The sequence below is a fragment of the Hymenobacter ruber genome, from assembly GCF_054783255.1.
The window spans coordinates 55,419-146,852 of the sequence record NZ_BAAGQX010000001.1; the positions used below are offsets into that span (position 1 = coordinate 55,419).

The 91,434-nt window shown below is 61.4% G+C and carries 94 protein-coding genes (1 of these 94 cut by a window edge); 21 read left to right on the forward strand and 73 right to left on the reverse strand.

The window, feature by feature from the left end; all coding sequences use genetic code 11:
• From ACYVM5_RS00300 to ACYVM5_RS00325, 6 genes are all read right to left on the reverse strand, one after another.
• A protein-coding gene (locus tag ACYVM5_RS00300) for a DEAD/DEAH box helicase (RefSeq protein WP_460616188.1) crosses the window boundary here: on the reverse strand, window positions 1-1,994 show its 5' portion. The gene continues 1,060 nt to the left of window position 1, outside the view; the window shows 1,994 of its 3,054 coding nt (coding positions 1-1,994); its start codon is at window positions 1,992-1,994; its stop codon lies beyond the left edge, outside the window.
• A gap of 47 nt (window positions 1,995-2,041) precedes the next feature.
• Window positions 2,042-2,941, reverse strand: coding sequence for a hypothetical protein (locus tag ACYVM5_RS00305; protein WP_460616189.1), 900 nt, complete (start codon window positions 2,939-2,941; stop codon window positions 2,042-2,044).
• A 38-nt stretch (window positions 2,942-2,979) separates the two neighbouring features.
• Window positions 2,980-4,734: an ABC-three component system protein gene (locus ACYVM5_RS00310; protein WP_460616190.1), complete on the reverse strand. Its 1,755-nt coding sequence runs from the start codon at window positions 4,732-4,734 to the stop codon at window positions 2,980-2,982.
• On the reverse strand, window positions 4,731-4,970 hold the full coding sequence (locus ACYVM5_RS00315) for an ABC-three component system middle component 6 (RefSeq protein ID WP_206986426.1): 240 nt from the start codon (window positions 4,968-4,970) through the stop codon (window positions 4,731-4,733). Before ACYVM5_RS00315 ends, ACYVM5_RS00310 begins: the two co-directional genes overlap by 4 nt.
• Window positions 4,967-5,890 (reverse strand): ABC-three component system protein, encoded by a 924-nt coding sequence (locus ACYVM5_RS00320; protein WP_460616191.1) that lies wholly within the window; start codon window positions 5,888-5,890, stop codon window positions 4,967-4,969. The genes ACYVM5_RS00315 and ACYVM5_RS00320 overlap by 4 nt, the downstream gene beginning before the upstream one ends.
• 93 nt (window positions 5,891-5,983) lie before the next feature.
• Window positions 5,984-6,943, reverse strand: a complete 960-nt coding sequence (locus ACYVM5_RS00325) for a site-specific integrase (protein ID WP_460616192.1) — start codon at window positions 6,941-6,943, stop codon at window positions 5,984-5,986.
• A gap of 284 nt (window positions 6,944-7,227) precedes the next feature.
• Here ACYVM5_RS00325 and ACYVM5_RS00330 point away from each other — a divergent pair, with 284 nt between their 5' ends.
• Complete coding sequence (locus ACYVM5_RS00330; protein WP_460616193.1) at window positions 7,228-8,148, forward strand: toxin-antitoxin system YwqK family antitoxin; 921 nt, start codon at window positions 7,228-7,230, stop codon at window positions 8,146-8,148.
• A 13-nt stretch (window positions 8,149-8,161) separates the two neighbouring features.
• Here ACYVM5_RS00330 and ACYVM5_RS00335 read toward each other — a convergent pair whose 3' ends face one another.
• The 12 genes from ACYVM5_RS00335 to ACYVM5_RS00390 form a co-directional block, all read right to left on the reverse strand.
• A complete protein-coding gene (locus tag ACYVM5_RS00335; protein WP_460616194.1) occupies window positions 8,162-8,626 on the reverse strand; it encodes a DUF305 domain-containing protein in 465 nt (154 codons plus the stop codon).
• A 180-nt stretch (window positions 8,627-8,806) separates the two neighbouring features.
• A complete protein-coding gene (locus tag ACYVM5_RS00340; protein ID WP_460616195.1) occupies window positions 8,807-9,016 on the reverse strand; it encodes a heavy-metal-associated domain-containing protein in 210 nt (69 codons plus the stop codon).
• 143 nt (window positions 9,017-9,159) lie between these two features.
• Complete coding sequence (locus tag ACYVM5_RS00345; RefSeq protein ID WP_460616196.1) at window positions 9,160-9,501, reverse strand: four-helix bundle copper-binding protein; 342 nt, start codon at window positions 9,499-9,501, stop codon at window positions 9,160-9,162.
• Between the two features lie 46 nt (window positions 9,502-9,547).
• Window positions 9,548-10,522: a hypothetical protein gene (locus ACYVM5_RS00350; RefSeq protein WP_460616197.1), complete on the reverse strand. Its 975-nt coding sequence runs from the start codon at window positions 10,520-10,522 to the stop codon at window positions 9,548-9,550.
• A gap of 133 nt (window positions 10,523-10,655) precedes the next feature.
• Window positions 10,656-11,249 carry a helix-turn-helix transcriptional regulator gene (locus ACYVM5_RS00355; protein ID WP_460616198.1) on the reverse strand — a complete coding sequence of 198 codons (594 nt, stop codon included), beginning with the start codon at window positions 11,247-11,249 and terminating at the stop codon, window positions 10,656-10,658.
• 348 nt (window positions 11,250-11,597) lie between these two features.
• Window positions 11,598-11,855 carry a heavy metal-binding domain-containing protein gene (locus ACYVM5_RS00360; RefSeq protein ID WP_460616199.1) on the reverse strand — a complete coding sequence of 86 codons (258 nt, stop codon included), beginning with the start codon at window positions 11,853-11,855 and terminating at the stop codon, window positions 11,598-11,600.
• A gap of 76 nt (window positions 11,856-11,931) precedes the next feature.
• On the reverse strand, window positions 11,932-13,323 hold the full coding sequence (locus tag ACYVM5_RS00365; protein ID WP_460616200.1) for an efflux RND transporter periplasmic adaptor subunit: 1,392 nt from the start codon (window positions 13,321-13,323) through the stop codon (window positions 11,932-11,934).
• Window positions 13,316-14,719, reverse strand: a complete 1,404-nt coding sequence (locus tag ACYVM5_RS00370; protein ID WP_460616201.1) for an efflux RND transporter periplasmic adaptor subunit — start codon at window positions 14,717-14,719, stop codon at window positions 13,316-13,318. Before ACYVM5_RS00370 ends, ACYVM5_RS00365 begins: the two co-directional genes overlap by 8 nt.
• Complete coding sequence (locus tag ACYVM5_RS00375) at window positions 14,697-15,953, reverse strand: TolC family protein (RefSeq protein ID WP_460616202.1); 1,257 nt, start codon at window positions 15,951-15,953, stop codon at window positions 14,697-14,699. The genes ACYVM5_RS00370 and ACYVM5_RS00375 overlap by 23 nt, the downstream gene beginning before the upstream one ends.
• A 12-nt stretch (window positions 15,954-15,965) precedes the next feature.
• Window positions 15,966-17,858 carry an efflux RND transporter permease subunit gene (locus ACYVM5_RS00380; RefSeq protein WP_460616203.1) on the reverse strand — a complete coding sequence of 631 codons (1,893 nt, stop codon included), beginning with the start codon at window positions 17,856-17,858 and terminating at the stop codon, window positions 15,966-15,968.
• Entirely contained in the window at window positions 17,851-19,203 is a 1,353-nt protein-coding gene (locus tag ACYVM5_RS00385; protein WP_460616204.1) for a CusA/CzcA family heavy metal efflux RND transporter, read from the reverse strand. The genes ACYVM5_RS00380 and ACYVM5_RS00385 overlap by 8 nt, the downstream gene beginning before the upstream one ends.
• A 162-nt stretch (window positions 19,204-19,365) precedes the next feature.
• Window positions 19,366-19,761: an HYC_CC_PP family protein gene (locus ACYVM5_RS00390; protein ID WP_460616205.1), complete on the reverse strand. Its 396-nt coding sequence runs from the start codon at window positions 19,759-19,761 to the stop codon at window positions 19,366-19,368.
• Between the two features lie 598 nt (window positions 19,762-20,359).
• Here ACYVM5_RS00390 and ACYVM5_RS00395 point away from each other — a divergent pair.
• The 4 genes from ACYVM5_RS00395 (at window position 20,360) to ACYVM5_RS00410 (ending at window position 24,712) form a co-directional block, all read left to right on the forward strand.
• Window positions 20,360-21,271 carry a serine protease family protein gene (locus tag ACYVM5_RS00395; protein ID WP_460616206.1) on the forward strand — a complete coding sequence of 304 codons (912 nt, stop codon included), beginning with the start codon at window positions 20,360-20,362 and terminating at the stop codon, window positions 21,269-21,271.
• Window positions 21,272-21,404: 133 nt separating this feature from the next.
• Window positions 21,405-23,687, forward strand: a complete 2,283-nt coding sequence (locus tag ACYVM5_RS00400; protein ID WP_460616207.1) for a heavy metal translocating P-type ATPase — start codon at window positions 21,405-21,407, stop codon at window positions 23,685-23,687.
• A 12-nt stretch (window positions 23,688-23,699) separates the two neighbouring features.
• On the forward strand, window positions 23,700-24,077 hold the full coding sequence (locus ACYVM5_RS00405; RefSeq protein ID WP_460616208.1) for a cupredoxin domain-containing protein: 378 nt from the start codon (window positions 23,700-23,702) through the stop codon (window positions 24,075-24,077).
• A gap of 11 nt (window positions 24,078-24,088) precedes the next feature.
• Entirely contained in the window at window positions 24,089-24,712 is a 624-nt protein-coding gene (locus ACYVM5_RS00410; RefSeq protein WP_460616209.1) for a helix-turn-helix domain-containing protein, read from the forward strand.
• A gap of 92 nt (window positions 24,713-24,804) precedes the next feature.
• Here the strand turns inward: ACYVM5_RS00410 and ACYVM5_RS00415 are convergent, their stop codons facing one another.
• From ACYVM5_RS00415 to ACYVM5_RS00460, 10 genes are all read right to left on the reverse strand, one after another.
• Entirely contained in the window at window positions 24,805-25,647 is an 843-nt protein-coding gene (locus ACYVM5_RS00415) for a DUF4238 domain-containing protein (protein ID WP_460616273.1), read from the reverse strand.
• Window positions 25,648-25,763: 116 nt separating this feature from the next.
• Entirely contained in the window at window positions 25,764-25,946 is a 183-nt protein-coding gene (locus ACYVM5_RS00420) for a hypothetical protein (protein ID WP_044518383.1), read from the reverse strand.
• 122 nt (window positions 25,947-26,068) lie between these two features.
• The gene (locus ACYVM5_RS00425; protein ID WP_460616210.1) at window positions 26,069-27,169 is read right to left on the reverse strand and encodes an ArsO family NAD(P)H-dependent flavin-containing monooxygenase; all 1,101 of its coding nucleotides are present in this window, start codon (window positions 27,167-27,169) and stop codon (window positions 26,069-26,071) included.
• Complete coding sequence (locus ACYVM5_RS00430; RefSeq protein ID WP_460616211.1) at window positions 27,169-27,600, reverse strand: arsenate reductase ArsC; 432 nt, start codon at window positions 27,598-27,600, stop codon at window positions 27,169-27,171. Before ACYVM5_RS00430 ends, ACYVM5_RS00425 begins: the two co-directional genes overlap by 1 nt.
• A 27-nt stretch (window positions 27,601-27,627) precedes the next feature.
• Window positions 27,628-28,734, reverse strand: coding sequence for an arsenic resistance protein (gene arsB, locus ACYVM5_RS00435; protein WP_460616212.1), 1,107 nt, complete (start codon window positions 28,732-28,734; stop codon window positions 27,628-27,630).
• Window positions 28,735-28,752: 18 nt separating this feature from the next.
• Complete coding sequence (locus ACYVM5_RS00440; RefSeq protein ID WP_460616213.1) at window positions 28,753-29,247, reverse strand: GNAT family N-acetyltransferase; 495 nt, start codon at window positions 29,245-29,247, stop codon at window positions 28,753-28,755.
• A gap of 12 nt (window positions 29,248-29,259) precedes the next feature.
• Entirely contained in the window at window positions 29,260-30,033 is a 774-nt protein-coding gene (locus ACYVM5_RS00445) for a metallophosphoesterase family protein (RefSeq protein ID WP_460616214.1), read from the reverse strand.
• A 72-nt stretch (window positions 30,034-30,105) separates the two neighbouring features.
• Window positions 30,106-30,570: a DUF6428 family protein gene (locus tag ACYVM5_RS00450; protein WP_460616215.1), complete on the reverse strand. Its 465-nt coding sequence runs from the start codon at window positions 30,568-30,570 to the stop codon at window positions 30,106-30,108.
• Window positions 30,571-30,611: 41 nt separating this feature from the next.
• A complete protein-coding gene (locus ACYVM5_RS00455) occupies window positions 30,612-30,962 on the reverse strand; it encodes an ArsR/SmtB family transcription factor (protein WP_196288698.1) in 351 nt (116 codons plus the stop codon).
• Window positions 30,962-31,225, reverse strand: coding sequence for a hypothetical protein (locus ACYVM5_RS00460; RefSeq protein WP_460616216.1), 264 nt, complete (start codon window positions 31,223-31,225; stop codon window positions 30,962-30,964). The genes ACYVM5_RS00455 and ACYVM5_RS00460 overlap by 1 nt, the downstream gene beginning before the upstream one ends.
• 591 nt (window positions 31,226-31,816) lie before the next feature.
• Here ACYVM5_RS00460 and ACYVM5_RS00465 point away from each other — a divergent pair.
• The 6 genes from ACYVM5_RS00465 (at window position 31,817) to ACYVM5_RS00490 (ending at window position 37,030) form a co-directional block, all read left to right on the forward strand.
• Window positions 31,817-33,451 (forward strand): DUF4942 domain-containing protein, encoded by a 1,635-nt coding sequence (locus tag ACYVM5_RS00465; protein ID WP_460616217.1) that lies wholly within the window; start codon window positions 31,817-31,819, stop codon window positions 33,449-33,451.
• A 109-nt stretch (window positions 33,452-33,560) separates the two neighbouring features.
• Complete coding sequence (locus ACYVM5_RS00470) at window positions 33,561-33,839, forward strand: hypothetical protein (RefSeq protein ID WP_460616218.1); 279 nt, start codon at window positions 33,561-33,563, stop codon at window positions 33,837-33,839.
• A 63-nt stretch (window positions 33,840-33,902) separates the two neighbouring features.
• Window positions 33,903-34,202 (forward strand): antitoxin VbhA family protein, encoded by a 300-nt coding sequence (locus tag ACYVM5_RS00475; protein WP_460616219.1) that lies wholly within the window; start codon window positions 33,903-33,905, stop codon window positions 34,200-34,202.
• 86 nt (window positions 34,203-34,288) lie between these two features.
• Window positions 34,289-35,380, forward strand: a complete 1,092-nt coding sequence (locus ACYVM5_RS00480) for a Fic/DOC family protein (RefSeq protein ID WP_460616220.1) — start codon at window positions 34,289-34,291, stop codon at window positions 35,378-35,380.
• A 562-nt stretch (window positions 35,381-35,942) separates the two neighbouring features.
• Window positions 35,943-36,293 carry a DUF6922 domain-containing protein gene (locus ACYVM5_RS00485; RefSeq protein WP_196288691.1) on the forward strand — a complete coding sequence of 117 codons (351 nt, stop codon included), beginning with the start codon at window positions 35,943-35,945 and terminating at the stop codon, window positions 36,291-36,293.
• A gap of 8 nt (window positions 36,294-36,301) precedes the next feature.
• Entirely contained in the window at window positions 36,302-37,030 is a 729-nt protein-coding gene (locus tag ACYVM5_RS00490; RefSeq protein WP_460616221.1) for a nucleotidyl transferase AbiEii/AbiGii toxin family protein, read from the forward strand.
• A gap of 13 nt (window positions 37,031-37,043) precedes the next feature.
• On the opposite strand, the gene ACYVM5_RS00495 is transcribed toward ACYVM5_RS00490, so the two are convergent.
• The 16 genes from ACYVM5_RS00495 to ACYVM5_RS00570 all read right to left on the reverse strand — a co-directional run bounded on the left by ACYVM5_RS00495 (window position 37,044) and on the right by ACYVM5_RS00570 (window position 51,876).
• Window positions 37,044-37,235: a hypothetical protein gene (locus ACYVM5_RS00495; RefSeq protein ID WP_460616222.1), complete on the reverse strand. Its 192-nt coding sequence runs from the start codon at window positions 37,233-37,235 to the stop codon at window positions 37,044-37,046.
• Between the two features lie 93 nt (window positions 37,236-37,328).
• Window positions 37,329-38,192, reverse strand: a complete 864-nt coding sequence (gene traN / locus ACYVM5_RS00500; protein WP_460616223.1) for a conjugative transposon protein TraN — start codon at window positions 38,190-38,192, stop codon at window positions 37,329-37,331.
• A 12-nt stretch (window positions 38,193-38,204) separates the two neighbouring features.
• On the reverse strand, window positions 38,205-39,425 hold the full coding sequence (gene traM, locus ACYVM5_RS00505) for a conjugative transposon protein TraM (protein WP_460616224.1): 1,221 nt from the start codon (window positions 39,423-39,425) through the stop codon (window positions 38,205-38,207).
• Window positions 39,426-39,437: 12 nt separating this feature from the next.
• Window positions 39,438-40,052 (reverse strand): conjugative transposon protein TraK, encoded by a 615-nt coding sequence (gene traK / locus ACYVM5_RS00510; RefSeq protein ID WP_460616225.1) that lies wholly within the window; start codon window positions 40,050-40,052, stop codon window positions 39,438-39,440.
• A 39-nt stretch (window positions 40,053-40,091) separates the two neighbouring features.
• Window positions 40,092-41,234, reverse strand: coding sequence for a conjugative transposon protein TraJ (gene traJ / locus ACYVM5_RS00515; RefSeq protein WP_460616226.1), 1,143 nt, complete (start codon window positions 41,232-41,234; stop codon window positions 40,092-40,094).
• A gap of 40 nt (window positions 41,235-41,274) precedes the next feature.
• A complete protein-coding gene (locus ACYVM5_RS00520; RefSeq protein WP_460616227.1) occupies window positions 41,275-41,925 on the reverse strand; it encodes a hypothetical protein in 651 nt (216 codons plus the stop codon).
• 14 nt (window positions 41,926-41,939) lie between these two features.
• Window positions 41,940-42,587 carry a hypothetical protein gene (locus ACYVM5_RS00525; protein WP_198070539.1) on the reverse strand — a complete coding sequence of 216 codons (648 nt, stop codon included), beginning with the start codon at window positions 42,585-42,587 and terminating at the stop codon, window positions 41,940-41,942.
• Window positions 42,588-42,617: 30 nt separating this feature from the next.
• A complete protein-coding gene (locus ACYVM5_RS00530; RefSeq protein ID WP_460616228.1) occupies window positions 42,618-43,148 on the reverse strand; it encodes a hypothetical protein in 531 nt (176 codons plus the stop codon).
• A 63-nt stretch (window positions 43,149-43,211) separates the two neighbouring features.
• Complete coding sequence (locus ACYVM5_RS00535) at window positions 43,212-45,698, reverse strand: TraG family conjugative transposon ATPase (RefSeq protein WP_460616229.1); 2,487 nt, start codon at window positions 45,696-45,698, stop codon at window positions 43,212-43,214.
• Window positions 45,699-45,725: 27 nt separating this feature from the next.
• The gene (locus tag ACYVM5_RS00540; RefSeq protein ID WP_460616230.1) at window positions 45,726-46,058 is read right to left on the reverse strand and encodes a DUF4133 domain-containing protein; all 333 of its coding nucleotides are present in this window, start codon (window positions 46,056-46,058) and stop codon (window positions 45,726-45,728) included.
• Window positions 46,059-46,067: 9 nt separating this feature from the next.
• Window positions 46,068-46,385, reverse strand: a complete 318-nt coding sequence (locus ACYVM5_RS00545; protein ID WP_305013227.1) for a DUF4134 domain-containing protein — start codon at window positions 46,383-46,385, stop codon at window positions 46,068-46,070.
• A gap of 50 nt (window positions 46,386-46,435) precedes the next feature.
• Complete coding sequence (locus tag ACYVM5_RS00550; protein ID WP_460616231.1) at window positions 46,436-47,215, reverse strand: hypothetical protein; 780 nt, start codon at window positions 47,213-47,215, stop codon at window positions 46,436-46,438.
• Window positions 47,216-47,486: 271 nt separating this feature from the next.
• Entirely contained in the window at window positions 47,487-48,251 is a 765-nt protein-coding gene (locus ACYVM5_RS00555; protein ID WP_460616232.1) for a LytTR family transcriptional regulator DNA-binding domain-containing protein, read from the reverse strand.
• A gap of 32 nt (window positions 48,252-48,283) precedes the next feature.
• A complete protein-coding gene (locus ACYVM5_RS00560; RefSeq protein WP_460616274.1) occupies window positions 48,284-50,113 on the reverse strand; it encodes a sensor histidine kinase in 1,830 nt (609 codons plus the stop codon).
• A 212-nt stretch (window positions 50,114-50,325) separates the two neighbouring features.
• A complete protein-coding gene (locus ACYVM5_RS00565) occupies window positions 50,326-51,030 on the reverse strand; it encodes a hypothetical protein (RefSeq protein ID WP_460616233.1) in 705 nt (234 codons plus the stop codon).
• Window positions 51,031-51,090: 60 nt separating this feature from the next.
• A complete protein-coding gene (locus ACYVM5_RS00570) occupies window positions 51,091-51,876 on the reverse strand; it encodes a ParA family protein (RefSeq protein WP_460616234.1) in 786 nt (261 codons plus the stop codon).
• Between the two features lie 697 nt (window positions 51,877-52,573).
• On the opposite strand from ACYVM5_RS00570, the gene ACYVM5_RS00575 reads away from it, so the two are divergent.
• From ACYVM5_RS00575 to mobC, 3 genes are all read left to right on the forward strand, one after another.
• Window positions 52,574-52,897, forward strand: coding sequence for a plasmid mobilization protein (locus ACYVM5_RS00575; RefSeq protein ID WP_460616235.1), 324 nt, complete (start codon window positions 52,574-52,576; stop codon window positions 52,895-52,897).
• On the forward strand, window positions 52,894-53,766 hold the full coding sequence (locus tag ACYVM5_RS00580; RefSeq protein ID WP_460616236.1) for a relaxase family protein: 873 nt from the start codon (window positions 52,894-52,896) through the stop codon (window positions 53,764-53,766). Before ACYVM5_RS00575 ends, ACYVM5_RS00580 begins: the two co-directional genes overlap by 4 nt.
• A 135-nt stretch (window positions 53,767-53,901) precedes the next feature.
• Entirely contained in the window at window positions 53,902-55,911 is a 2,010-nt protein-coding gene (mobC, locus tag ACYVM5_RS00585; RefSeq protein ID WP_460616237.1) for a conjugal transfer protein MobC, read from the forward strand.
• 82 nt (window positions 55,912-55,993) lie between these two features.
• Here mobC and ACYVM5_RS00590 read toward each other — a convergent pair whose 3' ends face one another.
• The 3 genes from ACYVM5_RS00590 to ACYVM5_RS00600 are packed head-to-tail and all read right to left on the reverse strand — an operon-like array spanning window position 55,994 to window position 57,229.
• Complete coding sequence (locus ACYVM5_RS00590; RefSeq protein ID WP_324679989.1) at window positions 55,994-56,227, reverse strand: GDCCVxC domain-containing (seleno)protein; 234 nt, start codon at window positions 56,225-56,227, stop codon at window positions 55,994-55,996.
• A 7-nt stretch (window positions 56,228-56,234) separates the two neighbouring features.
• The gene (gene merTP, locus ACYVM5_RS00595) at window positions 56,235-56,855 is read right to left on the reverse strand and encodes a mercuric transport protein MerTP (protein WP_460616238.1); all 621 of its coding nucleotides are present in this window, start codon (window positions 56,853-56,855) and stop codon (window positions 56,235-56,237) included.
• Window positions 56,852-57,229, reverse strand: a complete 378-nt coding sequence (locus ACYVM5_RS00600) for an ArsR/SmtB family transcription factor (protein WP_460616239.1) — start codon at window positions 57,227-57,229, stop codon at window positions 56,852-56,854. Before ACYVM5_RS00600 ends, merTP begins: the two co-directional genes overlap by 4 nt.
• 242 nt (window positions 57,230-57,471) lie before the next feature.
• Between ACYVM5_RS00600 and ACYVM5_RS00605 the strand changes: the two genes are divergently transcribed.
• Window positions 57,472-59,682 (forward strand): DUF3945 domain-containing protein, encoded by a 2,211-nt coding sequence (locus ACYVM5_RS00605; protein ID WP_460616240.1) that lies wholly within the window; start codon window positions 57,472-57,474, stop codon window positions 59,680-59,682.
• A 103-nt stretch (window positions 59,683-59,785) separates the two neighbouring features.
• Window positions 59,786-61,885, forward strand: coding sequence for a toprim domain-containing protein (locus tag ACYVM5_RS00610; RefSeq protein ID WP_460616241.1), 2,100 nt, complete (start codon window positions 59,786-59,788; stop codon window positions 61,883-61,885).
• 120 nt (window positions 61,886-62,005) lie between these two features.
• Here the strand turns inward: ACYVM5_RS00610 and ACYVM5_RS00615 are convergent, their stop codons facing one another.
• The 13 genes from ACYVM5_RS00615 to ACYVM5_RS00675 form a co-directional block, all read right to left on the reverse strand.
• Window positions 62,006-62,176, reverse strand: coding sequence for a hypothetical protein (locus ACYVM5_RS00615; RefSeq protein WP_460616242.1), 171 nt, complete (start codon window positions 62,174-62,176; stop codon window positions 62,006-62,008).
• Window positions 62,177-62,654: 478 nt separating this feature from the next.
• Window positions 62,655-63,128: a thioredoxin family protein gene (locus tag ACYVM5_RS00620; RefSeq protein ID WP_460616243.1), complete on the reverse strand. Its 474-nt coding sequence runs from the start codon at window positions 63,126-63,128 to the stop codon at window positions 62,655-62,657.
• Window positions 63,129-63,325: 197 nt separating this feature from the next.
• Window positions 63,326-64,639, reverse strand: coding sequence for an MFS transporter (locus tag ACYVM5_RS00625; protein WP_460616244.1), 1,314 nt, complete (start codon window positions 64,637-64,639; stop codon window positions 63,326-63,328).
• Window positions 64,640-64,663: 24 nt separating this feature from the next.
• Complete coding sequence (locus tag ACYVM5_RS00630) at window positions 64,664-65,194, reverse strand: DsrE family protein (protein ID WP_460616245.1); 531 nt, start codon at window positions 65,192-65,194, stop codon at window positions 64,664-64,666.
• Window positions 65,195-65,236: 42 nt separating this feature from the next.
• The gene (locus ACYVM5_RS00635; protein WP_460616246.1) at window positions 65,237-66,691 is read right to left on the reverse strand and encodes an OprD family outer membrane porin; all 1,455 of its coding nucleotides are present in this window, start codon (window positions 66,689-66,691) and stop codon (window positions 65,237-65,239) included.
• Between the two features lie 10 nt (window positions 66,692-66,701).
• On the reverse strand, window positions 66,702-67,757 hold the full coding sequence (locus tag ACYVM5_RS00640; RefSeq protein ID WP_460616247.1) for a c-type cytochrome: 1,056 nt from the start codon (window positions 67,755-67,757) through the stop codon (window positions 66,702-66,704).
• 28 nt (window positions 67,758-67,785) lie between these two features.
• The gene (locus ACYVM5_RS00645; RefSeq protein ID WP_460616248.1) at window positions 67,786-68,196 is read right to left on the reverse strand and encodes a DUF6691 family protein; all 411 of its coding nucleotides are present in this window, start codon (window positions 68,194-68,196) and stop codon (window positions 67,786-67,788) included.
• Entirely contained in the window at window positions 68,193-68,840 is a 648-nt protein-coding gene (locus ACYVM5_RS00650; protein ID WP_460616249.1) for a class I SAM-dependent methyltransferase, read from the reverse strand. The genes ACYVM5_RS00645 and ACYVM5_RS00650 overlap by 4 nt, the downstream gene beginning before the upstream one ends.
• Before the next feature lie 19 nt (window positions 68,841-68,859).
• A complete protein-coding gene (locus ACYVM5_RS00655; protein ID WP_460616250.1) occupies window positions 68,860-69,420 on the reverse strand; it encodes a YeeE/YedE family protein in 561 nt (186 codons plus the stop codon).
• 30 nt (window positions 69,421-69,450) lie between these two features.
• The gene (locus ACYVM5_RS00660; protein ID WP_460616251.1) at window positions 69,451-69,792 is read right to left on the reverse strand and encodes a rhodanese-like domain-containing protein; all 342 of its coding nucleotides are present in this window, start codon (window positions 69,790-69,792) and stop codon (window positions 69,451-69,453) included.
• 93 nt (window positions 69,793-69,885) lie between these two features.
• Window positions 69,886-71,241, reverse strand: coding sequence for an MBL fold metallo-hydrolase (locus ACYVM5_RS00665; protein WP_460616252.1), 1,356 nt, complete (start codon window positions 71,239-71,241; stop codon window positions 69,886-69,888).
• 58 nt (window positions 71,242-71,299) lie between these two features.
• Window positions 71,300-72,118 (reverse strand): sulfite exporter TauE/SafE family protein, encoded by an 819-nt coding sequence (locus ACYVM5_RS00670; protein ID WP_460616253.1) that lies wholly within the window; start codon window positions 72,116-72,118, stop codon window positions 71,300-71,302.
• A 65-nt stretch (window positions 72,119-72,183) separates the two neighbouring features.
• Window positions 72,184-72,507, reverse strand: coding sequence for an ArsR/SmtB family transcription factor (locus ACYVM5_RS00675; protein ID WP_460616254.1), 324 nt, complete (start codon window positions 72,505-72,507; stop codon window positions 72,184-72,186).
• Window positions 72,508-72,835: 328 nt separating this feature from the next.
• On the opposite strand from ACYVM5_RS00675, the gene ACYVM5_RS00680 reads away from it, so the two are divergent.
• From ACYVM5_RS00680 to ACYVM5_RS00690, 3 genes are all read left to right on the forward strand, one after another.
• Window positions 72,836-73,498, forward strand: a complete 663-nt coding sequence (locus ACYVM5_RS00680) for a hypothetical protein (RefSeq protein WP_460616255.1) — start codon at window positions 72,836-72,838, stop codon at window positions 73,496-73,498.
• A 139-nt stretch (window positions 73,499-73,637) separates the two neighbouring features.
• The gene (locus ACYVM5_RS00685; protein WP_460616256.1) at window positions 73,638-74,009 is read left to right on the forward strand and encodes a hypothetical protein; all 372 of its coding nucleotides are present in this window, start codon (window positions 73,638-73,640) and stop codon (window positions 74,007-74,009) included.
• A gap of 261 nt (window positions 74,010-74,270) precedes the next feature.
• Entirely contained in the window at window positions 74,271-74,876 is a 606-nt protein-coding gene (locus tag ACYVM5_RS00690) for a TlpA family protein disulfide reductase (RefSeq protein ID WP_460616257.1), read from the forward strand.
• 105 nt (window positions 74,877-74,981) lie between these two features.
• Here the strand turns inward: ACYVM5_RS00690 and ACYVM5_RS00695 are convergent, their stop codons facing one another.
• The 9 genes from ACYVM5_RS00695 to ACYVM5_RS00735 form a co-directional block, all read right to left on the reverse strand.
• Window positions 74,982-75,431: an MPN domain-containing protein gene (locus ACYVM5_RS00695; protein WP_460616258.1), complete on the reverse strand. Its 450-nt coding sequence runs from the start codon at window positions 75,429-75,431 to the stop codon at window positions 74,982-74,984.
• A 13-nt stretch (window positions 75,432-75,444) separates the two neighbouring features.
• Complete coding sequence (locus tag ACYVM5_RS00700; RefSeq protein ID WP_460616259.1) at window positions 75,445-77,202, reverse strand: E2/UBC family protein; 1,758 nt, start codon at window positions 77,200-77,202, stop codon at window positions 75,445-75,447.
• The gene (locus ACYVM5_RS00705; RefSeq protein WP_460616260.1) at window positions 77,202-78,200 is read right to left on the reverse strand and encodes a CBASS cGAMP synthase; all 999 of its coding nucleotides are present in this window, start codon (window positions 78,198-78,200) and stop codon (window positions 77,202-77,204) included. The genes ACYVM5_RS00700 and ACYVM5_RS00705 overlap by 1 nt, the downstream gene beginning before the upstream one ends.
• A gap of 3 nt (window positions 78,201-78,203) precedes the next feature.
• Window positions 78,204-79,223, reverse strand: coding sequence for a CBASS cGAMP-activated phospholipase (locus ACYVM5_RS00710; protein WP_460616261.1), 1,020 nt, complete (start codon window positions 79,221-79,223; stop codon window positions 78,204-78,206).
• Between the two features lie 423 nt (window positions 79,224-79,646).
• Window positions 79,647-80,162, reverse strand: a complete 516-nt coding sequence (locus ACYVM5_RS00715) for a hypothetical protein (RefSeq protein ID WP_460616262.1) — start codon at window positions 80,160-80,162, stop codon at window positions 79,647-79,649.
• A 153-nt stretch (window positions 80,163-80,315) separates the two neighbouring features.
• A complete protein-coding gene (locus tag ACYVM5_RS00720; RefSeq protein WP_460616263.1) occupies window positions 80,316-80,840 on the reverse strand; it encodes a hypothetical protein in 525 nt (174 codons plus the stop codon).
• Window positions 80,841-80,851: 11 nt separating this feature from the next.
• Window positions 80,852-81,982, reverse strand: coding sequence for an efflux RND transporter periplasmic adaptor subunit (locus ACYVM5_RS00725; protein ID WP_460616264.1), 1,131 nt, complete (start codon window positions 81,980-81,982; stop codon window positions 80,852-80,854).
• Window positions 81,983-82,008: 26 nt separating this feature from the next.
• Window positions 82,009-85,275, reverse strand: coding sequence for an efflux RND transporter permease subunit (locus ACYVM5_RS00730; protein WP_460616265.1), 3,267 nt, complete (start codon window positions 85,273-85,275; stop codon window positions 82,009-82,011).
• A 13-nt stretch (window positions 85,276-85,288) separates the two neighbouring features.
• Window positions 85,289-86,731 carry a TolC family protein gene (locus ACYVM5_RS00735; RefSeq protein WP_460616266.1) on the reverse strand — a complete coding sequence of 481 codons (1,443 nt, stop codon included), beginning with the start codon at window positions 86,729-86,731 and terminating at the stop codon, window positions 85,289-85,291.
• 137 nt (window positions 86,732-86,868) lie between these two features.
• Here ACYVM5_RS00735 and ACYVM5_RS00740 point away from each other — a divergent pair, with 137 nt between their 5' ends.
• Window positions 86,869-87,114: a YidH family protein gene (locus ACYVM5_RS00740; RefSeq protein ID WP_460616267.1), complete on the forward strand. Its 246-nt coding sequence runs from the start codon at window positions 86,869-86,871 to the stop codon at window positions 87,112-87,114.
• A gap of 26 nt (window positions 87,115-87,140) precedes the next feature.
• Here the strand turns inward: ACYVM5_RS00740 and ACYVM5_RS00745 are convergent, their stop codons facing one another.
• From ACYVM5_RS00745 to ACYVM5_RS00760, 4 genes are all read right to left on the reverse strand, one after another.
• Window positions 87,141-88,535 (reverse strand): HAMP domain-containing sensor histidine kinase, encoded by a 1,395-nt coding sequence (locus ACYVM5_RS00745; RefSeq protein ID WP_460616268.1) that lies wholly within the window; start codon window positions 88,533-88,535, stop codon window positions 87,141-87,143.
• Window positions 88,532-89,206: a response regulator transcription factor gene (locus ACYVM5_RS00750; protein WP_460616269.1), complete on the reverse strand. Its 675-nt coding sequence runs from the start codon at window positions 89,204-89,206 to the stop codon at window positions 88,532-88,534. Before ACYVM5_RS00750 ends, ACYVM5_RS00745 begins: the two co-directional genes overlap by 4 nt.
• A 258-nt stretch (window positions 89,207-89,464) precedes the next feature.
• Complete coding sequence (locus ACYVM5_RS00755) at window positions 89,465-90,247, reverse strand: Fic family protein (protein ID WP_460616270.1); 783 nt, start codon at window positions 90,245-90,247, stop codon at window positions 89,465-89,467.
• A complete protein-coding gene (locus tag ACYVM5_RS00760; RefSeq protein ID WP_460616271.1) occupies window positions 90,244-90,546 on the reverse strand; it encodes a hypothetical protein in 303 nt (100 codons plus the stop codon). Before ACYVM5_RS00760 ends, ACYVM5_RS00755 begins: the two co-directional genes overlap by 4 nt.
• A gap of 424 nt (window positions 90,547-90,970) precedes the next feature.
• On the opposite strand from ACYVM5_RS00760, the gene ACYVM5_RS00765 reads away from it, so the two are divergent.
• Window positions 90,971-91,434: ArdC-like ssDNA-binding domain-containing protein (locus tag ACYVM5_RS00765; RefSeq protein ID WP_460616272.1), on the forward strand; the 464-nt coding region annotated here is incomplete at its 3' end.

Here is a 91,434-nt window from a genome sequence, read left to right on the forward strand (position 1 = left end):
TAGCCCAGTCGGCCAGCCCGACCTACCATGTTTTTGTATTCGGCAATGGTGAAAGGCTTCTGGTCTTCTCCGAGGAATTCTGTTTCGCCTAGAATTACTGCCGAAGCAGGCGTATTGATGCCGGCTGCGACAGTAGTCGTGGCCCCCAGCACCCGCACGGGTCCTTGCTGGTCGCGAAATGCGCGCTCGACTACCTCCCGCTCTTCCCGAGATAAGTTGCTGTTGTGAAAAGCTGTACCTCCCCGCAGGCAGTCGCGCAACCTGGTGGATGTAGAGGAGCGGTCATGGGCCGGCAATGCCGCTATGGCCGCATCCGCACTGGGCAACCCTAAATCCTTGGCCAGGTAACCCGCCACGCCTTCGGCTTTACCGCGGACGTTACGGAATACAATGAGCTTAGCCGTCGGCTGTTGTGCCAGCAGAGCCTGCGCTAGGGGCACTATCACGTCCTGCGTACTGGCTTTATCGCGGCGTATCCGCACGGCATGAGCAGGTAGTAGCTGCCGTTTCTGCTGGAGCCCGGTGTCCGGGTCTAAGTACTCAAAAACGCCTGAGCGGTCAATAACACCTTCCTCTAAAGGTACGGGCCGCCGGGTGGTAATCAGTGCCTGGCATCGCAGCCAATGCTCAAATCCGTTGGTGTTGCCGATGACTGCCGATAGCGCTACCAACTGCGGAGTGATACCCCGTTCGCGAGCAGACAGAATGTAGGTCAGCAACAGCTCGACGCTGATGCCTCGGCTGGGGTCAGTGATAAACTGCGCCTCGTCCACGACCACCACCCCGATGCGGCTCAGCGTGCCCTGGTTTTTTACCACCAAGTTCAGAAACATCTCATAGGTGAGCAGCGCAATGTCATACTTACCCCGCACAAAGGCATTGGTAGCGTCTTGGTAGTCGCCAGTGCATCGAATCACCCGTAGGCCCAACCGCGTGCCGTACAAGTCAGAAAACTGCTCATACTTTTCGTTGGCCAAGGCTTTGTACGGCACCAAAAAAACAGCCCGCTGGCTGCTAACAGCAGCCTTTACGGCAGCTAATTCTCCAATAAACGTCTTGCCGCTGCTGGTCGGGGCTACAACTAACAGGGATTCGCCGTCGAGTATCCGATAGTCGTTGACTGCAGCCAGTTGCAGCTCGTTGAGCCCTTGGGAGAACTGTTGTTCCCAAAGTTGAATAACCTCCTCGGGCAAGCCGAAGCCCATTAACTCCCGAATGTTTTCCGACACCTTCAGGCCGGTCTGTTCAGGAAAGGCTTGGTAATAATGCTGTCCGGCCTGTAGCGGGGGAATGGTAAAGCCCCCATCTATATCTCCTACCCATTTGGGGGTTTGGGTGAGGCCCAGACGTTGCGCTTCGGCGCGTACCCGCCCGGCAACTTCAGCCATCAGACCTCCCACTTCTACTGGACCGGTAGCAGCCCGTAAGGCCGCAGTCAAGGCCGAAGTTAGTAGACCATGGCCCGCAGCCTCCCAAGCTTCTTCATCAACATTAGCTGCAGCTAAGAGCATACGCCCACGTCCGGAAAAAGCCGATTCCAAGGAAAAGCCACTGCCTCGTGGCTGTAAGCCATCCTCAATCACTTTGGCCGGCGCCCCTCCACTGAAACAGCAGTCGAGAACCAGCAAAATATGGCGAGCCCTGCTTTGGCGAAACCGTGTGGCTAGGTCTGCCATGGAGATAGTTGTCCCCGCCAAGTCCTCTAAGTTGGTATCATGGGCTACTAAGCGGTGGTTATGAGTGCCGTGACCAGAAAAGGTTAGCAGCACCACATCATCATCTGTAGCAGCATCCAGCGTCTGAGCTAGCAACTCATCGATACGGGACCGAGTAGCCTCTTCATCTACAAGCAGGACGGGAGTAGCGTCAGGAAGTGTGTCTTGCCAGAGTGACCACAAAGCCATGGCATCCCGACGGGCACAGTTCAGGTCAGAAATGTCCGGGTCAGAATGGCGGTTGACGCCAATGAATCCTGAAAGAAATCGGGCGGCCATAAGCTGTCGTAGTCGAGGTTTATTTAATGGTTTACCGCCATAGAAGGCTAAGGCAACGGCAAAGAAGGAATTCCGCCCACCTTAAAATGGAGATTGTTGTGCTTTTCGATAAGTCTGTACCCATCGCTGTGCTCTACTAAAGAAAATGAGAGAGTTCGCTTTTTGAAAGCTCCTTTCCTTTCATACTCCTGCATAAAGGCTGAGGTAGGGTCTCGCAACTGCTCCATCATGCTGTCCAAGTTGTCGTGAAGCTTATCACTATCTCTGACTGCACGAAAGCTATGCTTGGAGGTTGGCATACCACCCCCAGGAGGTACGATGGCTACACCTTCAGCTACTTGAAAGGCCACAGTTACGCCCGCCTTACGCGCTAGTGCGACTTCCTGGTCGGTTAAAATGTGCGTTAGACTAGCACCCCTAATGGTATAAGGAGAGAGCAGGGCAGGCCAGTTGCGATAAAGCACTTGGAGTACTTCTTGTTGGGTCCAGGCTCCATGTGGGTAGAGTCCGAGCATGTATACGGCATTGTGAGCGACCCAAGCAAATAGAATTGGTTCGGTACGAGTAACGAAACCGTCAGGGGCTAGGGTAGCGCCAAGATGAAAGTGATGAATGCCCCAGTCGTACCGTAATGCATCCCGGTTAGCCACTTTTTTTACTCCTCGACTCATGTGCGGCCGCAGATTTCGCCCTGACTCAATCCTTTCGATGAATGCTAGCAATCCCGCCTGAAGCTCAGGAGGACAACTGAATGCATCCGCATAAAATACTTGACGAGGTTGTACAGGAATGGTAAGGTGCAGTAGCACATTAAAGTATTCCAGTAACACCTCCTCGTCGTGGACAAGCTGACTGATATCGAAACCGCAAGCTGTTAGGCGATGCTTTGCAATTGTTAGCCAGTCTCTATACAAATCCATCTTCTCAATAAGCAGTGATGAATTCATTAGATAGTAAGCTAATAAGGTGTACAAATTACTTGTACTTAGTTAAACTCGAACCCGAACAGACCACCGCCAGGTTCGTCAGTCAACCTGGGAGGAATTATATAATCTTCTAAGGGAAAGGCAGTGACCCTTTCTTTTGGAATTTGGTCCGAGTTCAGAGTTACTATGTATTGGAAGCCAATTTGCTCAGCCAGCTTGGCTCCATATTCTAAAGCCCTCTCTTTCTGACGTTCGTCAATAGGGTCAAATAAGCTGCTGTCGTGTATCAAAAATCCAGGAGAAATTCCGCGCCTCGTAGCCATTCGCATAAGCATCATGTCAAAGCAAAATATCTGTGCGTTGTTAACCCCTTGGCTTTTCATCCCTTGAATAGTCACCTCAAAATTCGGCCCCGTTTCACTCGGATATATATTGAGATTACCTGCATTTTCATATAAAGCTCGTGAAGCTTCCTCAAATGCTAAAATCGCGTCTTTTAGCAACTGTTCGTTTTCAATAAAGTCGCGCTGTAGTCGTAAGTACAGGCGTTGTTGGTCAATCTTGAACTGAGCAACACGCTCTGCAACTTCGTGTAAAATAGACTGCTGTTGCTTTATCTGTTCAGCCCGAGCTTCTGCTCTACTCAATTCGCTCTGCAGCTTCGAGTAATGCTGTAAGGCGCCATGCGTCTTCAAAAGTGTCATGACCTCAGTTCGCCTATCGTCGAGTTGAGTCATTTTCCGTTGCCTATTTTCAACGTTTAGGCGAGCCTGCGTCAACTCTTCTTCTAAGTACATTTTTCGGTTCCGCACTACCGATTCGTGAAATTTGCGCACCTCTTCGAACCGCTGCAATGCTATTCCCGGCAAAGACACCCCAGCCTCGGAGTACATTCGTTGCACGTCATCAAGCTGCGGGGCCGACTCAGAACTCAACGAGACTTCCAAATCATGTATGTACAAACCGTCTTGTGCATTCTCGTCCGCTAATTTATTTATCTCGCGGGTGAGAGTATTTGCTTCTTTCTCCCGCTCCGCATAATCGGGGAGCATTCGAAAACTGCGAACAGCCTCCGTCATTCTGTTGACATCTTCTTGAACGAGCACAGATTGCGTCAGCAATTGCTTGGGGTCACCCGTGAGCCCTTCTAAAAGACCGTCTTGTGCAGCTTTTTGTAGTTTTTTAGTGTTCTCCGCAGATTGTCTAAGCTGCTCCCGCTCCGTACTGATGCGCCAATCCAATCCCAGTAGATAGGATAGCGCTACCCGAGTGTCTGCTGGGCTTTGCTTGCTTGATTGCTGCTGTGGATTGAGAAAGGCTCCACTGCTTGCTCGGCGAGCGAAATAATTGAAGAGCATGCCAAACTTTGGCCCAAACTTCTCAGGTTTTTCAGGGAGTTGAAATATAATTCTCCCTAAATCAGACTCCCACTTTGCACTAGAAACAGTAGCCTCCCAATCACCATCTAACGCATCAACGGGCCAATCATTGACAGCTTCAGATGCGTCAACTTGTGTTAAATGCACCTTGCCGAAAGTTGCACCTGAACGAGTTGCGCGCATGCGTACTCCACGCAGGTCAAATTCAATCCCAAAATTATGGTCCTTCAATTCGGGTTTGCGGAACAGAGAACTAGGGTCTCCTTCTTTACCAAGCGCAAAATGGATTAATAACACAATGCTTGATTTACCCGCCTTGTTGCGTGTTTGGCCAGCTCCTGAAGCTTCGCCTTTGTCGGCAATAATTATATTTAAGCCTGAGCGGAAGGCGTAAGACTTAAAACTAGGTAATGAGCTGAAAATAGAATAAATCATGCAGAGGTTGTCCGGGCAATGCGCTCGTTTGCGAAATGAATAATGCCCATTGCGGATAAGAGGTCAAGAGCGAGCACGAACCAGTCGAAGGAAATAGAGTTATCCTGAGAAGGGTCATGCTTGATATCTGACCAAAGCCGTGAAACAGATTTGGGTTCTTGAAGATGCGTCAGCAGTTGCGCACCAACAGTAAGCAATGCACGCTCGGTAGGAAGATGTTTAGTAGGTAGAATCATACCTCTGTCGCCTCCTTCAAAGATGGTGTGCTGCTAAGAGGCTCAAAAATGTCACAACGCTCAAAGAAATAGGCTAAAATTGCCAAAGCTGCTGCCTCGGAGGAGTGCTGATGGTGCCTAATCAAGTTGAATAGGGCACTGTAAATAGCATCAGGGCCAATGCGCGATTCTTTTAATCGGATGTACTCTTTTCTAAGAACTTGAGCGACTCGGTTACCAAGCTCAGGGTCGAATCGATGGGTGCCAAAGAAATCGCCAACACGTGGGGCAAGCCCCATCCCCATGCGAACTAAGTTTCGACTGTTTGAGCTCAAACTGTTTGCATTGAGTTTTCCTGGAGGTACTTCTTGTATATGAGCTGGTTGCTCGGGAAGTGAGTGAGCAAGTTGTTCTAAAACATGCTTAATCTCCTCAAAGGTTATTTGTGAAGGCCTCGTCGGTTTGTAAGGCAGCCCCAGAACCGCCATAATATCATCCTCATCAAGGCTAAACAGCTTCTTGGAGAGGTCAATTGGGCTGAAAGGAGTAAGTTTTATTGGGTTGTGCTGCTTTTCTAAAGCTAGTATTGTCTGCTGTATATGAGGGCCTAGGCCATCAAATGCGTTGTGAACAAAGGACCACTTGTCGAAATCAGTGCCCCAATGAGGGAGAGCACCCAAAAAGTCCTCTTCAATTTTCTTGATGGCTTGCGTCGCAGACATCTCATTTGGAGCATAAACTTGGTACAGATGACGCTCCGATTTCAAAAAACCATCATTTTTTTTGTCACCGAGGTTGCCCCATGGCCGCGTTTTCATGAAGTCTTCTGGATGGGCCCGCTGCATTACGTCTGAAAACAGAGTTTGGTATACATCGCCCTTGCTTTCGTAAACGCGAAGTTTAAACCTCATCTCATACATTTCTCGCGTTTCTGGATGCATCAAGTAAAGAGGTTTAAATGTGGTTAAGCAAGTCAGAGGTGGCCTTTTCGCAAGCTACAATGCCTGTATGAGTAATTTGGATTCGTCTGGGTTTTATAAGCCTAGTTCCTTAGCCGCATTGTGCTGCTGCACATTGTCCAAGCGAGTGTAGCGGCGAATCATCGCACTGGTCTTGTGCTTAGTCTGGTTCATGATTTTGCTGTCATCAGCCCCGTTGAGCTTGGCCACCGTAACAAAGGAGGCGCGTAAGGAATGGGCCGTATAGCCAGGTCCCAGGTAGCGTTGAACAAGCGTATTGACGGTCTGGTCGGAAAGGCGGTTGGTGGTGAGCCGGTTGCCCTTGCGCAGCATGACGAACACCGGTCCTTCGCTGCGTTCCAATTGCTCTAGCCACGCCTTCAAAGAGCGAATGGGGCAGACCGCCGGCTCGGGGGAGTAAAAAATGGCCTTTTCCTCATAATCGCCCAACTGATTGGTTTTGCTCTTGCCCAGTGATACCACCAAGCACTCATCGGTAAACCGCAAATCCTGCACATTAAGAGCCGTCAATTCTGAGCGGCGGAATGCTCCTGTGAACCCCAGCAGCAGAATGGCCCGGTCCCGCAGCCCGGTCACCGTCTGCACATCTAAGCTACGCACCAGCTGCTTGAGCTGCACCAGCGAAAACGCTGGCGCCTGCTTTTGACGCACCCCACGGACCCGGCGCACGCCGTCCATGAAAATCTTGAACTGCTTGTCGTCTGTGGGCGAATCGACGCCGCGTACGGCGTGGGCCTTGCTGATGGCCGCGCAGTGCTGTTCCAGCGTGCCGACCTTTTTGCCTGCTTCGGCCAGGTAGGTGCAAAACCCAACCAACGCATCGACCGGCGCCGGCAGTGGTGAGAACCCGTTCTCGGTGCACCAGGCGCTGAAGCGCTTCAGGTGGGCGGCGTACGCCCGGGCCGTATTGGGCGCGCCGGTCAGTCCTGCCTCGACGTAGCGGGCGGCCGCTCCGGTGTGGTGCGCCAGCCCATGGCCAATGGGATTCACAGTCAGTGCGGCGGAGTTTTCCATGCAGCCTATATATAAGGTAAAATCCCCCGATTTTTGGTTGGGCCGGCAAGATAGTGGATAGGTAGTGATAAGACTTACTAATCGATACCTATTATTAGTTTATAAAATCTCTCGTTCCACTGGCAGTTTAGAGTCGATAAGTAAGTCTTATGGTTCCTAAACTCTGAAAAGGAGAGGGGAACGAACCTCGGTAGTCCGCTCAGGCAAGTGGAGTAAGTAGCTTCGGAAAACTTCGCGCTATTTTTACCAACCGCAATTCTACTCAACCCGCCTGGCTTTCGCTTATGTCAAAAGTATACTCGTTGCTTTTTCTACTCCTTATTATAAGTGTCTCCGCGCGGGCCCAGCGCCCCAAGCCAGCCGCGGTGAGTTTGCCACCCGCCGACACCGTGTACTTTGACCGCGACTGGGAGCGCACCGAAACACTGGAAGAGGTTTCCTACGCCCGCGTTGCGCACCGCGACGCCTCGGGCAAGCCGGTGGGCACGGTGCGGGATTATTTCTACCCCTCGTGGAAAAAGCAGTGGGAAGGCAAGCTCGCCGCAGAAAAGCCGGACAAGCCCACGGGCCTGTGCTGCGGCTGGCACGAGAACGGCCAGGTCAGCTTTCGCGGCACGTACCTGAGTGGGGCGCAGCAGGCCGACTTTCGCAGCTGGCGCGAGGATGGCCGCGAAATCAAGTGCCGGTCCCTCATGCAGGATGCCCTGCCGCTGAGCACCGCCACCCTGCACTGCAGCAACTGCATGCACAGCAGCCGCAACGTGTTTACGGTAGACATTCCGGCCGGCACGGCGGGCATTGTCTATAAACTCGACGTGCGCGACGAGGGACAGCCGCCTATTTCCTGGTCGACGGCCCTGGCAGTCGCCGCCGTGGCGGGCAGCGGCGGGGCGGCGGCTCCGGCCCTGCTGGGCACGGCGGCTTCCGCGCTGCTCAAGCAGGGCAACAATGCCCCGACTACCGTTAGCACCAAATGCCACTGGTATATCACGGCCGACCCGGCCGCGGTGCAGCAGTTTCTGGCTTCTAAGGGCACCATTACCAGTGCCTGCCTGCGGGCGGCCGCCAACACGCCCCAGGAAACCCGGCCCATTGCCCTGCCGCCGGGCACGCGCCAGCTGTTTGTGTGCGTCAACAACGACAACTACACCACCGACGCAACGGCCACCCTCAGCGTGACAGCGCTGGTGCAGACGTGCAAGTAGGTTGGCCTCAAACTTACTGGTGCGCTTGCTCCAGGCGATGCAGCATGCGCTTCATCTGGGCAATCTCGCGCTGCTGGGCGCTGATGATGCTGTCGGCCAGGGCCCGTACTTCGGGGTCTTTGATGGTGGCCCGCTTGCTGACCAGAATGGCAATGGAGTGGTGCGGAATCATGGCCTTCATCCACAGCTGGTCGTCGACAAAGACCTGGGTGCGGACCATGAAGGTGACTACTGCAAACAGCACGAGGCTCCCGCCCATAATCAGCGCGTTGCGGCGCTTATCGGGGTACATACTCCACATAAAGCCCATCATAATCAAGGTCATCGGCACCAGCATAAGCAGGGCCATGTATACCCTCGTTAGGCTGAAGTACACGTGGTCCCACTCGTAGACGTTCAGGTACATCACGGCATACATGGCCACCAGCGAGGTGGCCAGCATCAGGAAAAAGCGGGCATAAGGTTTTGAGTGCTCCATAATAAGTGGGTGTACGACGCAGAATGTTGTCAGATTAGCCCCGGGTAGCCCTTGCAATTGCATAATTTGGCGTCCATGCTGGGGGGGAGAGGCAGCCAGAACCGGGGCATCAGATTTTATGGCCAGCCCTAACTAAAAAGCCCGGCCGAAGCCGGGCTTTATCACAGAAGAAATAGCTGCTTAGGCCGCCGCAATCCGGAAGCCGGCCTGCTCCACGGCTTGCACCACTTGTTCCGGCGTGAGCTTGTCGGTGCTCACGGTCAGAATCTTATCGGGGTTAGCCGTGTCGACTTGCCAGTTGCCGGCTCCGGCCTGCTGGTTGAGGGCGGGCGTGACGGCCTTGATGCAGCCACCGCAGTTGATGTTGGTTTTGAATTGCAGGGTTTTCATGACGAGTTGAGTTAAGGAACCCGCACCGGGTTCGTGTCAATACAACACGCAAAGCTGTGGCCAGAGTGGCACGCCAGGGGTATAGAATTGCGCAGGGGACTTGCATGATTTCCCGTCACCCGGCCGTCAGCATAAAAGCAGGCTTAGGCGGCTGCTTTCATCCCGGCGCGGCACGCTGCTTCGCAGCGGCGGCAGGCCTCGGCGCACTCCTTGCAATGCTGCATGTGGGCACCGTGCTTTTCGCACTCATCGCCGCAGGCCTTGCACACTTCGGCGCACTCGCGCAGCAAATGCGGGCCGTGCTCCGAGCCGCGGGCAATCAGGCGGGCCGTCAGGGCGCAGACATCGGCGCAGTCGCGGTCGAGGCTAATGCAGCGGGCCATCATTTTTACGTCTTCTTCCTTGAGGCAGGCGGTGGCGCAGTGCTCGCAGGCGGCGATGCAGGCGTTGAGGGCGTCGAGGAGGGATTGGTTCTGAGCGTGCATGAGGATTGGAATTAGGAGTGAACGGCGTTGCGACCGGAATTACTCCTTATACCTGTTGTTCTCGGCCCGGTTTTACATCAATTGCCTCGTGGCTTGCATCATTTGGCGCTGCCGGGAAGAATTGCGCAAGCGTCTTATGAAACAGGCGCTGCTGCGCAATGACGAGTTGATAGCGCAGCACGTCCCGTTGCAGCATCAGTTCGTCCACATGAAACCGCGGGTCTTTGGCGGGCTTGGTTTCATAGATGTAAACCTTGAGCAGGGCATCGAGCAGGATAAACAGCCTGACGCAGTTGGGCTGCGTAGCGAAAGCCTCGTTGCTGAGCAAATGCGCGGCCAGGTGCCGACTAAAATTTGCGTAAGCCGAACCAGTTTCCGAATTCAGGTACAAGTGCTTGGTCAAGATAGCCTGACTGGCTTTCACATACACGTCGTGAAAAAGCACGTTGCCGGGGTTTGGCTGGCGCAGGTAGGAGTTGCCCACAAACTTGCGGATGGTTTCAAATTCCGGCTTGGGTTCGGGGCCGGTGCCGTCAAACCCATTCCAGCGCAGAATCAGCCCCTCCACCACGGGGACCAGCGTGAGAAAGGCACTGACATAATTTTCCTGGTAATACGCAATGGTGGCCGCCTCTACCAGCGGGGCAAATGACTGAAAAGCGGGGGAATATGTAAATCCCTGCTTTAGGATGGCGCATATCTTGGGGGATGTGATGATGCTGTCTAAGTAGCTCAGAATAGCAGCTTCGGAAGCCGGTAGCTCAGCGGCGAGCTGCCCGATTCTCCTAAAATCAGCCGTCGTCATGGTAGCTGGAGTCAACAGGGCATAGCTGGCCAGCTGCTCATTCAAGGCCAGCAGGTCCGTTATCTCCGCGTTAGACGTGGTAGAAACGTGTGGCCGCCGGGCATCCTGGTCACGCTCTTTTCGGGCCGCCGCTTTGGCTTTCTCATAAACCAGTGCGCTTACCTTGCTCCACATGGTGCTGTCGTCAATAGCCAAGTCGGCTCTAACATCTGCCACTGGCTTATTTGCCTCTAGTTGGGTAAAAGCTTCGGTTGCCAGGTAAGCGGCGGTTATTTTAGCCATCGGGGTTCGTGGGTGCTTATCGCTGGCAAGGTAGTATTCTCCACGTTTGCCCCAGCCCAGCCAGGCGTTATGCCTTAACCACACTCATTTCCAGCTGCTGCCGGTAGGCCGAGGGCGAGCACTGCGCGAACCGCCGGAACTGGCCGGAAAAGTGCGCTAGGCTGCCGTAGCCCAATTGCCGGGCAATATGTCCGATGTCAAGCCGGGAAGTAGCCAGCAATTCCTGCGCGTAAGCCAGGCGTTGCCCGGTGATGTAGCCAATGAGGCTTTCGTGGCCAGGCAGCTGGGCAAAAGCCGCGTGCAGGTCGCGGCTGGCCAGACTCATTTCCCGGGCCAGGGCAGGAATGAATTCGCGGTGCCGCAGCGTGTCGGAGCGCCGCAGCAGCCCGGGCACGGCCAGCTTCACCCGGTCAACCAGCGCCTGCGCGGGGTTTTCCAGCAGCGCAAAGCCGGCAGTGGCCAGCGTCTGGCGAATGCACTCCCATTCCAGCTGCTCGGCTGGACCTGCGACTATCGCCGCGCCCAGCCGAACCTCCAGCACCCGCAGTTCCAGGCTTTCCAACTCTCGCCTTACTACCCGAATACCCCGCGAGCAGACCATGTGTTTGATGTATAGTACACAGCGCTTCTCGTCCGACGCAATTGCTGATAGGGTAGGCATGGGCAACGGTTTAAGTAAGGGTGGGGTATCCCGGCCTAAGGGTGGTTGGGACTCGGTAGAGTTCGACCCTGGGGCGGACTGTTTGAGAGCGCAGAATAGCACGGCAGCCAGCGCGTAATGCAGGTTAGGCAGAGCAGTGCCTTACTGTCAACCACGCTCCCTGATTGAGGAGAAAAACCAGGAAAAAGAAAGTAAGATTGGCCAGGTCCCGCCCGCCGTGGCCGGAATTCCTTAATGTGATTCCTATACTTCGGCACCGTACCGTCCGCATTTAACGAGCCGATATGGTGCCGAAGAAAGGGCCTGTTTAGCTCCGGGAAAAGGCCACCAGTGGCTTAGTCCGGGGCTCTATTTCTTTACCAGGTCCATGCCGCACTTGGGGCACTTGCCGGGCGCGTTGGTAATGACTTCCGGGTGCATGGTGCAGGTATAGGTTTCGGCGGCCACACCCGGGCCGGGGTTACCCGCCGGCTTGGCGGTACTATCGGCGGTGGTGCTGGTGCCGGTTGCCGTGCTGGTTTCGGCCGTGCCCTTGTTGTCGGAGCAGGACGAGAGGGTGGTGGAAAGGCTGGTGAGCACCAGGCCGAGGAAAAGAAGCTTTTTCATGAATGTTGAGAAGGGTGATGAAAAAAAAGTGCTGAACCGCAGCACCACAACGGGTTAAGGATTGGTTTTCGGCGGCTTACATGGCCATGCCGTTCATGCTATCGGTGGCACCCTGACGCAGGGAGTATTCGCTTTGCAGCAGGTAGGCCCCCGACACGACGACTTTGGTCCCGGCCGGCAGGCCCGCCGTGATGGGCACGCTGCTGGCCGAGCCCTCGCCCGTGCTGACCCGCACGCGGCGGTACTGCCGCGCGCCGGTCTGCGTCCAGAGGTAGCTGTTCTCGCCGTCGCGGATAAGGGCTTCCACGGGCACGCGCAGCGTGGTTTGGGCGGTTGACGTCGTCGTTGGGGAATCGAGCAGGACATTGGCCTGCGCCCCCGGCAGCAGGCGGCCTCCGGGGTTGGCCAGCTGGATGCGGGCCAGAGTGACCTGGCTGCTGCCGCTGAGCTCGGGACTCAGAAAGACGACGTTGCCCCGGTGGGAGCCGGACTCTCCGGCCACCTGCACCGTGACGCTGGTGCCCAACGGCAGCCGGGCCACGTCCTGTGGGTAGAGCTGCGCTTCGACCCACACGGTGGCCAGGTTGGTGAGCGTCACCAGGGGGCTGCCTTCGGTCACGTATTGGCCCTGCACCACGTCGAGGGTCTGCACCGTGCCAGTCGTCGGGCTGTAGTACGTGACTACCGGGTTGGGCCGGCCCCGGGCGGCCAGCTGCCGGAGCTGACTGGCACTCAGACCCAAGAGACGCAGCTTTTGAGCCGTAGCCTCAGCAAATTGGCGGTAGGCGCCGCCCTGCTCGCGGCTTTGGGCCAGGGCGAGCAGGTACTCCTGCTGCAGGGCCTGCAGCTGCTCGCTGTACACGGAAAACAGGGGCGCACCCTTCCGCAGCGGCTGGCCGGTTTGGCGCACGTACAGGTGCTCGATGCGCCCGGCTACCCGGCTGCTCACGCTCTCCGTTTGCAGGGCATCGGCGGTGATGGTGCCGGTGAGCACAGTTGGCGCGGGCATTTCGGACGGGCTGGCACCGATGACCTGCGCGTGAATGTTGCCCAGCGTTACCTGCTGCGCAGTCAGCGTCAGGTCCGCGCTGCTGGCCGCGGCGCTTCCCGCCGGAGTCGGCTGCCCGGCCTGTTTTACGAGGTCCATGCCGCAGATGGGGCACAAGCCGGGTTTGGCCTGGTGGACCTGCGGGTGCATCGGGCAGGTGTACACGGCCGCGCTGGTAGCAGCCTTTTTAGCTGCTGGCCCCGTTTTGACGGCTATCAGGTCCATGCCGCAGATGGGACACTTGCCGGGGGCATCCTCGTGAATCTGCGGGTGCATGGAGCAGGTGTAGGATACCTTCTCCCCCATGGCCCCTTGTTCGGGGGACTTGGTTTTCTGGCAGGCCGCGCTGCTGAGCGCCACCAGCAGCACCAGTAGCAACCGGGCAGTAGCAAGCCGCCAAAAGGTTTGCAGGCTAGTCATGGGCGGGCGGGTTTGGTGCGGATGAGGTTTGCAGAAAGCTTTCGCTGTCGACCAGGTACTGGCCGTTGGTGGCCACGTCTTCGGTGCCGCTCAGGCCCTGCCGGATTTGCACCTGCGTGCCCGTGCGCTGGCCGACCAGCACCGTGACGGGCACAAACGTGGGGCCGCGCCGCACAAAGGCGACCTGGCGGGTGCCGAGGTCCACGACGGCGGCGCGCGGCAGCCACCAGCCGCTGGTGGCCGCGCTCGTCAGCCGGGCGGTGAGGCGGGTACCGCGCCGCAGCAGGCCCCTGGCGTTGGGCAACGACAGGCGCACGGCCGGCGTGCTGGCCCCGTTCCGGTAGGTGGGCTCCACCAGCTCCACGCGGGCGCTCAGGGGATGGGTGGGGTCCCCATCCACAAGCACCTGCAGCGTCTGGCCGGGGCGCAGCTGGGCCTGCTCGCCTGGCCCGGGCTGGAACAGGCCCCACACCTGCGCGGTGTTCATGACCTGAAACAGGGTCTGTCCGGCGCTCACATAGCCGCCTTCCTGCAGCGTGAGCGCCGTGGTTGGCGGGGAAGCAGATGCGGTGGCGGGGGCTGCTTCGGCTCCTGCACCCATGGCCGAGGCACCACCCAGGCCACTACCAGCCGGGGCACTGGCTTCGCCCATGCCGGCGGGAGACGGCGGGGCTGGTGACGCTGCGGCCACCGCGTTTTCGACCACGTACCCGTCGTAGGGGCTGAACACGGCTACCCGGTAGTCGGGGCGCCGGGTTCGGGCCAGGGCGCGCAGCTGGCTGTCGCTCAACCCCAGCAGGCGCAGCTTCTGCCGGGCCCCGTTGACCAGGACTGGGTTGTCGGCGTCGTTGCCCAATAAGAAGATGTATTCCTGCTCGGCCGTCACCAGTTCGGGGCTGTAGAGCTCCAGCAGCGTCTGGCCTTTGCGCACGGGCTGGTAGTTGAAGCGCACCAGCAGCCGCTCGATGCGGCCTCCTACGCGGGCGGCCACGGCCCGGCTCCGGCGCGGGTCGTAGTCGACCACGCCGGGCAGAATGAGCGTATCGGCAACGGCCCCGGTGGTAGGCCGCACGGTGGCAATGGCCGACACCACGGACCCGTTGGGTGACGTGACCAGGTGGCCCAGACCCGCGCCGGCCGTGTCGGCGGCCACCGGGTTATCCCCGCTGGCTTTGGGCACCAGGTCCATGCCGCAGATGGGGCACTGGCCGGGCGCGTCGCGCACGATTTGCGGGTGCATCGAGCAGGTGTACAGCTGCGCGGCGGCCGTGGCCACCGGTTGTGCGGGGGCCTGCCCGGCCGGACCATGGGCCTTGCCTTTGCAGCCGGCCAGCAGCGTGAGCAGCAGCACTACCTGCGCGCCGGCTCGCAGTTTATTGCTCCAGCTCCTGGTCATAGCGCACGTGTAAGTTTAGGAGTTCGGTTTGGGCGTCGAGGTACTGCAGGCGGGTTTGCAGCCAGGTTTCCAGGGCTTCGACCACGGCCGGCAGTTGGGCGGTGTTCTGCTGATAGGCCAGCAGCGTCACTTGGTAATTCTTGCGCAGGGCGGGCAGGATGCCCTTTTCGTAGTTTTCCACCTGCTGGCGCTTAGTGCGCAAATCCGACTGCAGCGTGGTGATGCGGCCGGCCGCTTCGGTGAGCAGGCTGGCCCGCTGCTGCTGCACGGCCTGGGCCTCGTAGCCCAGGGCGGCGGTGTTGGCCTTGTACTCGCGGGCCGCCCAAGGGGCGATGGGAAGCGTGACCATGCCCATGAGGGAGAATTGGTTGGGCGTGACGCCCAAGCCGTTCATGTGGTCGTAGCGCACGCCGAAGTCGGGGCGGCGGCGGTTGGCTTCCACGTTCTGGTTGAGGCGCAGCACGGCCAGCGAGCGGTCGAGGCTGCGCACGTCGCTGCGCCGGCGGGACAGCGCCGCCGTATCGGGATAAGGCCCCGCGAAGGCGGTGGGCAGCAGCGTGTCCACGGCAAACTCACCTTCCGGGTCGCGGGCCATCAGCGTGTTCAGGGCAATGGTGTTCTGCCGCAGCTGCCCGTAGAGCTGCTCGTGGTCGTTGCCGTGCATGGCCAGCCGCGCCTGCGCCTGGTAGATGCTGCCCAAGGTGCTCTGGTTGTAGGGGTAGCGGGCCTGCGCCACCTTCAGCAGAAAGGCCAGCAGCTCCTCGCTTTCGTCGAGCACTTTGAGTTTCTTCTCCAGCAGAACGCGGCCGTAGTAGAGGCTGCGGGCCTGCGCCCGCAGCTGGTTGAACATGGCCGTTTGGTCGGCCTGGTCCACGGCGGCCTGGCCGGCTAGGTATTCGCGCTTGGCGCGCTGCTTCACCGGGTTGGGAATCATCTGCTCCACCGACACCATCTGCATGCCCTCGCCTTGGCCGTTGTTCATTTCCTTGATGGGGCGCTGGTTGTAGGGCGTCATCCAGTAGCCGGCACTCACCTTGGGCGCTTCCCAGCTGCTGGCGCCCGCCACGGCGGCCTGCTTGGCCTGGGCGCGGTAGCCGTACTGGCGCAGGGCCGGGTTGCGGCGCTCCACGGCCCGCAGCACTGAATCCAGCGGAAGCACCTGCTGCGCCCGAAGCGGCTGCCCGGCCAGGAGCAGCAGGGCCGGCAGTACACAGTTTCTAAGTTTAGCGAACATGACTTTCATGGCTTAATGCTTCACGGCCAGCACGTCGAGCTTGCCGAACTTGCGGAGCTCGTACTCCTTGGTCATGAGAAAAATCAGGGGCGTGACCAGCAGAATGTGGGTCGAGGAGGTGAACACCCCGCCAATCATGGGCAGCACGATGGGCAGCATCACGTCGGAGCCCGTGCCCGTGGCCCAAAGCACCGGCACGAGGCCGAACAACGCCACCGATACGGTCATCAGCTTGGGCCGCAGCCGCTTGGCCGCCCCGTGAAACACGGCATCGCGCAGGTCCTGCTTGCTGATGGTTTCGCTGGAATTGCCCTTGGCGGCCACGAGCTGCTGCATGGCGTCGTTGAGGTAGATGACCATGATGACGCCCGTTTCCACGGCCAGCCCGAACAGGGCAATGAAGCCCACGGCCACCGCCACCGAGAGGTGCACCCCGTAGAAATACACCATGTAGGCCCCGCCAATCAGGGCGAAGGGAATGGTAACCAGGCTCAGCAGGGCCTCCCGCACCGAGTGGAAGGCGAAGTACAAGCAGCCGAAGATGACCAAAAGCACGATGGGCAGGATGAAGAGCAGCGTGCGCTGCGAGCTAATCAGGTTTTCGTACTGCCCGCTCCACTCCAGGTAGTAGCCGGCCGGCAGCTTGCCCTGGATGCGCTGCACCCGCTCCATGGCTTCCTTCACGGTGCCGCCCAGGTCGCGGTCGCGCACGTTGAAGAGCACCGCCCCGCGCAGCTGCGCGTTCTCGGAGTTAATCATCGGCGGCCCGTTCACGAAGCGCAGCCTGGCCACCGCCGAGAGCGGCACCGGCCCGTAGGCGGTGGTCTGGATGGGGATGCGGCCCAGCGCGGCCACGCTGTTGCGGAAGTCTTCGGCCAGGCGCACGTTGATGCTGAAGCGCCGCCGGCCTTCCACGGTAGTAGCGACGGGCGCGCCGCCGATGGCGGTTTCCACCACTTCGTTCACTTGGTCCACGCTCAGGCCGTAGCGGGCCAGCTGCGGGCGGTCGATGTCAATCTGCAGGTACTTGCCGCCGGTGATGGGGTCCACGTAGAGGTCCTGCACGCCGGGCACGCCGGTGAGCGCCGCCCGTACCCGCTGCGATACCTGGTAGATGGTGTCGAGCTGCTGGCCGTAGACTTTCACGCCCACGTCGGTGCGCACGCCGGTGCTCAGCATGTTGATGCGGTTGATGATGGGCTGCGTCCAGCCGTTGACCACGCCCGGAATCTGCAGCTTCTCGTTGAGCTCGGCAATGAGCTTGGCCTTGGTCATGCCGGCCCGCCACTCGCTGCGGGGCTTGAGCTGGATGATGGTTTCAATCATGCTCAGCGGGGCGTTGTCGGTGGCCGTGCTGGCCCGCCCGGCCTTGCCGAGCACGCCGGCTACTTCGGGCACCTGCTTGATAATCTTGTCCTGCACCTGCAGGATGCGCTTCACCTCCGTGTTCGACACGTCGGGCTGCGTGATGGGCATGAACAGAATCGAGCCCTCGTCGAGTGGGGGCATAAACTCGGTGCCCAAGCTCAGCAGCAGCGGAATGCTGATGGCCAGCAGGGCCAAGTTGATGGCGATGGTGGTCTTGCGCCAGGTCAGGCACCAGTTGATGAGCGGGGCGTACACCCGCTCCAGGCCCCGGTTGATGGGGTTCTGCTCTTCGGTTTTGAATTTGCCCTTCATGAAAAAGGACAGCAGTACCGGGGCCAGCGTCACGGCCAGCACCGCGTCGATGAGCAGGATGAAGGTCTTGGTGTAGGCCAGCGGGTGAAACAGCTTGCCCTCCTGCCCGGTGAGCAAAAACACCGGCAGGAAGGAGGCCACGATGATGATGGTGGAGAAGAAGATGCCCCGCGAGACCTGCTGGCTGGACTTCTCGATGATGGCGAGGCGCTCGTCGTTAGTCATGGCGGATGGGTTCAGTGGTGGAAATGGGAGCAACTGGCACGGGTGGGCCACCGGATGGCCCGGCAGCCACGGCTTCTTCGGCCGCCTGGTGCAGGGCCAGGTTGCGGTAAGCATTCTCGGCCATCACGATGCCGTTGTCGACGATGACGCCGATGGCCAGGGCAATGCCGGTGAGCGACATGATGTTGGAAGAGATGCCGAAGGCGTTGAGCAGGATGAAGCTGGCGGCAATGGTAATCGGGATTTGCAGCAGGATGCTCAGCGCGCTGCGCCAGTGAAAGAGGAACACCAGCACCACCAGCGACACCACGGCCATTTCTTCCAGCAGCGTGTGCTGGATGTTGGCCACCGACTCCTCAATCAGCCCACTGCGGTCGTAGACGATGTTAAAGGAAACGCCCGCCGGCAGGCCCTTGGCCACTTCCGTCATCTTGGCTTTCACGCGGGTTATCACGTCGTCGGCGTTCTCGCCGTAGCGCATCACCACGATGCCGCCCACGGCCTCACCCTCGCCGTTGTGGTCGAAGATGCCCAGGCGGCTCTCGCCGGTCATCTGCACGGTGCCCAGGTCCTTGAGCCGCAGCGGCACCCCGCCGGCGCGGGTGAGCACCGGCACGTTTTCCAGCGTGGCCACGTCCTGGATGTAGCCGCTGGTTTTGATGATGTAGCCGACGCTGGCCTGCTCAAACTTGCGCCCGCCGGCCTCGTTGTTGTTGCTGCGCACCGCCGCCAGCACCTGCGGCAAGGTCACGTTGTAGTAGGTCAGCTTGGTGGGGTCCACCGTCACCTGGTACTCGGGCTGGAAGCCGCCGAAGCTGGCCACCTCGCTCACGCCGGCTACGGTTTGCAGGCCGAACTTCACGTACCAGTCCTGCAGGGCGCGCTGCTCGCCCAGGTCCAGCTTAGGGGCGTTCAGGGTGTACCAGAGCACGTGGCCCACGCCGGTGCCGTCGGGCCCGAGGGTGGGCGTGATGCCGGCCGGCAGCAGGCGCTGCGCGTAGTTGAGGCGTTCCAGTACCCGCTCGCGGGCCCAGTAGATGTCCGTGTTGTCATTGAAGATAACGTACACGAAGCTCATGCCGAACATGGAGGCCGCGCGCACGGCCCGCACCTGGGCCAGCCCCTGCAGGTTGGTCACCAGCGGGTAGGTCACCTGGTCTTCGATAATCTGCGGGCTACGGCCCATCCACTCGGTGAAAACAATGACCTGGTTTTCGGACAGGTCGGGGATGGCGTCAATCTTGCTGGCCCGCACCGAAAACGCGCCCCACACGAGGAGCCCGGCGGCGACCAGCAGCACCAGCACCCGATTCCGCAGGGAAAAGGAAATGAGTTGCTCTATCATGTAGAATACAGCACTTTAGGGAGAAGCGTCAGCGAACCGGAAACCCAGGCAGGGACATCGGTGGGCATAAGAGCCCAGACGCGGGGACCGTCCAGCCACCAGGGGCTGGACGCACCAAAGCCCCAGCGCCGGTCGGCGTGGGGAGCAGAGCAACCCGGAAGGCTAGACTAGGAAGGCATGCCCGCGCACGTAGGCCGGGCATTCGGGCGGCGGGGCCGCGTGGGCCAGCAGCTGGGCGGCCGGCTCATCGGCCGGGTAGATTACTTGCGCCAGCTGCCACACCAGGCGCAGCACGGCCGGGGCGGGCACCGCTTCCGGAGCCTGCAGCTTGAAGTGGGCGGCCGAAAGCTTGATGTCCTTGAGCGCGCTGCTCACTTTCTGGTCGTGGCAGCAGCGCCCGGCGGGCTTGCCCGCATCCTGGCAGCAGCAGTTGGTATCGCCGTCCTGCGCCACCGTCACCGACGTCAGCTGCTGCCCACAGAAGTGCATGCTGTACACCAGCCCGGGGCTGGACAGCAAGTAGCTAAAGAGCAGAAACAGACTGACGAAACGCTTCACGCAGAGAACGGGCCCACCGGGGTTTGGAGTATAGGCAAAGTACGGGCGTACCGCCCGGAAGTTATGAACAGGATTTCTCCGGAATGGTGCAAGATTTCCCGTCAGCTATGTTGCGCTCCTCCCCGTGGCAACAGTAGCCGAAGCTGGTTGGGGACCCTTGAGGCAGCGAGCCAACCTCAATAAGGAGCCCGGCTACGGAGCAGAGCTAACTCTCCACCCGGACGCCGCAAAGGTAGAAACCTTATCGCGGAAGGATTCAAGGCATTCGGTGCGTCACAAGTCACCGGCTGGTACCCCAGGCCGATGCCCAGCCAGCTGGGGCCCTTTAATAGACAGCATTCGGATTGACTTGTAGGCATTTTCGGCCGCGTAGCAGGAAATGTAAGGGCAGGTACGAAATCGCAAGATTATGCAAGCGGCCGGCTTAATTGTGTAAGCCCGGTGCGGCTAACTACCTGATAACCGTGTAGGGCTCCGAAAATAAAATCGGCCCCTTTTCCAAAAGCAGGGCTGGAAAACGTATTCATCAGTGGGAAGGGCATTCAGGGCTTCATTCTCCGGTGTCCCAACCAATAACTTAATTTTTACCCTTTTACCCATGGCCTTTACGCCTACTCCCCCTTCGCTTTTACAAGAAGTCAAAGCTCAACCCCTCAACATTGCTACCGCGGCAATCCTTAAATCGACCATCCAATTTTTTTACACGCACAAAGGCCGCATCGCCGCCTGTGGCAGCGGGGTGCTACTAACCCTGGATGGGCGCTTCTTCGTGGTGACGGCAGCGCACGTCATCGCCGGCAAGTGTAACGAGACGTTCGTGATTCTGCCCCCGCACGAAGTCACCCTGGCCGGTGAGCTGCGCATTACCGCTCTGCCTGCCTCGGGCAAACGGAAGGACGACAAAATTGACCTGGCCGCGCTGGAGCTGACCGACGAATCGCAACTTGCCCGCCTGCAGGAAGCCTACCACTTCCTGACCCTTTCGGAGCTCTCCACGAGTCCCCGGCACCTGACGGACGTCTACCTGTCCGTTGGCTTTCCGGCGGCGAAGACCCGGGCTTTCGATGGCCAGGTGAAAACGGCACCCTACCCGCTGCAAACCCAATTGGCGGGCGAATTTGATTACGCCCGGTCCGGGCTCCACCCGGCTACTCACCTCGTGCTCGACTTTACCGGCGACGTGGTGTCGGCCACCAATCCGCAGCCGCACAAGCGCCCCAAAATGGAAGGCATCAGCGGCAGCGGCCTCTGGGACACGGGCAATTACCTGCACCTCGACCCCGCCTTAGAAAAGAAGCTGGTTGGCATTGTAACCGAAGAGCTGACGCTCAACCGACGGAAGTACCTGCTTGTGACCCGAACCACCGTGCTGCTGGAGTTTCTGCGCCAGAGCTTCGGCTTGCAAATTCCCGTTTCCACGACCGTTAAAGTAAACCTGGGCTCCGCCCGATGGCGCCTCGCTGCCTGGCAGGCAAAACAGGCTGCCCAGGATGGCGGTGCTGCGGTATAGGCCGACAAATTATGCAATTCTGCGGCGGTATTTAGTACCAACTTCGCCAAGGGGTTGCCGTTCCTTTGTATGGTGTTTGTGGGCATTGTCACGTTGTAGCCAAGTCCAGCAACTACTTCGTAACCTACTAGTTATGGAACCGACTACTAAAACCGAAACCCTCGACATCGAAGGTATGACCTGCGCCTCGTGCGCATCCTTCGTCGAGAAGTCGCTCAGCCGCACGCCGGGCGTGCAGCGGGCGATGGTCAACTTTGCCACCGAAAAGGCCACCGTGGACTACGTACCCACGCAGGCTTCCCCGGCCACGCTCAAGGATGCTGTCATCAATGCCGGCTATGGCGTGATGGAGCGCGCCCCCGACACCAGCGCCGCCGAGCGCAGCGCCGAAATCGACCGCCAGAAGGCGCTGGCATACCAGAAGCTCAAGCGCCGCTTCTGGGTAGCCGTGGGCCTGGCCGTCATCATCATGCCCCTAAGCATGCTCATGCTCTGGCCGGCCATCATGGCGCGCATCAACATGCAGTGGCTTAACTACGCCCTGCTACTGCTCACGCTTCCCGTGCTGCTTTACAGCGGGCGCGAGTTCTACGTGTCGGCCTGGAACGGCTTCAAGCACCGGGCCGCCAACATGGATACGCTCATTGCCGTGGGCACCGGCGCGGCCTTTCTCTACAGCCTGGCGGCTACCGTGGTGCCCGGCTTTTTCACCAGCCGGGGCCTGATGCCCGAGGTGTACTACGACACGACGGCCACCATCATTGCCCTGATTCTGCTGGGCAAGGTGCTGGAGCTGCGGGCCAAAACCCAGACCTCGGCCGCCATGCGCAGCCTCATCGGCCTGCAAGCCAAAACGGCGCGCGTGGTGCGGCCCGATGGCGCGGAAGTCGACGTGCCCATCGAACAGGTGCAGCTGGGCGATATCGTCGTGGTGCGCCCGGGCGAGAAGGTGGCCACCGACGGCCTCATTACCGAAGGCAGCTCAGCCCTCGACGAGGCTATGCTCACGGGCGAAAGCCTGCCGGTGCAGAAGCAGGCCGGTGACCCGGTGTTCGGGGCTACGCTCAACAAAACCGGCTCCTTCCGCTTTCGGGTGACCAAAGTAGGGGCCGACACCATGCTCTCGCAGATTGTGAAGCTGGTGGAAGATGCCCAGGGCAGCCGCGCGCCCATTCAACGGCTGGCCGATAAGGTCAGCGCCATTTTCGTGCCCACGGTGGTGGTCATTGCCATTCTCACGTTCGTGCTCTGGTTTGATTTGGCCCCGGCCGGTACCCGCCTGCCGTTGGCGCTGGTCAACTTCGTGGCCGTGCTCATCATTGCCTGCCCGTGCGCGCTAGGGCTGGCCACGCCCACGGCCATCATGGTGAGCACCGGCAAGGGGGCCGAGCACGGGGTACTGATTCGCAACGCTGAGGCGCTGGAAAAGGCTTACCAGGTAAACACCGTGCTGCTCGATAAAACCGGCACCATCACCCGCGGCGAGCCCGCCGTGACGGATTTCTGGACGCTGCCCGGCCCTACCGGGGCGGCCCAGGAGGCCGGCCAACTGCTGCAAGTAGTGGCCGCCGTGGAACGCCAGAGCGAGCACCCGTTGGCCGAGGCCGTGGTGCGCCACGCCGAGGCGCAGGGCGCGGCCAGCCTGACGGCGACCGGCTTCCGGGCCGTGGAAGGCAAAGGGGCCGCCGCCACCGTGAGCGGCCAGGCCGTGCTCATCGGCAACCGTCGACTGCTGGCCGACGAAAGCGTGAGTCTCTCGCCCGACCTGATTGCGCAGGCCGAGCAGCTGCTGAGCCAGGCTAAAACCGTGCTTTACATTGCCGTGGCCGGCCAGGCTGTGGGCCTGGTGGGCGTGGCCGATACCGTGCGCGATACGTCGGCCGCCGCCATCAAAAAGCTGCAGGCCCTGGGCATTGAGGTGGTGATGATGACCGGCGACAACGCCGAAACGGCCGCCCAGGTGGCCGGGCAGGTGGGCATCACGCGCTACTTCGCTGAGGTGCTGCCCGCCGATAAAGCCTGCAAGGTGAAGGAGCTGCAGGCCGAGGGCCGCATCGTGGCCATGGTCGGCGACGGCATTAATGACGCGCCGGCGCTTGCCCAGGCCGACATCGGGCTGGCCATCGGCTCGGGTACCGACGTGGCGATGGAAGCCGCCGGCATCACGCTCATGCGCTCCGACCTGAACGGGGTGGTGACGGCCATCGAGCTGAGCCGCCAGACCATCCGCACCATCAAACAGAACCTGTTTTTTGCCTTCGTCTACAACACGCTGGGCATTCCCGTCGCCGCCGGGTTGCTCTACCCCTTCTTCGGCATCCTGCTCTCGCCCATGCTGGCGGCCGGGGCCATGGCCCTTAGTTCGGTGTCGGTGCTGACCAACTCGCTGCGCCTGCGCTCCTTCGACAACCATTAATTCCGCTCTGCTATGGATACCCTCGCCATTATCGTGACCGTCGCCGGCCTGGCCCTCGCTGGGTTTGTGCTGTGGTACTTCTTTTTTTCGGCCCGCCAGACGGCCAGCGCCGTGTCTACTTCCGGCGGCGTGCAGGAGGTGGCCATCACCGTGAAGGGTGGCTACTCGCCCGACGTGATTGAGGTGGAGCGCGGCAAGCCCGTGCAGCTGAGCTTCTACCGCGACGAGGAAAACAGCTGTTCGGAGGAGCTGCTGATGCCGGATTTCAGCATCCGCCGCAACCTGCCGGCCTTTAAAACCACGCTGGTGGAGCTGCTGCCCAAAGAAGCCGGGACATTTAGCTTCACCTGCGGCATGGGCATGCTGCGGGGTAGCTTAGTGGTGAAATAATGCCGCACCCCATGAAAGCCGACGTCAGCATCGCCCACGTCCTGCCGCCGCCCGGTTCGCACCGGCTGCTGATTAAGAACATGGTGTGCCCGCAGTGCATCCGGGTGGTGCGCGAGGAGCTGACGGCGCTGGGCCTGACGGTGCACCGCGTGGCGCTGGGAGAGGCCGACGTGTCCACTCCCGACGGGGCGGCCCCCGACTGGTCAGCCATCCGGGCCAGCCTGCAGGACGCCGGGTTCGAGCTGCTGGAAGACCCCCGCGACCAGCTCGTGGACCGCATCAAAACCTTGCTGGTGGCCCTGATTCACTACCCGCCGCCCGGCCCGCGCCTGCTCAACTACTCGGCGTACTTGGTGGAACACCTGAGCAAGGACTACCACTATCTTTCCCATTTGTTCTCCGCTTCCGAAGGCCTCACCATTGAGAAATTCATCATCCGCCAGAAGGTGGAGCGGGCCAAGGAGCTGATTGGCTACGGTGAGCTGCCCATTGCCGAAGTGGCGCAGCAATTGGGCTACAGCAGCCCGGCGCACCTCTCGCGCCAGTTTCGGCAGGTGACTGGTCTCACTCCCACCGAGTTTCAGCGGCTTGGCCCCGCCAGCCACGCCCGTCGCAGTTTGGATTCGCTGATTTGAGCGAACTCGGCAGCGGTCATACCAGAGATTGCGCGACGTGGGAAGTACAATTACTCAGGGTTTCAGGCCGCGCTCAGCGAATCTGGAAAGGGTTAGGCAATAAAATCAAATAAGTGCTTTGTGAGCTGTCCTATTTGATTTTGAGTTTGCATCACGTCGTACATTTTTACGATGGTTTCCAAATGCGTTTTGCTCTTGCAGGCAACGTAACGCGTGGAATAGTGAAGGGTAGCCAAGTCCTTCTGGATAGTAAAAATTGGGCTTTTAATCCGCTTCTGCGCCCCGTGCTTGTAAATAAACGTGTCGGTAGCGCTTAGCGGAAAGATGAAGTCTTCGAGCTTGCTATAATCAGTATTGGGCCTTTCCAGCAGGGGGCAGTCTCCAATCACGGAGGGAAACCGTTCATCGGGCTGCGAGTGAATAAACCAGCTGGCGTGAATGTCGGTAAGCTTATCCTCGTCAAACAACGGCAGCAGGGGCAATAGAATACGCTTCGCCTCTTTGATAGCATCCGAATCCACCAACTGGTTCAGCTCGTTCTGGTCCACTGGTTTAGCTTGGTCGATGGGCCGGATTTCAGCTTTTAAGTCGGCCAGGCTTAATTTCTCTTTCAGTTGGCCAAACTCCGGGTCGCTCGCCGGTATGCGCCATTTAAGCGAGTTGGCCAGCGCCACAATGCTTACTACTTCTTCGAGAGAAGCTTTTCGAGAGCGAAGAACGTTTTGCAAATCGGCGGCGGCCTTGTCATCCAAAGCTGCATACAGGGCTTCCAGATGGTCTTTGGGCTGGCCGTGAAAGAGCACTGTATTCCGGTCCATCTCAAAGAATATAGCCTTCGGACTTTGCCGCTGCTTGGCTATCCTACCCGTCTGCTTATCAAGCAAGTAGAGCAATCCGTCCGCATCCGCGAAATTCTTGATGAGGAACTGGGGTATCTAGTGATGTCGGCGTGATACCTGCATGAGCGGTGGGTGGGCAGTAGTTTAAAATAAAAAAGCGACTCCAAGTTCGGAGCCGCTTTTTTATTAGAAAAAACAGAGTAGAAGTAGTGCTATTTGCCTCCCTTCTCTTTTCGCACGCCTTTGAAGGGCGTGCCGTCTTGCTTCACGTCCATGAACTGGCCGTTGGTGGTGTTCCGCTTCACGTATTGCTCCGTGACGGGGTTGAAAACTTGCGAACGGTCGCGCACAGCGCCGTTGCGGTGGCCGTCGCCGGCTGGTTTGTTTGTCGCCATAATGGGCAGGTGAGAGGGAAAAACTCTCGTAACCTCAACCGCTGGCTCGGCAGAAGAATTCCACACTGACCGATTGGCGCCAATTGAATTAATCGACCTTTAAACTGTTGATTTATTGGTTGCTATGCGGGTGGTGCTGCCGGAGCCAGAAACGCCCGGATTTCCTCGACGGTGGCCCGGGCCGAGCGGCCCACGCCAATGAGGGTAGCCGACGCGAAGCCGGTCCAGCTGCCGTAGCCCACCAGCCACAGGCCCGGCAGCGCGGTGGCCTGCGTACCGGTCGTGGCCACGCGTCCATCGGGCTGCACGACATCCAGGTCCGCCAGAAACGCAAGGGCAGGCCGGAAGCCCGTGCACCAGATAACCGCGTCCACGGCTTCTTCCCTCCCATCGGCCCATACGACGCCCGTGCGGGTGAACCGCGCAAACGGCCGCACGCTGCCCAGCACGCCCCGGCTCCGGGCTTCCTTCACCGGCGGCACCATCACCACGTCGCCCAGGGAGGGCGGCGGGGCCGGGGCCTCGCTGCCCTGCGCGTGGTAGCGCTGGGTGGCCTGCGAAAACAGCACCCGGCCGTCCACATCATCGGGCAGAAAGCGGGGCTCCCGTTCCGTCACCCAGGTCGTTTTCGCCACCCGCGATACTTCGGCCAGCACCTGCGCGCCGGAGTTGCCGCCGCCCACCACCAGCACCTGCTGCCCGGCAAAGGGCGCCGCCGCATGGTAGTGGGCCGAGTGCAGCTGCACGCCGCCAAAGTCAGCCTGGCCGGGATATGCCGGCACGAAGGGGTTGCTCCAGCTGCCGGTGGCGCATACTACCGCCCGGCCCTGCCAGGTCCCGGCATCCGTTTGCACGGTGAAGCCTTCCCCCGACCGGGCCACAGCGGCTACGCGCACGGGCCGCCGCACCGGCAGCGCGTACCGCTGCTCGTACTGTGTGAGGTAGTCTATCACGGCATCCCGGGCCGGAAAGCCGCTATCCGCTGAACGCGGCATGAGCCAGCCCGGCAGCGAGCTGGCATCGGCCGGAGAGAACAGCCGCAGCGAGTTCCAGGCGTGGGGCCAGGCCCCGCCGGGCTGGCGTTGGTCATCTAACAGCTCAAAAGCGAGGCCCGCCCGCCGCAGATAATAGCCCACGGCCAGTCCGCTCTGGCCGGCTCCGATGACCAGTACGTCGGTAGTGAAGTCGGTGGGCGCAAGCAGCGGGCCAGTGTTGACAGGCATTAAGTAGTTTGGAATTGCGCCTGCACGAAGTCGTGGGCGTAGGCTTTCACCTGGTCACGCACGCTGCGAAACTGGTCCATGATTTCTTCCTCGCTGCCGGTCGCCTTGGCCGGGTCGGGGAAGTTGTGGTGCAGCTTCTTCGCAGTGGACGGAAATACCGGGCACACCTCGTTGGCGTGGTCGCACACGGTAATTACGTAGTCAAACGGCACGGCGGTGTATTCGTCCACATGGTTGCTGGTATGGCGAGAAATGTCTACGCCATCCTCGGCCATTACGCGCACGGCGCGGGGGTTGAGGCCGTGCACTTCGACACCGGCGCTGTACACGTTGGCGTGCTCGCCCAGGGCTTGTTCGAGGTAGTCGTGCAGCAGCTGGCTGCGGCAGGAGTTACCGGTGCAGAGCACCAGCACGTTTTTCTTGTCAGACATGAGCAGGGGAAAAAGCAGGGAGGAGATTTACGCGGCTGAAGCCACCGTTTTGCCGCCGTACCAGCGGCGGCGGAACCAGAAGGCCAGGTTGACCAGGGCAATCAGCGCCGGCACCTCAATCAGCGGGCCGATGACGCCCGCGAAGGCCTGGCCCGAGTTCAGGCCGAACACGCCGATGGCCACGGCAATGGCCAGCTCGAAGTTGTTGCCGGTGGCCGTGAAGGCAATGCTGGCATTCTCGGCGTAGTCGGCCCCTAGGTACTTGCCCGCCGCGAAGCTGAGCACGAACATGATGCCGAAGTACAGGGCCAGCGGCAGGGCAATGCGCAGCACATCGAGCGGCACCTGCACGATGGTTTCGCCCTTGAGGCTGAACATGACCACGATGGTGAGTAGCAGTGCCACCAAGGTAATGGGGCTGATGGCCGGGATGTACACCTTCTCGTACCACTCGTCGCCTTTCAGGCGGCGCAGCGCGGTGCGCGAGAGGAAACCGGCCGCGAAGGGAATGCCCAGGTACACCAGCTCGCTCTGCGCAATGTCCCAGATGCCAATGTTCACCGCGTAGCCTTTCAGCCCGAAGTAGGGCGGCAGCACCGTGATGAACAACCAGGCCAGCACCGAGTAAAACAGCACCTGAAAGATGGAATTGAGCGCCACCAGCCCGGCGGCGTACTCGCGGGAGCCGTCGGCCAAATCGTTCCAGACCAGCACCATGGCAATGCACCGCGCAATGCCAATCAGAATCAGGCCCATCATGTACTCGGGCTTGTCGGGCAGCAGCCAGATGGCCAGGAAAAACATGAGCAAGGGCCCGAGTACCCAGTTCAGAAACAGCGAGAGGCCGATGATGCGCGTGTTTTTGAATACCCTTGGCAGCTGCTCGTACTTCACCTTGGCCAGCGGCGGGTACATCATCAGAATCAGGCCGATGGCCAGCGGCACGTTCACCGTGCCCACCGAGAAGTAGTTGATGGCTCCGTTGATGCCGGGCACAAAGTAGCCTAGGCCGACGCCCAGGGCCATGGCCAGGAATATCCAGAGCGTGAGGCCCCGGTCGAGGCCCGAAAGTTTCTTTTCGGCCAGCGCGGCGGGGGCCGGGGCGGCGGGCAGGGGTTGGTTCAGGGTGGTCATAAGAAGTAAGCAGTTGAGTTAAGCGACGCCGACCAAAGGGCTGCGCCGCTCCATTTGCACCGTGTTGCGCCACACGCCGTGGTGCTGGCCAATCCGTTCGCGGTGGCCGATGACGCGAAAGCCGGCCCGCGTGTGCAGGCCGATGCTGGCCGCATTTTCCTCGAAGGTGCCGGCCTGCAGCGTCCAGATGCCGTGGGCTTCCGAGTCCGCAATCAGGGCCTGCAGCAGCTGCCGGCCCACGCCCTGGCCCCGCGCCTCGGCCCCGATGTAGATGCTGATTTCGGCCACGCCGCCGTACACGCAGCGGCTCGACACGGGCGAGAGCGCCGCCCAGCCCCGCACTGCGCCGGCCTCATCGACGGCCACCAGGCGGCTGTGCGCCAGGTGCACCCGGTCCCAGGCGTCCCATTCGGGGGCCTGCGTTTCAAAGGTGGCGTTGCCGGTGGCAATGCCGGCTTCGTAGATGGACTTTACTGCCGGCCAATGGGCTTCGCTGAGTGGTTCAATGGTCATGATTAACTCCGATTAATAAGCCTTGCGCAGCATATCGGCGTACTCATTGGGCAGCAGCGAGGCTTCCACCGCCTGCGCGGCTTTCTCCACGTTGTATTCCACCCGCACCAGTTCCGAGCGCACGCTGCCTGGGTCGGTGAGCCTCGTGTTTTCGTCGAGGTGCAGCAGCTGGTAGGCGGCGCGCGGGTCGCCGTCTTTGGGCTTGCCCACCGAGCCGATGTTGAGCGCGTGGCGGTAGCGGGTTTCGCCTTCCACCTCGTAGGCAAACGTGCGGTGGTAGGGCTTGTGGGTGTGGCCGAAGAGCATGATGTCGGCGTTGGCTTCGGCCAGCACGCGCACGAAGCTGGCTTCGGGCCGGTCCTCAAACAGGTATTCGTTGATTTTGCGGGGCGAGCCGTGCACCATCAGCAGGTTCAGGGTGCAGGGCTCCTCCTGAAACTCCAGGCGCATATGCTTGGGCAGCAAGCGCAGGTAGCGCCGCTCGGCATCGCCCACGATGTGGTTGGTGTAGGCGATGCTTTGGGCACCCAAGTCCTTTTCGGTGTCGGTTTTGTAGGCGCAGCCGCAGTTGCTGCTGGCCAGCCCGATACCCTGGTCGTAGTTGCCGGCCAGGGTGGGGATGCCGCGTCGGCGTACCTCGTTCACCACTTCGTTGGGCCAGGGCGCATAGCCCACCAAATCACCCAGGCAGAAAATCATGTCGGGCCGGCGTTGCTCCATGTCGGCCAGCACCGCTTCCAGGGCCGGCAGGTTGCCGTGCACGTCGGAGAAAAAAGCAATTGTCATCGAAATCGGAAGAAATGAACGAGGGGAAAAGTCAACCGGCGCGACCTAGGAGGGCCGCGCCGGCTGGGCTTTTTAGCAGCACCCGCCGCCCGGGGTGCAGCCGCCGGCCGTTAGCAGCTGGGGCAGCGCAAACGACTGGGCATCCGGAATGCCGCAGGCATCCTGGGCCAGGCAGGCTGTCTGCTTGGACGTGAGCACGAAATCGGTGCCGTCGAAGGCCAGGCCGAACTTGCCGATGGTGGCCTGCTGGTACTCCACTTCAATGTCCAAATCCTCGCTACCCAGAATCTTTTCCGACAGGTTGAGGATGTGCAGGAATTTCTGGGGGGCTAGCCGGTGGTCGTAGTCGCCGGCCTCCCAGAGCTGGAAGTTGGCCACCGTCTCGTGGCGCTCCACGCCGCCGCAATCGATGAAATGCTTGCTGACCAAGCCCACTTCCGTGACGTGGAAGTGCGCGGGCAGGTACTCGCCCGTGGGTAGGCGGAAATTGATGGCTTCCACTTCAGCCAGGGACTTCTTGATTTCAGAGATTTTCATGGCGGTTCGTTGTTAAAAAGAGGATGAAAAGTTGAGTGGGCCTAGCAGGCGCAGGCATCGTCCGGGCCGCAGACCGCGCCGCTAGTAGCCTCGATGAAAAAGGCGGTGAACTGCTGGTGCACCTTGTGCAGCAGCTCGGTATTGAGGCAGTAGCACACCGTCAGCCCATCAATCTCGCCGCGAATCAGGTCCAGCGCCTTCAACTCCTGCAGGTGCTGCGACACGGTGGTGCGTGAAAGGGGCAGCTCGGCGGCAATGTCGCCGGATATGCAGGTTTGCTTGCTGGCCAGAAACTGGATGATGGCCACCCGGGCCGGGTGGGCCAGGGCTTTGGCCACGCGAGATAGGTACTGTTGCTCTTCGGTGAAGGCGGCGGTTTTGGCGTAAGTCATTAGGCGGAAGCAGGAAGTGCGGAAGGGACAGCTGGCGCGGCGACCGTGGCGGCCAGCAATTGAGTGAGCAGGGTTTCGGCCCGCTGGTAGGCCCGCTCTTCGGCGGCCTGCAGGCGTTCCTCGCCGCCGCCGCCCGGCAGGCCGTTGTAGCCGCCCTGGGTCTGGAGCCGGAGGCCTTCCAGCACCAGGCATTCGGTGCGCAACACCCGTTCGAGCACCACGCGCAACAGGGGATGAGTTAGGTTATCCGCGTTGGAAGACATAGGAATCAGAAGCAAAGCCGGAAGTATGTCGTAAATATACGACATGATATGACGTAAGTTTGCGACATAGCTTAAATTTTTCCCCGAATGGCCGAATACAGGCTGTTTTAAGGGATTATGGGAGGGCGAGCCCGTGGGGCCAGGCTATGCAGGGGTTCGCTGCGCTGCCGTGCTGCGCACCGCTCCCGCTGGTCGCGCCCTTTCTATCCTTCTCGCAAAACCCCGCCGCGCCGGCCCGGCCCAGGCAGCGGCGCTTACTCGGGAGCGGGGCCGGCTCTCCTCTGCTCCCGCTGGTCGCGGCGGAATGCCGGCCCCGCTCCCGGTGCGCTTTGCAGCCCCGGCCGGGCCTCCCCCCTTTCATTGGCTGATGGCCGAACCGGCAAGGGCCAGTACCGCCAGCGGCGTGCTGGGGCCGGCGTACCGCCGGCAGTTTTTATAAGGAACAAGGGGGAAGAAGGAGTTGGCGCAGTCAAAACGTTAAGTTGATTTTAGCTAAATATTGTTGTCTTTTTAGCAACAAAAAAGGCTAAAAATGCGTTTAATAGGATAAGCAAGTGGTTGTTCACTATCACTTTAGCTCTGTTAAGCGCCATGCTCAATCCTGAATTCTTTCCTACCCCGGCCGCCGTTATTCAGCGTATGCTCGACCCGTTTTTCAACTCCGCTCCTACCGGCGACGAAGAGCCGGGCAGCGACCGGTACCGCCGCTACAACCCGGCCGCGGCAGCCCTGCGTAAGCTGACCATCCTGGAGCCCAGCGCCGGCAGTGGGGCCATCGTGGACGAGTTGACGGCCTGGCTGGACCGGGAGGACTACCACAGCCGCAGCGGCAAGCAAAACGTGTACTGCTGCGAGGCCGACCCCGAGCTGCGCGCCGTGCTGCACGACAAGGGCTATAAGGTCATTGCCAACGATTTTCTGAACTACCGGGGAGACCATTTTTTCGACCTCATTATCATGAACCCGCCCTTCTCGAACGGTGACCGGCATTTGCTCAAGGCCTGGGACGTGGTAGCCGCCGGCGGCGACGTGGTGTGCCTGCTCAACACCGAAACGCTGGCCAATCCCTACTCCGAAACCCGGCAACTGCTGGCCCGCCTCATCGAGGACCACGGCACGAGCGAGGCTCTGGGGGCCGTGTTTGCCGAGGCCGAGCGGCCCACCAACGTAGCAGTTAGCCTGGTCCGGCTGCACAAGCCCGCCAAAGCCGACCGCCTCACCTTCGAGTTTAGCAGCCGGGGCCGCCGGGGGCCGGAGCTGGATGAAAATCTGTTTGCCAATGCTGTGGCCACCCGCGACGTTATCGGCAACATGGCCGCCGAGTACGAAGGTCTGAAGGCGCAGTACGCCGCCTATCTGCAGGCCCGCGAGGGGATGAAGTTCTACGCCAAAAGCCTGCTGCGCAGTGAATACCAGGACGTGCTGAAACTGGCCGAGGCCAGCTTAGAGCGCGGCAGCCTGCGCACGAGCTACAACAACTTTGCCGACGAGATGAACCAGCAAATCTGGGGGCTGGTGCTCGACAAGGTGAACATTCAGAAGCTGATGACGGCCGACGTGCGCCGCAACTTCGCGGCCTTCAGCAAGGCCCAGGGCTACCAGGAATTTACCCACGAGGCCGTGGCCGAGCTGGTGGCGCTGGTGCTCGACAACCGCGAAACCATTATGGAGCAGGCCGTGGAATCGGTGTTCGACACCTTCACCAAGTACCACAAGGAAAACCGCCTGCACGTCGAGGGCTGGGTCACCAACTCGCAGTGGAAGGTAAACCGCAAGGTGATTCTGCCCTACGCGGTGGAGGAAAGCTACTCGGGCAAAGGCTTTCGGGTAAACTGGAGCCGCCGCGACGACTACGCCGACATCGACCGGGTGATGTGCTACCTGACGGGCGAGAACTACGATACCTGCGTGGGCATCGATACGGCCCTTGACCGCTACGGCAACCAGAATTCCAATCCCAATGGCGTTTGGACGGTCTACAGCCGGTTCTTTGAAATCCGGGCCTTCAAGAAAGGCACCGTTCACCTGATTTTCCGCGAGGAATTTCTCTGGCAGGAATTCAACCTGCGGGCCTGCGCCGGCAAGCAGTGGCTGCCCGGCCCCGAAATGGCCGCCTACCGCGCCCGCCAAGCCAAAGCGGCCACCGCCAAGACGCACCCCCTGGTGCCCGAGGCGGAGCAGTTGGCCGCGCCCGGCACCCAAATGCAGCTGCAGCTTGCGGCCTGAGCACCGTTGCCAGCGGGCGGGTTGCCGTCCGCTGGTACGCGCTGGGGGCAGTGGCGCATTATCCTGCTGTTGCTTCTCCCGTAAGGCCGGGAAGCGTTATACTGCTTGCATGAAAACCCCATCCCCTGTCTCGGCTCCGCTAGGTTCTACCCCGCCGGATGGCCAGCAGTTCAGCCACCTGCTGCGGCACGGCCGCTTCACCTTCACCGAGCGCGAGCTACAGGAACACCTGCAGATGACTTACCGCACTATCAAGCAGCGCGAAGCCGACTCCTCCGGCCTGACCGTGGCCGAGGCGCTCCGGGTAGCCGAGCTGCTAGCCGTGCCCGTGCAAGTGGTGTTAGATGCGGCCCTGGCCGATGCGCAGGCGGCTGGGGCGAAGCAGTAGGGCGGTTTGGCACATTTTTGCCTAACTTTCGTTTGCCGTAGTAGACCACTCAGGCAAAACAACATGGATACCCTCGTAAAATTCGGCCCCAAGGAAGCAACCCGCGAGCAGCGCCAGGCGCTGTCGGACCGGGTGGCCGCGCTGAATGCGACTCAGGACCGCAAACTGAGCCCCTTTGCCGAGCAGCTGAGCCAGCGCTACATCAACGGGGAGTTGAGCCTGGCCGAGGTAAACGCGCAGCTTGATGCGCACTACCAGGCCCAGACCCAGACGCCGGTTCCCACGCGGGGAGCCGATGGCATTCTGGCAGTGGCGCCCCGGCCGGCACCCACCGTGGCCAAGACCCGCTCTTTATCACACTAGCCCTTCGCTTCTTACCTATTCGCTAACGCCCTGCCGGTTGGTGGGGTGTTTTGCTTGCTTACCCAGTTCCCGCGCGGCTTTTTCCTATGACTGACGGTTTTACCGACCCCCACACCGGTGTCCTGATTAACAAGCTCAACATTGCCGATGAGGACAAGCTGGCCGAGGTCGAAGGCAACCGCTTCCACTTCCGCCTGCTGGAGGTGCTGGCCGGCCACGTGGAAGTGGAGCCCCACAATGCCCAGGGCCTGCAGGCCCTACATCGCCACCTTTTTCAGGACGTGTACCTGTGGGCCGGCGAAACGCGTGCCTGGGGCGAATTCCAGGCTACCAAGTCAACTTCGGCCGACAAGGACGGCCCCGGCCTGTACACCATGTACTTTGGCAGCTACCAGCAACTGCCCGCGCACTTGGATGCCATCGGGGAACAGCTGGCCGCTGAGCGCTTTTTGAAAGGGCTGGACAAAGACCAGTTCGTGGCGCGGGCCGCTTACTATTTCGACCAGTACAACTATGCCCACGCCTTCCGGGAGGGCAATGGCCGGACCCTGGGCGCAGCTTTTCAAGTGCTGGCAGAGAATGCTGGCTACGACGTGAACCTCGTCGCGCAGTCGCACCCCAAGCAATACAACCAAGCCCGGGACTACGCTATTTTACGGCCTACCGGGAACCCGGAAACGGATTTGCAGCCGTTACGCGCCTTCTTTGGCCAGATTACCACGCCCCTCCCGGAGCTGGTGTTAGCCCCTGCTGCGCCCGTGGCAGTGTCTGATTTTCTGCAGCGCGTGGATGCCATGCGCGAGGTACAGCAGAGCCAGGAACCTATCTGGCGGGCGCTGCTTGGGGGCCGTCACACCGCAGTAGCTCGGCATATTATGCAGGGCACCCGCGGCGTGGTGCACCACGACGCGCAGCAGCCGGCGCGGCTGGCCATCCTGAAAACCGGGGCCGAGCTGCTGGAGCAAATGCCCGCCAAGATGGAAGATGCCCGGCTGCGCCAGCGGGTGGTGCGCCTGCTAAAGGCATTGCCCCTGGTTACGGTGGTGCTGCTGGTGGTCGGGCCGCCGTCACAAGCCGCGCCATCCACCGGCCCGGAGTTGCTGAAAGGGTCGGTAGGAATGAAGGACGGGCTGTTGGAAATAGCAAATAAGCTCAAGCGTCAAGGGCCGAAGTTTTGAGTTCGAAAGCAAGTTGATTTAGCGCCGTCTAGGCCGCTGATGAGAGCATTTATGCGTATCTTGTATAGGTGGTAAAGGCACTCTATTTCTCCGAAAACGAGCAAACCAGACAGCAGCGTCGCGAGGTGGTGAAATTTGCAGTTGGCGTGTCAATGAGCCAAAATCGACCGCCCTCGGCGCTCTTAGTGGGGCTGCAGAACCAATACATTGCCGGGCGTATTGACTTGGAGCAGTTGTCGGCCGCGCTCGACGCAGAGTACCAGCCAACTCCTAGCGCTGACTCCTTAGCCAAGTATGCGCCGGGAGAAGGCCCGCCAGTGGAGTCGGCTCATCAGTACGAACCATATCTGCACTTTGATGAATCGAGCGTAGGCCCTCACCTGCCGTAATGGTAGCTTTACTAAACCCGGCTGATTTAGCGCAACTATAGGCCCTGAAAAGGTGTTTAAATAGACTAGGGCTTTGTATTGCCTTTCTCCCTCTGGTTCCCACTCCAGCTTTGGGGAATATGCTTTCCAGTCACACGAAAGGCTACTAGCCACGGCTCACATATCCTGTACTCATGGAAAAGCTCACTCCTTCTACTACGGTTGCAACGCCCGAGCCGCAGGTTGTACCGGCCCCATTAGCCGAGCACCTGCCCACGCTACTGTGGGACGTAGACCCCGACACCATCGACCCGCAGGCCATGGCGCGTACCATCGTGCAGCGCGTCATTCAGCGCGGGAGCAAAGAAGACTGGGCTGCCATGCTGGAGTACTACGGCCGGCCCCGTGTGCAGGAAATCGTTGAAACGGTACCCTATATGTCGGATGCCGCCATTGCGGCCGTGTGCCAGTTCTTCCACATCGAAAAGGAAACCCTTAGATGCTACCAGCGCAAGCAGTCGATACCGCAAACCTTCAACTCCTAGCGCAACTCATGCAGGAGCCCTTGCTGAAGCCGTTCGTCCTGGTAGGGGGAACGGCTTTGGCGTTACATCTGGGCCACCGCCGCAGCCGCGACCTCGACCTTTTTTCGGACGGCCCCACGCCGATTGACGGAGAAATTAAGGACCTGCTGATAAGCAAATATGAGATGCGGGCCGACGGCGCGCTCCAACGAATGCGAGCCCAGGAGCCGGAATGGGACAAAGCCGCCATTCAGGGTGTCATCGGCCAAGTGAAAACCGATGTGGTGAATTATGGCTTCCCGCTGTTACGACCGCCCGTGCTCTATCCCGACTCCAACATTCGCTTGGCCTCGCTCGAAGACTTGAGCGCCATGAAGCTGGCCGGTGTGGTGATGAGCGGCGAAAGGCTCCGGGATTTTGTGGACGTGGCCGCGCTGAGTGAAAAGCTCACCCTGAACCAGATGCGCCAGGCCTACGAGGGCCGCTTCAATACTTCCTCCTCCGAAGTGCCCCGCGCCCTGGCCTTCCACGGCGACATCGACTTCAATATGAAACCCGAAATGCAGGGCTACCGCTGGCCCGCCATTGCCAAGCGTCTTGAGCAGATGCAACGCAGTCCCGACCGATTGTTTCCACCTATTGTAGAGCAGCGGCTGGTGATGCCGGTGCTGGGGCCAATGGCGGAGGAAAATGCCAAAGATTTACTGCCCGAACAGCAAAAAGCCCCCGAGCCGAAGCGCCGGGGGCCGAAGTTATAGTCGTCAGAAATGCCTAAAAAGGCTTGTACCGCTCGTAGGGATTGTACGGATTGCGGCTGGGCGGCGTGACCTTGCTGGAAAGACCCCAGAACTTGCTCAGGCCGAAAAGCACCAAGCCCCAGGTAGCTGCGGTGCTGCCCCAACTGGGAGCCCAGGACGAATACAGAAAGGCGATAATCGCCGCGAAAATCAGGAAGCTACGCATACCAACACGGGTTAAATCTTCACGCTTACTAGCCAGGCAACGCAGTACGGGCACCTTTCGTTGCTTTTGACCGGCCGTGGAACCTGATGATGCCTATTTGAATGTCCGGGCTTTGAGCAGGTCGGCGTTGGTAAGCTTGAGCTTAACGTTGCGCCCGCCGCCCTTCTCATACACCTCGATGATGAGCTGCTTTTGCTCGGGGATGGTGAATTTCTTGAAGATGTAGACCTGTTCGAGCTGGCCTTTGGCATCAATCTTTTTCAGCCCCCCATTGAAGACGTAAATGGGCGTGATTTCCAGGGCCTGCTCGGCCGTGCGCTTGGCCACCTGCTTGTCCTGAATGTAAAATTTGACGAAGTCCACGTCGTAAGTCACATTCGATTTGTTGGCAACGTGCAGCGGAAAAAACAGGGTTTCCTGCTTGTAGCCCACGTTGCCGGCGCGCACGCTGAGTTGGTTGGCACTCTCGCTGGCCGAGGTGCCACCCGCCGCCAGCGCCTGCCGGGAGTAGGCATCCAGATTGCCCTGCGGGATGGGCGAGTTTGATAAAATGGCTTCGCCCTGTGCCGAAGAGGCCGACCCGGCAGCACCGAGGTCGAGGCTGAGCACCTTGGGGTCGTGCTGGTAGTTCACCACGAAGGAATAGAGCTTGCCATCGGAGGTGAGCACCGTCATGTTCGATTCCGGAAAGCCGGCCGAAGCCGCTTTTACCCGCACGATGTTTTCCGCGCCGGTGGCCTTGGCCGCAATCAGGCCCGAGCTGCCCAGGTCGACGTAGGTGACCGGAAAGGGAAATACCAAGTGGGTCGTTTTCTGGTCGCTGATGTAGAGCGGGTAAGTCGGCAGCTTGTTGGCTTCCGAGTATTGCAGCATTCGGGCGGCCGAGGTTTGGGCCTGCACCGGTGCAGCCGCCAGGCCGAATAAAAGGACGCTGGTAGCAAATAGGGTGGTTTTCATGGGAAGGAGTCGTTAGTCTTTGTCTACTTTGAGCATCACGTTGTAACCCGCCTTCAAGCGGACTTTGACCAGGCGGATTTTCTTCTGGCCAATGCCCTTCACGGCACTCACGGCCACGCCAGCCGCGGCCATGGCCGGGTCGGCGCTCATCGTCATCATGTCGGCCGCACCAAGTCCTTCGGCGCCCGCCTGTTTGGCGGCATCGCGGGTGATTGCACCGGGAATGTGCAGCCCTTCCAGCCCGTCCACGTCGTACACTTCCAGCGCCGCCGGAAACACGCTGTTGCCTGATTTGAGCGTTTCAATGGCGATGCTGAGCCGCTCGCCAGCCAGGCTACACTTGCCGTAGATGAAGGTGTTGGCCGGCAGCGAGTGGCCGTTGATGACGGCCGATTCGGTGAGGCGCATTTTCACCAGCGAGCCGCTGACCACTTCCTGCGATTCGTGGATGACGGCCGGCAGGGTGTTGCCATCACCGGCCGTGCCGGTTTCGGCATCAAACCCTTGGAACGAGGCCGTGCGCTTGCGCCCCGGCCCATTGGAGCCCAAGCGTGATACCACGGCGTCATCATCGATAGCGCGTAGTCTGGTTGTGGGCTTCTTCTTTTTAGGAGTTATGGCCACCGCCCGAGGTGCCGCCCCTCCCCCACCGGCGTTGTTGGATTGGGCCAGCAGTGCCGCCATTTGCAGCTGGGCTTTCTGCTCGGCTAGGTCGCGTTCGTGCTGGCTGCGCATCAGCTCCATTTGTTCCTGCGGGGTTAAGGCACCGGGGGCTGTCGTGGCGGGCGCTACGGTGCCAGGCGCTACGCCGCCGTTCATCTGGGCCTGCTGCGCGGCGATTAGCTGCTGCTGAGCTTCAACCACTGACTTGTCGACGGAGCCATTAGGGCCCGCTTTGCCATCGGCCCCCACCGCGTAGGAAAGACCGGAGCCCGAGGTAGTATCGAGGCGGGCATCGACCAAACCCCGGTTGCGCAGGGTATCGACCGGGCTGGCATAGGCTTCGAGCTTGCTGCTGGTGATGGTGCCCTTCTCGGCTTTGGGCAGGTTGGTATTGAAGCCGGTTTCGGTATTCTGCGCGGCCGCCGGCATGCCCTGGCCGCCCCCGCCCAGGTAGAACATCACGGCCAGAAAGGGCACGCCTACCACCGGCAGGAAGGTAGCCATCTTGCGGGTGCGAAGAAATTGCGCGTCGTGCGGCGCGTCGTGCGGCGCGTTGGTTGCCGTTGCCATAAATGGGGAGGATTAGCGGGGAAGCGTATTCAGGTCTTCATTCTTGAGCACCCGCCAGTTCTCCATCAGGAAGCCGTGGGGGTTGTTTTCCGAGCGGGTCACATCGCGCAGCGAGCATTCGGAGAGGAAGTTGCGGGTGGTAACCGAGGTGGCCCGGATGACGCGCTGGTGCCCGTAGCACCGCGCCACCATCGGTCGCGAGTTGGTTACTACTACGCTATCCACCGTCATCTCCAGGCTGATGTTGGCGGCAATCAGGTCGTTATAGAAGCCCTTCTCCTTGAAGTTCTCGTACTGCCGTTTGGCCGAGTTGTCAGCCAGGTATAGGGCCTTATTGACGTTACTGTCAATGGCTTTCTGGTCGGGGTCGAGGGTGAAGAACAACTCATGGAAGCGCGTGACGTGGCTGCGCGCCTCAACCGGCCGGTTAGCCCGCGCATCCCGTGCCCCTGCCGTGAGCAGCTGCCCACCTTCCAGTACGTAGATGCGATTGGCCGCGGCGTTGGTGGTTTGGAAGGCGAAGTAGGCGATGGTGCCGGCCAGCACCAGCACGGCCACAATGAAAAGCAGCGCCAGGGTTTTGACCTGCTGAAAAGCCGAATCAATGGTTTTGAGGGAAGCAAACATGGGAAAAGGAAATAGTGGGAAATCACCGCGCGACCAGGGTTAGCCCCGCAGGCGGTTGACGAAGCTGGCCGCCCGCTCGCGCACGGCTGTGCCGGCGCGGTGGCCTGCGGCCTCACTCCGCGTCATATTGCTCGAGGCACCATTGCCGGCTAACGCCTGCCCGGCCCCAACCGCCGCTCCCAGGCCTGAAGCGGCGCCGGATACGCCCGCTGCGCCCGCCCGGCCCGCTGAACCCGCTGCCGCGCCGGCCATGGCCGCCCCACCACTCATAGCCGATTGCATGGCTCGGGCGGCCATGCCTGCCCCGGAGGCCGCAATCATCATGTCGGTGATGAAAGGAATAATCAGGTAGCCTGTGATGGCAATGCACAGAAAGACGAGGTAGCCGAAGTCGGCTGAGTCCACGCCCTGGTTAGAGGTCAGGCGCGTGATATCACCCTGTAGCATCATTATCTGAAACTGGCCCATGATGGCCCCGAAAATGTTGGCCACGGGCACCCACAGGCTAATGGTGATGAATTGCCCCAGCCATTTGGGAATGGAATTGCCAAAGCCCGGGAAGATGGCCAACCCAAAAGTGAGCGGCCCCAGCACCGACAGCACAATGAGCAGGAACGTGGCCAGCACGTTGATGAGCAGCCGTGCTGCCACGTGGAACAGCTCCAGCGTGTTCTTCATCCACTCCCGGAAGTTCTGGTTCACGTCGTACTTCAGCTTGTCGAACGAGAGCGACAGCTGCTGGCCCATATTCATCATGCCCAGTTCGTCGAGTCGCTTCTCGTAGGCCTCGTCGGTGGCGAAGTACTTGTTTTCGGGTCGGGCGGCCAGTAAAGCCTTTTTCTGGTCCTGTAAAGCAGTAATCTGAGTGGTCTGGTCTACCCGCACCGAGTCCGTGCTCGACGCCAGCGCGCCGGTGATGCCGCGCAGGCCACCGAGCAACTGCGGAAACAGCAGGATGGACAAGCCAATCAGAAACGGGCGCAGCAGCGGGTACAGGTCGATAGGCTCGGCGCGGGCAATGTGGCCCCACACCCGGGAGCTGATGAAAATGAGTGCCCCTACCCCGCCCACGGCCCGGCCCAGGGTGACGAATTGCGCCACCAGGGGCAACATGGAATCATAAAGCCGGCTGAGCATCTGCTCCATTTCGAGCATTTGCGCGGTGATGGAATTCATTTCCATAGTCGGGTGGGTTAGAGGCTAGTGGATGAAAGCGAAAGGACTACTGCTTGGCACCCACGAGGGTGAGCACGGATGCCCGGTCCTGAATGGCCTGCTGCTGGGAGAGGGCCACGGCGCGGCATTTATTGGTGTAGTAGGTCATCAGGTATTGCTGCTGCTGCATCTTGTCGCCAATCTTGTTGATGAACTTGATGCGCTGAGGGTCTGTCATTTCCGCCCGGTTCGTGGTCATTATGGTGGCCAGCTCGCCAATCAGGGCCACGTTTTCCTGCAGCAGCACCTGGTACACCTGTGCCGCTTCGGTTACCTGATTTGGGGAGAGGCCGCGCCCGCGCAGGTCGGCCACACCCGAGCTGAACTGCGAAATCATCGAGGCCTGCGCGGCGTAGATTTCCCGCACCCGGCGGTAGTTGCGCACCCCCGCGCTTATCTGTAGCAAACTGCTGTACCACTGTGCGTGCAGGGCCTGCGTCTGGTCCACGATGCCCTTAATCTTGCCGCTTACCACCTGCATGTCGCCGGCCAGGGCCTTACCCCGGCCCAGCAGCGTGGTCGAAACGCCTTGGTGCACAATCTGCTTGCGCGAGCTGGATTCAGCGATGGGAGCGGAAATAACGGCCGGAGCTTGGGCAAAGCCCTGCTGTGCGCTCAGCCCCAGGGCAAGCAGCAACATGGTGGTGAATGCTTTCATCGGGAGAGGAAGGGTTAGTGCGCGCCCATGAGGCTGAGCAGCGCCTGGTGGTCCTGTTCGACCTGCTGGGCGGTCTTGAGCACCATCATGTTGCGCCGGGTGAAGTAGTTGACCAGGCCTAACTGGTCGGTGATTTTCGCGTCGAGCGTATCGATGAACTCCATCCGCTCCGCGTCTGTCATCTTGAGCATGGATGGGCTGGTAATGGTGGCCAGGTCGGACACCGTGTTGGCTCCTTCGGCCAGCATCTTCGTGTAGATGGATACCATCTCCGTCAGCTGGGCCGGCGTGATGTAGCGCGAGGTGCGCAACACATTGATGGCCGAGGAGTAGGTCGATATAATCTGGGTTTGCTTGGCGTAAATGGCCCGCACCCGGCGGTAATCCCGCACTGCGCTGCTCACTTTCAGCAGCCCGTCGTACCAGGCCTTGTGCTGCTCCATGTTCTTGAGCGAATAGGTCTTGGTCAGCTCCTGCTCTTTCACGCCCAGGGCTACCAGCTTGTTGGCCGCCGCTTCCAGCCCCTTCATGGTGTTTTGCAGGCCGGTTTGTACGCCGCTTTGCACTTCCAGTACCGGGGCCGTCACTACCAGCTGGGCCGACGCTTTCGAGGCGCTGAAGCCCAACAGCGCCAGGCTGAGGATGCCAATCTTCGTTTTCATAGGGAAAGCAAGTAGGTGAAAAAGGCAGCCCTACAGAGTTCGCGTATAGGGGTGTTCCAAATACATCATGTGCCGCTCAGCCGCGAAGCGCACCCGACCGATGCTAGAATCCACGCTCTGCAGCGTCGGCAGGGCTTGGGTGGCCGTCACGTTGGGCTCCTGGGTGAGCGGCAGCAGCATTTTCATGGCTTCTTCGCACTGCGGCGTAAAACCATTCCAAGTGGCCACATCTTCGGGCTTCACGCGCTTCATGCCCCGCGAGCGAACCACTGTGCGCAGCACGTAGCGGTAGCGTTTCCAGACGTTGGCCACCACCGGATGCTCCTTTACTGCAGCGTTCAGGTCGCTAGCCTCCCAGGTGTTCACCGCCTGCGCGAAAGCCTGGGCGGCGGTGATGTCAGCTTTTTCGGCTTTGGGAGCCGACGCTAGGCTATCGGCAAACGCCACGGCGGCCACGGCCACGGGTGAGGTGGAAACGGTTGGAGGAGCTGTTTCGACAGCTCTATTGTCCATCGCCGTCGTAGCCTTGTCGGAGCCGCAGCCAATTAGCAAAGTGGCCAAGCCTAGTATTGGAAGCGTGATTTTCGTTTTCATGATTTTTCCCTTTGGTTGAAATCAGCCGCCCTAGCCTTCGCGCAGCTCATTGGCGAACAGCTTGATGGCCGTAGGCATATCCCCCGTCTGCTTAAGCTTCTCGAACAGCCGCACTTTCTCGGTTTCCTCGGTGGTATAGGTCACGTATTCTTCCTTCGACACCTCGATGGCGTACACTTTCGACACGACCCCGCCTAAACTGATAAAAACCTCCGTGTAGCGCCCCCGCGTGGCCTTGTTGTCGCGGTTGATGCTCAGCACCAAGTCCTTTTCCTTGGGCGTGAGCGAGAGCAGCGCCTGAATCTCATCGAAGCGGTTGATGAACTTGCGCTGGTCGAGCAGAATCTTGCAGTCCGAGTTGTTGATAATGGCGTCCTTGACAATCTCGTTGCCGATGATGTCGTCGATTTCCTGCGTCACCACGATGGCCTCCCCGAAAAACTTGCGCACCGTCTTAAAGAGATACTTGATGTAGGCGGCCATGCCGGGCGTGGTTAGCGCCTTCCAGGCCTCTTCAATCAGAATCATCTTCCGCACCCCCTTGAGCTTGCGCATCTTGGAGATAAAGGTTTCCATGATGATGAGCGTGACCACCGGAAACAGAATAGGATGGTCCTTGATGTTGTCCAGCTCGAACACGATAAAGGGCGCCTGCACGAGGTCCAGCTCCTTTTCCGAGTTCAGCAGGTAGTCGTACTCCCCGCCCCGGTAGTAGGGCTTGAGCACGTAGATGAAATTGTTGATGTCGAAATCCTTCTCCCGGACCTTTTCCTCCTCCAGAATCTTGCGATAAGGTCCTTTAACAAACTCGTAGAACGTGTTGAAGCTCGGCTTGATAAGCTCATTTGCTTCCAGCATCACGTAATACAAACTCACGGCCGTGGAGAGCGACACGTATTCCGACTGGCTCACGCTTTCGTCGTCCTTTTTCCAGAGCGCCTGCAGCAGCGTTTTGATGGATTCCTTCTTCTCGACGTCCAGCTTGCCCGAAATCAGGAAGGGGTTGAAGGCAATCGGTTCGTCCTCCTCGTAGGTGAAGTACACCCCACCCACCAGCTCGCAGAGCCCTTTGTAGGAGTTGCCGGTGTCCACGAGCAGCACGTGGGCACCCTGCTCGTAGTACTGGCGCACCATGTGGTTGGTGAAAAACGACTTGCCCGAGCCCGAGGGGCCGAGCACGAACTTGTTGCGGTTGAAGATGATTTGCTTCTTCATCGGCTCGTCCGAAATGTCCACCAGCACCGGCTTGCCGGTGAGCCGGTCCGAAAGCTTGATGCCCTTGGTGGCCCCGGTGCTGCGGTAGTTGGTTTCGCAGGCCCAGAAGCAAACGGCCTGCTCGATGAAAGTGTAGAAGGTTTCCTCGCTGGGAAAGTCGCCCGCGTTGCCCGGGATGCCGCCCCAGTAGAGCGCGGCGATGTCCACCGTGTTCTGCCGGGGCTTGCAGTTCATGGCGTTGAAGGCGGCGTTGACCAGCTTGCGCACTTCGGTCAGCTCCTCCTCGTGCCGGCCCCAGGTGAGCACGTTGCAGTGCACCCGCACCGGCCGGCGCTTGTGGGCAATCAGCTCATTCAGGAAAGCGTTGTAGTACTCGAAGTTGATGGCGTTCTGCCGCGAGTAAAGCGAGAGTGAGTTGAGCCGGTCCTTCTTCTGCTCGAAAGTTTTCACCGTTTTGGTGGTGTTATCCAGGAACACGTACTGGTTCAGGATGTGGTTGGCGCCCAGCAGCAGCCCCAGCGGGGCGGCAAACGAAATGGGGAAGTCCGAGTACTCGGTGCTGTATTGCTCGTAGCGAATGTCGGTTTCCACCGAGGTGGGCAAGTCATCGAGGTTGGCCACCGAGAACATCTGGCAGAACTCCGCCCCTACTTTCAGCCCTTCAGTCAGGTCCAGGTCCACCTGCAGGGCCTGGTCGGACAAATCCAGCGCCAGGTACTTTTCCAGCAGCCCGGCTTTTTCGGCGGTGCCGGCCAGCTCATCCGAGGTGAGCCGGTGCGAGCGGATGTAGGGCGCGTTGGTCGGCCCCACCCCTTCCAACGTGCGCACGAACTGGCCCACGTTGTCGAAAAAGCTCTCCAGCACCTTGGTGTCGAGCATGTCCTTGGGCACGATGTTGCGCCGGGCCAGCAGCCCCGAGGTGCTGCCCCAGTTGGGCCGCTCCGACGAGGTTTTGGTGATGTAGAGGTAGCAGAAGTGGTTGAGGAAGGGCCGCTCGTTGAAGTGGCGCTCGTAGGCCGAGGAGAGCAGCGTGCGCTCGGCCTCGAAGCCGGGGGCATACTTATCCTCCACGTACCAGTCCTGCTTGTGCACCACGCAGTGGTCGGGCAGCAGGCGCACGGCCTTCACGAAGGCAGCCTGCAGCTGGGCGTAATCCTCCCGCGAGAGGGTGAAGATTTCCGGCAAATCCAGCCGGAACGCCACGGTCACGTCCGCATTCTTCGAGATGAGGCAATCCTTCTCCACCTTGTAGATGGGCTGCTTGGATTCGAGGGAAACGGAGGGCAGAACCTTATTGCTCATAAGCGGAGAAAGCACCCAAACCAGCCGCTAGCCGCGGCTGGTCGGGTCCTCGTTGAGGCGTTGGAATAAGCGGCTGTGCCGGTTGGTGATGTATTTGGGCGACGAGCGGCGGGCGGCGGCCTTCATCAGCCCGTGCTCGCCGTAGCGGCGGTTCAGGGCGAAGACCCCGGCCCACATGCTGCCCCCGGCCAGGAAGGTGACCAGCACGGTGAGCACCAGCGGTATGCCCACTAAATAGCAGGTCACGAATAAGGCGAACACCAGCCCGATGCCGGCGGCCAGAAAGTAGATGTTGCTGCCCACCAGGCCCTTGAATTCGACGGGCTTGTTGATGCCGCGATTGAGGTCGTAGATGGGCATAGCGGTGGCTTAGAGGAAGAACGAGCGCACCACCGTGGCCACGATAACCAGGAAAATCATCGAGCCAAACCACGACACGGCCGTTTTCTGAGTGTCCTGGTCGCCGGCGTTCCACTTGCCGTAGACCTTGATGGCCCCCACCAGGCCCAGCACCGCCCCGATGGCATACATGAGCTTGGTGAGCGGGTCGAAGTAGCTGGTGACCTGGGTGGTGGCATCCTGAATGCCGGCCGTGCCGTTGCCGCCCCCGGTCTGGGCGTAAAGCAGTTGTGAGCTGAACAGCAGGACCACGAGGGCCAGTGAGGTAACGAAAGGTTTCTTAGTCATGGCAAGGAAAAAGGAATCGGGAATCAATGATTAGGAAGAAAAAAGCCGCGCTACTCATCGTCGGGGCCGAAGAGGTCATCCAGCTCGGCGTGGTTGAGGGCCATCTGCTGGGCCATTTGTTCGGCCAGGGTGGTGCCGGCCAACTCCATTGGCGGCGCGGGCTGCTGGCCGGCTTGCAGCAGGGTCAGGTATTCGGCGACTGAAGCAGCGGCCACCAAGCGGGGCGGGTCCACGGGGGCGATGTCCAGCCGCGAAGCCACCGGCTCCTCGAAGCTGGCCAGCGGCTCGTAGCCCTCCGCTACCAGGGGCAGCTGCACGGTTTCGGGCTCCAGAACCCCGTCAGCTGCCGTATCCGCCGCTGCGGCTTCCGGGGGTAGGCTGTGGGCTTCGCGCCGGACTAGAGCGGCCAGGTGCTCATCGGCCTGGTCAGCTTCTTCGGTGCGGTTTTCATCCTGCATCTGCGCCTCATCGCCCGCGGCGGCCGTCGCCTCCATCGGGGCGGTATCGCCGGTGCTTTCGTCGTGGCCAGTGGCCGTGCCAGTGGAGTCAGGCAGTGCACCGCTGACTAGCGGTTCGGCCGCGGCCGGCAGGTTCTGGTCCGCGCCGGCTTCCGGACGTTCCGCGTCATCGGCTTCTTTCCGGGCTTCGGTGGCCGGTTGCGTGGCTTTGACAAAGGCCGAGGTGGGACGCACCAGTGAGGGCGGAGCCGCCGCGCTGCCGCCTGCGCCGGCGAGCTGGGCACCGGCCATCTTTTTGCCCGGCGTCAGCAGGGTTGTGAGCTCCACCCGGTAGTAGAGCAGGCCCACCACCAGGTAGTAGATAAGAACCACAACCAAAACGAAAAGGCCAAACTGGCCCCAGGAATAGGCGCTGAGCATCGCGGGGAAATAGCGTGGCACCCCAGGCCGACCGGCCCGGGCGTGAACTTGCCAAACCGTGATTTGACGCTACAAACCTATCCGGGCTATAAACCGCTTGGGTAGAAAGTTGACGAATGGTTAGAATTCGATGGTGAGGTGCAGCCCCGACACACGAACGGCACGCAGCTCCGGGGGCAAAACCGGGCTGCGTGCCGTTGAAATGGCCATTGGTGGTGGGAGGCTACCCCACCAGGTGGATGCGGTTTTTCAACTCGTCCTTGCACGAGCGGCTCACCGGCACGTACTCCTTGCCCAGCAGCACGCTGCTTTCCTCGTAGGCCTGCACGTGGTCCAGGTTCACGATGTGGGAGCGGTGGGTTTTGAAAAACTGGTCGGGCAGCTTCTGCTCCAGCTCCTTCATCGTGGAGTCAAACACGAAGCTTTCCCGCACGGTGTGCATGCGCACGTAGTTCTGCAGGGCCTCGAAGTAGAGAATGTCGGCGAGCAGCACCTTGACGTGGCCGGAGCCTTTGCGCACAAACAGGTAGTCCTTGAATTTGGGGCAGCGCTCGGCCGGCCCCAGCACCTCCGTGCCGCCGGCATTGGCGGTGTCCAGAACCGGGCCGGTGGGGCCGGCCTGGTAGGCATTGTAAAGTGCCAGCTCGACCTGTACCCGCAGCGAATCATCCGTGAAGGGCTTGACCAGGTAGCCGTAGGGCTGGGCCAGCTTGGCGCGGTTCAGGGTGTCGGCGTCGGAGCGGGCCGTGAGAAACACCACCGGCACGGCAAACTGCCGACGAATGAGCAGGGCGGCGGCGATGCCGTCGCAGTCGCCGGCAATGTTGATGTCCATCAGCACCAGTTCCACGGGCTGGGTGGCCAGCACGCGCAGGGCCTCATCGCTGTTGTCGACGGGTTCGAGTGGAGTGTGTCCGAGGCGAACCAGCGTGCGTTCTATCTCAGCGGCAATAAGCAATTCATCTTCAACTATGAGAATGGTAGACATAGGGTGGGATAAGGGCTACACCGGGAGCCTCGTCATTCACGAGTAACCTCCAGATGCGTGCCCGTGGGAAAGGAACGGGTCACCACCAGCTTCGCTTTCAGCTGTTTGGTGAGCGTGCGGACCAGCTGCATACCCAGGGAGTGGGCTTTGACCGGGGCGTCCCCGGCCGGCATTCCGCCCCCGTCATCGACAACGGTGAGCTGAAAGCCACCGGGACGACTGGCGAAGGAAACGTGCAGGTGGCCCTCGGGAAGGCCCCGAAAAGCGTGCTTGTACGCATTGGTCACCAATTCGTTCACCACCAGGCCCAGCGTGCTGGCCTCTTTGGGGCTCATGATTACCGGGGCCAAGTCCGTACTCAGCTGGATGGTTTGCTCGGGCGTAGTAAGCGCCGTTTTCAGAGAATCAAGCAGTTCGCGCAGGTACTGGTCCATGCGTACTTCGGCCAGATTATCGGCTTGATATAAGAATTCATGGACTAAAGCCATGCTCTGAATTCTTACCCGGCTGGCATCCAGCGCGGCCACCAACGCGGGCTCGGGCAGGGTGGTCGCCTGCCAGCCCAGCAGCCCGCTCACCAACTGCAGGTTGTTTTTCACGCGGTGGTGAATTTCCTGCAGCAGCACTTCCTTTTCGGCCACGGCCCGGCAGTTGGCCTGATTGGCCACGGCCAGCAGGGCCTTCTGCCGCCGCAGCCGCCAGTACAGCCAGCTACCCACCCCGATGGTCGTCGTCAGCCCGCCCAGCAGCAGCCACAATGAGTGCAGCTGCGCCCGCTGGCTGCGCTGCTCAAACTCGGCGGCCCGCTTCTGTTCCGTCAGCAACTTCACGTCGTAGCGCACCTGCAGCCCGGCCAGGGCCTGCGCCTTGTCGCCGTTGAACAGGGAGTCGCGCAGGTCCTGCGCCCGGTTATCGAGGTCGAAGGAGCGGCGCATCCGGCCCTGGTCGGCGTGCGCCCAGGCTAGGTTGGCCAGCGCGTCGGCCTCGTAGTCGGGCATCTTCAACTCGCGGGCCAGGGAGAGGGCCAGCTCCGCCATGCGCTGCGAAACGGCCGGCTGCCCCTGCAACCGGTACACGCGGGCCAGCGCCAGCGCCGAGCTGGCTATCTGGGGCCGAAACCCATGGCGCTGCATGATGCGCAGGGCCCGGTTCATGTTGGTGGCCGCTGAATCCAGCGTGGCCCTGGTCTGGGGCTGAATCATGGCGTACACCTCGCCCCGGAACTGGTACACGTAGCCCAGGCCCCGGGCATCCCTGGCGCGCTGCATGTAGGGCAGCGCCCGGGTCGCGTAGTGCAGCACCGAGTCGTAGCGCTGCATCACCAGAAAGGTGTTGGCCAGGTTGAGCAGTAGCCCGCCCCGCTCGCGGGGTGGCACGTTTCCCGTAGTGCCTTGCTGCTGGTAAGCCTGCCGCATGTACTTCAGGCCGGCCGCGATGTCCTTGGTATCGACCGAAACCAGCCCCATGCACTGGGTGAAGCGCCATTCGTCAGGGAGTTGGTGCACCCTGGCCACGCCGGCACCCTCCTGGCTGTATTGCATGGCGGCCACGTAGTCGGCGGCCCGCTCACAGTTCACCACCAGCTGGTACAAACCATCGGCCACACCTGGCCAGTCCCGCCGGTGGCGGGCCAGCTGCACGGCCTGCTCCCCTACCCGGCGGGCCTCCCGCTCATCCTGCGCAAACAGGGCGTCGCTCAAGGCGCGCAGCGTCTGAAACCGGACCGAGTCCGGCAGCTGTGGCCGCCTGGCCACTTCGCGCAGCGAGTCAACGGTGGCACTGTCCCCGGGCGAGGCAAGGCTGTTTTCGGCCGGCAAACAGGTTGCGCGGGCTACCGTACCGGCCCACAGCAGGGCCAGCACGGTCAAACGCTTACCGCCCGCCACGTCGATACGACTCTCCTTGGGGGCTGAGAATGATAGTACTGCTGGTACGCATTGCTGGTAGAAAATAGGGCCCCTCCCCTACCCTGCCCAGGTGGGCCGGCAGCGGAGGGATAGTTTGAAATAGGGATGGAAGAACCGCCCGGCCCCTAAACGAGCCGCGCCGGCGAAATAGCCCCTAACGGATATGCTTACTTTTTGGGCGACATCATCTGGCGCAGCTGCCGCTGAAACGCTTTCTGAATTTGGGCCTCGTTCGCCGCCTTGAACTGGGCGAGGATGTTGTGAATCACATCAGTCGAGGAGGCTCCCCCACCCAGCAGCAGGCCCATCTGCTGGAAAAACTGCTGGTGGCTGGCCGTGATGCGAATCTGAAAAGTCTTCTTCTCCGCCGAATCCCCAAAGAGGGAAGTCAGGTCCAGCTTGTCCTTGCCGTCCCCCGTGGCCGCTGGCGTCGGCGCAGCTTCGACTTCTACCTCTTCTTCTTCCTCCAGGTCATCTTCAACGGGTGCCTCCGCCGCCGGAGCGGTCGGCGGTGCCGGTGCCACCACGGCCGATGCTGTTTCTCCCTTTGGTTCTACTGGTACTGCACTGAGGGCTGGCTCGGGAGCCGCCGCCAGCTGAGGCGCGGGCTCCAAGGCGGCCACGGGTGCGACCGGCACCGACGGTTCCGGTTTTGAGGCTGGTACCGGAAGCGCGGCTTCGACGGACACTGGGGCTGGCTCCGGAGCCGTAGCCGCCGGAGTGGGCGTAGCCTCCGGGGCCGGGGTGGGCAGTACGAAGGGCTGGCTGGTCCCCATGTGGCTGATGGCCGCGACGGAGCCCGTCAGGCGGGCCAGCTCAGCCATTTGTTCTTCCGGGGTGAGTTTGGGTTTCTTGATGGAGGCTTTGGCCATGACGAGGGATAATGCAGGCGTGAAGTTTTAAAGGAAAAGCAGCGGCGGATGGGCGGGCAGCTAAGCGCCAGGGGTTGACTCGACGGCCGGGGCCGTAAAGGCAATGGTTTTGCCCGAGGGCGTGGCTGCCCCCTCCCCTACCACGAGGGTCAGGATTTCCAGGATGAGCTGACCCAGGCCGAGCCGGTTGAGGTCGCGCTCCGGCAGCGGAAACATCGTGGAGCGGTTTTCCTTGTAAGTCATCAGCAGCTCGACCCGGCTCTTTAGCAAGGGCAGCCCTTTCTCCTGAAACAGCTCTTCCGTCTTGTCATAAATCCCCTTTTTCTCGGACTTCACGAATTTGTTCCAGAAGGCGTAGAAGCCCAGCAGGTTGGAGTCTTCATCGCGCGACTGCACAAACTGACCCAGGATGCCCATGTAGGACATAGTAGAGGCGATTGAGCCCTTGTCCGGCTCAATCGGCAGAAAGATGTAGTCCACCAGCCGAAGCAGCTCCGGGAGCCCCACCACGTTCACCGTACCGGGCGTATCCACCAAAATGAAATCGTAGTCCTGCTCAAACAACCCTTCGATGGAGCTCACGGCCTTTTCCACGCTGGAAATGATGACCGGATACGGTGGAATGCCCTGCTTCAGCAGGCGGGCCTGAAACGGCGCTTCCGACTGCAGGCGGTTCTGCTCTTCGAGGCGGTAGGCGTGCAGGGAGTTCTGCGGGTAGTCGCAGTCCACCATGGCCACCTTGTAGCCATAGTAGTAGCATAGCGCTGAGGCCATGTGGGTGCCGATGGTTGACTTACCAGCGCCCCCCTTCTGGGTGGCAAATGCGAGTACGTGGGGTTGATTCATGCGAAGAGCCAGAAGGTTTGAAGACGTTGGATTGGTAGTTGCAAAGTGGCTTTGTTGCATGGCCACTTAGATGCAATAGTGCAACGCAATAAAGTTGCTTTGTTGCAAAAAAAAATAGTTGCCTAGTTTCAAAGTTGCAAGACAACAAAGTTTGCATGTGGCACTGTTGTTTAGTTGTAATGTGGCGAAGGTAATAAGTTGCGTTGTTGCAAAGCAACTTTATGGCAAAAATTTATAAACGCAATTTGTGGTAAAGTTGCAAAGTTGTTTTGGTGTATTGGTGCGACTAATCAAAAGTCTGGCTTTGCTTCCTTTTGCCTTTATTCATGCTGTATTGTGGCAAAGTTGCAATGGTGTAGTGTGGCAGTGTTGTCTAAGTGCCCATGAAAAATAAGACTGACAGAACTTGTAATCTCATGAGGTGTAAAGTTGCAAAGTGGTAAAGTTGTATTGTGGCAAAAATCCTTAATCCTAATCCTAGTTCTAGCACCGTGCAACGCCCTCGTTCCACTAGCTCGTTCATCGTCCAGCAAGCCATGTCATTGTCCGGACAAACTTCGTTTGTCCGAGTCAATGACACCGCCAAGTTCGCAGGCTCACATGGCTTGGCTTGCTAGTTTAGCGTATAGTATTTAGCATTTCGCAATTCTAAAGTAGTTTTAGCAAGCCTGCGTAAGCTAATGTCCCCAGAATCATCATGGAACCAGAGAAGCAAGCTGAGAATGTCGCTGACGAGACCCGTACTTTGCGCATCGATGTGCGGGTGAGCCCGGATGAGAAAAAGGACTTGCAGGCAAAGGCTACGGCTGCGGGCTACAAAAAAGTATCGGCTTATTTGCGTGACGTGGGCCGGGGCATGGAGGTAAAAGAAAGTATCCCGCCGGAGCTGCGGCGACAGCTGGTCGGCATCGGCACCAACCTGAATCAGATAGCGCGGCTGGCGCAGGCGGGTAAGTCTTTTAGCAGCCACGAAGCTCAGTTGGTGCAGGCGCTGGCCATTATCAGAGGGTATCTGGTATGATTGCAAAGACCACTACCGGTAATGATTTCGAGGGGGCGCTGACCTACGGCGCGGGGCAGCGCCAGGGCCGTGGTAAGGAGCCGGGAGAAGCCCCGCTTTTGGTCGTGGCTAATCTGATTCCGGGTACTCCCAGGGAGATGGCGCAGGATATGCGGGCCGTGGCGGCGCAGAGTAAAAAGATTCAGAAGCCGGTGTGGCATACTGTGCTCTCGTGGAAGGCGGGGGAGGTGGTGAGCCAGGCCCAGAAAGTGGCCGCCGCCCAGCGGTATTGTGAGCTGATTGGCGCGCCCGTTGACCGGCATCAGGTGGTGGTGTATGAGCACCGGGATAAGAAGCACGCGCACGTCCACATCTACCTGAACCGGGTGCCGATTGATGGGGGACCAGCGCTGCGGACGGATAATAACTTTTACCGGCAGACGGCTATCACCCGGCAGATAAGTCAGGAGTTGGGCATGGAGCCCATCCCGGAGCGGCGGCGCAGCCTGCGGGCACTGGACCCCACGAAGGAGGCGGCGCGGGAGCAGGTAAGCCGGGCATTGCAGCAGTTACTCGCGCAAGCCGATAGGGGAGGGGAGGAGTGGCTGGTTTTGCAATTGCAAAAAGAGTTGATTGGAGTGCGGTATACCCACGACAAGGGCGGTGTCCTGCGGGGCGTGAGCTTTGAACTGAACGGCGTGGCGGTCCGGGGGCAGGAAGTGGGCTACAAAGGGGCGCAGCTGCGCGAAGCCCTGGCCACGCCCGGGCTGCAGGCGGCGTTGGGGTCGGAGGTTGCGAAGGTGCCCGGCGCTGTCCCGCCAGCCCTATTGCCGAAGCCCAGTCGGCCCGAGCCTACGAAGCGCCCCCGCCGGAAGGGGCCCGCCCATTAGCGGCCGGGCGGGTGGGGCAGTTCATTCGTGTGCCCGGCGTGCACCTCACCGCTGACTTTGGACCGCTCGTCAAATAATCCGCGCCGGGTGCTGCCAGCGGGGGTAGGTTGCTTGATTCACCAAGCGTTTCAAGCGATGGAAGACGAGAAAGGACTGCGCAAAATCATGGAGTTTATGCGCCTGTTTGCTATTGTGCTGATGGGCATCAACATCTACTATTACTGCTTTGGCTACTTTAAAAGCATGGGCTGGACTCCGGCCGTGGTCGGGCATATTCTGGAGAGCTTTACCCGGAACACCTTCCTGTTTAAGGCCAGTTGGGTGAGCAAGACGCTGGCCGTGGTGTTTCTGCTGCTGAGCTGCCTCGGCACGCGGGGGCGGGCCAATGAAAAGCTGAAAGGGGCTTCGGTGGCGGGCTACGCGGCCATCGGGCTGGCGCTGATTTACGGCTCGGACGTGGTGCGCGGCTTCTCGTTGGGGGCTGGGCTGACGACGACGCTTTATGCTGGGCTGCTGTCGGCGGGCTTTCTGCTACTGCTGAGCGCTGGGGCCTGGCTGAGCCGGCTGTTCAATAATGACCTGATGAAGGACATTTTCAACAAGGCCAACGAAAGCTTCCCGCAGGAGGAGCGACTGATGGAAAACGAGTACTCGGTGAACCTGCGCACCGAATACCAGCTGCGCGGTAAGCAGCACCACGGCTGGCTGAACGTGGTGAATCCATTCCGGGCCACCATGGTGCTGGGCACGCCTGGCTCGGGCAAGTCGTTCGCCATCATCAACGAGTTTATCCGGCAGCACCTGGCTAAGGGCTTCTGCATGTACATCTACGACTACAAGTTTGACGACTTGAGCCGCATCTGCTACAACACCCTGCTGCGCCACCAGGACAAGTTTGATAAGCCGGTAGGCTTCTACGTCATCAACTTCGACAACCCCCGCAAAAGCCACCGCTGCAACCCGCTGTTGCCGGAGTTGATGACCGACATCGTGGATGCCTACGAAAGCGCCTCGACCATTATGCTCAACCTGAATAAGAGCTGGATTCAGAAGCAGGGCGACTTTTTCGTGGAGTCGCCCATCAACTTCGTGGCGGCCATCATCTGGTTTTTGAAGCTGTTTGAGAAGGGCAAGTACTGCACCTTCCCCCACGTCATTGAGTTTCTGAGCCGCGACTACGAGGAGATTTTCCCGGTGCTGGCTTCCTACCCCGAGATTGAGAACCTGGTGAAGCCGTTCGTGTCGGCCTTCCAGAAGGATGCCATTGAGCAGCTGGAAGGGCAGATTGCCTCGGCCCGGATTCCGCTGGGCCGGCTGGCCTCACCGCAGCTGTACTGGGTGATGTCGGGCAACGACTTCACGCTCGACATCAACAGCAACGAGGAGCCCAAAGTGCTGTGCGTGGGCAACAACCCCGACCGCCAGGCCATCTACGGGGCCGCGCTGGGCCTCTACAACGCTCGGCTGGTGAAGCTGGTGAACCAGAAGGGCAAGCGCAAATCCTCCATCATCATCGACGAGCTGCCCACCATCTATTTCAAGGGGCTGGATAACCTCATTGCCACGGCCCGCAGCAACAAGGTGAGCACCTGCCTGGGTTTCCAGGACTTCTCGCAGCTGGAGCGCGACTACGGCCAGAAGGAGGCCGAAGTCATCAAGAACACGGTGGGCAACGTGTTCAGCGGGCAGGTGTCGGGCAACAGCGGCAAGTGGCTGAGCGAGCGGTTTGGCAAGATTCTGCAGCAGCGCCAGAGCCTGAGCATCAACATGCGGGAAACCAGCACCAGCCTGTCCACCCAGATGGACAGCATGATTCCGGCCAGCACCATTGCCAACCTCACGCAAGGCAACTTCGTGGGCGCGGTGGCCGACAACTTCGGCGAGGAAATCGACCAGAAGGTGTTCCACGCCCGCATCAAGGTGGACGTGAAGGCGGTGACTGCCGAAGCCCAGGCCTACCAACCCATCCCCGATATCACCAGCTTTATTAACCCAGCCACCGGTAAGGACGAGGCCGAGGAGATGATAAAGGCCAATTTCAACCGCGTGAAAACTGAAGTGAAGGAGCTGTGCGCCCGCGAGTTGCTGCGCATCGGGCAGGACCCCACGCTGCGGCACCTCATTAAGGAGAAAGTAGAAAAGTAAGGCCTAGACAGGTGGCCCGCTTGGACGGCACGGAGTCGGGTTTTGCGCCCCGGCTTCGTGCCGTTCGTGTATCCGGGGGCATCTAGCCGCAGCAGTTGCCCGGACCTTGCTGCTGGATGGGCGGGCAGGGCACCGTGCCGTAGGAGCAGTACACGCAGCAGTCGCCGGCCAGGGGCTTGAGCACGGTATGACAGCCCGGGCACTCATAAAAGTACTGGCAGGCGTCGGTGGGCATCTGTTCAGTTTGCTGGTGCGCGCAGACCGGGCAGGTGAGCGTGGAAGTAAGCTGCGGGGATTTGAGCGCGGGGGAGAGCATAAGGGAATTATTTGCGGGTGACAATCTGGTAGCCCGTGCCGTTGATGGCTTTTTCCACCTGCGCAGTCGGGCTTTTGTGCGCGTCGAAACGCACCTGTGCGGTGCCCTGCGCATACGACACGGTGACGGCCTGCACGCCCGGCAGCTGCTGCACCGCGTGCTCGACGTGTTGGGCACAGGCCTCGCAGGTCATGCCCTTGATGCGGTAGGTGGCCGTTTGCCACACCGGCGTGGCCCCGTTTGCGGCCGTGGCCGGTGCTGCAGTGGGCGCAGTGGGGTACAGGCGTGCCCCGTAGTAGGGAAAGGTCAGCAGCAGCACCGCCAGCCCGGTAACTATTCCCAGAAAAAGCCGGGATTGGGTGAATGCCGGCTTGGCATCTACCGCACAGCCGCAGTCATCTGTTGCCGGGGTCGGCCTGAGTTTCTGGTACCACGCGAAGCCCAGCACGCCCACCGTGAGCGCCATCAGGTAGGGGCGGAAAGGTTCGAGCCAGGAAAAGGCCGCTGCGGAAGCGCCCAGCCCCCCGACCAGGGCCAGCAGGGGCGTGATGCAGCAGAGGGAAGCGGCCAGGGCGGTGAGTAGCCCCGCGCCGAGCAGGGGCTTACTGGTGGAGGAAGTCGTATTCATGGGGCTGGCTGGAGGGTAGGGGAGGCGGTGCGTTCGGATAACAGCGGGCGCAACAAGGGCAGGTGCTGCTCGCCGAGCGCATAGAAAACCGTTTGGCCGACTTTGCGGGCCGTGACCACGCCGCCGTCCTTGAGCTTGCGCAGGTGCTGCGAAACGGCCGATACCGTCATGCCCAGCACGTCGGCGATGTCGCACACGCACAGCTGCTGCTCGGTCGCCAGCAGATACAGAATCTTAATCCGCACCTCGTTGCCCGCCAGCGCCAGAATGGTGGCCGTGGCCTGCAGGGCCGGCCCGGCCAGTGCCAGGCGTGACTGGCATTGCCGGATGTAGTCAGCATCGGCAAAAACCCGGATGCACGCGTTGGTTTCCATAAAAACAGTTTTCGCAAAGGTAGTATTTGCGTGTTTAAGCAACTACTAAAATACGCGAAGTTTTCGCCAAGTCATTCCGCCGTTCGTGTGATGTGCCGGCACCTCACGGCCCAATTCCGGCCACTCGTCAACTTTCTCCCCAGGGCCTGATGGAGGCCGGTAGGTTTGCAGCGTCGAATTCCGGGCTGGCCGCACCTGCGCCGGCCGGAAGGGCAGCTTTTATTCACCTACCCATTCCTCCTATGGCTGAGCAAGATGAAGTGAATACCCCCACGCCGGAGCGCTGGTACATGAGTGCGGTGCCGACTTCCAACGGCAACCTCAGCAGCCAGGGCTTGCAGCGGCAGCCCGCCGGGCACTCCCTCTATGAGATTCAGGTTAATCCCGCCAATCCCAACCAGGCGGCTCTGCTGCCGGCTCCCGGCGCGGATGGCCGCCTGCTGAACGCCTTCGACCACGCCCTGATGCGGGCCTTCACCACTAACCGGCTCCCCGGCCGGGAGGATAGATTTCTGGTGGTGGAAAAGCCCACGCTGCTGGAAAAAGTGGGGGAAAACTGGAAAATCACCGAGCAGGGCCGCGTGGGCTACAGCGCCACCGAACCCGAGCAGCGGTTGCAGGTATTTGGCCAAGTGCCTCCACCGGCTACCCAGCAGGCTGAACTAACGACGCGGGCCGAGGAGCTGGCCAGCGAGGTGGCTACCACTGTTGGCACTGTTCGCACTGAGGCGGAAGCGGAACTGGAAGGGGTAGCCAACCGCGCGCAGCAAGGCCCTGACGAAAGCCGGGCCACTTACGCGGATACGTTACGCGATGAAGCCCGGGCGGAATTAGCAGAAGGCGTCGCCGCGCCGGAACGGCAACAACCGGTAGGAGAGGGGCAAAGTCGCGAGCACCCGCCCGTGGTTCCTATACCAGCCCCGGATGCTGCGGCCAGCACGGAGCCGGTCGGAGAACTGCGCATCACGTGGCAGCAGAAAGGCGACGAAGTAGCCCCGCTGCTGGAAATGCGGGCCTACCTCGACCAACTCAAGGAAGCCGGCGTGGCGGTGGGCGCTTTGCAGCTGGAGCGCGACGCGGCGGGCAAGCTCAGCGGCGGCTTCGCGGTGAGCTACGACCCCGAGTCGCACAAGCTGGGCCAGCTTGAAGCGGCTCTGCAGGGCTTTCGGCAAGTGGGGAACGGCGTGGCCGTCGTGGAGAAGCCCGAGCAGGCGACTGCCCGCCGGCAGGAAGTGGGCTACGATGACGACTACGAGCCGCAGCGCAGCAAGCAGGTGCGCGAGGCGTTCGGCGTGAAGCAGTGGGATGCGCTCAGTGCTCAGCTCTCGGCCGTGCCCAAGCACGCCCTCACGGTCCCGGAGCAAGTGCAGCAGGCGGCGGCCGGGCAGCGCGTGCAGCAGCTGGCCCAGCAGCAGGGCAAAACCACCGAGCAGGTCATCCGCGACGGCAAGAGCATTTTTGACATCGACACCAGCGGCAACCCCGCGTCGGCGTTTCTGAAAAACTTCTACGCCCACCTGAACGGCGGCCCGAAGACCCGCCAGAATCTGGAAGTCGACTACGAGAAAACCCGCCAGGATTTGCAGGCCCGCCTGACCCGGCACGCCGGGGCGGCCCAGCCGGAGCTTTCGCCCGGCCCGCCGGCCCCGGATGCCAAGACACCGGCCGTGGCTGCTGAACCCGGCGTGGAGGCCGCCCGCCAGACCGTCGCGGGGCCTGCCCCGTCGGCGGCATTGTTCAAAGCCGACGAAGTGCCGCAGAAAGTGCTGGCCTCCCTCGGGCTGAACCTGGCTGAGCTAACGGGCAGCGGGCAGCTGCAAAAGCTGCTCAGCGGCGAGAAAACCGACCTTTTGCCCATGCAGGTCGCGGGCAAGGAGGGCCAGGAGCCGGTGAAGTTCGAGGGCAAGATGGTGCTCCACCGCGAGGCCGACGGCACGGCCACACTCAAAATGGAATTGCCCCAGGAAAAACTGGTCATTCCCAACGAGATTGGGGGACAGCCCTTCACGCCCGAGCAGCGCCAGCGGCTCGAAAACGAGGGTAACGCCGGCCTGATTCGGGGCCTCAAGGACGAGCAGGGCCGCGAGTTCAACGGCTACGTGGCCGTGGATAAGGCCATGAACAAGGTCGTGGTGTTGCCCGAAAGCAAAGTGACCCTGCACGACACAGTGGCCGGCGTCAAGCTCACCCCCGAGCAGAGCCACGACCTGCGCGAAGGCAAGGTGGTGGCGCTGGCCAATATGGCCAGCGGCAACGGCGGCCAGAAGTTCGACGGCACCGTGCAGGTGAATGCCGCCAAGGCCTGCATCGAGGTGAAACCGGCCGCCAACGAGTTGGGCCAGCGCCAGTCCCCACGGGCCGAGCAGACGGTGAAGACCATCATCGCGACCGTGACCCCGGCCCCCGTGAAAGCCGAAGCGCCCCAGGTGAAAACCCGGGGCCCCCGCCACTAGCCGGGCCTCCCTCCAAACCTCTATTTCTCACCCTATAAGCTCGGAAGCCTACTTCCGGGCTTCTTTTTTCTGCCTTCCATTCTCCAAACTTATCCGCTTTATCATGGAACACGAACTCACCTTCCAGAAGATTAAGGAGCAGGTTGAGCTGCCCGAGCTGCTGAGCCACTTCGGCTACAACCTCCGAAAAGGTGAGCACCTGGGCAAGGGCAAGTGGCACGTCTTCGAGGGCGATGACACGCTGGTGGTGTTTAAGGGCCGGGGCGGCGATTGGATGTACTTCAACGCCCAGGACGACCGCGACAAGGGCAGCGTCATCGACTGGATGAAGAACCGGGTCAGCTCCGACCGCATTGCCGGCCTTGGTCCGCTGCCGGGCCGCAACCTCTGGCAGTCGGTCAATGACCACTTCCGCGCCTACCTCAACCTGCCCGAGGCGCAGCGGCCCCGGCTCGATTTGCCGCCCATCGTGGAAACCGCGCCGGGTGAGAAATTCCACAGTATCTACACTCAGCACTGCCGGCCGCTCGAAAACACGGCCTACCTGGAAGGGCGCGGTATTACCAAAAGCACGATTGCCAACCCGCAATTCGCGGGCCGCATCCTCAACCAGCTCTACACGGTGCAGAAGGAGGGAATGCCGGCCAAAACCTACGTCAACACGGCTTTCCCGGCCTATCACGAGGGGCGGGTGGTGGGGCTGGAACTGAAAGGGGAGGGCTTTAAGGGCCAGGCTCCCGAAAGCCAGTTTACCCGCTCGCTGTGGCTAAGCAAGCTGCCCGAGGGGCGGCCGGCGGCGGTGCTGGTGGTCAGCGAATCGGCCCTCGATACATTGTCCTACGCGCAGCTGCACCCCGGCGAAAGCGCCCTGTATGCCTCGACGGCCGGCACGCTCACCCAGAACAAGATTTTCGAGTTGAAGCGGCTGCTCAGCGAGGAGCGTATTCCGGCTATTCGGGCCGCTTTCGACAACGACACCCAGGGTCACCACTTTGATACGCGGCTGCTGGCGGGCCTGGCCAGCGAGCAGAATCCCATGAAAGTGGTCCGGGAGCACGAGCACCGGCTGACCATCGAAATCACGGCCGCCCACCCGGCCGGCGTGCAGGCGCTCAGCCAGCACCTCAAAAGCTACAACGACCAGACGGCCCGGCACTACGCCCAGGAAAACGGGGAGCCGGGCAATCCGGCCAGCAGCCAGACCCTGCGCGACGAGCTGATTCACTCTAACAAGCTGGGTATGCACACCTACCAGTTTCATGTGCCGATGAGCCGTGAAGCGCTGGGGGCCTTCAACCAAGCGGCCAGCCAGGCGCTGGCGTTTGAGCACCGCGTAGAGCTTGTGAAAAGCCAGGGCAAGGACTGGAACCAGGACCTCAAACAGGACCAGCTGCAGCGGGTGGTGCAGCACGAGCTGGGTGGTGTCGACGAGGACCAGTACGGCTTTGGGCAGGAGCACTGGGACAACCCACCCATCGAGGGCCGCGGCAAAATCTCGCAGCTGCACGAGGCGCAGGCCCAGGCCCAGAGCCAGGGCGAGCGGCTGCTCGTGGTCGAGCTGCGGGAAAGCCGCGACGCCGTGGCGCTGCTGCCTGCCCTGCGGGAAAACCTTGAAAAGGTCGGGTTCACTCTTGACCACGCAGTGAAGCTGGAATCACACGCGCCCCGGGAAATTGCCACGGAGCTAACGCTGCGCTACCGGCTGGATTCACCGCAGCTGCCCGCCATCAGCGACGCGCTCGATGCGTTGCGGCAAAATCCCCGGGCCACGGTCATCGAGCCGGTAGCGGATGCGACGGAGCGACGGCAACTTGCCATCGCGCAGGAGCAGCAGCGCCGGGCGGGGCCTGAGTTGGTGCCCAGTGATTCTCCCGCTCACGACCAGGCCCGGCAATCGTTTATCGAAGCGGCGGGCCAGGTGGCCCGGGAGCTGCGCGCGAGCGCCGCCCTGCTGGATGCGGCCCGTTTGCAGGAAGTCAGCCGGCAGCTGCTGACCAGGCCGGCGCTACAGGGCCTGAACCGGGAAAACGTGGAGAGGGTGCTGGCCGTGGTCGATAAGCTCGACACCTTGAAGGACAACCCCGCCGTGCAGCAGCTGCGCCAAGCCGTGCAGCAATTGGAACAGCCAAGCAAGGCCCAATCGCAGCACCCTGATTCTAAACCACCTATAGGCGAGCGCCGCAAGCCGGGGCCAGTCAGGTAGCAGAGAGCAATGGTTTTATGCTGAACCTCCTGTGCTATAAAGTGAAGCGGGATTTTGCGCTCTTTTGGTTATAGTCAGGAAATGCTTGAAACCGACTGCAGCCTTCTGTAAGGGCGTTATTTACACCTTTTTATTGGTCCAGAACGTTCTTAATTGTTGTTCGGCTTTCTCGTAGAGGCGCTGCAACACCTTGTGTTTGCGCTGCAGGGCCAGATAGCGCCGCTGCGTGACCACGGCTAGCCCAATCGCTGCCAGCAAGAGTCCACCCAGAACTATTTCAAGCCACGTCATATAGTCGTCGATAAACCGTTCCGCTCTAAATAGACGAAGGAGAACCGCCCAGTCGGGGCCGTTCTCCTTCTGCTGCTAAGAAATAGTAACCCACTGCCTGGCAGGTAGCCAAAGATAGCAGAAGCAACCCGTTGATTTGCAACTTTTCCCAGGGCCAAGTGGTACACAGCCCCGTTGGCTTCCAAGCCGGAGCCTACCACCCAGTCGTATGCCATGAGTTTGTGCGTGTTATTCGGTTTGCTGTTTTGTTGCCTGGCTTTTTTTCGGGAAGGCGTCTGGACGAAGTACACCCCGCAGGACGTAGCCCGTTGGCAGGCCCAGGGTGACCGCGGTCGAAAGGACCCGACACCTTATCGCCCAGTGCTGGCCAGGCCATCAGTTGCCGCTTCAGACGAGGTGCCGGAGCATACCATGCCCTCCGCCCACGCCAAGCTGATGGAAGCGCCCGCGCTGCTGAAAGTCGCATGAGGTGCTGCCGCTAGGGGTGTTGATGCAGAGTGTGCAGCATGGCCCGCAACTGCTGCTCGGTGTGCAAGGTATCACAGTGCAGCAACTTTCCCTGAGTGTAGGACACGAAAAACGGCGCATTCTGCTGCCGAAGAGATTGGTTGGCAACGGGGTTCTGCTCGGCACTCAGGTGCAAAAAGGCAAGGCCCGCGTACGCTTTGTTGGTAGCAAACAGCTCAAAAATGGGCCGCAGCTGCGCGCAGGTGGCGCAGTGGTCGGCCGTGAACATGGCAATTGCTTTCGGGTGCTCGTGGATGAGTTGTCGCAGGCCCGCGTCATCTGTTTCTAAGATACCCATGTGCTTAAGTAATGATGTGCGCAGCTGTAATCTATGCTCGCCGCTCAAGTAGTTTAGGCTACTGCCGGGTTTTTCGCTGCCGCAGACTTCTACAACAAAGAAAGCAAGCTTTTTTGCGGCATTGCCTAAACCGTAGAAAACCAACACCGGGTAAGCTGAACGGGTGCACAAAACTCGTTATATGTTTTGCGAGGTGTGTGACAGGATTTACTCTGCTAATCAGCACTCCCCCAAACCGCCGTAAGTGCAGCGCCTGGTGCATACGGCAGCTTTAACTTATGCCGGCTCTGGTACCAAAGCTGAGTCGTTCGGTTTTTGGACTGCCTTTTAAGCCAATGCTAACCTTACCCGAGCGATACGGCCGGCAAAGTAGCCGCCAGCTTCCAGCTTGTCCGGGGTCGAATCGGGGCGGGCCGGGCGCAGGTGTTGGTAGTTCCGGCCGCATCGGCCACCGGCAGGCAGTACATCCGCCGCTGAATAACCAGCGCCGAAAGCACTGTGAGCCCGCCAATGGCCGCCAGCGCCGCCCCCAGCCCAAAGGCATCGGCCAGCAGGCCCGTGAGCAGCGCGCCGATGGCGTAGCCCGCGTCGCGCCAGAAACGGAAAATGCCCACGCTGTGCGCCCGCTGCGCGAGCGGCGCGTACTCGGCCACGGCGGCCAGGAACGTGGGGTACACCAGCGCCGTGCCCGCGCCCAGCAGCGCCGCCAGCAGCACAAACACGGGGTACGTATCGGTGAAGAGCATCGCCAGCAGCACCGCGCCTTGCAGCAGCATACCCCAGAAGAGCAGGTCTTTCTTACAGAGCCGGTCGGCCAGCGGGCCGGTCACGAGTTGGCCCAGGCCCCACACGGCCGGGTACACGGCCGCCACGGTGCCAATTTGGGTGAGGCTGAAACCCTTGCTGGCCAGCAGCAGCGGCAGCAGGCCCCACACCATGCCATCGTTGAGGTTGTTCACCAGCCCCGCCTGCGTGACCGAGCCCAGGTTGGGGTGCCGCCATGTCACGTCCCAGAAGGAGAACGGCGGGCCGGTGGGGGTGGCCGGGGCCTGCGCGGCTTCCAGGGCCACGTGGTGGCGGGTATCGCGCACAAGCAGCGAGCCCAGCAGGCCCATCACCGCCAATACAATGCCCAGGTAAAACGGGTAGGGCCGCAGCCCGTATTCGGTGGCCAGCCAGCCCGAGGCGAAGGCCGTGGCCGCCACGGCCAGGTAGCCGGCCGACTCGTTCAGGCCCATGGCCAGGCCGCGCTGCCTGGGGCCCACGAGGTCAATTTTCATCACCACTGTGCTCGACCAGGCCAGGCCCTGATTGAGGCCCAGCAGCACGTTGGCCGCAATCACCCAGCCCCAGGTTGGAGCCCAGAGCAGCAGCAGCGGCACCGGCAGCCCGAAGAGCCAGCCGATGACCAGCAGGTTTTTGCGTCCAATCTTGTTGGCCCAGGCCCCGGCGTAGTAGTTGGCCACGGCTTTGGTGAGGCCGAAGACGACGATGAAGGAAAGAATGGCCGAGCGCGCCACCAGGTGGAACTCCTGCTCGGCCAGCCGGGGCAGGATGCTGCGTTCAAGACCCACCATGCCGCCCACGAAGGCGTTAACAAGGACCAGCAGGCTGAATTGCCGCCAGTTTTCGCGCAAACCGAGTTGAGGAGTGTTCATGAGAAAGACAAAGGAATGATTTAGTTACGGATGCACCAGGACCCAACCCTCGGCTTGGCGAATAATCAGCTCCCCGTTGCCGGTGGGCACGATGGAAATGTAGGGGAGTAGGTCGTCCTTGGTCAGCTTGTAGGCTTTCAGCGAATTGGCGCACTGCGCCAGCACGACGCCCGCTTGTTGCAGGGCCAGCACGTCGGCTTCGTAGGGCTGGTCTTTCCTGAACACCACGGTGCCGCCGCTGAACACCACCAGCTCCAGCTCCAGCTTGCCCTTCAGGCGCGGGTCTTCGAGGGCATTTTTCATGTTGTGCAGCGTCTGGTTGATGAGTTTGGGGTCGCTGCTGTCGAGCTGGTACACGGCCCGGTAGTGGGCTTTGGTGGCCTTTGCCCCCTGAAACTGCGCGGCTTTGGCGGCAAAGGCGGCGTTAGGCGGCGTGAGCACGGGGGCAGTGGTAGCCGGCGCAGTGGCGGGCATCGTAGCGGGTGTTTGAGCAGTGGCAGTGAGGGCCGCGCCGATGAGTAGCAGCGCGGTGAGCAGGGGGCGAAGGGTCAGCATAAAAGCAGGGGATTGGGAGTGGATGGGAACGGGCCGGCGGCCCTAAAAGTCGTAATTCAGAATGACGTTGAGCTGGTGGAAGTCCACTTTGTTCACGATGTAGCGGTCTTCGCCGTAGGTGTTGCCCAGCGCGCCCTTGTACACGTAGAGCAGTTGCCCGCGCAGGCCCCGGGCCCAGCCGGTAAATGGGTAGGTGAGCGAGGCGTTGAGCTGCTGGTAGGAAGGCAGGCCGTACTTATTCAGGCGGGTGTCGCGCACGTCGGGCAGGTAGTAGTGGCCGTAGCCCACTTCCGCTTTCAGGCCCGGCACCCGGGCGAAGGTATAGCCGCCCAGCACGGCGGCAGCATCCAGGCCGCCCAGGCCTTCGGTGCGCTCGCGGGGCAGGAAGGTGTAGAACGGCTCGCGGCCCCATTCGCGTGGAAACAGAAAGCGCCCGGTGCGGGTGATGCGGGTGTAGTTGGCGCTCAGGCTCCAGGGGCCGCGCTGGTAGCCCAGGCGGGCGCTCAGGGCGTGGGCCTGGCGGCCGGGGGCGCTGTAGGCCAGGCGCGGGTCGGCGTTGCCGCCGGTGCCCACCGTGCGCTGGTAGTGGTACTGCGCGCCCAGGCTGAGCTGACCCGCGCCCACGGCCCGGCCGGTGGTCAGCTCCGCGAAGGCGGCGTTGAACAGGTTGTCGGCGTAGTAGTTCCAGACCTGGGTGGTGGTGCGCGGGCTCCACTGCCGGCTCACGGCCAGCACGCCCAAGCCCCGGCTGCTCAGGTTGCCGGCGTAGCTGGCGCGCTGGCCGGCTTCGGTCACACCCATCGGGTAGAGCCCAACCGAATTGGCCACCGAGTACCACCCGGTGGTGGACCGGGGCCCAATGTGCGTGAGCCAGCCGCCGGTGATGGTGGTGGCCGGCAGCTCCCGGAACTCCAGCCACAGGCCCTGCGCGTAGCCGGGGCTCAGGCGGCCGTCGTGGGCGTTGAGCAGCGGGGTGTTGAGCAGCTGCCGGCCGAAGGTGGCCGCCGACTGCCGAAACCGGTAGCGCACAAACAGCTCCTCGGCCCGCCCGGCGAGCTGGCGCCGGCTGGGGTTGGTCACGTCGAACAGGCCCACCTCGTAGCGACTCACCGCCCCGGTGGCCGCGTCGGCGGTCAGCAGGTTGGCCGAGCCCACGCTCACCCAGGCGAAGCCGCCCGCGCCCACCTGAACGCCGTGAAACGGGGCGGTTTCGAAGCGCAAACCCGCGCCCAGGCCGTTGGCGAAGTAGTCGGGGCGGTAGCCCCGGTTCCAGGTGGCCATGGTGTAGTTGCGCAGGCGGCCGTGCCAGCGGCCGCGGCTAAAGGCTTCGGGCAGGGTGCACGCCCGCACGGTATCGGCCAGCGCGGGGGTGGGGTAGGGGGCGAGCTGGGGGCGGCCGGTCACGGGTAGCGCCAGGGCCGGCGCGGCCTGCTGCGCCCACGCGGCGGCCGGGGCCAGCAGCAAGCCGGCCCCTAAAAGGCATGCGAAACGAGACATGAGCGGGGAGTTATTGCGCCTTGGACGGCTGCGGGTGGGCGTCCTCGATGGGCTGATACGGCCCGTACTTGTGCTGCTTTTCGGAGAACTTATCCGCGTAAGGCCCGAAGGGAAGGTCCACCGGCTTTTTGCGGATGTCGGGCCAGTCGTGGGGCGTCGCCAGGTGGGGGCGGGGCTGTGAATTCACGAACGCCGCCACGTCCCAGGCCTGCTTGTTGGTGAGCTGTGGGTGGTCGAAGGTGGCCCCGAAGGGCATGGCCGCCTTCACGTACTTGGCGAAGTTCGAGACCCGGAACAGGCCCGCGCCGTCGTTGTAGCTGGCCGGTCCCCACAGCGGCGGGTACTGGTAGCCGCTGTTGTCGGCCAACTGCTGGCCCTGCCCGGCGGGGCCGTGGCAGCTCTGGCACTTGGCCGCGAACACGGCCTGGCCAATCACCGGGTCGGCGGCCCGGTCGAGGTAGGGCATTTTCATAAAGCCCGTGCCGTACACCTTTTTCCCTTTGGGAATGTCCTTCCCCAGCCACTTGATGTAGGCCACGATGGCGCGCATCTCGCGGCTGCTGTCGGGCACGGCGCGGCCGTTGAGGCTGCGCTCCATGCAGTCGGCCACCCGCTTTTCAATTCCTTCGACCGAACCCGAGCGGGCCCGCAGCTTAGGATATGTCGCGGCCACGGCCAGGTAGTTGTTGGCGAAGCCCTGCGTGCCGGCCTGCAGGTGGCAGTTCTGGCAGTTCATGCCGTTGGTCAGGTGCGCCACCGAGCCCTGCGGCCCCAAGTACTGCGCGGTGTGCGCAATCAGCTCCCGGCCGTAGCGAGTCTGGCGGCCGGCGGCCGTGCGCGGAATAGTGGCCGTGTCCGGGGCCGGGGTGGCCGGGCGGTGGTAGCTGCCCGCCGGGGGCGGCCCCTGGGTGGCTTCGTCCTCCGCCGCCACGGGCGCGGGCGCGGCCGGCGGGCCATAAAGCTGCGTGACCACGACCACGATGACCAGCACCACGGCCGCCGTCAGCACCATCAGCAGGCGCGCCAGGTGGGGCAGCTGCTGCACCCGTTCATCGGTGGGTTTCATGGCGGGGAGGCGTTAAAAGGGGAGGAAGTTAGTAAGGCAGCTTTTCGCGCAGCGCGCTGTAGGTCCAGGTACCGGCCAGGGCGGCCAGAATGAGCACGGCGGCCGAGCCGATGCCGCTGCCCAGCTGCGCGAACAGCGGGCCGGGGCAGGCCCCGGTCAGGGCCCAGCCGAGGCCGAAGATGAAGCCGCCAATCCAGATGCCGTGGTTGAATTTCTTGTCGGCCAGCACGATGGGCTCCCCGTCCATCGACTTGAGGCGGTTGCGCTTGATGAGCTGAATGGAAATCATGCCCACCAGAATGGCCGAGCCGATGACGCCGTACATGTGGAAGCCCTGAAACCGGAACATCTCCTGAATCCGAAACCAGCTGATGACTTCGCTTTTGGTGAGAATGATGCCGAACAACGTGCCCAGCACCAGGTATTTGAAATATTTCATATGCAGTAAGTGAGTTCGGAGGAGGAATCGCGCACGCCCAGCAGGCGCACCACGTTGGCCGGGCCGGCGTGGAAGCTGCCTTCGTGCAGCACCACGCCCAGCGCGTGGTTTTCCAGGATATTCAGCCCGGCGAAGTCTGCGGCCAGCGTAGCCGGCTCGTAGAGCATTTCGGCGGTCTTGGGGCCGCCCGAGGGCAGGCCCAGCTGCCGGGGGCTGAAGGCTTCCAGGATGAGGCGGCCGCCGGAAGCCAGGCTGGCGACCGCGGCAGCGTGCACCGCCCGGCGGTCTTCGGGCGCTAAGTGGGCGTAAATGAGGCCCACGGCATCGTAGTGGCCGGGCTGCTGCCAGCCCAGGGCCGTGAGGTCGGCCACCTGGTAGTCGAGGCGCACGCCCTGGGCCACGGCCAGGCGCAGGGCCTTGGCCCGGCCCTCGTCGCTGAAATCCACGGCCGTTACCTGCCAGCCGCGCTTGGCAGCGTACACGGCGTTGCGGCCCTCGCCCTCGGCCAGCAGCAGCAGGCGGCCGGGCGGCAGCGCCTCGAGCTGCTGGCGGAAGTAGGCATTCGGCTCGGTGCCGTAGGCGTAGGTTTCGCCCTCGTAGCGGGCATCCCAGAAATCAACGGCGGTGGGGGCAAGCGCGTCCATAAAACGATGATTTGAGGGATTAAAACATCATCGGGTAAATCACCCAGGTCATCAGCAGGCCGCCGGCAAAGAAGCCGATGACGGCCACCAACGACACCCATTGCAGGTTCGAGAGGCCCGAAATGGCGTGGCCCGAGGTGCAGCCGCCCGCGTAGCGCGTACCGAAGCCCACCAGAAAGCCGCCCAGCACCAGAAACACCCAGCCTTTCCAGTTGGCGAGGTTATCGAGGGCGAAGAGCTCACGGGGAAGCAGGCCGGTGAAGTCGGTGAGGTGCATTTCGGCTTTGAGGTCGCGCACCGTGGCGGCTGAGATACCGACCACGTCCGGGTGGCCCATGAGGCGGTAGCCGATGAAGCCGCCCAGCGCGATGCCGAGCACGAACACCAGGTTCCAGATTTCGGCCCGCCAGTTATAAGTCAGAAAGGGAATGCCGGCCGGCACGCAGGCCGCGCACACGTGGCGCAGCGAGGAGCTGATGCCCAGCGCCTTATTGCCAACGAGCAGCAGCGCGGGCACCGTGAGGCCAATCAATGGGCCGGCCACGTACCAGGGCCAGGGTTGTTGCAGGAGGTCAAGCATGAAAACAGAAGTCGAAATAAAGAGGCTTACTTATTTAGTAGTCAGTTGTCCCGGCCAGTCCATCACGCCGCCGAGCAGGTTGCTGACCTGCGCGAAACCGGCGGTGGTGAGCTGGCCGGCCGCGTTGGCCGAGCGCGCGCCGCTGCGGCAGTACACGTAGGTGGGCTTGGTTTTGTCCAGGGCTGCCACGCGCGGGCCGAAGTCGGGCGCGGTGACTTCGATGTTGACCGCGCCGGGCAGGTGGCCGGCGGCGAATTCGTCGGGCCGGCGCACGTCCACGAGCACCGCGCCGGGCTGGCGCAGGCCCTCGGCAAACTGCGCGGGCGTCAGGTTTTGAAAAGCCGGGGCGGAAGTTTTATTGAAACCGAACATGGCGGAGGAATTGGAGTGGGAGGGAAACGGAAAGTGTGAGAATGAGCGGATAGGGGCCCCGGCACGGCTGCCGGGGCCTACCCGTCAAAGGGATTAGTGGGCCGCCGAAGCCGACTGGAAGGACTTCACGGCCTCGCTCAAGTCCAGCACTTCGGTGCCGGGCAGGGCGTCGGCCACGATGCTGCTGCCGGCCGCCGAGCGGTAGCCGCCGGCGCAGTGCACCACCACCGGCTTATCGGTCGGAATCTCGCCGGCCCGCTCGCGCAGCTCTGGCAACGGAATGTTGATAGAACCATCGAAAATAGGCTCGTCGCGGTGCTCCACGGGGTTGCGGATGTCCACGATGGTGTACTGCTCCGGGTGCTCGCGGAAGGTCGGCACGTCGAGCGCGGGCAGGGTGGCCTCGGTAGCGGGCGTGCCCACCAGCGCACCCTTAATCAGCGGCTCGTAGCCGATTTTGGCAGTTTTCTGAATCAGGTCTTCCAGCGTCGCCTCGTCGGCAGCAATCAGGTAGTAGGACTCCTCCGGCCCCACGATGGAGCCCAGCCAGGTTTCGAACTTGCCGCCCTGCTGGATGTTGATAGCGCCGTCCACGTGGCCTTTTTTGAACTCGGCTTCGGGCCGGGTGTCGATGACGACCGCACCGGCTGCCAGCGCCGCGCCGGGGGTTAGGCGCGGCACCTGCTGCACGCTCGGCGCATAGGCGGGCGCGCCGGCCTTGTTCAGGGCCACGTCGTAGCCGAAGTACTTGGGGATGAACGGCTGGTCAGCCAGCAGCTCCTTTACGAAATCCGCTTCGCTCAGGGGGCGCAGCATGGGGTTACCAGCTTTTTCGGCCCCGATGCTGCTGCTGTTGGCGCCGCTCAAAGCCTTGCCGCAAAGGCTACCCGCGCCGTGGGCGGGGTACACCAGCACGTCGGCGGCCAGCGGCATCAGCTTCTCGCGCAGCGAGTGATACATCTGCCTGGCCAGCTCCTCGCGCTTGGCGGTCATGTTACCCGCCTTTTCGCGCAGGTCGGGACGGCCCACGTCGCCGATGAAGAGCGTATCGCCGGTGAACACGGCCACGTCCTTGCCCTCGCGGCTGAGCACGATGCTGAGCGAATCGGGCGAGTGGCCGGGCGTGTTCAGGGCCCGGAAGGTGAGTTTGCCGACGGTGAACTCCTGGCCTTCGTCGAAGCTCTCGTGAGCGTAATCAGCCCCGAGCAGCTTGCTCACGCGGATAACAGCCCCAGTGGCTTGGGCGATTTCCAGGTGCGACGACACGAAGTCGGCGTGGGGGTGGGTTTCGATGACGGCCACGATGTTGGCCTCGTTGGCCTTCGCGTAGTCGTAGTATTGCTGCGGGTTGCGGGCCGGGTCGATGAGGACGATTTCGCGGGCGCACTCGCTGAGGATGGCGTAGGAGAAGTGGGCCAGGCCTTTGTCTTCAAACTGTTCGATTTTCATGGTTGGCAACGAAAAAGCGGGTGAAAGAAACGGGAGCGGAAAAGCGGTAATTGATTGATTAAACGTGGTGGAACAGCAGCTCTTTGGTCAGGATGAACGTGCCCATGGCCAGCGTGAACCAGCCAAACGCCGGCTTCAACTTGGCCCCCGGAATGAAGCGGGCCAGGTAGGTGCCCAGCACGATGCCGCCCAGCGCAAAGGCCAGAAACCCGAGCAGAAACGACCAGGCGATGGGCGTGCCCGCGCTCAAATCGCCGGTGAAGCCTATGAGCGAGTTCAGGGCAATGATGGCCAGTGAGGTGCCCACGGCCAGCTTCATGGGCAGGCGCGCCCCGAGCACTAGGGCCGGAATGATGAGGAAGCCGCCGCCCGCGCCCACAAAGCCCGTGAGCGTACCCACCACCAGGCCAATGGTGAGAATGAGCGGGTAGTTGAATTTATGCTGGTGGTGCAGCTCCTCATCGAGTACTTCCTCGGCCTGCTTGCTGCGAATCATGGAGGTGGCGGCCACCACCATGAGCACCGCAAAGGCCACCAGCACTAGCAGGTCTTTGGTGAAGACGATGCCGCCCACCGTGAACAGCACGTGCGGGATGGCCGGCATGAGCACCTTGCGCACCGCAAACACCGCCATTAGGGAAGGAATCAGAAAGACGATGGCGGTTTTCAGCGACACCAGCCCCTTGCGGAAGTAGCCCGAGGCGCCGACTACCGAGGTGCTGCCCACCACAAACAGCGAGTAGGCCGTGCTCAGCACCGGGCTTACGCCCATCAGGTACACCAGCACCGGCACGGTGAGGATGGAACCGCCCCCGCCCATGATGCCGAGCGAGAGGCCAATGAAGATGGCGGCGAAGTAGCCGAGGTAGTGAAGCATGAGGGTTTAACGTATGAAATTATGAATGATTGTTCATGTATTGCGGCAAAAAAAAGCCGCGCGGTTTATAGAAACGTGCACGCGGCCAGGCACTGAATGACATCAATGACTTCGCGCATTTTCAGGGAATAAAAGATGTTCTTGCCGTCGCGGGTGCTGCTCAGAATGCCCTTGAGCTTCATGCCCGAGAGGTGGTGCGAAAGCAGGCTTTGCTCGACGTTGAGTTTCTCACTGATGTCCGTCACCGACAGACTTTCCTGCGCGGCCAGCAGCTGCACAATGGCAATGCGGGTGGGGTGGGCCGTGGTCTTGAGAATGAAGGCCACCTTCTCCATCTTCTCTACGGAGAGGCCCATGTCAACAGAAGCGGTGGAGGGGTGGGCTGTCATAACGGGTGCAAACTTATGAACACTTGTTCATTCATACAAGTGTCGTCTTTTATAAGTTCACGGAGTTTCACCATTTGCTCTAAAACCCGTGTGTTTGACGTTCATGGTCCCGGCACCCGGGCAAGGTCTCCTACGCCGCTTGTCGCGCATCCGGCGGCGAGCCTCTCTTTTGAGCACACGGCCCTGTGGCTCCACCGAACTGGCCCCGGGCGTATCGTGCCGGCGAAGTAAAATAGTTGGTTCAAGCTGCAAACTAAATGCCTTTCCGACCCTATCACTTTATATCTGCCCATGGTGGGGAGAAGCAAAATTTCACAACATGCACTGTATGAGCAATATTATAAATCTGCAACAGCTTTTAGGTACTCACCCCTTCAACGCCGACCGCCAACTCAAATGGAAAATTGCGTCGTCGTTCGCGGCGGATGCCAACGATTTTTTATGGCGGGTGGGCTTGTTAAACCAGAACCGACCCCATGATACGACGGCCTATTTTGCCAAGATGTACGTCGACCTCTTGATGAGTGCTGAGTGTGCGCTAAAATCCTTGATAATCAGCCTGTCGGTAAAAGGGGAGACTCCCGAGGATGCTTACACCGTTGCGCGAAGAACCGGCCACGACTTGGAAAAGCTTTACCTCAAAGTAGAGGGACGGGCAAAGCGAAGAATCAAGCTGCTGACTCCCAAGCAGCGGGCGCTGCTGATGAAGGCCAATACCATCGGGGTGGGCTACCGCTATGATATTTCGACGTTCTTCTTTTTGAGTCGGGAAAACCGGATTGACCGGGCATTTCAGCGCGGGCCGGTTAGCGGCATTCTCAATTACGAGTTCATTATGGAGTTTTACGCCATGCTGCACGATTTACGGGATACAGCAAATGCTTCGCTCAAGAAATATTACGGGCGCGACAATTCGCTGGCCGGTGTAAATCTTCAGAAGCTGGCAGACCGGCAAGATGCCTTTTACACGGCCGTCGGGCGCTTGCTATAGTGCCCCATGCGCCGAGAGGTTGGCCGGCCGCCGAATAAGTTGTGGGCATTTGCACGCAACTATTCGGCGGCTCGCCGCGCCTTTCGCTCCGATGCTTTTGTGAGAAAGCACGCACCTTTGCGCTGTCTAACCGGACCGAATGTCTCGATTGCTGTCCCATTTGCTGTTGCTGCTCTATGCCGGTGTTTACCTGCATTGCCAGCCGCTGCCCGCGCGAGCGGTAGGGGCCGCTGGTGCTGGTGGTAGCCACCAAGAAAAGCGCAGGGGCAGCCTCTGTTGGAAGAAGCTGCAAACGGTGCAGGCCAACCCGCAGGCGACGCAAGCCCACCAAACCCAGGCCAAGCTACCGCCGCTGGACCTGTGCCGCAACGGTGACTTCGCGGAACTGTATTTCGGCCTGCTGTTTCCGGCCCGCCCGCCCGCGCCTGCTCCTGCCCGAGGCCCCCACGCTAGCCCCGCGCAGGCTTTTGCCAACCACCCCAACAAGGCTCCGCCCACCCGCTTTTCCTAGGAAAACGCGAAGTGGAGCCAGCGTTACGCCCGGTTAGCTGTACCCGATTGCCGAGCCAGCGGCCGGGATTTTTATGCCCAGCTTAGTTAGGCGTCTCAATTGCGACGTGCTGGCTAATCCAGTTGCTGACATTGCGGGCGGCTCCTTCGTTTCCTTCCTGTACCGTGAATTGGCCCTTGAACAGGAGCTTAACCTAATTATTTATGAACAAATGAAACTCTGTTCATATTAACTTTGTCCCGCTTTCAAATCCCCGAACCTATGAATCGCAAGACCTTCACCTCCTGGCTGCCGCTGGCCCTGTTTGCCCTTGTCCTGTTAACGCCCCTGCGGCCCATCGTGCTCGGTGGGGTGCAGCGCGGCTTGCTGGCCACCGGCCTCTGGAAAGCCGAAGTTCCCGCCACTACCCCCGCCACCGAAATGCCGGTGGTGCTCACCGGCGGCGCGGCTTACCCGCACAACCTGCCCATGGTCACGCTCGACGGCAAGGCCGTCAATCTAAGCGACCTGAAAGGCAAGGTGGTGTTCGTAAACCTGTGGGCCAGCTGGTGCCCGCCCTGCCGCGCCGAAATGCCCGGTATCGAAGCCCTGTACAAGAAAGTTGACCACTCGAAGGTGGCCTTCGTGATGCTCTCGCTCGACGACGACGCGGCCAAAGCCCAGAAGTTCGTGAAAAGCCAAGGATACACCTTCCCCGTTTACCTGCGCACCGGCAACCTGCCCGCTCCGTTCGATTCCAACTCCATCCCTTCTACCGTCATCCTCGGCCCCGATGGGCAGGTGGCGGCCCGCCACGACGGCATGGCCGAATACGATACGCCCGAGTTCAAAGCAGCGCTGGATAAGCTGGCAAAGTCGGCGCGCTAGGCTGCCTAGCAGAGGTATGCTCCCTCACCGGGCGAGGTGGCTACGGCCGCCTCGCCCGGTTTGCGTTGGAGGGGAGGCTACGTTGTTGAACTGCTCCTCATCTAGCTATTCCGCTGGCTCAGCATAGGTTTTGAGATGGCCATTTTCGATAATGCCTACGTAGCGCGATTCGGTGCCCTGAATAACCAGAAGTAAAAAATCGGTCTTCCGGCCTTTATTCTGGTACTGCTGACGAATCATTTTCCGGTCAGTTTCCGAGGGCGTTGGGTGGGGCTCGGGGTGCGTGTGCCACTCTCCGAGGTAAACCATCTCTCCGTTGCTGTTATAAAATTCATAATCAATCACAATCTGAGCCGATAGCACATGACGCTCAAAATTGAAACGAGAAGCTTTATCGAGGCCCGTGGGTACGGTCAGGCGCATGACCTGAATTTCATCGCCGACCAGCTTGCCCATTATAATGCCACCCGCTTCGGGCTGCGATTTGCCACGTTGGGTAAAGTGGTCTAAAATGGCCAAGGCTTCAACATGAAAGGCAATCTGTGGCTTCCCCATCTGGGTGGCAAGGTTAAAGTTTGGTGGGAATTAGGTCGCCTTCCGCGAAGCTACTGGTGAAGCCGGACTTGGCTAGCCCGCGCTCTATGATGGCGTCGCAGTTGCCCAACCAGGTAAAGGCCCAGGCTTCCGGTGCGGGATGGCGCAGCAACCGCCGCAACTCGGGGAAAATACGCCCAAGGAATAGAGTGACGTATTCCTGCGAGTAAGGTACGTAGCTGGTTTGGCAGCCAGCTTCCTTTAGCAGCATCTGATTGGCTGGCCGCCGGTACTCCGCCGTGGCCAGCACATTGTAGTTATAATACCCTTCCGTGAACAGGGAGCCGTAGTTAGTGGTATGACCGGGCGGAAAATACAGCAGATGCCCCCCGGCCAGGTAGGGCTCCACCCAAAGAACGAAAATGGGGCGCGTGAGCACTTTTAAGGCCTGTAATTCCAACAGGTATTGTTCCACGGTGCTACGGCCAACGGCCAGGATAATGGCATCGCACTCGTTCAGGTAAGCGGGTTCGCGGCGAGCCACCTGCGCGATGGACTCTTTGCGGACAGATACGGTTCGTAGCGGCTGTTGCCGCTCCAGGTAGCGCTGCAAGCCTTCGACTTTGCTCACCCCCACGTCGTCAATGCCCAGCAGGTGCCGGTTGATGTTTTCCAGGGCCAGCGGCTCGGTATCGACCAGGCGCATTTCCCGCAGCGGAAACGAGGCTAATAAATGCAGTAGGTTCGAGCCGATGCTGCCTAGGCCCGCCACCAACAGGGTGTATTCGTGGGCGGATGGCTCGCCAGCCGTGCGTTGCGTGAGGCGCTGGCTGGTCAGCGTATCGAAGCTGAGCCGCCATACCGGTTTGGACCGGTCCAGCGTAGTCAGCACCCCCATGGTCGAAAGCTTGTCCGGCCGGAAGCCTTTGCGCTGCTTGAGCTGGGGCCAGGTGTGCTGCCAGCCAAAATACTGCACCTGACCCGCGAGGCGCTTATGAAACACTACCAACAGCGCGGTAGAGGTGCCGTTGAGGTAGCGCCGCAAGTCCTCCCACTGGCCGGGAAAATGCGCTTTGGCCAGCGCCAGCGCGCCGCCATTGCTAAAATTGAACGGCGGCAGGGTATCGCCCAGCTCGCCCAGATGGAAAGCTGGCGTCGTTTCCACGCTGATGGCGCGGCGCTTCAGGACTTCCCGAAACGACCTCGTGGTGGTAGCATCGGCGGGCAGCACGAGGGAGTACCCGCCCAGCGGCTGGCTCAGGCGCAGCAGCTCACAGGGGCCAGCCGGGAAGGCCATCGCGGTTAGCGAAATGCCCGTTTCAATGTTGTCCTGTTCCGCATACCGGTCTTCCCAGTAGGCAATAAACTCCTGCTGAAAATCGCCGGTGTTAGTGCCGGCCAGCCCTTGTTCCAGCAGCTGCCGAGCCTGTCCCAGGCATGCGCGCACGATACCGTGCGGGTCGGCGGGGTTCACCTGTACGGTTTCGGGGTCGAAGGCGCACACCAGTCCCGTCGAATCGACGTGGGGCAGATAGCGGGTGCGCTCATAGTCGGCGCGGTCCAGAAAAATGGTGGGCAACACCAGCGGAAAATCCGCCGGCAGCCCCACCAGAAACTGGAGAGGCCGCACGGTCTCATCGGGGCCAAAAACCTCGGCATCAAGCAGCCACACCTCCGCGAAGGAGCGGCGCAGCTTGCGCCGGGCCACTTCCGGCGCGGTCAGCACCCGGCAGCAGTGCGTTTGCTGCATTTGCGCCAGCGCCTGCTGCCGGGCCGCTTCAAAGTCGGTCATTAGGCACTCTTGGCGTTTTCGGTAATGACGGCGGGCGAACCGAACGCGCGAGCTCCCACGTCCTTGTCCTCGGCCAACCGGCAGGGGAAACGCGAGCCCAAATGCGTCTGCCACTTGCCGCAGGCCACTTTTTGGTTCGTTTCGTTCACGGCCTGCTTCGCGGATTCCAGAAATGCATCCAGCTTGCCGATGAAGTAGTCCTCGTGGTTGTAGTCGTCCAGCAGGTTCTCGCCCGCCGGCACCGTGGGCCGGTTGCACTCGAAGGCGGTACGCAGCGTGTCGCGGATGGCCTGCAGGGTATCGCGCAGGGCCACATCGTCGCGCTCATTGTAGCGGGCATTTTCCGTCGCCCAAATGGTCATCACCAACCCGATGGGCATCTTACGGGTGCCGCTACGGTCGTTCTGATAATCGCACCAAGCCTTGAGGTAGCGCACCAGGCTGCGCAGCTGCGGCTGCTCGTCGGCTTGGTCCGTGAACCAGGTCACAAACTCCCGCGGGTCGCTATCAATCCAGCTTTTGGCCTTGTGCGCGAGCTGGGGCACCGCATCGTCGTCACCCTTCAGCAGAAAGTAGATGGGCAGGTCGATGTTGTGGCCGTCGTGGTAAATCACCCGGATGCAGGTGTTTTTGTCAACCGGAGCCGTGTCGGTATGCCCGTCCACGGCATCCCAAATCCAGTTATGGTACGTAGTAATGGCCTTGCGGTCACTTTCCTTGCCGATGAAGTAGACGCCGTCGTCCACATCGTACTTGTACTTCGTTACCTCTTTTTCATCTTCTATCACCACCTTGGGGATGGGGTTGATGGCCACGCCCATCATAAACGAGCCTTGGCCGTGAAATTTGGGCTTCAACTCGCCGGGCTTGTTATTCTTGAAGTATTCCTTGATGCGGGTACGCAGCGCTTTGCGCGAGCGTTTCAAGCTGTCGTGGCGGGAGTCGTTGAGGATGATTGCCTCGTCAAACACCTTAAAAATGGAGTCGCAATTGGCCATAAACTAGTGGGTTTTGTAGAGCTTGGGTTGGGCGAAGAATTCAACTATTTTGGGGTCTTTGCGGAAGAGTTGCCCCTGGTCATCGCCCTTGCCAGCCAGCAGGTCCAGTGCAGCGGGCGTGGCAACATCCAACTGCACCTGCCCGGCCTGCTCGTGCGATATGTCAGGGCAGGGTATGCGCAGGTAGTTCACGTTCACGTCGTTCACCTCGTTCATCTTCTTCATGAAATGGTCGGTGAAATGGCTTTGACCGGTCATCGAAGTTTCGAACAAGGCATCGCGCCATCCGAAAAAGGAGCGAAACCGCTTCTTACCGGTTTTGGCCCCGCCCGTCAGCGTCAGGCTGCTCACCGAGAGGATACTCAGCTTTTGAAATTCCTTGCCCTTGCCCACGAAGTAGGTGAGAGCTTCCAGGAAACCGACCAGCGTCGGGTTGTTGGCCCACACACCGCCATCGATGAACTGCTTGTTGTGGTAGTGCGCGTTTTCTGCCACCGGGAAATAGGTGGGGGCCGCGCTCGTGGCCAGCGCCACGTCCACGTACCGCGTCTGATTATCCCGGTTCAGCTTGCCTTCGACGTGGTCAAACTTGAAAATCCAGGGCCGGGCATCGGTAATTGTGTAGGAAGGAATGCACAGCAGGTTCTGGCTTTCGCCCAAAGTCCGGTCCTGAAACACCTTATAGAGCGCTTTTTTCAGCGGCTCGTCGCTGAATTTCCCGTTCCAGGTTATCTGCTTGAAGCCGCTCCAGAGACGGTGAATCCAGCGGACGCCACCGTACTGCGGAAAGATGTTGCCGCCCTCATCGCGGTAAAATTGGCAGATGTCGGCAGCCGGAATCTTCAGCGAGAGTGCCAGCGCAATCAGGCCACCCGTTGAAGTGCCGCACAGCATGTCGAAGTGGTCCGAAATCTGGCAGCCGTATTGTTCCTCCAAGTGCTGCAAAATGGTGGCCGAGTAGAGGCCCTTGATGCCGCCACCGTCAATGCACAAGACCTTAAAGGTCTTTTCAGGTAAATCCATTAGGTGTAATTGTTAAGCCATGGGCAATAGATGAGAAAGCCGCCAATGGAAATTGACGGCAAGAAATTACCCGTTTGGCCTACCAAATTGAGAAACCGGTTCCCTTTCAGCGTGCGATAACTGGCGAATCTAATTAGCAATTATGGTTTGCTAAAAATAGTTCGCTACCACTTTAGCAATTGACCTTGTTTTGCCCAGGTTTTATAGCTTGCATTCTTGTTATGAGTATATTGCGTACTGAAAACATTATGATAAAATATTCTTGTATGGTTGGGGCTGGCAGGAGGGCAGGATTACTTATGTTGTATAGTCGTTGGGTAGACCTTCTCCTTTATCAACTGTTGTAACGCGCTATTTGGTATGATACGAGGTCATTTTTCCAAATCAGCGAATGGCTGGCCTACCTGCGTTGCAAATGCGCCATTACCTAACCAGCCGCACTGATACCGCCATCGAAAGCTCCACGCCCCCTGGCCGCCGGGTGTTCACCACGGCCCGCATACCATCAGAGGGAGTACCGCTGAGGTAGCTTACCGGTTCGGGGCCCAAGACCAGGCCGTGGCCCAGGGCGGTACTGATGCCCAGCCGCTGGCCCGGTTGCCAGCGCATGCCCGCTCGCAGCCGGCCGACCACGCAGGGCCGGATGTGCAGCTGGGCGGTTTCGTCCTGAAACAACCCGGGGTCTTCGTGCGTGACGAGGGTTACGAAGCTGCGGCCCGCCGAGTAGGCCACGTTGGCCCCGACGAAGGTGCTGAATTTAGCCTGTTCGTGGAAGTAGTACCGGGCTCCAATGCCGCCCGTGAGGCCGCCAAAGTCATACCCCAGGCCGGTGGTGGCTTCCAGGTTGGGTGCGATGCGGCGGCCGTAGTCGAGGCCCCAGCCGTAGGGCGCGCCCAGCCCACCCGTGAGGGTAAGCACCGCCGGCCGAACGGGGTGCATTGCCCGGCTATTTTGATGGGCCAGCGAATCGGACTGGGCGTGACACGGCCGGACCAGCAGCAGTCCGCTGATAACCATTGCTCCCCGGAGACCAGCGGTGAAGGAGAGAAAGACAGGAGTAAAAAGATGCATCTGCAAGGCGGTGAAGTAGTGCTAGTTGGGATTCAGCCGCCCGGCGTTCGGCAGCAGTGCAACGACAGTTGGCGCAGTTGGGAAATAAGACCAGCTGAGCGTACCATCGGGCTCCTGAATCAGGACAAAGAGGCGGCTCACGCGCCGGATGCCCCTGTGCGCTAGCTGCCGGCGGATGGCGGCTTCGCTCAGGTGCGCAGCTCGCAGCGCTCCGGGCAGGAAATGCCCCCGGAAAAGCAGCAGCAGCGGGGCCGTCCGGGGGAAACACCGCCGGGCCGCCGCCCGCGTCAGCTGGTACCGGAGCGCCAGCAGCCCGGCCACTGCCGCCCCGGTGCCTATAATAGTTTGCAGAACCGTCAGGTGCCGGCCAACCCAGGGCAGTGCCCAACCCATCGCCAGCATACTCAGACCATCAAGGGCCCGGACGTGCGGCGGAGCCGTAGCCCGAGCCACTGCCCGCAGCACCCCCAGCGGCACCGCGTAGAACAACATGCCCAGCAGCGGCCACCACGATTGAATCCCGGACAGTGCCTCCGCGAACGCCATGGCTTCAGCGGCTAGCGCAGGGCCACCTGCACCGGCTGCCGGGCCGCGATTTCCTCGTTGCCGGCCTTGAGGACCACGTCGCCAGCCTGCAGCGGGCCGAAGACTTGGACCTGGCCGGCATTCTCGTCGCCTTTCTGCACGTCCACCAGCTCGGTTTTGCCGGCCGCTACGCGGATGACGTAGGTGCGCTCGGCCGTGGTGACGACGGCCGATTTGGGCACGTAGAGGCTGGTTTTGGGGGATTTGATGGGCAGGCTGGCCGCCGCGTACATGCCGGGCTTGAGCTGCTCCTTGGGGTTGGCAATGTCGATTTCAATCACTTCGGAGCGGGTGCCGGGCGTCACGTTGCCGGCCACCCGGTTGACGTGGCCGGTGAAGTTCTGACCGGGGAAGGGCCGCACGTTGAACTGCACCGGCCCGCCGGCCTTGATGTCGCCGACGTAGGCTTCGGGCACGGCCAGGCGCAGGCGCAGCCGGTCAATCTGCTGGAGCTTGAACAGCGGCACGGCCGCCTGCCCGCCCGGTCCCACGAAGGCCCCGGCCGCGAGCCGGCGCTCGGTAATCACGCCCGCAAACGGCGCGGTGATGCGCAGGTAGGAGGCCATCTGGCCGGCGGCCTGGTAGTGGGCGCGGGCGGCCACCACGCCCAGGCTGTCGGTGGCGGTGCGGGTGCGGGCCTCGTCCAGGTTCAGGGGCGATACCGCGCCGGGCGTGCGGGCCGTCTGGCGCAGGCGGCGGAAGCTGCCCCGGCTGGCGCTGAACGTGGCTTCGGCCGTTTTAACCTTGGACAAAGCCTCGCTGAGCGCGGCCGTGAGCTCGGGAGCGTCCAGCTCGGCCAGCACCTGGCCCTGGCGGACGTGGTCGCCGATGTCGGCGTGCAGCGTGCGCACGTAGCTGCTCACGCGGGGGAAGATGTCGGTCTGGTAATAGCTTTCCAGCTCGCCGGGCAGGCTCAGGGCCTGGGCCGGCTGGGTGGCCGTGACGCGCACGGCGTCATAGCGGATTTCGGCCGTGGCGGCGGGTTTTTCCGCAGCGGCACTGGTGTCGCTGGCTTCGGAGGAGCTGCACCCGTTCAGGGCCGTGGCGGCAGTCAGCAGGCTGAGGCCGGCCAGAAGGCGAAAGGAAATCGGGAGGATATTCATGGAATGAAGGGGATTGCGAAGAGGGATTAGGCCATTTCAGCTTCCGCGAGCGAGTGCTCCGTGATGGGTGCTTCGTTGCCGTCGTAGCTGGTGCTTTCCGGGTCGTCGGGGTCGAGGGAAACGGAGGTGAAGGACGTTTTGCGCTGCACGGCGGCAAACACCACGGGCAGCACGAACAGCGCGGCGACGGTGGAGGCCAGCAGCCCGCCAATCACGGCCCGGCCCAGCGGGGCCGACTGTTCGCCGCTCTCGCCCAGGCCCGAGGCCATGGGCAGCATGCCGGCCACCATGGCAATGCTCGTCATCAGGATGGGGCGCAGGCGGGCGGCCCCGGCCAGGCGGGCGGCGGCTACGGCGTCGCGGTAGCGCAGGCGCAGGCTCTCGGCGTTGGTGACGATGAGCACGGCATTGGCCACCGACACGCCCACCGACATAATCACGCCCATGTAGGACTGCAGGTTCAGCGTCTGGCCCGTGAGCAGGAGCAGCGCCAGCGACCCGGCCAGTACGGCGGGCACCGTCACGAGCACCACCCCGGCCACTTTCAGCGACTGGTAATTGGCGGCCAGCAGCAGGAAAATCACCACGATGGCCAGGGCCAGGCCGGTTTGCAGGCTGCCCAGCGTTTCGGTGAGCAGCTTGGCCAGCCCGCGCAGCTCCACGATGGAGCCCTTGGGCGGCGCGCCCAAGGCCTTGATGGCCTTGTTCACGTCGCGGGTGGCGGTGCCCAGGTCCTGGCCGGTGATGTTGGCCGAGACGGTGATAATACGGCGCGGGCCGATGCGGTCGTACTGGCCGGGCACGGTGGCCGTGTGCAGCGTGGCCACGTCGCCGAGGGTGGGGCGCAGCTGGCCGGGCACCAGCGGCAGGTTCTGCATGTCGGCCACCGATTTCATGTTCTGCGAGGCCAGCTGCACCTGCACCTGGTAGGCGAAGCCCTTGCCCTGGTCGAGCCACAGGTTCTTGGCCGTGAAGCGGCTGGACGAAGTGGCCGCCACCAGCGACTTGGCAATGCCATCGGGCGTGAGGCCGAACTGGGCGGCGCGCTCGCGGTCCACGTTCACCTGCACGGTGGGGTAGCTCAGGGGCTGGTTGATGCGCACGTCGCGCAGGTAGGGAATCTGTTTGAGGCGGGCCACCAGCTTGTCGGCGTAGCCCTGGCCGTCCTGCAGACTCTTGCCGCCCACCAGGATTTCGATGGGCGTCTGGGCGCCCTGGCTCATGATTTTATCGGTCAGCTCGATGGGCTCGAAGCTCAGCTGTACGTCGGGCAAATGCTGGTGCACGGCCTGCCGAATCTGCTCCTTGAGGGCATCCAGCGACTTTACCTTGTAGTCCTCGGCCAGGTTTACCTGCAGGTCGGCCTCGTGGGGGCCGGAGTTGAACACGTAGAGCGCGCTGGTGCCGTAGGAGCTAGGCGTCATGCCCACGAAGGCCGAAGTGATGCCCACGTTCTGCGGCCCCACAATCTGCTGAATCAGGCTGATAACCTCCTTGGTGCGGTCTTCAGTGCGCTCGATGCGCAGGCCCTCGGGGGCCACGATGCGCACCTGAAACTGCTTGGAATGCGTGATTTTGGGCATCATGTCCTGCCCGATGTTCACGAAGCAGACCCCAATTACCACCGCGCAAATTAGCCCGTACACGGTGGCCACCAGGGCGCGGCGGGCCAGCAGCTTATCGAGCACGCGCAGGTAGCGCAGCTTCACGCGTTCGAAGCCGGTGACTTCGGTGGGGTGGCGGTTTTCGTAGCCTTCCTGCTGAATGTCGCGGGGCTTGGTCAGGTCGGGCAGCAGGCTCAGGTCGTGCGGCTCGGTGTGGGCGTGGCCCTTCAGCCACCAGTTGGCCACCACGGGCACGAAGGTTTGCGAGAGCAGGTAGGAAACGATAATCGAGAAGCCCACCGAGAGCGAGAGCGGGATGAACATGCCGCGCGGCACGCCCGTCATCAAAAACGCCGGGGCGAACACGGCCAGGATGCTGAGCGTGATGAGCAGCAGCGGAAACGACACTTCCTCGCAGGCATCCAGAATGGCGCGGGCCTTGGTTTTGCCCATTTCCTGGTGCTGGTGGATGTTTTCAATCACCACCGTGGCCTGGTCGACGAGGATGCCGATGGCCAGGGCCAGCCCCGAAAGGGTCATGATGTTGATGGTTTGCCCAAAGAGCTGCAGCAGCAGGATAGCCGCCAGAATCGAAATCGGGATGGTCAGAATCACGATGGCCGAGCTGCGGGCATCGCCCAGGAACAGGAACACCACCAGCCCCGTGAGCAGCGCCCCGAGCCCGCCCTCGAAGGCGAGGCTGTGCACGGCCTGCGTCACGTAAATCGACTGGTCGAACTCGTAGCTGAGCTGCACGTTGTCGGGCAGCAGGGCGCGCATTTCGGGCAGCTTGGCCTTGAGCGCGCTCACCACGCTCATCGTGCTGGCATCGGCCGACTTGGTGACGGGGATGTAGACCGAGCGTTTGCCGTTGATGAGGGCGTAGCCCACGGGAATGTCGGTGGCATCTTCCACCGTGGCCACGTCGTGGATGAACACCGTTGGCCCCACGCCCTGCTTGAGGGGAATGTCGAGAAAGTCCGTCACCTTGTCCAGCACCGAGTTGCTGGGCGTCATCACCATGTAGTCGCCCATGCCCACCGAGCCGGCCGGTGACACCTGGTTGTTGCGCACCACGGCGTTCACGATTTCATCGGGTGTGAGCTGGTAGCTCTTCATCTTGTCGGGGTCGACCTTGATGACCACCGTGCGCTCGTTGCCGCCGAAGGGCGGCGGGGCCGAAGCGCCGGGAATCTGCGAGAACAAGGGCCGGATTTTGGTCGAGGCCAAATCCTGCATCTGCCCCAGCGAGGCGGTGCGGCTGCTGAACACCAGCTCGCCCACCGGCAGGGAGCTGGCGTCGAAGCGCACCACCGTGGGCGGCACCGTGCCCGGCGGCATGTAGCTCAGCACGCGGCTCACCTGCGAGGCCACTTCGCCGGCCGCCTGGGCCATGTTCACGTCCTCGTAGAACGTGCACTTCACCAGGCACAGGCCCTGGATGTTCTTCACCTCCACGTCCTTGATGCCCGAGACGTAGAGCATCTGGTTCTGGTAGCGGGTGGCGATGAAGCCCTCCATCTGGGCGGGCGTCATGCCGCCGTAGGGCTGGGCGATGTAGATGGTGGGCAGGTTGAGCCGGGGGAAAATATCGACCGGAATGCGCCCCAGCGCCAGCACGGAGAAGACGACGATGCCCAGCAGCGCCACGATGACGGCAATGGGCTTGGCTAATGCAGCTTTTATCATGAGAAAGAAGGGCTTACAGCTGGCCGAGCAGGCCGCCGAGGTTGCCGCCGGCGGCGCCTTGCAGCAGCACGGCGCGCCAGAGGTTGTTGGTGGCCAGGGCCTGGTCGGTTTCGGCCCGGTTGAGCACGGTGATGGCCTGGGTGAGCACGAGCAGGTTGTCGAGGCCGGCGTCGTAGCGGGCGCGGGCCTGGGTGTAGGCCTGGCGGGCGGCGGCGAGCTGGGCCGGAGCTTCGAGTGCGGTCTGGCGGGCCAGCTCGACCTGCAGGGCGGCGTTCTGCTGCTGGGTGGCCAGCTGCAGGGCTTGCTGGTCGTAGTCGGCGCGGGCCTGCTCGACGCGGATGCGCTGGGCCTGCGCGGCCCGGCCGGAGTGAATCAGCTCGGTGGCGCGCCAGGTGAGGGTGGCCCCCAGCATGTAGTCGTAGGCCTTGAAGGGCAGGCCCGCGCCGGGCGAGGAGTTGATGGTGAAGTCGCCCCGGTCGTTGGTGGCATCGGCCACGCCCGAGCCCCGGCCCCAGGTGGAGGCCAGCAGATTGAGCTGAGGCCGCTTGTTGGCGGTGAGCAGCTTGACCTGCGCCTCGCTGGCTGTGATGCGCCGGCGGTAGGCGCGCATCAGCGGGTTGTTGGCGCGGGCGGTGTCACCGGCGGGCGGGCCGGCGTTGGCCTGCGGCAGGTGCGAGTAGAACTGCATCGAGTCGAGCTGCACGTCCTGGGTGGGCTGGCCCAGCAGGCCGGCCAGGCGGGTGCGCTGCTCGCGGGCCTGCTGGCGGGCGGCCAGCACCTGCAGGCGGGCGCGGGCCACTTCGGCGTTGGCCGTGGCGCTGTCGATGCCCGCCCGGATGCCCGAGCGCGTGCCGGCGTGGATGACGGTGCTCAGGTTCTCGGCCCGGCGCAGGTTGGCCCGTTGCAGGGCCACCGATTTCTCCGCGCCCAGCGCCAGCAGGTAGGCATCGGCTACCTGGGTCTGGTACTCGAACACGGCCTGGTCGTAATCGGCCTGCGCGGCCGATACGGCCGCTTCGGAACGCTGCTCGTCGGCCCGGTAGCGGCCAAACGTGACGGCCGGCCACTCAATTACCAGCGCCCCGAGGCTGGAAAAATTGGTCTTCGCGTTGTAATCGGTGGTTTTGATGCCGCCCGAAATTGGGATGGCCACCCCGCCGATGAACGCGCCGCGCACCTGGTTCATGGTCGAGTTCACGGCCTGCAGCTGGGCGCTCACCTGGGGCAGAAAGGCCGAGCGGTTGGTGCGCACGTCGGCCTGGGCGGCGCGCACGGCGGCCTGCTTGGCGCGCAGGGCGGGGTAGTTGGCTTGGGCCACCTGCAGGGCCTGGGGCAGGGTGAGGGGCCGGGGCTGCTGGGGCAGTTCGCGCGGCTGCTGGGCTTGGGCGGGCGGCCCGGCCAGCAGCCCGGCCAGCGCCAGCGCGGTGCCCAAGGGAAAGAGGTTTCTCAGCTTCATGCCGCAAACCTCCCGCGCTGGTATTAGAGCGACATTGGAATCAGATTAGAAGTTATTAGAAATGGGACGAGGCAGACGGGCATAATGGGTTTTCTTAGCCTTTTTTCGTAGAAAGACGACCATCTTAAGCCCGCCCCATGCCCGACCCACTTTCCCTCACCGACCGCCTGGCCTTGCAGCGCACGCGCCTGGCCAACGAGCGTACGTTTCTCACCTACGTGCGCACCAGCTTGGCCATGGTGGGCTTCGGGCTGGTGCTGCTGCAACTGCACCCGGTGCGCGCGGGCTGGCTGGGCTACGCGGCGCTGCTTGCTGCCGGGGTGGTGATGCTCATCGGTTTCTTCCGGTTCCGGCAGCGCCGACGGGAAATAGAGTCCTGCTAATGAGTGGCCCAATTCCATGTTCATTTTTAAGCGTCTAGCAACGGCAGCCAGACTTCCGCCACGGTGCCGCCGTCTGCCCGTGGCACCAGCCGCAGCCGGCCCCCGTGCCGCTCGATGATGCGCTGGGCCAGCGTGAGCCCGATGCCAAAGCCCGGTACCTGGCCCACGTTGCGGCCCCGCAGCAGCGGTTGGAAAATGCGGGTCAAATCCTCCGGCTCGATGCCCGGCCCCTCGTCCTCCACACACACGAGAATACCGCTCGGCTCATTCGCCGCAGCCAGGCGCAGGGTCACGGGCTGGCCAGTTGAATACTTGGCGGCATTATCCACGAGGTTGCCCAAAGCCGTGCGCAGCAGGTGGGCGTGGCCCAGCACTTGGGGGGCTTGCGGCTGCTGCGCAATCGTCTCGGCCACGGTCAGGGTCAGGTGCTGGGCGGGGCGCTGTTGCTGCACCGTATCAATCACATCCACGAGCACATCGACCAGCTCCAGCGGGTGGCCGCTGAGGCGGGCCTGCGTGCCGTCGAGCTGGGCCAATTGCAGCAGGCCGTTGGTGAGGGCTGTGAGCTTGTCGAGGTCATTCACGGCCCGCCGGATGCCGGTTTGCAGGCTTGCCACATCGGCGTCGTAGGCCAGCGAGGTTTCGAGCCAGCCTTTGATGGTGGTGAGCGGGGTGCGCAGCTCGTGCGAAGCCTGGGAGATGAAAGCCCGCTGGTTTTCCACCAGCAGTTCCTGTCGGGCCAGCAGCTCGTTGAAGGCCCCGGCCAGCACACCTACTTCGTCCCGCTCGTTCACCGGGCGCAGCCGAAAGCCCAGCGCATCGGCCCGCGCCGAGGAGCGCAGCTGCCGTACCAGCAGCGTGACCGGGGCCAGGGCGCGGTTGGCAAACACTGAGCCCAGCAACACCAGCAGGGCCACCGCCCCCAGGTTGCCGTAGAGGAATGACCGAAACAGGATGCGTTGCTGGGCGTAGCCTTCCAGGTCGTAGGCCGTCACTACGGCCACGTACTGGCCCGGCACATCGGGCCGCCGGTAGGCCAGGCCCACGCCCTCCATCGGGCGGCTGTGTTGGGGGCTATAATAGGAAAAGGAAACCAGCCCGCGCCGCCGCACCCGCGTCAGAAAAGCCGTTGAAGGCGTAAAATCACCCACCGGCTGACTGGCGTACACCCGCTGTCCATTCGGGGCGAACACCTGCTCCACCTGCTCGGGTAGCGAGGTGAGCACCGTGCCGGCAATGGAGTCGTTATAGGCCAATACCTGCTGCGTCACCTCCGCCTTGCGGGCCAGGCGCTCGGCAAAGGTGTGCTGCCGGAAACGGGCGTTGCTGCTGTACACGTAGCCCGAAAAGGCCAGCAGCAGCGCCCCCACCAGCCCCGCGAACCAGAGCAGCAGCTTGTGCTTTATCTGGAGCCCATTCATCCCTGTAACAGGTAGCCCGCGCCCACCACGGTGTGCAACAGCTTCTGGTCGAAGCCCTTGTCCACCTTCTTGCGCAGGTAGTTGATGTACACGTCGATGATGTTGGTGTTGGTGTCGAAGTGCAGGTCCCAGACTTTTTCGGCGATGTCGATGCGGCTCACGGTCTTGCCCTTGTTCACCAGCAGGTACTCCAGCAGCGAGTATTCGCGGGTGGTGAGCTCGATGCGCTGCCCGGCGCGGGTCACGGTGCGGGCGTCGGTGTCGAGTTCCAGGTCGGCCACGCGCAGCACGGCCCGCTGCCCGGCGTAGTTGGCTCCGCGCCGGGCCAGCGCCCGGATGCGCAGCAGCAGTTCCCGAAACTCGAAGGGCTTCACCAGGTAATCGTCGGCCCCAGCCCCGAAGCCGCTTTCCTTGTCCTGCAAACCGTCCAGGGCCGTGAGCATCATCACCGCCTGCCGGGGCGAGTGCTGCTTGATGTAGCGGCACAGTTCGAAGCCGTTGAGCAGGGGCAGGTTCACATCGAGCACCACCACGTCAAAAGGCTGCTGGTCGAACAGGCGCTGGCCCATCAGCCCATCAAAGGCTACTTTGAGGTCGTAGCCCTCGCTCTCGATGCCTTTTTGGATGAAAGAGGCTAGGCTGGCCTCGTCTTCCACGAGTAATATCGTCATGGCGCGAAGGTCATCACCTATTGCTATAGCCAAGATGAAGATGTTTCCAATATCCCGTCGGCGAATTTGCCGAAACCACAGCTGTAGCAGAGCAGAGGGCGGTGGTTGCTTACATGACGTGACTCCCTACGGTATAGAGCGGGTTGAGCAAAGCCTCACTGACCCGGTTTACTACCGTTGCGCAGCAACTCAAGCCTTCGCGCGAAACTGTGACAGACGCCGAACCCGCTCACATTATGCGCCGAAACCAGTTGAGCGCTAAACTGCTGGAGGAATAGCTGCCGAAAGCTGATACGTCAGTGATTTACCGTGCTGACCCCGCATAAAATCAATAAAAACCGTCAGGTCCTCTGCCAGCCGGCTCTGCTCCAACGCCTCAAAATAGGCTTGGCGGTCTTCCCGGAACACAATGGTCAGTGGGTGGCCGTAATAGCGCTGCACGTAGTTCATGAGCAGCCGGGAGGTGCGCCAGTTGCCATCGTTGAAGGGGTGAATGCTCACCAGCCGCTGGTGGGCCTCGAAAGCCAGCTCCAACTGCTCGCGCAGGGTGGCCGCCAGCGGCATCCGCTCGCGTAGCTCCCCCACCAGGGCCGCGACCAGGGCCGGCACCTTTTGCGCGTTGGGAAACGAGCTGGCCCCAACGATGAATACGTTGTTGCGGCGCAGGTCGCCCTGCGTGGGGTCCACGGTGCCCAGGGCCGTGTTGGTGAGCCGGCCGGTACTGCGCATGACGGACCCCGCCAGCTCCCGCAGGAACGCCGGGCCGGGTAGCTGTTGCGCATCGGCCCGCTCCAGGGCCAGGTCGAGGGCGCGGGCGTGGTCGCCCAGCATGTCGTAGCCCTCCAGCGGCTTGCCGGGTCCCAGCACGGGCGCTTCGCCCAATAGAAAATCCATTGCTTCAAGCACCGTCACGCGGGAGCCCTCAATCATGGTAGAGTGCGCCGAAACCATCACCTGGCTGAGCTGCTGGCTGGTTTGCTGGCGCACCGGGGGCAGCTGCTGCACCAGCTCGGTCAGGCGCTCAATCTCGTCCCAGGTCATGCGGCTTGCTGCCAGGTGGCCGCCCGGAGCGCCGCCACGTCCACCGTGGCCAGGGGCAGGGGCGTGGCCAGGCCCGCACCGTGAATCAGGTCGCTGGCCCAGGCCGCCAGGTCGTGGGCGTAAATCATGCGCCGCCCCGCCTCGTCCTGGTACTCGGTCTTGCCGCGCATGAAGGCTTCCAGGCTCGGCCGCAGCGCCGCCGGCACCTCCACCAGGGCCTGGTCGGGGTGGGTGGGGCTGAGCAGCGAGTTCAGGTAATCCCGCAGGGCCTGATAAGCAGCTTGGCTGGCAGAAGTCATGGATTGAAGGAAAGTGAGCACGCGGCTGAAAGCGTTACCAAAAGTAGCAAATCCACGGCTAATGCGCATGCTGAGCGATGGAATAGCATCTTTTGCGGAGGAAGGCAGCGGGGCGAACCCCTCCGGGCCGGGCTGTGCGGGGCTCCGGCGCTGCCTGCGGTCCTGCGGACTGAACCCCTTCCATCCCTTTCGCGAACCAAAGGAAAAGCCAAGCGGCCAATTCTTGGCGACAACGGCGAGGAGCGGGCGGAAAATGCCTGAACGAAGCGAATAAAGAACAAAAGGGAAAAATCAGAATCCGTGCCAAACAGGGTGATATAACGCTCAATAATTGACGCTTTAATTTACATATTATTGAAACATTAATGCGAACTTTTGCGTTTAAATAGTATAAGCAGCAAGCATAAAACCAACCTGTTAAGCCATGAAAAAGCCCGCTCCTTTCGCTCCCCGCCCCGACGTGTACGAAATCATCACCAACCGCATTATTCTGGCGTTGGAGAACGGCGTGACCCCGTGGAAGCAGCCGTGGAACGCCGCCCACGGCGCGCCCCGCAACTACCGCAGCAAGCACGTGTATCAGGGCGTGAATGCCCTGCTGCTGGGAATGCTGGACTATGAGCACCCGTATTTCCTGACCTACAACCAAGCTCAGGAGCTGGGCGGGCAGGTGCGCCGGGGCGAGAAGGGCATGCCGGTGGTGTTCTTCACCGTTACCAAGAAGGACGACGACAAGGGCGAAGAGAAGAAAAAGGCTTTTTTGAAATACTCCACGGTGTTTAACGTGGCCCAGATTGACGGCGTCGCGTGGAGTTTTCCCGGGCTGCCCAGCCGCGAGCACACGCCCGAGCAGGCCGCCGAGCAGGTGCTGGCCGGCTACGCGGGTGG

Coding starts and splice junctions, on each gene's coding strand:
- ACYVM5_RS00305 (WP_460616189.1), bottom strand. CDS start 2,941: ATGAATTCATCACTGCTTATTGAGAAGATGGATTTGTATAGAGACTGG.
- ACYVM5_RS00310 (WP_460616190.1), bottom strand. CDS start 4,734: ATGATTTATTCTATTTTCAGCTCATTACCTAGTTTTAAGTCTTACGCC.
- ACYVM5_RS00315 (WP_206986426.1), bottom strand. CDS start 4,970: ATGATTCTACCTACTAAACATCTTCCTACCGAGCGTGCATTGCTTACT.
- ACYVM5_RS00320 (WP_460616191.1), bottom strand. CDS start 5,890: ATGCATCCAGAAACGCGAGAAATGTATGAGATGAGGTTTAAACTTCGC.
- ACYVM5_RS00325 (WP_460616192.1), bottom strand. CDS start 6,943: ATGGAAAACTCCGCCGCACTGACTGTGAATCCCATTGGCCATGGGCTG.
- ACYVM5_RS00330 (WP_460616193.1), top strand. CDS start 7,228: ATGTCAAAAGTATACTCGTTGCTTTTTCTACTCCTTATTATAAGTGTC.
- ACYVM5_RS00335 (WP_460616194.1), bottom strand. CDS start 8,626: ATGGAGCACTCAAAACCTTATGCCCGCTTTTTCCTGATGCTGGCCACC.
- ACYVM5_RS00340 (WP_460616195.1), bottom strand. CDS start 9,016: ATGAAAACCCTGCAATTCAAAACCAACATCAACTGCGGTGGCTGCATC.
- ACYVM5_RS00345 (WP_460616196.1), bottom strand. CDS start 9,501: ATGCACGCTCAGAACCAATCCCTCCTCGACGCCCTCAACGCCTGCATC.
- ACYVM5_RS00355 (WP_460616198.1), bottom strand. CDS start 11,249: ATGCCTACCCTATCAGCAATTGCGTCGGACGAGAAGCGCTGTGTACTA.
- ACYVM5_RS00360 (WP_460616199.1), bottom strand. CDS start 11,855: ATGAAAAAGCTTCTTTTCCTCGGCCTGGTGCTCACCAGCCTTTCCACC.
- ACYVM5_RS00365 (WP_460616200.1), bottom strand. CDS start 13,323: ATGACTAGCCTGCAAACCTTTTGGCGGCTTGCTACTGCCCGGTTGCTA.
- ACYVM5_RS00370 (WP_460616201.1), bottom strand. CDS start 14,719: ATGACCAGGAGCTGGAGCAATAAACTGCGAGCCGGCGCGCAGGTAGTG.
- ACYVM5_RS00375 (WP_460616202.1), bottom strand. CDS start 15,953: ATGTTCGCTAAACTTAGAAACTGTGTACTGCCGGCCCTGCTGCTCCTG.
- ACYVM5_RS00380 (WP_460616203.1), bottom strand. CDS start 17,858: ATGACTAACGACGAGCGCCTCGCCATCATCGAGAAGTCCAGCCAGCAG.
- ACYVM5_RS00385 (WP_460616204.1), bottom strand. CDS start 19,203: ATGATAGAGCAACTCATTTCCTTTTCCCTGCGGAATCGGGTGCTGGTG.
- ACYVM5_RS00395 (WP_460616206.1), top strand. CDS start 20,360: ATGGCCTTTACGCCTACTCCCCCTTCGCTTTTACAAGAAGTCAAAGCT.
- ACYVM5_RS00400 (WP_460616207.1), top strand. CDS start 21,405: ATGGAACCGACTACTAAAACCGAAACCCTCGACATCGAAGGTATGACC.
- ACYVM5_RS00405 (WP_460616208.1), top strand. CDS start 23,700: ATGGATACCCTCGCCATTATCGTGACCGTCGCCGGCCTGGCCCTCGCT.
- ACYVM5_RS00410 (WP_460616209.1), top strand. CDS start 24,089: ATGAAAGCCGACGTCAGCATCGCCCACGTCCTGCCGCCGCCCGGTTCG.
- ACYVM5_RS00420 (WP_044518383.1), bottom strand. CDS start 25,946: ATGGCGACAAACAAACCAGCCGGCGACGGCCACCGCAACGGCGCTGTG.
- ACYVM5_RS00425 (WP_460616210.1), bottom strand. CDS start 27,169: ATGCCTGTCAACACTGGCCCGCTGCTTGCGCCCACCGACTTCACTACC.
- ACYVM5_RS00430 (WP_460616211.1), bottom strand. CDS start 27,600: ATGTCTGACAAGAAAAACGTGCTGGTGCTCTGCACCGGTAACTCCTGC.
- arsB (WP_460616212.1), bottom strand. CDS start 28,734: ATGACCACCCTGAACCAACCCCTGCCCGCCGCCCCGGCCCCCGCCGCG.
- ACYVM5_RS00440 (WP_460616213.1), bottom strand. CDS start 29,247: ATGACCATTGAACCACTCAGCGAAGCCCATTGGCCGGCAGTAAAGTCC.
- ACYVM5_RS00445 (WP_460616214.1), bottom strand. CDS start 30,033: ATGACAATTGCTTTTTTCTCCGACGTGCACGGCAACCTGCCGGCCCTG.
- ACYVM5_RS00450 (WP_460616215.1), bottom strand. CDS start 30,570: ATGAAAATCTCTGAAATCAAGAAGTCCCTGGCTGAAGTGGAAGCCATC.
- ACYVM5_RS00455 (WP_196288698.1), bottom strand. CDS start 30,962: ATGACTTACGCCAAAACCGCCGCCTTCACCGAAGAGCAACAGTACCTA.
- ACYVM5_RS00460 (WP_460616216.1), bottom strand. CDS start 31,225: ATGTCTTCCAACGCGGATAACCTAACTCATCCCCTGTTGCGCGTGGTG.
- ACYVM5_RS00465 (WP_460616217.1), top strand. CDS start 31,817: ATGCTCAATCCTGAATTCTTTCCTACCCCGGCCGCCGTTATTCAGCGT.
- ACYVM5_RS00470 (WP_460616218.1), top strand. CDS start 33,561: ATGAAAACCCCATCCCCTGTCTCGGCTCCGCTAGGTTCTACCCCGCCG.
- ACYVM5_RS00475 (WP_460616219.1), top strand. CDS start 33,903: ATGGATACCCTCGTAAAATTCGGCCCCAAGGAAGCAACCCGCGAGCAG.
- ACYVM5_RS00480 (WP_460616220.1), top strand. CDS start 34,289: ATGACTGACGGTTTTACCGACCCCCACACCGGTGTCCTGATTAACAAG.
- ACYVM5_RS00485 (WP_196288691.1), top strand. CDS start 35,943: ATGGAAAAGCTCACTCCTTCTACTACGGTTGCAACGCCCGAGCCGCAG.
- ACYVM5_RS00490 (WP_460616221.1), top strand. CDS start 36,302: ATGCAGGAGCCCTTGCTGAAGCCGTTCGTCCTGGTAGGGGGAACGGCT.
- ACYVM5_RS00495 (WP_460616222.1), bottom strand. CDS start 37,235: ATGCGTAGCTTCCTGATTTTCGCGGCGATTATCGCCTTTCTGTATTCG.
- traN (WP_460616223.1), bottom strand. CDS start 38,192: ATGAAAACCACCCTATTTGCTACCAGCGTCCTTTTATTCGGCCTGGCG.
- traM (WP_460616224.1), bottom strand. CDS start 39,425: ATGGCAACGGCAACCAACGCGCCGCACGACGCGCCGCACGACGCGCAA.
- traK (WP_460616225.1), bottom strand. CDS start 40,052: ATGTTTGCTTCCCTCAAAACCATTGATTCGGCTTTTCAGCAGGTCAAA.
- traJ (WP_460616226.1), bottom strand. CDS start 41,234: ATGGAAATGAATTCCATCACCGCGCAAATGCTCGAAATGGAGCAGATG.
- ACYVM5_RS00520 (WP_460616227.1), bottom strand. CDS start 41,925: ATGAAAGCATTCACCACCATGTTGCTGCTTGCCCTGGGGCTGAGCGCA.
- ACYVM5_RS00525 (WP_198070539.1), bottom strand. CDS start 42,587: ATGAAAACGAAGATTGGCATCCTCAGCCTGGCGCTGTTGGGCTTCAGC.
- ACYVM5_RS00535 (WP_460616229.1), bottom strand. CDS start 45,698: ATGAGCAATAAGGTTCTGCCCTCCGTTTCCCTCGAATCCAAGCAGCCC.
- ACYVM5_RS00540 (WP_460616230.1), bottom strand. CDS start 46,058: ATGCCCATCTACGACCTCAATCGCGGCATCAACAAGCCCGTCGAATTC.
- ACYVM5_RS00545 (WP_305013227.1), bottom strand. CDS start 46,385: ATGACTAAGAAACCTTTCGTTACCTCACTGGCCCTCGTGGTCCTGCTG.
- ACYVM5_RS00555 (WP_460616232.1), bottom strand. CDS start 48,251: ATGTCTACCATTCTCATAGTTGAAGATGAATTGCTTATTGCCGCTGAG.
- ACYVM5_RS00565 (WP_460616233.1), bottom strand. CDS start 51,030: ATGGCCAAAGCCTCCATCAAGAAACCCAAACTCACCCCGGAAGAACAA.
- ACYVM5_RS00570 (WP_460616234.1), bottom strand. CDS start 51,876: ATGAATCAACCCCACGTACTCGCATTTGCCACCCAGAAGGGGGGCGCT.
- ACYVM5_RS00575 (WP_460616235.1), top strand. CDS start 52,574: ATGGAACCAGAGAAGCAAGCTGAGAATGTCGCTGACGAGACCCGTACT.
- ACYVM5_RS00580 (WP_460616236.1), top strand. CDS start 52,894: ATGATTGCAAAGACCACTACCGGTAATGATTTCGAGGGGGCGCTGACC.
- mobC (WP_460616237.1), top strand. CDS start 53,902: ATGGAAGACGAGAAAGGACTGCGCAAAATCATGGAGTTTATGCGCCTG.
- ACYVM5_RS00590 (WP_324679989.1), bottom strand. CDS start 56,227: ATGCTCTCCCCCGCGCTCAAATCCCCGCAGCTTACTTCCACGCTCACC.
- merTP (WP_460616238.1), bottom strand. CDS start 56,855: ATGAATACGACTTCCTCCACCAGTAAGCCCCTGCTCGGCGCGGGGCTA.
- ACYVM5_RS00600 (WP_460616239.1), bottom strand. CDS start 57,229: ATGGAAACCAACGCGTGCATCCGGGTTTTTGCCGATGCTGACTACATC.
- ACYVM5_RS00605 (WP_460616240.1), top strand. CDS start 57,472: ATGGCTGAGCAAGATGAAGTGAATACCCCCACGCCGGAGCGCTGGTAC.
- ACYVM5_RS00610 (WP_460616241.1), top strand. CDS start 59,786: ATGGAACACGAACTCACCTTCCAGAAGATTAAGGAGCAGGTTGAGCTG.
- ACYVM5_RS00615 (WP_460616242.1), bottom strand. CDS start 62,176: ATGACGTGGCTTGAAATAGTTCTGGGTGGACTCTTGCTGGCAGCGATT.
- ACYVM5_RS00625 (WP_460616244.1), bottom strand. CDS start 64,639: ATGAACACTCCTCAACTCGGTTTGCGCGAAAACTGGCGGCAATTCAGC.
- ACYVM5_RS00630 (WP_460616245.1), bottom strand. CDS start 65,194: ATGCTGACCCTTCGCCCCCTGCTCACCGCGCTGCTACTCATCGGCGCG.
- ACYVM5_RS00635 (WP_460616246.1), bottom strand. CDS start 66,691: ATGTCTCGTTTCGCATGCCTTTTAGGGGCCGGCTTGCTGCTGGCCCCG.
- ACYVM5_RS00640 (WP_460616247.1), bottom strand. CDS start 67,757: ATGAAACCCACCGATGAACGGGTGCAGCAGCTGCCCCACCTGGCGCGC.
- ACYVM5_RS00645 (WP_460616248.1), bottom strand. CDS start 68,196: ATGAAATATTTCAAATACCTGGTGCTGGGCACGTTGTTCGGCATCATT.
- ACYVM5_RS00650 (WP_460616249.1), bottom strand. CDS start 68,840: ATGGACGCGCTTGCCCCCACCGCCGTTGATTTCTGGGATGCCCGCTAC.
- ACYVM5_RS00655 (WP_460616250.1), bottom strand. CDS start 69,420: ATGCTTGACCTCCTGCAACAACCCTGGCCCTGGTACGTGGCCGGCCCA.
- ACYVM5_RS00660 (WP_460616251.1), bottom strand. CDS start 69,792: ATGTTCGGTTTCAATAAAACTTCCGCCCCGGCTTTTCAAAACCTGACG.
- ACYVM5_RS00665 (WP_460616252.1), bottom strand. CDS start 71,241: ATGAAAATCGAACAGTTTGAAGACAAAGGCCTGGCCCACTTCTCCTAC.
- ACYVM5_RS00670 (WP_460616253.1), bottom strand. CDS start 72,118: ATGCTTCACTACCTCGGCTACTTCGCCGCCATCTTCATTGGCCTCTCG.
- ACYVM5_RS00675 (WP_460616254.1), bottom strand. CDS start 72,507: ATGACAGCCCACCCCTCCACCGCTTCTGTTGACATGGGCCTCTCCGTA.
- ACYVM5_RS00680 (WP_460616255.1), top strand. CDS start 72,836: ATGAGCAATATTATAAATCTGCAACAGCTTTTAGGTACTCACCCCTTC.
- ACYVM5_RS00685 (WP_460616256.1), top strand. CDS start 73,638: ATGTCTCGATTGCTGTCCCATTTGCTGTTGCTGCTCTATGCCGGTGTT.
- ACYVM5_RS00690 (WP_460616257.1), top strand. CDS start 74,271: ATGAATCGCAAGACCTTCACCTCCTGGCTGCCGCTGGCCCTGTTTGCC.
- ACYVM5_RS00695 (WP_460616258.1), bottom strand. CDS start 75,431: ATGGGGAAGCCACAGATTGCCTTTCATGTTGAAGCCTTGGCCATTTTA.
- ACYVM5_RS00700 (WP_460616259.1), bottom strand. CDS start 77,202: ATGACCGACTTTGAAGCGGCCCGGCAGCAGGCGCTGGCGCAAATGCAG.
- ACYVM5_RS00705 (WP_460616260.1), bottom strand. CDS start 78,200: ATGGCCAATTGCGACTCCATTTTTAAGGTGTTTGACGAGGCAATCATC.
- ACYVM5_RS00710 (WP_460616261.1), bottom strand. CDS start 79,223: ATGGATTTACCTGAAAAGACCTTTAAGGTCTTGTGCATTGACGGTGGC.
- ACYVM5_RS00715 (WP_460616262.1), bottom strand. CDS start 80,162: ATGCACCCCGTTCGGCCGGCGGTGCTTACCCTCACGGGTGGGCTGGGC.
- ACYVM5_RS00720 (WP_460616263.1), bottom strand. CDS start 80,840: ATGGCGTTCGCGGAGGCACTGTCCGGGATTCAATCGTGGTGGCCGCTG.
- ACYVM5_RS00725 (WP_460616264.1), bottom strand. CDS start 81,982: ATGAATATCCTCCCGATTTCCTTTCGCCTTCTGGCCGGCCTCAGCCTG.
- ACYVM5_RS00730 (WP_460616265.1), bottom strand. CDS start 85,275: ATGATAAAAGCTGCATTAGCCAAGCCCATTGCCGTCATCGTGGCGCTG.
- ACYVM5_RS00735 (WP_460616266.1), bottom strand. CDS start 86,731: ATGAAGCTGAGAAACCTCTTTCCCTTGGGCACCGCGCTGGCGCTGGCC.
- ACYVM5_RS00740 (WP_460616267.1), top strand. CDS start 86,869: ATGCCCGACCCACTTTCCCTCACCGACCGCCTGGCCTTGCAGCGCACG.
- ACYVM5_RS00745 (WP_460616268.1), bottom strand. CDS start 88,535: ATGAATGGGCTCCAGATAAAGCACAAGCTGCTGCTCTGGTTCGCGGGG.
- ACYVM5_RS00750 (WP_460616269.1), bottom strand. CDS start 89,206: ATGACGATATTACTCGTGGAAGACGAGGCCAGCCTAGCCTCTTTCATC.
- ACYVM5_RS00755 (WP_460616270.1), bottom strand. CDS start 90,247: ATGACCTGGGACGAGATTGAGCGCCTGACCGAGCTGGTGCAGCAGCTG.
- ACYVM5_RS00760 (WP_460616271.1), bottom strand. CDS start 90,546: ATGACTTCTGCCAGCCAAGCTGCTTATCAGGCCCTGCGGGATTACCTG.